At 69.3% G+C, this 113,055-nt stretch carries 109 protein-coding genes and 2 pseudogenes (1 of these 111 only partly in view); 39 read left to right on the top strand and 72 right to left on the bottom strand.

Going from position 1 to position 113,055, the window contains the following annotated elements; translation table 11 throughout:
* Positions 1-1,555, top strand: the end of a protein-coding gene (locus ACIBZJ_RS27085) for a BTAD domain-containing putative transcriptional regulator (RefSeq protein ID WP_395934327.1). Its footprint begins 1,628 nt before the window's first position; only the last 1,555 of its 3,183 coding nucleotides appear in the window; the start codon falls outside the window, past its left edge; the stop codon is at positions 1,553-1,555.
* Here the strand turns inward: ACIBZJ_RS27085 and ACIBZJ_RS27080 are convergent.
* The 14 genes from ACIBZJ_RS27080 to ACIBZJ_RS27015 form a co-directional block, all read right to left on the bottom strand.
* On the bottom strand, positions 1,536-2,573 hold the full coding sequence (locus tag ACIBZJ_RS27080) for a serine hydrolase domain-containing protein (RefSeq protein WP_395934325.1): 1,038 nt from the start codon (positions 2,571-2,573) through the stop codon (positions 1,536-1,538). The two genes, ACIBZJ_RS27085 and ACIBZJ_RS27080, sit on opposite strands and share 20 nt — an antisense overlap.
* A complete protein-coding gene (locus ACIBZJ_RS27075; protein ID WP_395934323.1) occupies positions 2,570-3,166 on the bottom strand; it encodes a nitroreductase family protein in 597 nt (198 codons plus the stop codon). Before ACIBZJ_RS27075 ends, ACIBZJ_RS27080 begins: the two co-directional genes overlap by 4 nt.
* An 11-nt stretch (positions 3,167-3,177) precedes the next feature.
* Positions 3,178-3,717 carry a flavin reductase family protein gene (locus tag ACIBZJ_RS27070; RefSeq protein ID WP_395934321.1) on the bottom strand — a complete coding sequence of 180 codons (540 nt, stop codon included), beginning with the start codon at positions 3,715-3,717 and terminating at the stop codon, positions 3,178-3,180.
* A gap of 13 nt (positions 3,718-3,730) precedes the next feature.
* A complete protein-coding gene (locus ACIBZJ_RS27065) occupies positions 3,731-4,852 on the bottom strand; it encodes a HesA/MoeB/ThiF family protein (RefSeq protein ID WP_395934319.1) in 1,122 nt (373 codons plus the stop codon).
* Complete coding sequence (locus tag ACIBZJ_RS27060; protein ID WP_395934317.1) at positions 4,849-6,120, bottom strand: aKG-HExxH-type peptide beta-hydroxylase; 1,272 nt, start codon at positions 6,118-6,120, stop codon at positions 4,849-4,851. The genes ACIBZJ_RS27065 and ACIBZJ_RS27060 overlap by 4 nt, the downstream gene beginning before the upstream one ends.
* Positions 6,117-7,406 carry an aKG-HExxH-type peptide beta-hydroxylase gene (locus ACIBZJ_RS27055; protein ID WP_395934315.1) on the bottom strand — a complete coding sequence of 430 codons (1,290 nt, stop codon included), beginning with the start codon at positions 7,404-7,406 and terminating at the stop codon, positions 6,117-6,119. The genes ACIBZJ_RS27060 and ACIBZJ_RS27055 overlap by 4 nt, the downstream gene beginning before the upstream one ends.
* A gap of 5 nt (positions 7,407-7,411) precedes the next feature.
* Entirely contained in the window at positions 7,412-8,719 is a 1,308-nt protein-coding gene (locus ACIBZJ_RS27050) for an aKG-HExxH-type peptide beta-hydroxylase (RefSeq protein WP_395934853.1), read from the bottom strand.
* 2 nt (positions 8,720-8,721) lie between these two features.
* The gene (locus ACIBZJ_RS27045) at positions 8,722-10,035 is read right to left on the bottom strand and encodes a BTAD domain-containing putative transcriptional regulator (protein WP_395934313.1); all 1,314 of its coding nucleotides are present in this window, start codon (positions 10,033-10,035) and stop codon (positions 8,722-8,724) included.
* The gene (locus ACIBZJ_RS27040) at positions 10,032-11,378 is read right to left on the bottom strand and encodes a hypothetical protein (RefSeq protein ID WP_395934311.1); all 1,347 of its coding nucleotides are present in this window, start codon (positions 11,376-11,378) and stop codon (positions 10,032-10,034) included. The genes ACIBZJ_RS27045 and ACIBZJ_RS27040 overlap by 4 nt, the downstream gene beginning before the upstream one ends.
* Positions 11,371-12,954, bottom strand: a complete 1,584-nt coding sequence (locus tag ACIBZJ_RS27035; RefSeq protein WP_395934309.1) for an NAD(P)/FAD-dependent oxidoreductase — start codon at positions 12,952-12,954, stop codon at positions 11,371-11,373. The genes ACIBZJ_RS27040 and ACIBZJ_RS27035 overlap by 8 nt, the downstream gene beginning before the upstream one ends.
* A gap of 5 nt (positions 12,955-12,959) precedes the next feature.
* The gene (locus ACIBZJ_RS27030) at positions 12,960-14,675 is read right to left on the bottom strand and encodes a S9 family peptidase (RefSeq protein WP_395934307.1); all 1,716 of its coding nucleotides are present in this window, start codon (positions 14,673-14,675) and stop codon (positions 12,960-12,962) included.
* Positions 14,672-15,946 (bottom strand): MFS transporter, encoded by a 1,275-nt coding sequence (locus ACIBZJ_RS27025; protein ID WP_395934305.1) that lies wholly within the window; start codon positions 15,944-15,946, stop codon positions 14,672-14,674. The genes ACIBZJ_RS27030 and ACIBZJ_RS27025 overlap by 4 nt, the downstream gene beginning before the upstream one ends.
* Positions 15,947-16,060: 114 nt before the next feature.
* On the bottom strand, positions 16,061-16,216 hold the full coding sequence (locus ACIBZJ_RS27020) for a hypothetical protein (RefSeq protein WP_395934303.1): 156 nt from the start codon (positions 16,214-16,216) through the stop codon (positions 16,061-16,063).
* Positions 16,217-16,806: 590 nt separating this feature from the next.
* A complete protein-coding gene (locus ACIBZJ_RS27015) occupies positions 16,807-17,007 on the bottom strand; it encodes an IclR family transcriptional regulator C-terminal domain-containing protein (protein WP_395934301.1) in 201 nt (66 codons plus the stop codon).
* Here ACIBZJ_RS27015 and ACIBZJ_RS27010 point away from each other — a divergent pair.
* From ACIBZJ_RS27010 to ACIBZJ_RS26965, 10 genes are all read left to right on the top strand, one after another.
* Complete coding sequence (locus tag ACIBZJ_RS27010) at positions 16,991-17,173, top strand: hypothetical protein (protein ID WP_395934299.1); 183 nt, start codon at positions 16,991-16,993, stop codon at positions 17,171-17,173. The genes ACIBZJ_RS27015 and ACIBZJ_RS27010 overlap by 17 nt on opposite strands.
* A gap of 87 nt (positions 17,174-17,260) precedes the next feature.
* Positions 17,261-17,644, top strand: a complete 384-nt coding sequence (locus ACIBZJ_RS27005) for an SDR family oxidoreductase (protein ID WP_395934297.1) — start codon at positions 17,261-17,263, stop codon at positions 17,642-17,644.
* Complete coding sequence (locus ACIBZJ_RS27000; RefSeq protein ID WP_395934295.1) at positions 17,637-18,224, top strand: carboxymuconolactone decarboxylase family protein; 588 nt, start codon at positions 17,637-17,639, stop codon at positions 18,222-18,224. The genes ACIBZJ_RS27005 and ACIBZJ_RS27000 overlap by 8 nt, the downstream gene beginning before the upstream one ends.
* Positions 18,225-18,382: 158 nt before the next feature.
* Positions 18,383-19,594 (top strand): ROK family protein, encoded by a 1,212-nt coding sequence (locus ACIBZJ_RS26995; RefSeq protein WP_395934293.1) that lies wholly within the window; start codon positions 18,383-18,385, stop codon positions 19,592-19,594.
* A 26-nt stretch (positions 19,595-19,620) separates the two neighbouring features.
* Positions 19,621-20,958, top strand: a complete 1,338-nt coding sequence (locus ACIBZJ_RS26990; RefSeq protein WP_395934291.1) for an ABC transporter substrate-binding protein — start codon at positions 19,621-19,623, stop codon at positions 20,956-20,958.
* A 1-nt stretch (position 20,959) separates the two neighbouring features.
* Positions 20,960-21,868: a carbohydrate ABC transporter permease gene (locus ACIBZJ_RS26985; protein WP_395934289.1), complete on the top strand. Its 909-nt coding sequence runs from the start codon at positions 20,960-20,962 to the stop codon at positions 21,866-21,868.
* Positions 21,869-21,870: 2 nt separating this feature from the next.
* Positions 21,871-22,767 (top strand): carbohydrate ABC transporter permease, encoded by an 897-nt coding sequence (locus ACIBZJ_RS26980; RefSeq protein ID WP_395934287.1) that lies wholly within the window; start codon positions 21,871-21,873, stop codon positions 22,765-22,767.
* Positions 22,764-24,020 (top strand): 6-phospho-beta-glucosidase, encoded by a 1,257-nt coding sequence (locus tag ACIBZJ_RS26975; RefSeq protein ID WP_395934285.1) that lies wholly within the window; start codon positions 22,764-22,766, stop codon positions 24,018-24,020. Before ACIBZJ_RS26980 ends, ACIBZJ_RS26975 begins: the two co-directional genes overlap by 4 nt.
* Positions 24,021-24,088: 68 nt before the next feature.
* Positions 24,089-25,075, top strand: a complete 987-nt coding sequence (locus tag ACIBZJ_RS26970; RefSeq protein WP_395934283.1) for an N-acetylglucosamine kinase — start codon at positions 24,089-24,091, stop codon at positions 25,073-25,075.
* 125 nt (positions 25,076-25,200) lie between these two features.
* Positions 25,201-26,970 carry an FAD-dependent oxidoreductase gene (locus ACIBZJ_RS26965; RefSeq protein ID WP_395934281.1) on the top strand — a complete coding sequence of 590 codons (1,770 nt, stop codon included), beginning with the start codon at positions 25,201-25,203 and terminating at the stop codon, positions 26,968-26,970.
* 16 nt (positions 26,971-26,986) lie between these two features.
* Here ACIBZJ_RS26965 and ACIBZJ_RS26960 read toward each other — a convergent pair whose 3' ends face one another.
* Positions 26,987-27,775: an SDR family oxidoreductase gene (locus ACIBZJ_RS26960; protein ID WP_395934279.1), complete on the bottom strand. Its 789-nt coding sequence runs from the start codon at positions 27,773-27,775 to the stop codon at positions 26,987-26,989.
* Between the two features lie 36 nt (positions 27,776-27,811).
* Positions 27,812-28,174, bottom strand: coding sequence for a nuclear transport factor 2 family protein (locus tag ACIBZJ_RS26955; protein WP_395934277.1), 363 nt, complete (start codon positions 28,172-28,174; stop codon positions 27,812-27,814).
* A gap of 78 nt (positions 28,175-28,252) precedes the next feature.
* On the opposite strand from ACIBZJ_RS26955, the gene ACIBZJ_RS26950 reads away from it, so the two are divergent.
* Positions 28,253-29,047, top strand: coding sequence for a MerR family transcriptional regulator (locus ACIBZJ_RS26950; RefSeq protein ID WP_395934275.1), 795 nt, complete (start codon positions 28,253-28,255; stop codon positions 29,045-29,047).
* 126 nt (positions 29,048-29,173) lie between these two features.
* Here the strand turns inward: ACIBZJ_RS26950 and ACIBZJ_RS26945 are convergent, their stop codons facing one another.
* From ACIBZJ_RS26945 to ACIBZJ_RS26900, 10 genes are all read right to left on the bottom strand, one after another.
* Positions 29,174-30,109 carry a nucleoside hydrolase gene (locus ACIBZJ_RS26945; RefSeq protein ID WP_395934273.1) on the bottom strand — a complete coding sequence of 312 codons (936 nt, stop codon included), beginning with the start codon at positions 30,107-30,109 and terminating at the stop codon, positions 29,174-29,176.
* A gap of 50 nt (positions 30,110-30,159) precedes the next feature.
* On the bottom strand, positions 30,160-30,909 hold the full coding sequence (locus tag ACIBZJ_RS26940; RefSeq protein ID WP_395934271.1) for an ABC transporter permease: 750 nt from the start codon (positions 30,907-30,909) through the stop codon (positions 30,160-30,162).
* A 152-nt stretch (positions 30,910-31,061) separates the two neighbouring features.
* Positions 31,062-32,216 carry a hypothetical protein gene (locus ACIBZJ_RS26935; RefSeq protein WP_395934269.1) on the bottom strand — a complete coding sequence of 385 codons (1,155 nt, stop codon included), beginning with the start codon at positions 32,214-32,216 and terminating at the stop codon, positions 31,062-31,064.
* Positions 32,217-32,247: 31 nt separating this feature from the next.
* A complete protein-coding gene (locus ACIBZJ_RS26930) occupies positions 32,248-32,991 on the bottom strand; it encodes an ABC transporter ATP-binding protein (RefSeq protein WP_395934267.1) in 744 nt (247 codons plus the stop codon).
* The gene (locus ACIBZJ_RS26925; RefSeq protein WP_395934265.1) at positions 32,988-34,049 is read right to left on the bottom strand and encodes an isopenicillin N synthase family dioxygenase; all 1,062 of its coding nucleotides are present in this window, start codon (positions 34,047-34,049) and stop codon (positions 32,988-32,990) included. The genes ACIBZJ_RS26930 and ACIBZJ_RS26925 overlap by 4 nt, the downstream gene beginning before the upstream one ends.
* Positions 34,046-34,498 (bottom strand): VOC family protein, encoded by a 453-nt coding sequence (locus ACIBZJ_RS26920; RefSeq protein ID WP_395934263.1) that lies wholly within the window; start codon positions 34,496-34,498, stop codon positions 34,046-34,048. The genes ACIBZJ_RS26925 and ACIBZJ_RS26920 overlap by 4 nt, the downstream gene beginning before the upstream one ends.
* Positions 34,495-35,910: an FAD-binding oxidoreductase gene (locus tag ACIBZJ_RS26915; RefSeq protein WP_395934261.1), complete on the bottom strand. Its 1,416-nt coding sequence runs from the start codon at positions 35,908-35,910 to the stop codon at positions 34,495-34,497. Before ACIBZJ_RS26915 ends, ACIBZJ_RS26920 begins: the two co-directional genes overlap by 4 nt.
* Positions 35,911-35,988: 78 nt before the next feature.
* Positions 35,989-37,263 carry an amidohydrolase family protein gene (locus ACIBZJ_RS26910; RefSeq protein ID WP_395934259.1) on the bottom strand — a complete coding sequence of 425 codons (1,275 nt, stop codon included), beginning with the start codon at positions 37,261-37,263 and terminating at the stop codon, positions 35,989-35,991.
* Positions 37,264-37,413: 150 nt separating this feature from the next.
* Entirely contained in the window at positions 37,414-38,385 is a 972-nt protein-coding gene (locus tag ACIBZJ_RS26905) for a hypothetical protein (protein WP_395934257.1), read from the bottom strand.
* Between the two features lie 104 nt (positions 38,386-38,489).
* The gene (locus tag ACIBZJ_RS26900; RefSeq protein ID WP_395934255.1) at positions 38,490-38,987 is read right to left on the bottom strand and encodes a DUF3592 domain-containing protein; all 498 of its coding nucleotides are present in this window, start codon (positions 38,985-38,987) and stop codon (positions 38,490-38,492) included.
* 357 nt (positions 38,988-39,344) lie between these two features.
* Between ACIBZJ_RS26900 and ACIBZJ_RS26895 the strand changes: the two genes are divergently transcribed.
* From ACIBZJ_RS26895 to ACIBZJ_RS26885, 3 genes are all read left to right on the top strand, one after another.
* Entirely contained in the window at positions 39,345-39,890 is a 546-nt protein-coding gene (locus ACIBZJ_RS26895) for an alcohol dehydrogenase catalytic domain-containing protein (RefSeq protein WP_395934253.1), read from the top strand.
* Between the two features lie 154 nt (positions 39,891-40,044).
* Positions 40,045-40,536, top strand: coding sequence for a hypothetical protein (locus ACIBZJ_RS26890; protein ID WP_395934251.1), 492 nt, complete (start codon positions 40,045-40,047; stop codon positions 40,534-40,536).
* Between the two features lie 141 nt (positions 40,537-40,677).
* A complete protein-coding gene (locus ACIBZJ_RS26885; protein ID WP_395934249.1) occupies positions 40,678-41,604 on the top strand; it encodes a hypothetical protein in 927 nt (308 codons plus the stop codon).
* Between the two features lie 163 nt (positions 41,605-41,767).
* Here the strand turns inward: ACIBZJ_RS26885 and ACIBZJ_RS26880 are convergent, their stop codons facing one another.
* Positions 41,768-42,235 (bottom strand): MarR family winged helix-turn-helix transcriptional regulator, encoded by a 468-nt coding sequence (locus ACIBZJ_RS26880; RefSeq protein ID WP_395934851.1) that lies wholly within the window; start codon positions 42,233-42,235, stop codon positions 41,768-41,770.
* 92 nt (positions 42,236-42,327) lie between these two features.
* Here ACIBZJ_RS26880 and ACIBZJ_RS26875 point away from each other — a divergent pair, with 92 nt between their 5' ends.
* Entirely contained in the window at positions 42,328-43,032 is a 705-nt protein-coding gene (locus ACIBZJ_RS26875) for a hypothetical protein (RefSeq protein ID WP_395934247.1), read from the top strand.
* 448 nt (positions 43,033-43,480) lie between these two features.
* Positions 43,481-44,260 (top strand): polysaccharide deacetylase family protein, encoded by a 780-nt coding sequence (locus ACIBZJ_RS26870; RefSeq protein WP_395934245.1) that lies wholly within the window; start codon positions 43,481-43,483, stop codon positions 44,258-44,260.
* Positions 44,261-44,757: 497 nt separating this feature from the next.
* Here ACIBZJ_RS26870 and ACIBZJ_RS26865 read toward each other — a convergent pair whose 3' ends face one another.
* Together ACIBZJ_RS26865 and ACIBZJ_RS26860 are read right to left on the bottom strand one after the other, a co-directional pair.
* On the bottom strand, positions 44,758-45,396 hold the full coding sequence (locus tag ACIBZJ_RS26865; RefSeq protein WP_395934243.1) for an NADPH-dependent F420 reductase: 639 nt from the start codon (positions 45,394-45,396) through the stop codon (positions 44,758-44,760).
* Positions 45,393-46,217, bottom strand: a complete 825-nt coding sequence (locus ACIBZJ_RS26860; RefSeq protein WP_395934241.1) for an inositol monophosphatase family protein — start codon at positions 46,215-46,217, stop codon at positions 45,393-45,395. Before ACIBZJ_RS26860 ends, ACIBZJ_RS26865 begins: the two co-directional genes overlap by 4 nt.
* 105 nt (positions 46,218-46,322) lie before the next feature.
* Here ACIBZJ_RS26860 and ACIBZJ_RS26855 point away from each other — a divergent pair, with 105 nt between their 5' ends.
* Positions 46,323-47,225 (top strand): LysR family transcriptional regulator, encoded by a 903-nt coding sequence (locus tag ACIBZJ_RS26855; protein WP_395934239.1) that lies wholly within the window; start codon positions 46,323-46,325, stop codon positions 47,223-47,225.
* Positions 47,226-47,228: 3 nt separating this feature from the next.
* Here ACIBZJ_RS26855 and ACIBZJ_RS26850 read toward each other — a convergent pair whose 3' ends face one another.
* Positions 47,229-48,194, bottom strand: coding sequence for an aldo/keto reductase (locus ACIBZJ_RS26850; RefSeq protein WP_395934237.1), 966 nt, complete (start codon positions 48,192-48,194; stop codon positions 47,229-47,231).
* A gap of 275 nt (positions 48,195-48,469) precedes the next feature.
* Between ACIBZJ_RS26850 and ACIBZJ_RS26845 the strand changes: the two genes are divergently transcribed.
* Positions 48,470-49,285, top strand: coding sequence for a response regulator transcription factor (locus ACIBZJ_RS26845; protein WP_395934235.1), 816 nt, complete (start codon positions 48,470-48,472; stop codon positions 49,283-49,285).
* Between the two features lie 37 nt (positions 49,286-49,322).
* Here the strand turns inward: ACIBZJ_RS26845 and ACIBZJ_RS26840 are convergent, their stop codons facing one another.
* Both ACIBZJ_RS26840 and ACIBZJ_RS26835 read right to left on the bottom strand, forming a co-directional pair.
* The gene (locus ACIBZJ_RS26840) at positions 49,323-49,925 is read right to left on the bottom strand and encodes a DedA family protein (protein WP_395934233.1); all 603 of its coding nucleotides are present in this window, start codon (positions 49,923-49,925) and stop codon (positions 49,323-49,325) included.
* A gap of 25 nt (positions 49,926-49,950) precedes the next feature.
* On the bottom strand, positions 49,951-50,715 hold the full coding sequence (locus ACIBZJ_RS26835; protein WP_395934231.1) for a sulfite exporter TauE/SafE family protein: 765 nt from the start codon (positions 50,713-50,715) through the stop codon (positions 49,951-49,953).
* Positions 50,716-50,917: 202 nt separating this feature from the next.
* Here ACIBZJ_RS26835 and ACIBZJ_RS26830 point away from each other — a divergent pair, with 202 nt between their 5' ends.
* Positions 50,918-51,526 carry an NAD(P)-dependent oxidoreductase gene (locus ACIBZJ_RS26830; protein ID WP_395934229.1) on the top strand — a complete coding sequence of 203 codons (609 nt, stop codon included), beginning with the start codon at positions 50,918-50,920 and terminating at the stop codon, positions 51,524-51,526.
* A gap of 12 nt (positions 51,527-51,538) precedes the next feature.
* On the opposite strand, the gene ACIBZJ_RS26825 is transcribed toward ACIBZJ_RS26830, so the two are convergent.
* The 9 genes from ACIBZJ_RS26825 to ACIBZJ_RS26785 form a co-directional block, all read right to left on the bottom strand.
* The gene (locus tag ACIBZJ_RS26825) at positions 51,539-52,438 is read right to left on the bottom strand and encodes a LysR family transcriptional regulator (RefSeq protein ID WP_395934227.1); all 900 of its coding nucleotides are present in this window, start codon (positions 52,436-52,438) and stop codon (positions 51,539-51,541) included.
* A 27-nt stretch (positions 52,439-52,465) separates the two neighbouring features.
* Complete coding sequence (locus ACIBZJ_RS26820) at positions 52,466-53,665, bottom strand: amidohydrolase family protein (protein WP_395934849.1); 1,200 nt, start codon at positions 53,663-53,665, stop codon at positions 52,466-52,468.
* 50 nt (positions 53,666-53,715) lie between these two features.
* Positions 53,716-55,443, bottom strand: a complete 1,728-nt coding sequence (locus ACIBZJ_RS26815; RefSeq protein ID WP_395934225.1) for a CocE/NonD family hydrolase — start codon at positions 55,441-55,443, stop codon at positions 53,716-53,718.
* Entirely contained in the window at positions 55,440-56,528 is a 1,089-nt protein-coding gene (locus ACIBZJ_RS26810) for an FAD-dependent monooxygenase (RefSeq protein WP_395934223.1), read from the bottom strand. Before ACIBZJ_RS26810 ends, ACIBZJ_RS26815 begins: the two co-directional genes overlap by 4 nt.
* Positions 56,516-56,848 (bottom strand): NIPSNAP family protein, encoded by a 333-nt coding sequence (locus ACIBZJ_RS26805; RefSeq protein WP_395934221.1) that lies wholly within the window; start codon positions 56,846-56,848, stop codon positions 56,516-56,518. The genes ACIBZJ_RS26810 and ACIBZJ_RS26805 overlap by 13 nt, the downstream gene beginning before the upstream one ends.
* A gap of 1 nt (position 56,849) precedes the next feature.
* Complete coding sequence (locus tag ACIBZJ_RS26800; RefSeq protein WP_395934219.1) at positions 56,850-57,344, bottom strand: nuclear transport factor 2 family protein; 495 nt, start codon at positions 57,342-57,344, stop codon at positions 56,850-56,852.
* A 224-nt stretch (positions 57,345-57,568) separates the two neighbouring features.
* Positions 57,569-58,210: a 3-oxoacid CoA-transferase subunit B gene (locus tag ACIBZJ_RS26795; protein ID WP_395934217.1), complete on the bottom strand. Its 642-nt coding sequence runs from the start codon at positions 58,208-58,210 to the stop codon at positions 57,569-57,571.
* Entirely contained in the window at positions 58,207-58,866 is a 660-nt protein-coding gene (locus tag ACIBZJ_RS26790; protein WP_395934215.1) for a 3-oxoacid CoA-transferase subunit A, read from the bottom strand. The genes ACIBZJ_RS26795 and ACIBZJ_RS26790 overlap by 4 nt, the downstream gene beginning before the upstream one ends.
* The gene (locus ACIBZJ_RS26785; RefSeq protein ID WP_395934213.1) at positions 58,863-60,038 is read right to left on the bottom strand and encodes a thiolase family protein; all 1,176 of its coding nucleotides are present in this window, start codon (positions 60,036-60,038) and stop codon (positions 58,863-58,865) included. The genes ACIBZJ_RS26790 and ACIBZJ_RS26785 overlap by 4 nt, the downstream gene beginning before the upstream one ends.
* Positions 60,039-60,107: 69 nt before the next feature.
* Between ACIBZJ_RS26785 and ACIBZJ_RS26780 the strand changes: the two genes are divergently transcribed.
* Positions 60,108-61,034, top strand: a complete 927-nt coding sequence (locus ACIBZJ_RS26780) for a LysR family transcriptional regulator (protein ID WP_395934211.1) — start codon at positions 60,108-60,110, stop codon at positions 61,032-61,034.
* Here the strand turns inward: ACIBZJ_RS26780 and ACIBZJ_RS26775 are convergent.
* The 8 genes from ACIBZJ_RS26775 to ACIBZJ_RS26740 all read right to left on the bottom strand — a co-directional run bounded on the left by ACIBZJ_RS26775 (position 60,994) and on the right by ACIBZJ_RS26740 (position 68,999).
* Positions 60,994-62,457: an aldehyde dehydrogenase family protein gene (locus ACIBZJ_RS26775; RefSeq protein ID WP_395934847.1), complete on the bottom strand. Its 1,464-nt coding sequence runs from the start codon at positions 62,455-62,457 to the stop codon at positions 60,994-60,996. The two genes, ACIBZJ_RS26780 and ACIBZJ_RS26775, sit on opposite strands and share 41 nt — an antisense overlap.
* A gap of 5 nt (positions 62,458-62,462) precedes the next feature.
* Positions 62,463-63,446 carry a hydroxyquinol 1,2-dioxygenase gene (locus ACIBZJ_RS26770; protein WP_395934209.1) on the bottom strand — a complete coding sequence of 328 codons (984 nt, stop codon included), beginning with the start codon at positions 63,444-63,446 and terminating at the stop codon, positions 62,463-62,465.
* A gap of 35 nt (positions 63,447-63,481) precedes the next feature.
* The gene (locus tag ACIBZJ_RS26765; RefSeq protein ID WP_395934207.1) at positions 63,482-64,033 is read right to left on the bottom strand and encodes a hydroxyquinol 1,2-dioxygenase; all 552 of its coding nucleotides are present in this window, start codon (positions 64,031-64,033) and stop codon (positions 63,482-63,484) included.
* 130 nt (positions 64,034-64,163) lie between these two features.
* Positions 64,164-64,766, bottom strand: coding sequence for a hypothetical protein (locus ACIBZJ_RS26760; protein ID WP_395934205.1), 603 nt, complete (start codon positions 64,764-64,766; stop codon positions 64,164-64,166).
* Between the two features lie 23 nt (positions 64,767-64,789).
* Positions 64,790-66,163 carry a VWA domain-containing protein gene (locus ACIBZJ_RS26755; protein ID WP_395934203.1) on the bottom strand — a complete coding sequence of 458 codons (1,374 nt, stop codon included), beginning with the start codon at positions 66,161-66,163 and terminating at the stop codon, positions 64,790-64,792.
* Entirely contained in the window at positions 66,160-67,047 is an 888-nt protein-coding gene (locus ACIBZJ_RS26750; protein ID WP_395934201.1) for an AAA family ATPase, read from the bottom strand. The genes ACIBZJ_RS26755 and ACIBZJ_RS26750 overlap by 4 nt, the downstream gene beginning before the upstream one ends.
* A gap of 6 nt (positions 67,048-67,053) precedes the next feature.
* Entirely contained in the window at positions 67,054-67,947 is an 894-nt protein-coding gene (locus ACIBZJ_RS26745) for an intradiol ring-cleavage dioxygenase (protein WP_395934199.1), read from the bottom strand.
* Positions 67,944-68,999, bottom strand: a complete 1,056-nt coding sequence (locus tag ACIBZJ_RS26740; RefSeq protein ID WP_395934845.1) for a maleylacetate reductase — start codon at positions 68,997-68,999, stop codon at positions 67,944-67,946. Before ACIBZJ_RS26740 ends, ACIBZJ_RS26745 begins: the two co-directional genes overlap by 4 nt.
* Before the next feature lie 457 nt (positions 69,000-69,456).
* Between ACIBZJ_RS26740 and ACIBZJ_RS26735 the strand changes: the two genes are divergently transcribed.
* Positions 69,457-70,467 (top strand): helix-turn-helix domain-containing protein, encoded by a 1,011-nt coding sequence (locus ACIBZJ_RS26735; RefSeq protein ID WP_395934197.1) that lies wholly within the window; start codon positions 69,457-69,459, stop codon positions 70,465-70,467.
* A gap of 132 nt (positions 70,468-70,599) precedes the next feature.
* On the opposite strand, the pseudogene ACIBZJ_RS26730 reads toward ACIBZJ_RS26735, so the two are convergent.
* Positions 70,600-71,139 (bottom strand): annotated as a pseudogene (locus tag ACIBZJ_RS26730) (hypothetical protein); the annotation flags it as partial.
* Positions 71,140-71,367: 228 nt separating this feature from the next.
* On the opposite strand from ACIBZJ_RS26730, the gene ACIBZJ_RS26725 reads away from it, so the two are divergent.
* Positions 71,368-73,077, top strand: a complete 1,710-nt coding sequence (locus tag ACIBZJ_RS26725) for a methyl-accepting chemotaxis protein (protein ID WP_395934195.1) — start codon at positions 71,368-71,370, stop codon at positions 73,075-73,077.
* Here the strand turns inward: ACIBZJ_RS26725 and ACIBZJ_RS26720 are convergent.
* From ACIBZJ_RS26720 to ACIBZJ_RS26710, 3 genes are all read right to left on the bottom strand, one after another.
* Complete coding sequence (locus ACIBZJ_RS26720) at positions 73,061-74,521, bottom strand: APC family permease (protein WP_395934193.1); 1,461 nt, start codon at positions 74,519-74,521, stop codon at positions 73,061-73,063. The genes ACIBZJ_RS26725 and ACIBZJ_RS26720 overlap by 17 nt on opposite strands.
* Positions 74,522-75,303: 782 nt before the next feature.
* Positions 75,304-75,678 (bottom strand): carboxymuconolactone decarboxylase family protein, encoded by a 375-nt coding sequence (locus ACIBZJ_RS26715; RefSeq protein ID WP_395934843.1) that lies wholly within the window; start codon positions 75,676-75,678, stop codon positions 75,304-75,306.
* 44 nt (positions 75,679-75,722) lie between these two features.
* Positions 75,723-77,363: an FAD-dependent monooxygenase gene (locus ACIBZJ_RS26710; protein ID WP_395934191.1), complete on the bottom strand. Its 1,641-nt coding sequence runs from the start codon at positions 77,361-77,363 to the stop codon at positions 75,723-75,725.
* Positions 77,364-77,533: 170 nt separating this feature from the next.
* Here ACIBZJ_RS26710 and ACIBZJ_RS26705 point away from each other — a divergent pair, with 170 nt between their 5' ends.
* A complete protein-coding gene (locus ACIBZJ_RS26705) occupies positions 77,534-79,048 on the top strand; it encodes an FAD-binding oxidoreductase (RefSeq protein ID WP_395934189.1) in 1,515 nt (504 codons plus the stop codon).
* A gap of 61 nt (positions 79,049-79,109) precedes the next feature.
* Here the strand turns inward: ACIBZJ_RS26705 and iolM are convergent, their stop codons facing one another.
* Entirely contained in the window at positions 79,110-80,294 is a 1,185-nt protein-coding gene (gene iolM / locus ACIBZJ_RS26700) for a scyllo-inosose 3-dehydrogenase (protein ID WP_395934187.1), read from the bottom strand.
* Positions 80,295-80,396: 102 nt separating this feature from the next.
* Positions 80,397-82,637 carry a zinc-binding dehydrogenase gene (locus ACIBZJ_RS26695; protein WP_395934185.1) on the bottom strand — a complete coding sequence of 747 codons (2,241 nt, stop codon included), beginning with the start codon at positions 82,635-82,637 and terminating at the stop codon, positions 80,397-80,399.
* Between the two features lie 192 nt (positions 82,638-82,829).
* Between ACIBZJ_RS26695 and ACIBZJ_RS26690 the strand changes: the two genes are divergently transcribed.
* Entirely contained in the window at positions 82,830-83,723 is an 894-nt protein-coding gene (locus ACIBZJ_RS26690; protein WP_395934183.1) for a fumarylacetoacetate hydrolase family protein, read from the top strand.
* 62 nt (positions 83,724-83,785) lie between these two features.
* Positions 83,786-85,075 carry a flavin reductase gene (locus ACIBZJ_RS26685; protein ID WP_395934181.1) on the top strand — a complete coding sequence of 430 codons (1,290 nt, stop codon included), beginning with the start codon at positions 83,786-83,788 and terminating at the stop codon, positions 85,073-85,075.
* On the opposite strand, the gene ACIBZJ_RS26680 is transcribed toward ACIBZJ_RS26685, so the two are convergent.
* Positions 84,969-86,075, bottom strand: a complete 1,107-nt coding sequence (locus tag ACIBZJ_RS26680; RefSeq protein WP_395934179.1) for an alcohol dehydrogenase catalytic domain-containing protein — start codon at positions 86,073-86,075, stop codon at positions 84,969-84,971. The genes ACIBZJ_RS26685 and ACIBZJ_RS26680 overlap by 107 nt on opposite strands.
* A gap of 122 nt (positions 86,076-86,197) precedes the next feature.
* On the opposite strand from ACIBZJ_RS26680, the gene ACIBZJ_RS26675 reads away from it, so the two are divergent.
* On the top strand, positions 86,198-86,971 hold the full coding sequence (locus ACIBZJ_RS26675; RefSeq protein WP_395934177.1) for a FadR/GntR family transcriptional regulator: 774 nt from the start codon (positions 86,198-86,200) through the stop codon (positions 86,969-86,971).
* Positions 86,972-87,026: 55 nt separating this feature from the next.
* Here the strand turns inward: ACIBZJ_RS26675 and ACIBZJ_RS26670 are convergent, their stop codons facing one another.
* From ACIBZJ_RS26670 to ACIBZJ_RS26650, 5 genes are read right to left on the bottom strand one after another with little or no spacing between them, the layout of a single operon-like run.
* Positions 87,027-87,815 (bottom strand): enoyl-CoA hydratase-related protein, encoded by a 789-nt coding sequence (locus tag ACIBZJ_RS26670; protein WP_395934175.1) that lies wholly within the window; start codon positions 87,813-87,815, stop codon positions 87,027-87,029.
* Positions 87,812-88,687, bottom strand: a complete 876-nt coding sequence (locus ACIBZJ_RS26665; protein WP_395934173.1) for a 3-hydroxyacyl-CoA dehydrogenase family protein — start codon at positions 88,685-88,687, stop codon at positions 87,812-87,814. Before ACIBZJ_RS26665 ends, ACIBZJ_RS26670 begins: the two co-directional genes overlap by 4 nt.
* Before the next feature lie 21 nt (positions 88,688-88,708).
* On the bottom strand, positions 88,709-89,584 hold the full coding sequence (locus ACIBZJ_RS26660; protein ID WP_395934171.1) for a 3-hydroxyacyl-CoA dehydrogenase family protein: 876 nt from the start codon (positions 89,582-89,584) through the stop codon (positions 88,709-88,711).
* 25 nt (positions 89,585-89,609) lie between these two features.
* Positions 89,610-90,362, bottom strand: a complete 753-nt coding sequence (locus tag ACIBZJ_RS26655) for an SDR family NAD(P)-dependent oxidoreductase (RefSeq protein ID WP_395934169.1) — start codon at positions 90,360-90,362, stop codon at positions 89,610-89,612.
* Positions 90,363-90,396: 34 nt separating this feature from the next.
* Positions 90,397-91,302: a VOC family protein gene (locus ACIBZJ_RS26650; RefSeq protein ID WP_395934167.1), complete on the bottom strand. Its 906-nt coding sequence runs from the start codon at positions 91,300-91,302 to the stop codon at positions 90,397-90,399.
* Positions 91,303-91,444: 142 nt separating this feature from the next.
* Here ACIBZJ_RS26650 and ACIBZJ_RS26645 point away from each other — a divergent pair, with 142 nt between their 5' ends.
* On the top strand, positions 91,445-93,421 hold the full coding sequence (locus ACIBZJ_RS26645) for an acetoacetate--CoA ligase (protein ID WP_395934841.1): 1,977 nt from the start codon (positions 91,445-91,447) through the stop codon (positions 93,419-93,421).
* A 23-nt stretch (positions 93,422-93,444) separates the two neighbouring features.
* On the opposite strand, the gene ACIBZJ_RS26640 is transcribed toward ACIBZJ_RS26645, so the two are convergent.
* Entirely contained in the window at positions 93,445-94,194 is a 750-nt protein-coding gene (locus ACIBZJ_RS26640; protein ID WP_395934165.1) for a FadR/GntR family transcriptional regulator, read from the bottom strand.
* 468 nt (positions 94,195-94,662) lie between these two features.
* Here ACIBZJ_RS26640 and ACIBZJ_RS26635 point away from each other — a divergent pair, with 468 nt between their 5' ends.
* From ACIBZJ_RS26635 to ACIBZJ_RS26610, 6 genes are all read left to right on the top strand, one after another.
* Positions 94,663-95,211 (top strand): cupin domain-containing protein, encoded by a 549-nt coding sequence (locus tag ACIBZJ_RS26635; protein ID WP_395934163.1) that lies wholly within the window; start codon positions 94,663-94,665, stop codon positions 95,209-95,211.
* 133 nt (positions 95,212-95,344) lie between these two features.
* Complete coding sequence (locus ACIBZJ_RS26630; RefSeq protein WP_395934161.1) at positions 95,345-96,538, top strand: CaiB/BaiF CoA transferase family protein; 1,194 nt, start codon at positions 95,345-95,347, stop codon at positions 96,536-96,538.
* Positions 96,535-97,326, top strand: coding sequence for an enoyl-CoA hydratase/isomerase family protein (locus ACIBZJ_RS26625; RefSeq protein WP_395934159.1), 792 nt, complete (start codon positions 96,535-96,537; stop codon positions 97,324-97,326). The genes ACIBZJ_RS26630 and ACIBZJ_RS26625 overlap by 4 nt, the downstream gene beginning before the upstream one ends.
* A gap of 5 nt (positions 97,327-97,331) precedes the next feature.
* Entirely contained in the window at positions 97,332-98,552 is a 1,221-nt protein-coding gene (locus tag ACIBZJ_RS26620) for an acyl-CoA dehydrogenase family protein (protein ID WP_395934839.1), read from the top strand.
* The gene (locus ACIBZJ_RS26615; RefSeq protein ID WP_395934157.1) at positions 98,549-99,562 is read left to right on the top strand and encodes an acyl-CoA dehydrogenase family protein; all 1,014 of its coding nucleotides are present in this window, start codon (positions 98,549-98,551) and stop codon (positions 99,560-99,562) included. The genes ACIBZJ_RS26620 and ACIBZJ_RS26615 overlap by 4 nt, the downstream gene beginning before the upstream one ends.
* A 66-nt stretch (positions 99,563-99,628) precedes the next feature.
* Positions 99,629-100,894 (top strand): acyl-CoA dehydrogenase family protein, encoded by a 1,266-nt coding sequence (locus tag ACIBZJ_RS26610; RefSeq protein WP_395934155.1) that lies wholly within the window; start codon positions 99,629-99,631, stop codon positions 100,892-100,894.
* Between the two features lie 81 nt (positions 100,895-100,975).
* On the opposite strand, the pseudogene ACIBZJ_RS26605 reads toward ACIBZJ_RS26610, so the two are convergent.
* From ACIBZJ_RS26605 to ACIBZJ_RS26580, 6 genes and pseudogenes are all read right to left on the bottom strand, one after another.
* A pseudogene (locus ACIBZJ_RS26605) lies at positions 100,976-101,815 on the bottom strand (ABC transporter substrate-binding protein); the annotation flags it as partial.
* 148 nt (positions 101,816-101,963) lie between these two features.
* Complete coding sequence (locus ACIBZJ_RS26600) at positions 101,964-102,158, bottom strand: hypothetical protein (RefSeq protein WP_395934153.1); 195 nt, start codon at positions 102,156-102,158, stop codon at positions 101,964-101,966.
* Positions 102,159-102,217: 59 nt separating this feature from the next.
* A complete protein-coding gene (locus ACIBZJ_RS26595; protein WP_395934151.1) occupies positions 102,218-102,376 on the bottom strand; it encodes a hypothetical protein in 159 nt (52 codons plus the stop codon).
* Positions 102,377-103,209: 833 nt separating this feature from the next.
* Positions 103,210-103,602 carry a VOC family protein gene (locus ACIBZJ_RS26590; RefSeq protein WP_395934149.1) on the bottom strand — a complete coding sequence of 131 codons (393 nt, stop codon included), beginning with the start codon at positions 103,600-103,602 and terminating at the stop codon, positions 103,210-103,212.
* Positions 103,602-104,342 (bottom strand): ArsR family transcriptional regulator, encoded by a 741-nt coding sequence (locus ACIBZJ_RS26585; RefSeq protein ID WP_395934147.1) that lies wholly within the window; start codon positions 104,340-104,342, stop codon positions 103,602-103,604. The genes ACIBZJ_RS26590 and ACIBZJ_RS26585 overlap by 1 nt, the downstream gene beginning before the upstream one ends.
* A 46-nt stretch (positions 104,343-104,388) precedes the next feature.
* Complete coding sequence (locus ACIBZJ_RS26580; protein WP_395934145.1) at positions 104,389-105,288, bottom strand: universal stress protein; 900 nt, start codon at positions 105,286-105,288, stop codon at positions 104,389-104,391.
* Positions 105,289-105,440: 152 nt separating this feature from the next.
* Between ACIBZJ_RS26580 and ACIBZJ_RS26575 the strand changes: the two genes are divergently transcribed.
* The 3 genes from ACIBZJ_RS26575 (at position 105,441) to ACIBZJ_RS26565 (ending at position 107,285) form a co-directional block, all read left to right on the top strand.
* Positions 105,441-105,794: a hypothetical protein gene (locus ACIBZJ_RS26575; RefSeq protein ID WP_395934143.1), complete on the top strand. Its 354-nt coding sequence runs from the start codon at positions 105,441-105,443 to the stop codon at positions 105,792-105,794.
* A 254-nt stretch (positions 105,795-106,048) separates the two neighbouring features.
* The gene (locus ACIBZJ_RS26570; RefSeq protein WP_395934141.1) at positions 106,049-106,750 is read left to right on the top strand and encodes a CBS domain-containing protein; all 702 of its coding nucleotides are present in this window, start codon (positions 106,049-106,051) and stop codon (positions 106,748-106,750) included.
* 10 nt (positions 106,751-106,760) lie between these two features.
* Positions 106,761-107,285, top strand: coding sequence for a flavodoxin family protein (locus ACIBZJ_RS26565; RefSeq protein ID WP_395934139.1), 525 nt, complete (start codon positions 106,761-106,763; stop codon positions 107,283-107,285).
* A 530-nt stretch (positions 107,286-107,815) separates the two neighbouring features.
* On the opposite strand, the gene ACIBZJ_RS26560 is transcribed toward ACIBZJ_RS26565, so the two are convergent.
* Complete coding sequence (locus ACIBZJ_RS26560; protein WP_395934137.1) at positions 107,816-108,286, bottom strand: DUF2231 domain-containing protein; 471 nt, start codon at positions 108,284-108,286, stop codon at positions 107,816-107,818.
* A 119-nt stretch (positions 108,287-108,405) separates the two neighbouring features.
* Here ACIBZJ_RS26560 and ACIBZJ_RS26555 point away from each other — a divergent pair, with 119 nt between their 5' ends.
* Entirely contained in the window at positions 108,406-109,530 is a 1,125-nt protein-coding gene (locus tag ACIBZJ_RS26555; RefSeq protein ID WP_395934135.1) for a cysteine--tRNA ligase, read from the top strand.
* A gap of 59 nt (positions 109,531-109,589) precedes the next feature.
* Here the strand turns inward: ACIBZJ_RS26555 and ACIBZJ_RS26550 are convergent, their stop codons facing one another.
* The 3 genes from ACIBZJ_RS26550 to ACIBZJ_RS26540 form a co-directional block, all read right to left on the bottom strand.
* Complete coding sequence (locus ACIBZJ_RS26550; protein WP_395934133.1) at positions 109,590-110,039, bottom strand: pyridoxamine 5'-phosphate oxidase family protein; 450 nt, start codon at positions 110,037-110,039, stop codon at positions 109,590-109,592.
* 24 nt (positions 110,040-110,063) lie between these two features.
* Complete coding sequence (locus ACIBZJ_RS26545) at positions 110,064-110,834, bottom strand: sigma 54 modulation/S30EA ribosomal C-terminal domain-containing protein (protein WP_395934131.1); 771 nt, start codon at positions 110,832-110,834, stop codon at positions 110,064-110,066.
* 150 nt (positions 110,835-110,984) lie between these two features.
* The gene (locus ACIBZJ_RS26540; protein ID WP_395934129.1) at positions 110,985-112,727 is read right to left on the bottom strand and encodes a GAF domain-containing protein; all 1,743 of its coding nucleotides are present in this window, start codon (positions 112,725-112,727) and stop codon (positions 110,985-110,987) included.
* 107 nt (positions 112,728-112,834) lie between these two features.
* Here ACIBZJ_RS26540 and ACIBZJ_RS26535 point away from each other — a divergent pair.
* The coding region (locus tag ACIBZJ_RS26535) for a response regulator transcription factor (RefSeq protein WP_395934127.1) at positions 112,835-113,055 on the top strand (221 nt) is incomplete at its 3' end.

Raw genomic sequence — 113,055 nt, 5'->3', positions numbered from 1 at the left:
GCTCGGCCTGATTCCCGGCACCGACTGCTCCGGACCGGCCGCCCAGGCGCTGGCCGATGACGACGGGGCCGCCGCGCTGCTGGCCGAGCTGGCGGAGGCGCACCTGGTGACGCCGGCCGCCGGTGCCGGTCGTTACGTCATGCCCGACCTCCTGCGGGAGTACGCGTCCCGGCTGGCCGGCGCGCCCGATCACGCCGCCGAACGTCGCGCCGCGCTGGACCGGTACGCGACCTGGGCCGACAGCCACGTGCAGAGCGCCTCGGCGTTGGTGTACCCGTCCAGCCCGCGGTGGCCCGCGGCCGGCGCGTCCGTCGCCTTCGACGACGCGGAGACCGCCGGTCGGTGGCTGGCCGACGAACTGGGCAATCTCACCGCGCTGGTCTTCGCCGCGGCCGATCTCGGGCGGCCGGAACTCGCGTGGCGGATTCCGTACGCGTGCCGGGACTACCTGTTCCAGCGCAGCGGGCAAGCACTTCCGCGCCGGCTGGGCGAGGCCGCGCTGACCGCCGCCACCCGGGCGTCCGATCCTCTCGCCATCGCTGCGGCCGAGCTCGTGCTGGCCCAGGCGCACAACATGGTGGGCCACGATCCCTGCACGCTGGAACACGCCACCCGCTGCCTGCACAGCGCGGAACAGGCGGGCTGGCCACACGTCCGGATCGACGCCTACAACGCGATCAGCGTGCACCACTTCCACGCCGGCGACCTGCGCTCCTCGGCCGACGCCGCCCGCCGTGCGTTCGATCTCTCCCGGGAGCTCGGCGTTCCCAGTAACCAGCACCTCGGCAAGCTCGGGCTGGTGAGCCTGCTACTGGGTGATCTGGCGGTGGCCGCCGGCTACCTCGAGCGGACCCTGGCCTCGCAGGCCGGGCTGGCCAATCACAGCCGAGGCATCACCCTGCTCAACCTCAGTGAGGCCTACCGGCTGCTCGGCCGGCCTGCTGACGCCCACGCCGGCATCACCGAGGCGATCACCCTCTTCGAACAGGTCGGTAACCGCCATCTGGCCGCAGTGGCCCGCTGCGGGCTGGTGATCATCCACCTCGCCGACGGCCACACCCCCCAGGCCTGCCGTGAGGCGGAGGCGGCCCGGGCCGCACTCGACGAGTCCGACGACCTGCTGGCACAAACCCAGATGTCGTGCGCGTACGGCCTCGCGGCCGTGGCGGACGGACGGCACGACGAAGCCCTGGCGGTACTGCGGGACGGGTTGCGGCTCGCGCGGACATTGCCGATGACTCATCCCGCGGTCCAGCTCGCGATCGCGCTCGGGCGGGCGCGGCGAGCCGCCGGCGAGTCCGACGGCGTGGACCGGTTACTCGCCGACGCGGCCGAGCAGGCCCGCGCGGGTCAGTTCGCCGTCCTCGAGGCGGAGGCACTGGACGTGCTCACGGCCACCCACTTGGACCGCGGTGACACCGGACCGGCCGGTCGGGCGGCGCACCGGGCCATGGATCTCGCCGAACGGACCGGGCTGGCCGGGCTGCGGTTCGCACCGGCCGCCGTCGCCGCCGGCCGCGATCGGAACTCGACGGTCACGCTCCGAAGTACGTGACCGCGAACTTCAGGACGGACTGGATCGCCGCACCGGAACGCGGCGTGACCGAGATCGTCGCGCCGCGCGCACGGTCCTCGGACCGCAGCATGAACGTCACGTAACCGCCGTACGCTCCCGAATTGCCCCACACCCGAGTGCCGCCAGGAACGGACATCCGAAACAGACCCAGCCCGTAGTCCCGATCGTTCGTCCCTGGGACCGTGCTCAGCATCTCGTCCATCAGCGGTGGGGGAAGCAGGCGACCGGCCAGCAGTTCGGACAGGAAGTACGTCAGATCCCCGGCCGTCGAGACCAGGTCTCCCGATGCCCAGGCCCGGGACGGGTTCTGCACGGTGATGTCGAGCAGCGGCCGCGCGGCCGGGCGTCCGGGCCACAGGTACGCGCGCAGATGCGGGCCGGGCAGGAACGGCGACGTCGCGGGCAAAACGGTGTGCCGCAGGCCGAGCGCGCCGACGATCCGCCGGCGCACCTCCTCTTCGTAGGGCCGCCCGGTCGCCCGCTCGATCAGCATCCCGGCCAGCACGTAGTTGGTGTTCGAGTAGCGCCACCCGGCACCCGGCGGGAAATGCGGGGGGCACGCGGTGGCGGCGCGCACCAGCCGATCGGGCGCGATCGTGTGCAGGCGGGCGACGCCGGCGAGGTGCGCCGGTGAGACCGGCATCGCGTCGATCACGTCGTACAGGCCGCTCGTGTGGTTCAACAGCTGGCGGAGGCTGATCCGGTCACCGTCCGGCACGGTGCCGGGCAGCCAGTCCGCCACCGTGTCGGACAACCGCAGCACGCCCTCGCCGACCAGCTGGAGAACGGTCGCCGCCACGAAGGTCTTCACGATGCTGCCGGCCCGGAACCGGTCCTGCGGCGTGGCGGGCCGGTGCGCCGGTACGTCGGCGAGACCCCGGGCCGCCGACCAGGTGCCGTGTTCGTCGTCGACGGTCACGACCGCGGCGCACGCGGCCTCGCCCGTGATCTCGTCGAGCGCACGGCTCAGGACGTCCCGGTCGGCGGCGGGGCTCACCACTTTCCCCGATGGACGATCTCGTCGAGGGGCTTGCGCGTGATCTTCGGCTTCCACATCGGATGCGAGTCCAGCCGCTCGTCGCGATGACCGATGGCGACGGCACCGATCGGCCGGTACGTGTCGGGCACCCCGAACTGCATGCGGAACTCGTCGATCACCGGTGGCAGGATGCCGAAGAACTGGGCGCCGATCTCCTCGTCGACCGCGGCCAGCATCATCAGCAGCGCCGTGAACCCGGTGTCGATGTACCAGTACGGTACCGGCCACTTGTCGTCGTCCCGGTCGCTCCAGCCCTTGTCCGGCTGCTTGTAGCGGTCCACGTACAGCTGCTTGCTCGCGAGCGGGACCACGATCACCGGGGCCCGCTTGACCGGATCACCCTTGTCGATGTCGTGCTGCCCGAGCGCACGCCAGAACGCGACGCGATCGTCGAGCTCGGTCAGCACCAGAAGTGCGTATCCCTGGCTGAAGCCGGCGGACGGGCCTCGGTTCGCGGCCCGGAGGATCCGCTCCACCACGTCCTCCGACACCGGTTCCCGCGAGAAGACCTTGGTCATCCGGCGCTTCCGGAGAATCTCTGCGAACTCCACGGCGTTCTCCCTTACTCCGGAGCGCAGCCGGGTTCCGGCAGTCGCTCGAATCGTCCGTACGTGCCGCCGTGGAACGTCAGCGGCGCTCGTCCGTTTCCGGTGGCGAACTCCTCGACCTGAGCGAGGACCACGTCGTGATCACCGGCCGGCAGGATCCCGGCGACCGTGCACTCGGCGAAGGCGATCCCACCGTCCAGAAGTGGCGCGCCCGACACCCGACCGGCGGTGTGTCCGATGCCGGCGAGCTGATCCCGTCCCCGGGGCCGGCCGCGATCGGCCAGCCGACGCGCGATCCGCAGCTGGTCGGCACCGAGAATCGTCAGCGCGAAGCGACCGGCCGACCGGACCGACTTGGCCGCCAGGCCGTCGCCGGCCAGGCAGACCAGCAGCAACGCCGGCCGCAGCGAGACCGACGTCAGGCTGTTCACCGTGCTCGCGTGCACGAGGTCACCGTCCCGCACGGTCAGGACGGCCACGCCGGTCGCGAACTGGCCCATCACGTCACGGAACTGCCGTGGGTCGAACTCCGCCGCGAGCTCGGCCGCCGTCATGCCGGCACTCCGGTCATGACGCCACCAGGCCGGCCGGGGCCGACAGCTCACCTCCGGCGTCGGACACCTCTCCGGCGCAGATGACGCAGTCCGGGTGCGGCGGCCGCGGCACCGGGGTGTTTCCGGTCTCCTCGATCTCGAGAACGGCGTTGAAGCTCCGCGGCGGGGCGTAACCACTCAGGAAGCGGAAGATGTCGAACACCGCCGGCGCGGCTGCCCCCATGGCCAGCGCCGTCAGCGATCCGCTGTTCCCGCGGGGCAGGCGCCGGTTGAGTTCTACGAGCCGCGGAAGCCGCGGGTTGCGGTCGACGAGAGCCGCCCAGTCGCACATCTGGCAGCTCGTCTTCCCGGGCACGTACAGCGGGCCCACCCGTCCACCGCTGACGTTGAACGTCGGTACCCCCGCGGCCTGACCGGCCCGGGCGACCCACTCCCGGATCAGCCACGCCGGTTTGTCGGCGCAACCGACCAGCAGGTCGACACCATCGAGCAGCTCGGCCAGCGGGCCGTCACCGTCGATGTACCGGTGGTGGATCTCGACGTTGGTCCGCGGCGCGAACCGGAGGACCGCGTCGCGGGCCGCCTCCACCTTCGGCCGGCCGATGTCCTCCTCGGAGTACAGGATCGACCGGTTGAGGTTGGAGGCCTCCACCACGTCGCCGTCGATCAGCCGGAGGTTGCCGACACCCATGCACATCAGGTTGTACGTGATCCAGCTCCCCATGCCCCCGGTGCCGAGCACCGCGACGCGGGCGCCGATCAGCTTCCGCAGGTAGTCGTACCGGTCCGTACCGGAGTCCTCGAACTGGGAAAAGAAGTCGACCAGCCGGGAGAACCGGGCCAGGTCGGCCGGGTGGATGTCGGCCGGCACCTCGACGTGCTCCATGAAGCCGAGACCGGTCAGCGTCGCCAGGATCTCTTCGGTGCGATCGCGGCCGTCGGCGCCGAACGCCTCGGTCATGTCCGCGACCAGCGCGTCATCGCCGACACCGGCGACCAGGTGGTGCAAGAGCTGCTCGGCGAGTTCGTCGAACGGGGCGATCGTGGTGATCGTGTCGCCGAGGCGGAGAACGAGCCGATGGCCGTCGGTGACCGTCTGGGTCCTCGGCCGTAGCCGGATGGTGAGCGTGGTCATGACATCACTCCCGATGCGGTTCGATTTCCGGCGTACGCGGCGTCGGCCGCGGTTACCGCTTCTTCCAGCAGGCGGCGTCCCGGCGGACTGAGCGCCACCTGGGCGAACAGTTCCTCCGACGCCACGGTCAGGTCGTGGTGGCACTCGGCCGCGCGGGCCAGGTAGTGCGTCCGGCCGGTCGCGGCCGCGGCCCGGCACAGGAACACCGTCATCCGGGCCAGCACGAATGCCGCGTGGTAGACGCCGCCCGCCGGGCGGACGTCTTTACGGAGAGGCGACCGGAGCGGCCGGCTCGCGGCTCCGTCGGCGAACAGCGGCTGACCGAGCGACAGCACCTGCAGCCGGGTGTGGCCACCTTCGTGCACCATCGCCTCGGCCGTGTACATCACCGGGTCGTCGACGACTCCGGTCGCGGCCCCGTCGTCCGCGTTGATTCCTCCGGGCCGGAGATAGATCGCACCGAGCTGGGTGACCGTCGTCCAGCCGGCCAGCGCCACCGAGTCGATCGGAACGATGACGCTCACGTGCGCCGCCAGCTCGGCCAGGCACGCGGGCCAGGCCAGATCGATCAGCCGGGCGGCCCGGCCGAACAGTTCTTGGTGCTCGGTCGCGCTCGCCGGGGTGATGTCGCGGCGACGGTACTCCGGTGAATCACTGGCCGCGTTGGCGTCGGTGATCGAATCGACGAACCAGGGATCGGTCGCGTCGAGCTCGATGCCGGTGCCGGTGCCGGTGCCGGGCAGAACGGGGTGATCGACCCTCGGTGCGCCTCCCGCGACCAGCGGATACTCCCCGGTCCGGCCCCGGTGTTCGACCCACGGCACCCCGTCGGACTGTCCGACCAGCACCTCCGGCCCGGCGTCCGGGCCGAGTTCCAGATGGCCGGGCAGACCGGGCAGGCGCAGCTGGCCGCCGCGGGACAGCGGTACCCGGACGCCGGGCAGGTCGGACCCGGTCCGCAGAGCCGCGCCGAGCAGGAACCGCGGCAGATGGTCGAGCCACGCGCTCACCGACGAGGTGTCGCCGGACGCCACCCGGGCCGGCAACTGGGCGCGCCAGTGCCGGTACAGCGGGTGCCGGGCGGCCGCATCGAGCGCGGGCCGGTCCAGCGCGCCGGCGAGCGTCCGGGCCACCCCGATCGCCGGATGCCGGTCGTCCTGGCCGAGCAGCGCGGCCAGCGAACGCGCGCAGGCGTCGGAGTAGTGCCGGAACGCCGGATCCTCCGGGCCGTCGGCCGGATCGAAGCTCGGCTCGGGACCGACGTTCATCGCTGGGCCTCGAGCTCGCACTGATCGACGATCGCCTGGCCGACCGGAGTGAATCGGACGAGCGCCGGGTCGCGCAGCGTCTCGAGTCCGCCCCGCAGGTCGGCCGTGACCTCGTGGTGCCGGACCGCGAACCGCTCCTCGCCGAGCAGGTCGTAGGCCCGGCGGAGGAACCGGGCTACCCGAGCGAACACGAACACGCCCTGGACGATGCCGATGAGCGGACGCGGGTCGCGGCGCCAGGGTGACGTCACCAGCGCGTTCGGGTCTCCGTAGTAGACCGGATCCTGCTCCATGATGAGCCGGAGGCGCAGATGGCTGTGCTCGTGCAGCAGGTGCTCGGCCGTGTACATCAGGTCGGAGAACGGGTGGCGGCACTCCCCCATGAACACCGCGCCGAGGAAGGCCGCCTCGGCGAACGTCGAGTAGCACCGGCTGACGAACGGAACCACCAGCCGGGTGTACGAACGGAGCTCCGCGCCGGCCTCCGGCCAGGCCCGATCGAGCAGATCGCAGGCCGCGCCGAGGTGGTCGAGCGCCGCCGGGCCGACGAACGGCATGCCGGCCAGGTCGCGAGGCGGGTAGCCGGGCATCGGCGGCCGGGAATTGATCGACGTCATGAGCTCGCCGACGAACGCATCGGTGCCGTCGACCTCGATGTCGCTGCCGGGAATCACCGGGCGCTGCGCCACCGGCGAACCACCGCCGGGTTCGGCCCGTCCGAGAAGTTCCTCGACCGGCACGTGGATGTCGCACCCGGCCGCCCGGAACGTGACGCGGTCGTCCTCGATCCCGACGCGCACCGGCCCGTCCGGGGTGCCGTACGGCAGCAGGACGTGCCGGGGGAAGCCGGGGAACCGGAGCTGGCCGCCGCGAGCACGGACGAGCAGCTCCCGGTCGGGAAGGCAGTCGTGCTGGAGTGCCGGCAGCAGCACGAACCGCCCGATGTCGAACATGGCCGTCTCGATCTGCGCCCGGTCGCCGACCAGGCAGCGCTCGTACTGCTTGACCAGCCAGTACATCGAGTACGGATGGGTGACCACGCGTCGCCGCGCGGCGTCCGGGAGGGCTGCCAGCACGTCGGCGGCCAGTTCGAGCTGCGCGTGTGCGGCCCCGTCGATGCGGCCGGACAACCGGCGCGCGACCCGGGTCAGAGCCGCGTCGAGCCGGGCGGCCACGAAGTCGAAGCAGGGGTCGTTGGCCGGATCGGCTACGGCGAGATCGTCCAGCCCGCTGCCGAACAGCGCGCTGGGCTCCGGCGGGGCCGGAAGGGTCTGCGGTGTGGTCATCGGTGTCAGAGCTCCTGGTAGACCCGTGGTTCCGCGGCATCGGCGATGCCGTAGACGTCGGACAGTGCGTCGAGGTGCTCGGCCACCTCGTCGAGCAGGGCACTCCCGGTCGCGGTGAGGCGGGCGTGCCGGCGCAGGGTCACGAGCGCGGCCGTCACCTGAGCGAGCAGGATCGGGACGCGTTCGGCGTAGGCGGCGTGCCCGCCCTGCTGGTACATCCGGTCGAGCGCGATCGCCGCGCGGGTGACCACGAACGCGCCGTGGTAGAGCCCGGTCACCGGACGGGGGCCGGCGCGGAACGGCGAGGGCAGGACGTCGTCCGGCGCGTGGTCGTGCATCGGGGTGTGCGCCATCACGAGGTTGAGCCGGAGGTGGCTGGTCTCGTGCACCAGCCGCTCCACGTTGGCCACCTCGTCGTCGAGGGTCGGACGAAGGAACACGGCGCCGTGCCAGGCGACGTTGCTGAACGCGGCACGCACCTCGCTGGAGAACGGCACGACCAGCCGGACGTAGCCGAGCAGCTCGCGATGCATCTCCGGCCACACGAGAGACAGCCCGGTCAGCGTCCCGGCCAGCCGGGCCAAGCCGGGGGCGTCGATCGCGACCGGCGTCACGTCGTCGCGCGACCGGCCCGGCGACGGTTTCGTGATGCTCTCCCGGACGAGGTACTCGTCGAGCCATGGGTCGGACGAATCCACCTCGATTCGCGTGCCGGGTATCCGGGCCCGGCTGACCAGGAAGCCCGTCGCGCCGGTGGCCTCCTCGTCGAGCAGATCGGCGACCGGAACCCGGACGGCGGCCGATCCGCGTCCGATTTCCACGTCGTCGCCGGTCACCGTCACCGGCACCCGGTCGGAGCCGGAGGGGGCCGGCCGGACGACGTGCCGCCGGTGACCCGGGAATCGCAGCTCCCGGCCGGTAGGAGGCAGCGTCAGCGTGACGCCACCCAGCCCGCCGTGCCGCGCCAGCGGGATCACCAGGAACCGCGCCAGCTCGGGGATCAGCGTCGACACCGCGTGCGTGTCACCGGCGCGGATCGCCAGCGAGAACCGCGCCCACCACTGCGTGTAGTACGGGTGGAGCGCGAGGGCGGGCCAGTCCTCGCGGGTGTCGTCCACGACGCGGAGGCAGGTCGCCAGGCAGGCGGCATCGGTGTCGTCGATTCGGGTCCGCACGAGCTGCGCGAAGCGCAGCAGGCCGGACCGGCGCAGGTCGACGAAGTGCTCGACGGCGCGGTCGGCGTTCGGGTCGACCGGATCGAAGGGCACGGAGCCGTGGTCCACCGGGCGGGCGTTCTGCGGTGCCGGGTGCATGTTCACCTCGTCTCGTCGGCGGCGAGCGGCCGCTTCACCGCGCCGCGCAGATGTTCGAGCCGGAGCCGGGCCCAATCGGCCAGCGTCGCCCGGCCGGTCGCGGCCGCGGTGCGATGCAGGCCGAGGAGCGCGGTGAGGCCCAGCGGCTGGGCCGCCACCGAGCTCCCGTAGGCGTGGCAGGCGGCCGGGAGGTCGCCGAGCATCTCCTGGCTGCGGGCGACGCAGTACCAGGCGGCGCCGCTGGTCGGCGCGCCGAGCGTCACGGCCTCCTGGAACGCCGCCAGGGCTTCGGCGATCCGGCCGTCGTCGGTGTGGACGGCGCCCAGCTGGAGCCAGGCCCGCGGTTCCAGCGGGTCGTGCTCGGTGAGCGCGGCCGAGTAGGTCAGCGCCGCCTCGCGGTCGCCGCGCGCCACCGCGGCGTTGATCCGGGTCTCCAACAGCGCGTAGCGGTTCTCTTCGGCCAGCACCGCGGGGACCCGCTGGTTCGCCCGGACACGGCAGCCGAGTTCCCAGGCCCGCTCCAGCGTGCGGGCGACATCCGCGTGGTCCCCCCGCACGAACGCGCCGAAGCACGCTGCGCGCAGGGCGACGCTCTCCAGCAGCGCATCGACGTCGCTGTCGCCGGGTGAGAGCCGCGCCGTCTCCTCGTCGACCCGGGCCGACCAGAGCTCGGTCGCGGCGCGGTCTCTCGTCGCCCGTCCGAAGTGGATCGCGAGGTTGACGGCCGCGGCGAGGCGGGCCCGGCCCCCGGACGGCGCGTGGTCGTACACGCGGACCGAGTACGGAACCAGGCTGTGGGTGGAGTGCCCGAGCTTGGACATGGCGCTGGCGGCCCGTAGCGCGGTGAGCCCGGTGCGGTCGTCGGCGGCGATCTCGTCGGTGGACGGGGTCCCGGCCACGTCCACCGCGGCCCGGAACAGGCCCACCCGGTACAGAGCGCAGACGACCCGGTACCGCGCGTCGGGGTCGAGCCCGGACCGGCGCGCGACCGACTCGCTCAAGGCCCGCCACGGATCGGTGACCAGGTGCTCGGGCAGCTGCGACGGCCAGGTGACGTCGTAGTCGGTGAATCCGGTCTCCCGGATCAGGTTCGGCCGCAGCGCCCGCTTGACGTTCCCCTGCGGTGCGAGCCAGTCCGGATCGTCGGCACCGACGCTCAGTCCGGCGTATCGAGTCGTCCGCGCGTTGATCGGCCCGGTGTCGCCGAGCAGGTCCAGGAATGGTCGCAGCAGGACGCCGGAGAGCGCACCGACGTCGGGGCCGAGCAGACCGTGGTCGGCCAGGACCCCGGTCGCGGTGAGTACCCGTAATCTCATGCCACCGCTCCCGTCTGTCCGGTGGCTTCGCGCAGCCGCTGGGTGATCGTGGTGAGTGAGGTCTCGGCCCAGCCCGCGAGGTGCCCGGGGAGCGCCGCGATCCGGCGCCGGGCGTCGACGTTGGCCGGATCGGCCCGCACCGCCAGGACGTGTGCCTGCGCGGCTCCCCGGGGGTCGGAGAGCAGCTCCAGGCAGTGACCGACCATGAACCAGGCGAACGACGTCCACGGCGCCCCGAGGTCGGCGGCGGCCCGGAACGCGGCGAGCCCGGACTCCGGACGGTTCGCGGCGAGCTCGATGTTCCCGGCGTGCAGGTGGACCTTCGGGTGGAGCGGATCGAGTTCGACGAGTTTGACGATCCGTTCGTGGGCGAGCGCCAGGTTCCCGGCGTCGAACGCCTCCCTCGCCCGGGTTTCGAGCAGCGGGTGCATGTTCTGGCTCCAGAGCATCCACTCGACGTCGTCGCGCGGCCGGAACTCGTGGGCGTACTTCTCGGCGAGGTCGAGTTCCTCGGCCGTGCCCGCGAAGTCGCCGTCGAGATACCGGGTGTAGCTGACCGCCCGCCAGAACGTGCTGGCGGCGAGGACGTCGGGCAGCCCGTCGTCCGGAGTCAGGAGCGGATAGAGCCGCTCGGCGACCCCACGCCAGTAGCGGACCTGCTCGACGTCGCGCGCCCGGCCTTTGGCGAACCAGACCAGCAGTGTGACGGCGGCACCCAGCCGGACGTGGGGCTCGCCGCCCGGGTCTTCGGCGGCGTCGCGCAGCACCCGCAGGTTGAACGTGGCGGTGTCGGCCGAGTGTCCCGTGCGGTGCACGGCCATCGCGTAGCGGATGCGCAGCGTCGTCGTCACCGGGTCGGCCCCCGGGCCGGCGTCGGCGACCGAACCGAACAGGCGCGCGGTCTCGCCGTAGAGCCCGATCGTGTTCAACAGCGTGGCCAGCCGGAGCTGCCGCTCGGCCGGGAGCACCCCCGGCCGCTCGGCCGCCGCGACCAGCTCGACCAGGTACTGCCAGCGAGGCGTGCGCAGCCGGTAGGGCAGTTCGGCGGCGAGCCGCACGTCGTAGGCGGGCAGCCCGGCTTCGGTGATCAGCAGCGTCCGGAGGCTGGGCGCCGGATGTGTCTGGATCGAGTGCCGCGGGGCGGTCTCGTCGGCCAGCTGGTGGAACGCGCACTCCACCGCGGACGCGTCGCTCGGACCGGACTCGAACGGGCTGAGGTCGAGGAACGGACGCAGCAGGTACGCGCTCCGTGGTCCCCCGGCGTCGTCCAGACCCAGCTCGCGCAGCGGCAGGCCGGCGACACCGAGCCGCTCGGGGTCGAGGACGACGTGCCGGCTATGCATGATCCGCTCCCGCCAAAGCCGCGGGCCGGGTAGCGCCGGTGAGGATGCCTGCGCTGACCAGCCCGCCCACGGTCAACTCGAGCACGCGGCGCTCCTTGTCGTCGTCGGCGCACTCGGCCAGCAGCGCGCCGAGGCTGCGCCGGCCGTCGATCGCCTGGATGAGGCGGTGACCGCTGCTTCCGATCGGGAAGTCGAGCTCCGGTGCCCGCTGGCGGCGATGGCTCACCAGCACGGCCGGCACCACCGTGGTGCCGCGACGGGTCCAGTCCGGACGCACCGAGACCTCGTCGGCGAGGCTCAGCACCGTGTCGGGCGGTAGCGCGGTGCGCGGCAGCGAGAAACTGAAGCCGGGAAGCAGGCGGCTGATCGCGTCCGGCAGGTGCAGGGCCCCGTCGGCCACGGCCCGGCTGATCAGCGCGATGCTTCCCGCGCCGATGGCGCTCAGCAGCCGCTCGGCCGCCGGTTCGTCGATGTCGGCCATCGACCGCGCCCGCCAGAACCGGCTCGATCCGGGGTAGGCGGCATACAGGAGCCGGGTCATCTCGGTGGTGCGCCGGTAGTGACCACGGACCCGGCGGTCGTACCAGGCCGCGGCGTCCTCGTCGGCCAGGTCGCCGGCCAGCACGGACGCGATCCCGGCGGCGGCCAGCGAGGACGAGTACACCGTGGCGTGGATCCCGGTGGAGAATAGCGGGTCGACGAACCCGGCCGTATCACCGACGAGCACGTACCCGCGGTCCCACATCGGCGAGCGGACGATGTGGTTGGTGTACTTGAGCAGCCGGGGCTGGTGCGCCCGCTCCGCGCCGTCCAGCAGGCGTTTGATCATCACGGAGCTGGCGATCTGCCTCGCGAGCACGCCCTCGGTGTCGCGGGTGACGTCGACGGCGTCACCGACGAAGCCCACCCCGACCTGCCCGTCGGCGAACGGGATGAACCAGAGCCAGCCGTCGGCGCAGGCCTCGCTGATCACGTCGCCGCCGTACGGGTCGCTGGGGCGGGCCGCACCCCGCCAGTACGCGGTGACCGCGGCCCGCTGCGGGCCGAAGAGGTCCATCGGCAGGCCGAGCTGTCGGGGCAGGAACTGGAACAGACCGCTGGCATCCACGACGTACCGGGCGGAGACCTCGCTGGTGGCGCCGTCCGCGTTTTGGACCCGGAGCCCGCACATTCGCCCGGCTGCGTCCCAGATCGGCTCCCGGGCCCAGCACTCCTCGGCAACGTCCGCTCCGGCGGCTCGGGCCGTGTTCATCAGCAGCGTGTCGAACTCGGCCCGCTGCACCTGGAAGGCATAACCGGGGTTCGGCATGTCCAGGCGGATCAGCGACAACGCCGGTCCCCACACCCACAGCGCTCCGAGCTTGCGCTGGAACCGCTGGAGATCGGGGAGGAGCCCGAGTTCGGTGAAGATCGGCAGGGACATCGCCAGCAGCGACTCGCCGATGTGCCAGCGGGGGAACCGCTTGCCCTCGACGACGAGCACCGAGAGCCCCGCCTTGGCCAGGAAGGACGCGGTGGTCGAACCGCCCGGTCCGGCGCCGACGACCACGACGTCGTAGGACTTGGCTGACGGCATCGTGCTCACACTCCTTCCGTGACCCGGTCGAGGAACGCGACGGCCTCGGCGGCGTACGCGATCGCGCTGCGACGTTGACGGAATCCGTGTTCCTCGCCCGGCAGCAGCACCCAGCGATGACCGGTGCCGGCCAGACGCGCGAACGTGGCCGCGGCGGCGTCGGCGGGCACCTGACGGTCGCGCTCGCCGTGCACGGCCAGCACCGGGCAGCGGGCCGGAAGGACTCCGTCGGCGGCCGCGGACGCGTAGGCGGTCGCAGCGAATCGGTGCACCTCGGGGTCGGCGCTGTCGGCCAGCGTGCCCGGCTGGAGATAACCGCTGGTCATGATGACCCCGGCGACCGGCTGATCGGTCTGCGACGCCCGGTAGGCCACGTAGGCGCCGTGGCTGTGGCCCGCCAGCACGATCCGTCCGGGCTCGGCCAGCCCCCGGCGGACGAGTTCCTCCAGGCAGTAGCCGACGTCCACGACTTCCTGGACGCCGTGCTCGGTCACCGGCATCGGTGGGATCGGCCAGGCGTTGAACGTGGTCCCCCGGGTCTCGACGAGTACCACCCGGTAGCCAGCGGCGACCATCGTCAGCAGGATCGGGTTCCATGCCACGCGCCAGTGCATCGACGGTCCGCCGTGCAGCTCGACGACGGTGCCGCGGACCGGTCCGGCCGGCTCGTGGACGAGGGCAGGCAGGTCGAAGCCTTCGGACGTCGGGATCCGCAGCACGGTCGGCGTCGTCCGTTTCGGCAGCGACGCCGACGGCGCGACCGTGACGGTCTCCTCGTCGCCGGGGCGCCAGCGGCGTACCTCCGGAGGGAGGTCCGGGCCGAACGCCACGAAGAAACACACGTCCCCGTACCAGAGCGGACGTTCGCCGCATTCGCCGTCCGCGAGCGGCGCCGCCGTGATCCGGCCGTCCGCGATCCCGTAGACGAGCAGCCGCGTCCAGGGCCAGGCGGCACTCGCGAACGCGAGGCGCGAACCGCTCTCGTCGAACACGGGCAGGGCGAGCGGAGACGGTAGATCCAGCGATTCGAGGACCCCGGCGTCCAGGTCGGCCAGCAGGGTCTGGGTCGAACGACGGCGGCGCACAGTGATGAGCACGCGCCGGCCGTCCGGGCTCCATCGGCCCTGAGTCGGGGCCGCGCTGCGGTTTCCGGCGACGAGGGTCGACACAGTGCCGTCGGCCGGGTCGAGGACGAGCAGGTCCTGGGAGGCGTCGGTCGCCACCGTGAGCACGATCCGGCCGTCCGGGCCGACGTCGGGCACGGGGTCGATCCACCGGGCGGGCCCGGACGTCCGCCACAGGACCTCCGGCGGAGCACTCCCGTCGGCCGCCACCCTGATCAGTGCCGTGCCCTCGGCCGTACGCTCGCTCGTGATCAGCTCGTCGGGTGAACTCCACGCGACCGTGTGAGGCTGGAGCGGCGCCCGGACCGGCAGCTCGGTGAGCGTGTCGGCGGCCAGGTCGGCCACGACGAGAACGAGTCCGGCGTCGGACAGCCGGGCCCAGAACGCGATCCGGTCACCACGGGCCACCGGGAGGAGCTGGTCGGTGCTGACCAGTGTCTCCACGGGTTCCGGGCTGGTGCCCGGACCGGCCAGGTGCAGCCGGGGACCGTCCACCGTGCTGGCGGCCACCACCACGTCGCCACGGCCGGTGATCGTGAACGACTCGGCCCACCGGGCGTCCAGCGCCGGGCTCTCGAGCATCGGTTGCATGGTCATCGCAGACTCCTCACAGCGCGGGACGCGGCGATGAGCGCGCCGCCCCCGAGGAACGTGGCCGCGATGATCGCCACCGCCCAGCGCGGCCCGAAGGAGGTCGACACCCAGCCGAAGATCACCGGCCCGAACGGCATGAACCAGAGCACGAAGGTGGTCAGCGTGCCGAAGACCCGGCCGCGGATCTTGCGGTCCACGTCGGTCTGGACCCAGGACGACAGCGCGACCTGGCTGGCCCCGGCGGGCAGCCCCATCAAGGCGAACGCGACGAGCCCGAGCACCGGGTCGTGCAGGGCGCAGAACAGGGCGAGAGCGAGACCCTGGGTCAGGAAGTTGCCGGCCAGCACCACGCCCCGCCGATGCCGCAGCGGACTCCGGACCAGTAGCCAGGCGCCGAGCGCCCGGCCCGCCGCGTTCGCGGCCAGCAGCGCCCCGAAGAGCCAGCTCTCGGCCTGACCGGTCTCGATCAGGTAGAGCGGCAGCACGAACATCAGCGCGTAGGCGGCGCACTCCATCACCGGGAAGACCGTGAACTGTGCCCGGAGGACGGGGTTCCCGAAGATGTACCCGAGCCCCTCCTTCGTCCCGCTGACAAGACCGGGACGCGGCGGCCGCGGCTCGGGAGCCGACGTGAGGGCGGCGGCCGGCTTCGCATGGTGGCGGACCACGTACCAAATCGCCACCGCCGAGACCCCGAACGTCACCGCGTCGAAAAGCAGCAGCCCGCGCAAGCCGAGAACCGGATACAGCAGTCCCGCACTGGCCGGGCCGACGACGCCGATGCCGCTGATCGTCGTGAGGAACAGGGCATCGAAGCGGATCAGCCGCTCCCGGTCGGGAAACAGGTCGGGCAGCCAGGCCTGGAAGGCCGGTGTGAAGCACGCGCCCGAACCCGCCAGCAGCGCGGCGAACACGAGCACCAGCGGGAACGCCGGCTGGGACGACATGATGTACAGGAGCCCGAACACGCCGACGACCGCCGCACGGAGGAGATCCGTGACGATCATCGTGGCCGGATGGTTCCAACGGTCGACGAGCGTGCCGGCGAACAGGCCGAGGACCGCCATCGGAATCGCCATCGCCGCGCCCAGCGCGGTCGCCCGGGCCGCCCCGCCGGACGCCGTGACGTCCCACGTCAGGCCGACCCGGTAGAAATTGTCACCGAGCAGCGATACCGCTAAGCCGACCCAGAGGACGATGGCAATTCCCAGGCCCGCACGGTTCGCGTTCGTCTCGTCTGGCCTCGTTGTGTCGTTGAGCGCTGACCGGGCCACGAGCCACCTCCCTCGAAATGACCACCGATGGTGAACGGAGGCGTATGCCCGCCGGACCGGCGCCGACCCGGCGGGCATACACTTTCCGGCCTTACCGGAACTTCATGGAACCGCTCAGGCGCCGTACGTGTATTCGGCGAGGCTCAGCACGCCGAATTCGTCGAGCAGCTCCTGCTCGCTGACCTCAAGATTGAAGGTCGCCTTCTCGTCCTGCTTCTTCTCGTCCGCCTTCGGGGCCTGGGCCTGCGGCGTCGTGGTCGGTGCAGACATGTATTCCACCTCCTTCCTCCAACTCGCAAGGAGTGGATCGGGATCGACCACCGCACCATTTCTTCGGTGGCCGGTTCCCCTTACCCGGGTGAAATGGATATCACCGGATCCGGCCCCGACAGTCAAGGAACGCTAATGAATTCCGGAATTTGTCCTTGACCTGGCGGTCAACTATTCCGGTCGATTCTTGCTGGCGCCGGCCGGCGCCATGAATTGTTGTCCGGATGTCCGCGGACAATAAGGTTTTCTCGGATTGGACGTCGGCGAGGACGGCCACCGCGCCCCGGGCCACGACGTGGCCCACCTGCCCAGCCTCGCGACGCGCCGGGACCTGCACCCCGGCCAAGCCAAAACCGACGCCCCTCGGCCGTCCCCGCGCTGATGTCCCGCTTCGGAAGACCATCCGGCCTGCAGACCGCCCTCGACCAGCAAGCCGTCACCGGTCCGGGCGACGTCGGTCGCCCGGCGTCGTTGATCCGGGCGACGCCGGCTCGCAGCCGGTCGGCGACCTGGCTCGTCCTTGCCTCTCAACGACACCGCGAGCCCGTACGGTCAGGGGCCGCCTTCTCCCGGACCGCCTACGGAGCCCGTCAGCCGGCGTAACCGAGCAGCTGCGAGATCTCGGCGCAAGTCCGCACGAGCGGGGGGCGCAGCTCCCGGACCAACCGCGGGCTGGACCAGTCGCTCGAGCTCACCGCGACGTTCACCGCCGCCACGACCCGCCCGCTCGCCTCCCGCACCGGAGCGGCCGCCGACCGCAGACCGGCCGCTACGGTGTCGTCGTCGCCCAAGGTCCTATTCTCGACCGGTGGCGTCGGCGCGCTGATCAGCCAACTGGCGGGCTCACTGCAGCCGGCCCAGCTCGACGCCGTGGTCGTCGGGGTCTGCGCCGCCGCCGTGCTGGTGAACGTCGTCCTCCGAACCGCCGAGCGCCGCCTCTCCCGCTGGCGTGCGTGACCTTCCGCGGCAAGCACCGTCGAAATCCAGATGGGGATCACCCGTGAAACCACTACCTTCCCGTTCCGACCGCGCGCCGGAGCAGCGATGACCTGGCTCGGGCTGGAGGGCGCACGCGCGCTGGTACTCGGCGCCGGTGGCCTCGGCGCCGCCTGCGCGCGCGGCATGGCCGAGTCCGGCGCGCGGCCACTGGTCGTGGACGTCGACGCCGAGAAGCTGTCGCTCCTGCAGAAAGAGACCGCAGGCGTGGAAGTGCTCTGCGGCGATCTGTCGAGCGCAGCCGGATCCGAGCAGGCGGCGTCCAAGGGGGGCCTGCCGGGGCGCCGCGAGGAGATGACCACGCTGGTGCCGGCCGGACGGCTGGGTGTGCCCCAGGACGTGGTGGGCGCGGTGTTGTTCCTGCTCCCGGCGCACGCTGCGTTCCTCACCGGGCAGGTGCTCCACATCGACGGCGGCCGGACCCTTGTCTGACCCGGCGATACCTCGACTGCCCCCGTTCGCCCCCGCCGAACTCGACGCCGACCAACGGGCCGTGTACGACGCGATCGCCGGGGGCCGCCGGGCCGCCGGACCCCAGGCGTTCCCGCTGACCGGCCCGGACGGCGAGCTGCGCGGTCCGTTCAACGCCATGCTGCTCAGCCCGCCGGTCGGCGGCGCGCTCCAGGCCGTCGGCGCCGCCGTGCGGTACCGGAGCGTGCTCGACGACCGCGGCCGCGAGCTGGCCATTCTCGCCGTGGCCGCCCACTGGGGCAGCGCCTTCGAGCGGGCCGCGCACGAGGCCGTCGGCCGGACGGCCGGCCTGACCGACGAGGACTTCGCCGCCGTCCGGACCGGGACGGTGCCGCCCTCCGCGTCCACCGCCGAAGCGGTGATCCTGCGCGTCGTCGGCGCCTTGCTCGCCGCCGGGGAGGTGGACGACACCGCCTACGCCGACGCGGTCGGTGTCGTCGGCGAACGAGGCTTGTTCGAACTCACCACCCTCGTGGGCTATTACTCCACGCTCGCCCTGCAGCTGCGGGTGTTCGCCGGCGAAGCCGGAGACAGCCGATGACGATCTCACTGGAGGAACCCCGATGAAACGATCGAGGGCACGGCCGGAAATCTCCGGGTGCGGCTCACCGATGGCACCGGCTCCGGCCTTCTTGACACCTCCCTCGGCGCGGTCCTAACTTGCCCTTTGTTTGGAAACCTTCCTAACAAGGGGTTGCAGTGGCCGATGCCTCGATACCCGGTACGCCCCGGCTGCTGCGCGCGCTGAACGACCGCGCGGCGCTTCGTCTGCTGATGGAGCACGGCCGCCTGGCCCGGACCGAGATCAGCGCGCTGGCCGGCCTCTCGAAGCCGACCGCCTCGCAGATGCTGGCCCGGCTCGAAGCCGCGGGCCTGGTACTCGCGGTGGGAACCGCGGCCGGTGGGCCGGGGCGAGCGGCCCAGCTCTACGAGGTGAACCCCGCGGCCGGGCACGCGGTCGCCTTCGACGTCACCCACTACGCGATCCAGGCGCTGATCGTGGACCTCGGCGGCCGGACAGCCGCCGAGGTCGAAATCCCTCTGCCGCGCCGGGCCAAGGACGCCCTCGCCCGCCTCGACGAGGCCTACACGCAGGTCCTGGCGGCCGCCAACCTTCAGCGCGAACACATCAGCCACGCCGTCGTCGGTGTCTCGGGCGCGTACGACCGCACCGCGGGACTGCTCCGGCACGCCACCCACCTTCCCGGCTGGCGAGCGCCGGCTCTGCGGGAGCGGCTCACCGAGTTGCTCGGCGCCGACGTGGAAATCGAGAACGACGTCAACCTGGTGGCGCTCGCCGAGCACGAGGCCGGCGCCGCCGCGGACGCCGGGACGTTCGTCCTGCTCTGGTCGGCCAGCGGGCTGGGCGCCGCGGTCGTGCTCTCCGGCGCGCTGCACCGCGGCGCCACCGGGAGCGCCGGCGAGGTGGGCTTCCTGCCGGTGCCGGGACAACCGCTGGTCCGCAACGTCACCCGGGCCACCGGCGGCTTCGACCGGGCGGCCAGCGGCCGGGCGGTTCTGGAGCTCGGCCGGCAGTTCGGCCTGCACGGAGCCACCGCCGAGACGCTGATCCGGCGGGCCGTGGCGGCCGGAGCCGAGGGGTTCCTGGACGAACTCGCCACCCGGTACGCCACCGGGCTGGCCGCGATGATCGTGGTCGTCGACCCGGAGCTGGTCGTCCTTTCCGGACCATTGCTGCAGGCCGGCGGCGAGCCGCTGCGGGTGCGCGTCGAGCGCGAAGTGGCGTCGCTCGGCATCTCCCCGGTACCGGCCGCGCTCGGCCGGATCACCACCGACCCGGTACTGGCCGGGGCTCGCCGAATGGCGCTCGCCCGGCTGCGGGACGCCGTTTTCGCTAGTACAGCTCAGGACCGGCCAGCGTCTGTCCCGGTCGCCGCGGAACCCGAATGAGGCCTTTCTAGGGACGGAGTAACCCGATGAAGCCCGTCTTCTCCTGGCACCGGAGCCGGCTCGTGACGACCGCGTTAGTGGCGGTCGGTGCGGCCGTCCTCGCGGGCTGCGCGCCCAGCTCCGGTGGCAAAGACACGCCGGCGTCGGCCGAGCAGACGATCACGTTCTGGCACGGCTGGAGCCAGCCCAGCGAGCTCAAGGCGATCAACGCGAACATTGCGGCCTTCGAGAAACTGCACCCGAACATCACGGTGAAGTCGGTCTCGAACGTCACCGACGACAAAATCCTGCAGGGCGTCCGTACGGCCAAGACGCCCGACGTCGTCTCGTCGTTCGACACCACGAAGGTCGGCGCGTTCTGCGGCGGTGCTCTGGTCGACCTGAACAAGTTCCTCCAGCGGGACAAGATCGACAAGGGCACGACGTTCGTCAAGTCGATGGCGCAGTACACGTCGTACCGGGGCAAGCAGTGCGCCTTGCCGCTGGAGGCCGACACGTTCGGGCTCTACTACAACACCGACATGTTCGCGCGGGCCGGGATCAAGACGCCGCCCAAAACCTGGTCCGAGCTCCAGGCCGACGCGGTGAAGCTGACCAAGGCCACCCCGAGCGGGTACTCCCAGCTCGGGTTCATGCCGAACTTCCACGGCTACGAGAACACCCCGGGCCACACGATGCCGCAGTGGGGCGTCCGCTACTTCGACGCGAACGGCAAGCCGACGCTCGCCACCGACCCGGCGGTCAAGCAGCACCTCCTCTCCATGCGGGCGCTCGGACAGTCCCTCGGCGGTTACCGGAAGCTCGAGGCCTACCGGAACACGTTCGGTGACGAGTTCTCCACCCAGAACGCCTTCGAGGCCGGCAAGGTGGCCATGCAGATCGACGGCGAGTGGCGCACGGCCAACCTCGAGCAGGACGGCGTCAAGTTCGGCTGGGCGACCGCCCCGCTCCCGGTTCCGGACGCCAAGCTCGCCGAGTACGGGCGCGGCTGGACGTCGGGCACGATCATCGGCATCCCGGCCAAGTCGTCCCACCAGGCCGCGGCCTGGGAGCTCGTCAAGTTCCTGACCACCGACACCGACGCGCTGGTGACCTTCGCCAACACGATCCACAACGTGCCGTCGACGTACGCCGCGCTGGCCTCGCCCAAACTGCTCGCGGACCCGAAGTTCCAGACGTTCGTCACGATCGCGAAGGACCCGCACACGGTTTCGCCGGTGGCGACCGCCGACGGCGACGCCTACCTGACGATCGTCGAGCAGTTCTCCTACAAGTGGGAGGCGGGCCAGGTCCCCGATCTGGACGCTGCCCTCAAGCAGGTGGACGCGCAGATCACGGCGTCGCTGAAGCAAGCCGGGAGCTGAGATGCGCCGGCGGTTGACGACCCTGGGCTTCCTCTCTCCGCTGCTGCTGGGTTTCCTGCTGTTCTTCGTTTATCCGCTCTGCGCCACGGTGCTCTACTCCTTCGAGCACTACGACCAGATCAACCCGCCGCAGTGGGTGGGGTTGCAGAACTGGGTGTACGTCTTCACCCAGAACGGCGACTTCTGGCCGGCCGTGCGCAACACGGTCTGGCTCGTCGTCGTGATGGTCAGCCTGCGGGTGATCTTCGGAATCGGGGTCGGGCTGCTGGTCACCCGGGTCCGGCGCGGGCGCGGGCTCTACCGGACGATCTTCTACCTGCCGTACCTGGCGCCTCCGGTCGCCGCGACCCTGGTGTTCGTCTACGTGCTCAACCCGAACGGCCCGGTCGACCGGCTGCTCCGCGCGGTGGGGCTGCCCGCGCCGTCCTGGTTCAACGACCCGAACTGGTCGAAGCCCGCGCTGGTGCTGCTGAGCCTGTGGGGGATCGGCGACCTGATGGTGATCTTCATGGCCGCGTTGCTGCAGGTTCCGGTGGAGCAGTACGAGGCCGCCCAACTCGACGGTGCCGGCGCGATCCGCCGGTTCCGGCACATCACGCTCCCCAACATCCAGCCGATCATCCTGTTCTCGTCGGTGACCGGCGTGATCGCGGCCCTGCAGTACTACACCCAGGCCTTCGTCGCGGGGCAGGTGGCCAGTGGCGTGGTCACCGGGGGCGGCACCGTGGTGGAACCGGGCTATCCGGGCGGTTCCACGCTGACGCTCCCCCAGCTCATCTACTCCTTGGGCTTCCAGCACTTCGACACCGGGGCGGCGAGCGCCATCGCCGTGGTGCTGTTCGTGGTCGCGATGGCGTGCACGTTCGTACTCGTCCGCGGCAGCGGCGGCCTCGTCTCCACGCGGAGGTAGGGATGACCACGACGATGATCGCCGCGACGGCCGCGGCCGAGGCCGGCGCCGAGGTCCCGCGACGGCAACGGCGGCGCGAGGACGCCCTGGTCTGGATCGCCACGCACGCGCTCGCGATCGGGCTGGCGCTGCTCTTCGTCCTGCCGATCGTGTTCCTGCTGCTGACGTCGGTCATGTCGGACCGGCAGGCGCTGGACGGAACGTTCTGGCCGCGGAGCTGGCAGTGGAGCAACTACGAGAACGTCTTTCGGACGCCGGGCTTCCTGATCTGGTGGCGGAATTCGCTGGTCTACGCCGGGGTGGGCACCGCGTTGACCCTGCTCTCCAGCCTGCTTCCGGCCGTCGCACTGGCAAAGTTCCGGTTCCGCGGCGCCAACCTGACGATGTTCCTGGTGATCGCCATGATGATGTTGCCGCCGCAGGTGGTGATCGTGCCGATGTACGTGATCTGGTCGCAGACCTTCGGGCTCAACGGCTCGCTGTGGCCGCTGATTATCCCGCTCGCCTTCGGCGACGCGTACTCGATCTTCCTGCTGCGGCAGTTCATTCTCACGCTGCCCGACGAGGTGCTCGACGCGGCGGCCGTCGACGGCTGCGGTGAGCTGCGCAAGGTCTGGCACGTGATCGTGCCGATGGCTCGCCCGGCCCTGGTCGCGGTGGGGCTGTTCCAGTTCTTCGCGCTCTGGAACGACTACTTCGGGCCGCAGATCTACGCGAGTGAGAACCCGGCCGCCTGGACGCTCTCCTACGGGCTGGAGACGTTCAAAAGCGCGCACCACACGAACTGGAACCTGACGATGGCGGCCACCACGCTCGTGATGCTGCCGGTCGTCATCGTCTTCTTCTTCGCCCAGAAGGCATTCGTGCAGGGCGTCACGCTGACCGGAGTTCGAGCATGAAAATCGTGGTCGTCGGCGGGGGCTCGACCTACACCCCGGAGCTGATCGACGGCATCGCCCGGCTGCGGGACACGCTCGAGGTCACCGAGCTGGTCCTCGTCGACCCGGACGTCCACCGCCGTGAGCTGCTCGAAGCCATGGCGAACCGGATGCTCGACACGATGGGCCATCCGGCCGAGGTGCACTCCGGCGACGACGTCGCCGCCGCGGCCGAGGGTGCGGCCGCGGTGCTGTTCCAGCTCCGCGTCGGCGGCCAGGCCGCACGGGCCCGGGACGAGACCTGGCCGCTGGAGTGCGGCTGCGTGGGCCAGGAGACGACCGGTGCGGGCGGCCTGGCCAAAGCGCTGCGCACGGTGCCGGTCGTGCTGGAGCTGGCCGACGAGATCCGGCGGGTCGCCCCCGAAGCGTGGCTGGTCGACTTCACCAACCCGGTCGGCATCGTCACCCGGGCGCTGCTCAACGAGGGCCATCGCGCACTGGGGCTCTGCAATGTCGCGATCGGCTTCCAGCGCTTCTTCGCCGAGGTGTTGGACGTCGCCCCGGAGCGGGTCTCGCTGGGCCACGTGGGCCTGAACCATCTCACCTGGGAGCGCGCGGTCTACCTCGACGACGAGGACGTGCTGCCCGGACTGCTGGAGACCAGGGGTGAGCTACTGGCCGAGCGCGTCCGCCAGCCGCTGGAGCTGCTTCGGCTGCTCAACGCGTTGCCCTCGTACTACCTGCGATATTTCTACGAGCACGACGCCGTCGTACGCGAGCTCAAGACCGCGACGCCGAGAGCAGAAGAAGTCGCCGCGATGGAGCGGCAACTGCTCCGCCTGTACGCCGACGAGAGCGTCGACACCAAACCCGAGCTGCTGGAGCGGCGCGGTGGCGCGTTCTACTCGGAGGCAGCGGTCGCGCTCGTGGCGTCCTTGCTCACCGACCGGGGCGACGTCCAGGTGGTCAACGTCAGAAACGACGGGACGCTGCCGTACCTGCCCGACGACATGACCATCGAGGTGCCCGCGGTGATCGGTGCCGGCGGTGCCCGGCCGCTGCCCGCCGCGCCGCTGGACGCCGGCAGCGCCGGGTTGATCGCCGGGGTCGCCGGGTACGAGCAGCTGGCTCTGGACGCCGCCTTGCGCGGCGGCCGGGACCGGGTCGTGCAGGCGCTGCTCGCCCACCCGCTGATCGGGCAGTGGGAGCTGGCCAACCCGCTGGCCGACCGGCTGATCGCGGAGAACGCTGCGTACCTGGCCTGGGCCCGGTGAACCCTTCCCCTCCCCCGAGCGGCCCGAAGGCCGACCGGCCCACCCGGCCGCCGGTCGAACGGAGTGCAATGAAAGTGCTCGTCGCGCTCGACGCGGGCAACTCCAAGACCGACGCGGCGGTGGTCCGCACCGACGGCACCGTGCTGGCGACCGTGCGCGGCGACGGCTTCCGCCCGACCGTCGACGGCCCGGACGCGGCACTGGCCGGGGTGGTGGCGACGATCCGGGCGGCGGTGGCCGCCGCCGGCGCTCCGCCGGCGGCTCTGCTGGCGGCCTATCTGGCCAACGCCGACTTCCCGGCGGAGGTGGAGCGGTACCGGGACGGGCTGAGCGCACTCGCGCTGGCCGACCGGACCGTGGTCGGCAACGACACGTTCGCGTTGCTGCGCAGCGGGGCCCGGCGGCTGGCCGGAGTGGCGGCGATCTGCGGCGCCGGAATCAACTGCCTCGGGATCGCCGAGGACGGGACGGTCTTCCGCTTCCCTGCGCTGGGCAAGCTCAGCGGGGATTGGGGCGGCGGTAGCGGGATGGCCGCCGAAGCGATGTTCGCGGCCGCCCGGGGAGAGGACGGTCGTGGCCCGGCGACCGCGCTGGCCGCCGCGATCGCCGGGCACTTCCGCACCCGCTCGGCGGTGGCGCTCGCCGAGGAGCTGCACTTCGGCCGGGTCGAGTCCGGCCGGCTGCACGAGATCGTGCCGCTGATTTTCGACGTCGCGTCGGCCGGCGACGCCACGGCGCGGGCGATCGTGGCCCGGCAGGCCGAAGAACTCGGGCTGATGGCCGGGGTCGCACTGCGGCGGCTGGCGCTCACCGAACGATCGGTCGACGTCGTGCTGGGCGGAGGTGTGCTGGCCGCCGGACACCCGCTGCTGCTCGACGACGTCCAGGCCCGGATCGAGGCGATGGCGCCCCTGGCCGCGATCCGGATCCCGGACGTCTCGCCGCTGGCCGGCGCGATCTTGCTCGGCCTGGACGAGCTGGGCGCCCCGGCCGAGGCGGAGGAACGGATCCGGGCGACCTACCGGGAGTGGTCGGCACGTCTGGTACGGGCGTGACGCGAGGCGTCTCGGCTATTGACACCGACCCCAGCGTCAGCGAACGATGTCGGACAGATGTCCGCAGAGCGGTCGGCCTGTAGACATGCCCCTCACCGGGCACTTCGACGGCGAAGGCGGAGCTGATGACGACGGACATTCCCACGGTCGAGACCGAGGTGCTGGTGATCGGGTCCGGGCCGGCCGGAGCCGCGGCTGCGCTCTTCCTGGCCACCTATGGCACCCGCGTCACGGTGCTGACCAAGTACGGGCGGCTCTCCGAAACCCCGCGAGCGCACATCACCAACCAGCGCACCATGGAGACCCTGCGAGACATGGGCCTGGAAGAGCGTCTGATGCGCGAGGCCACGCCCTGGGAGTTCATGGGCAACACCACGTTCTGCACCAGCCTCGTCGGTGCCGAGCTCGGCCGGGTCTCCTCGTGGGGCACCGACATCCGTCGCCATGCCGACTACCAGCTGGCCAGCCCCTGCACGATGCTCGACGCACCGCAGACGATCACCGAGCCGGTGCTCATGCAGGCGGCGCAAGACCGGGGCGCGCGGGTGCGGTTCGACACCGAGTACCTCTCCCACGTCCAAGACGCCGACGGCGTCACCACGCGGGTCCGCGACCGGCTGACCGGGGCGGAGTACCAGGTCCGGTCGCTCTATCTCGTCGGTGCCGACGGAGCCCGCAGCAAGGTCGCCGCCGACGCCGGCCTGCCCTTCGAAGGCCCGGGGGCGGTGGCCGGGGCGCTCAACATCATCATCGAGGCCGACCTGACCCGCTTCGTGGCCCACCGGCCGTCCGTCCTGTATTGGATGCTGCAGCCCGGAGCAGACAAGGAAGGCGTCGGTCTCGGCGTCCTGCGGATGATCAAGCCCTGGACCGAGTGGATGCTCATGTGGGGTTACGAGGTCGCCGCCGGGCCCCCGGACCTCACCGACGACTTCATCCGCCAGCTCGCCGTGCAGCTCGTCGGCACCGACGACTTCGAGATGCGGATCAAGTCGAGCTCGCCCTGGACGGTCAACCATCAGTTCGCCACCCGGCTGGCCACCGGGCGCGTGTTCTGCGCCGGGGACGCCGTCCACCGGCACCCCCCGACGAACGGCCTGGGTTCCAACACATCCATCCAGGACGCGTACAACCTGGCCTGGAAGCTGCACCACGTCGTCCGCGGGCTGGCCCAGCCGTCGCTCCTGGACTCCTACGACGCCGAGCGGGCTCCGATCGCCCGGCAGGTCGTCGAGCGGGCCAACCAGAGCATCGCCGACACCGGCCGGATCATCGCGGCGCTCGACGTGGACGACACCAGCAACGTCGAGCGGCTGGAGCAGCAGCTCGCGCTGCGGGAGGCGCCGGGCCCGGACGGGGAGAAGATCCGGACGGCACTGCGGGAAGCGATCGCCTACAAGTCGTACGAGTTCAACGCCCACGGCGTCGAGCACAACCAGCGCTACGCGTCGGGGGCCGTCATCCCGGACGGCACGCCCATGCCCGACTACGACGGCGACCCCGAGCTGTACGCGCAACCGACCACGTGGCCCGGGGCCAAGCTCCCGCACACCTGGGTGACCCGCGCCGGGCATCGGATCTCGACCCTCGACCTGGCCGGCGGCGGCGAATTCAGCCTGTGGACCGGTATCGGCGGTCAGGACTGGGTGGACGCGGCCGCGGCGCTGTCGGCGAGCCTCGGCGTAGCGATCCGGGCCGTGGTCGTCGGCCCGGGCCAGGCGATCGAGGACCCGTACGGCACCTGGGCGGACTTGCGAGAAATCCACGACGGCGGGGTGCTCCTCGTCCGCCCCGACCTGTACGTCGCGGCGCGCCACGTCCACGCCCCGGACGACCCACGGGCCGCCGCCACGTTCCTGACCGACGCCCTGGAGCGTGTGCTGGGAACGCGCTAGTCGTCCGTCGGCGGGCTCAGACGGTCGGGACCGTTCCGCCGTCGATCACGTACTCGGCGCCCACGATGGCCGAGGCGCGGTCCGAGACCAGGAACCCGACCAGGTCGGCGATCTCCTCGGGGTCGGCAAACCGTCCCAGGGGAACGCCTCCGAGGGAGTCGAAGATGCTCTGCTTGGCTTGTTCTCGGCTGATCCCGTTGCCCTCGGCGATCCGGTCCACGAACCTCTCGTAGGCCTGCGTCTCGATCCCGCCGGGGCTGATCGCGTTGACGCGGACGCCGCGCGGGGCGAGCTCGTTGGCGAGCCCCTTGCTGTAGGTGCGCAACGCGGCTTTTGCTGCCGCGTAGGCCAGGGTCGCGTCGTACTGAGGAAGTTCACGCTGGATCGAGGTGAAGTGCAGCACGACCGCCGACCCGGACTCGATCATCGCCGGGAGGAGAGCTCGATCGAGGCGCACCGCTCCGAGGAGGTTGAGGTTCAGCTCGATCATCCACTGCTCGTCGGTGATGACCGCGAACCCACCGGACGGCGTCGAGGCACCTCCGACGACGTGCACCAGGATGTCCAGTGCGCCGCCGGTCTCGGCGATCCGGTCGGCCACCGCCTTCGTGCCCTCGACCGTCGAGGTGTCGGCCTCGATGAACCGGTCGGGGTGCGCGTACCCCTCGGGCATCGTCCGCGCCGTCACGTAGACGTCGGCGCCCATCTCCCGCAGTCTCTCGACGACGGCCTTGCCCGAGCCCTTCGACCCGCCCGTGACCAGCGCACGGCGACCGTCGAGACGATCGCGATCTGAAGTAGGCATTCGCTCTCCTCTGAAGAGTGACGTAGTGCGGTTCGGTCAGGCTTCGTGGTTGGCGATGACGAGTTCGCTGACGGCGTCCTCACGGAGCGTGAACCGGTAGTCGAGCTCGGCGACGCCGCCCGGGAAGGTCCCCTCGAGCCGCAGGGTCACCACCCAGTGGTCGTCGTCGATCCGAGCGGCACCGATCTGCTCGGTCGTGTACTCGAACTCGGAGCCGGCGTCCCGCAGGAACGCGTGGATCTGCTCCCGGCCGCGGAAGGACTCGCCCTGGTCGACGGCCACCGCGTCCTCGGCGAAGAACGACGATGCCGTGTCGGCGTCGCGGACGACGTGAGCAGCGAGGAAACTGCGGACGGTGGTCGGGAGCGAATCGGACCGGAGGTCGTTGTCGTGTGTCATGAGCCCACCGTGTGGCCTCGCGACCCGGGAGGGTCAAGCGGTGGACTCTCCCCCGGGGGGAGAGTCGACACTGCGGGGATGCTGACGATCGGGGAGTTCTCGCGCCTGACCCACCTGAGCGTGCGGACCTTGCGCCGGTACCACGAGGGCGCCCTGCTGGAACCCGCCGTGGTGGACGAGACCTCCGGCTACCGCTACTACGCCGTCGAGCAGATCCCGACCGCGCAGGTCATCAACCGGCTCCGCGAACTCGACGTCCCCCTGGGTGACGTGCAGCGGATCCTGCGGTCCCCCGACCCCGGTGTCCGCGCGACCCTGGTCGCCGACCACCTCCAACGCTTGGAGGCCGAGCTCGACCGCACCCGGGTCGCGGTCGCGTCGCTGCGCCGCCTGCTCCGGCCCGACCCCGCGCCGATCGTGGTGGAGCTCCGCGCCGAGCCCGCCCGGACGGTCGCGGCGGTGGCGGCCGTGGTCGACGAGGGCGAGGTCGAGGCCTGGTTCGCGGGCGCGATGGCCGAGTTGGAGGTGGCCGTCGGCGACGCGGTGACCGGTCCACCGGGTGGCACCTACGACAACTCCCTGTTCGAGCAGGGCCGCGGTCACGTGTTGGTCTACCTGCCGACGGCCGCTCCACCTCGTACCGGGCGCGTGCACGCCGCGACCCTGCCCGCCGCGGAACTGGCGGTGACCACCCACGTCGGCGAGCACGAAGGCATCGAGGTCACCTACGGTGAGCTCGGTACCTGGGTCGTGAAGAACGCGATGTCAGTGGCGGGGCCCGTGCGGGAGGTCTACCTCGTCGGGCCCCGGGACGCGAGCGATCCGGCCGCGTGGCGCACCGAGATCGGGTGGCCGGTGTTCCGAGTGACCTGAGCGGACCGGCGGTTCGAGAACTTCGCCACGATCACGACGTTCACTGGCGCGGAGCGCGCAGGAGCGCAGCGTCAGCGGCACCTCGCCGAAACGCCGGTCGAGACGACAAGAGGGATCGCGACGACGTCACAAGGTGAGCAGCAGTCCGAGCGCGTAGGCGCGAATGGACTCGGAGTCGACTCCGGCGGCCACTGAACAGTTCGGACTTCGGCTCGCCGGGCCTTCGAGACGATCCACGACAGCCACGCCTCGCCCGAGCTGGTCGTGAGTGACGATGTCCACGTACACCTCCTTCCACTCCAGAAGGTCTGGTCTGACGGCTGCCGCAACGGCCACCGGATCGTGCATCGAACAGGAGTCGCCCGTGTCCGGATCGCCGGGGTACTCCGTCGCCAGTCGTTCGATCCAGGCCTGCGCGCACGTGCCGGCGTAGGCGGCAAACCGGCCGCCACGGTTCTGCAGCATCGTGGCGTCCGCGCGTGACAACGGCACCTGCGTGGTGACGTCGAGACCGACGAGGCGCAGCTTGGCCCCGCTGCGCAACACGACTTTGGCGGCCTCCGGATCCAGCCAGAAGTTGAACTCGCTCGGCAGCGACCCCCAGCTGAGATTCCGGAAATACGTCCCGCCCATCACCACGATCTCTTTGACGGCAGCGGCGAATCCGGGCTCGATGGTGATCGCCACCGCGAGGTTGGTCAGCGGACCGATGGCGATGACCGTGATCTCACCGGGAGATTCCACGACCCGGCGAGCAATCTCCGCGGCGGCATACCCGGTGGTGACTCCGTCTTCGTCCCGACCGGCCGGGACCGAGGGTCGACGAGGCACGGGGTCGCACAGTGCCGACAAGCCACCCTTGAACACAGGAACATCGTGGACGTCGAGCCGCTCGAACAGATCGAGCACCAGAGAGGCGGCGCTCGCAGCATCGACATTGCCGCTGACGGTCGTGACCGCCTGCAGGTCGAGTCGCGGTTCGGCGACCACCATGGCCAAGGCCAGGCCGTCGTCGATCTCCGATCCGGGCGCGCCCAGCGACAGATCGGTGTCGACGATCACTCGCAGCGGACCGGGGTCACCACTGGACGACTCCACAACGCCTCCGTTCTCTACTTGGTGGTTGGCGAATACCACTTGCCCGTGACCAGGGTTTGCAGGGCGGACAGCACCACGAACATGGCGACGCCCAGCAACGCCGCGAGGATGACGTCGCCGTAAAGCTGCGGGGTGAGGAGCTGGTTGCTGTAGGCCTGCAGGAGCACTCCCAGCCCGGCCTCACCGCGCTGGAAGAAGAAGTCGCCGACCACCGCGCCGACCACCGCGGCGCCTCCCGATATCCGCAATCCGGTGAAGATCGACGGGAGCGCCGCCGGAAACTGCAACATCAACAGTCGTCTCACCCGCCCGACCTTCATCAACGTGAAGAGCTCGTGCATACCCCGGTCGGCCGATTTCAGCCCGAAGAGCGTGTTGGTGATGATCGGGAACAACGCGATCAGCACACAGACGATGACTCTGCTCGTGAAGCCGAAACCGACGAGAAGTCCCAACAACGGAGCAATCGCCAGTACCGGGATGACCTGAAGGAGAATCGCATACGGATAAAACGAGTCCTCCAGCCATTCGGCCAGGCTCATCACCACGGCGAACGCCGTGCCGACGACCGTGGCGACGAGCAGGCCGCAGAGGGACACCTTGGTTGTCACCCACAGCCCGAGCAGCAACTCGTCCCGGCTGGCCGCGTTCGCGAAACTCTCCTGCCAGACGGCGTGCGGTGTCGGCACCAGGAAACGGCGGCTGGGTGACATCAGCACGTCGGCGAGGAGGTACCAGGCGCCGATGAAGAGCAGAAACACCACGGCCGGGGCGACGACTCGCCGAATGCGTCTCCGGCCTGCCCCGGCAGGCGCGCCAGGTGGGCGATGCTCCGGCGCAGATGCCGGCCCGACGCCGGGCACCTGACCCTCGGGACCTGGTGTCACCGGGGCCTCCGCGGTCGGCTGCGGTGCCGTCACTGGTTGAAACCGATGCTCGGGTCGAGGAACTTGTTAGTGAACAACGTCTCCGGCTTGACCGCCGGGTCGAAGTTCGCGGTCCCCTTGAAGACCGGAGTCACGGTCTTGACCATGTCCTGAACCCGCGCGGAGTCGAACAGGCCGAACGTCGACGATCCTGTGGAGTTGGCCACCAGGCCCTTCGAGCTCATCACGTCGGCGGCGAACTTCTCCGAGCCGATCGTGACGGGCGTCGGGTTCTTGAGCTGGGCGGAGAGATCGGCGATCACGGTGTTCACCGCGTCCGGACTCTTGAAGTAGTCGACCATCGACTGCTGCATCAGCGGCACCAGCTTGGTGAGGCAGGCTGCCTTGCTCGTGAGATTCGCCGGGGTGACGGCGAAGTCGTTCTGGTAGTTGGGGTAGCCCTGATCAGCCAGCAGGAGCACGTCGACCGGCTTCTTCCAGAACGAGGAGTGCTCGTAGGCGTACGGCTCCTCCGTCGCGAAGGCCTGCTGCGCGATCTTGCCGTTGGCCGCGACGAACTGGGCCGGACTGTATTTGTAGCTGGAGTCGATCTGGCTCTTGTCCAGCTTCCCGAGCCCGACCAGTGCCGCGATCGAGGTCTGTCCGGCGGCCGCCAGCACGGTGGTGCGCGAGTCCTTGACGTCCTGCAATGACGTGAAGCTCACGGCGTCGGGGTTGTACATGAGCCCGAGGGGCGACTTCTCGAACGGCGCGACGACGCCCACCGTCGGGAACTTCTTCGCCTGGGCGATCGCCTCGTCGAGGCTCACGTCGCCGAGCAGGATGTCGGGATCGGTGTACATCAGCGAGGAGACTTGCTGATAGCTCACGAGGGGCCCACCGCCGATGATCTCGATCTTCTGGCCGGGATCGGCCAGAGCCGTGCTGGTGTAGCTGGCCGCCTTGGAGTCGAGCTTCCCGTTCGGTGCGAGCAGACCGAAGACCATTGCGTACGGGTCCGGCTGGGGGTACCAGCCCAGCTGGATCTTGATCGTCGACGGGCAGACACTCGTCAGGCGCCCGGGTGTGCCGGTGGCCGTGGTGGTGCCGGACGACGTGGACGACGAGTCGCTGCCGCCACAGCCGGCCGTGACCAGCACCAGGCCAACGGCTAACGCGAGCGCCTGGATGTGCTTGATCTTCATCTGATTCCTTCTCGGTTGACGGCGGAGTGATCTAGTTCCGAAGCGCGTCGGATACGGCGGCGGCGACTCGGTTGAATGCCGGGTCGAAGCGAAGAGTCGATGACCGCGGGTAGTCGAAGCCGACAGGAATGTCCGCCACGATGCGTCCGGGCCTGCTCGACAGGACGATCACGCGAGTGGAGAGAAAGGTGGCTTCGGGCACGGAGTGGGTGACGAAGATCCCGGCGAATCCCTTCACTTGGAAGAGTCGGAGAACCTCGTCGTTCAACCGCTCCCTGGTCATTTCGTCGAGCGCCCCGAAGGGTTCGTCGAAAAGGAACAGGTCCGGGTCGAGCGTCAGCGCTCTCGCGAGAGAAACGCGCATCTTCATTCCACCGGACAGCGTCCGTGGGTAGGAGTCCTCGAAACCACGCAGTCCGACGGTCTGGATAGCGGCGGAGACCAGTTCGTGCCGCTCTCGGCGTGCCACCCGGCGCAGCTGTGGCAGGAGGCCGACGTTGTCGGCGACTGTCCGCCACGGGAGCAGCGTGGCGTCCTGGAAGACGTAGCCGAGCTCCCTGCTGCCGTTCCGCACGAGGCCGGAGGTGGGCCGGACCAGCCCGGCAGCGAGCCGCAGCAGGGTCGACTTGCCGCAACCCGACGGCCCCACCAGCGACACGAACTCACCGCGGCGGACGCCCAGGTCGACGGCGGACAGCGCCCGGGTCCCGTCGGGAAAGACCACGTCCACGCCCTCGAAGGCCACTGCCGTCGACGCCTCGACGTCGGCGATCACCCTGCGCTCCGGGCCGCGAGCACACGATTGGCCTCACGGTCCGCGTTCGCCGGTTTCTTGCCCAGCTCGATGCCGGCGATCTTCGCCTTGATGTTCTCCTCGACGGTGATCGGTGGGTACAGCTCCTCGCCGTCGGTGACGAATGTTGCGATGGGCTCGATGACACCGTCGTAGTTGCCGTCGAGGAAGAAGGCCGCCGAGCGGCGGCGCTGTACCCGCCCCTGCACGATCGGCGGGTTCACCCGATGGATGGTCGACAGCCACTGGTCATTGGTCCAGCGCGCCATGGCGTCGCCCAGGTTGACCAGGAAGGCTCCCGGGTCGGGCATCACGTCGTGCCAGGTTCCCTCCTTGTCGAGGATCTGGAGTCCGGCGACGCGATCGGCCCACAGGACGGTCAGGATGCCGAAGTCCGTGTGTGCGCCCATGCCGATCAGCTCTTCGGCGACGTCGAACGACATCTCCGGAAGGGCGTAATTGTTCATCTTCAGCGTGTCGATGGAGTGGTCGATGAGCGACTCGAAGAACGGGCGTCCCACGCCCAGCGCGTCGGCGAAGGCCCAGAGGATCGCGCGGGAGACGGCCGTGACCGCCTCGTTGTACCGCGCCACCGCCGCCGGGAAGCTCGGCGCCTCGGCCGGCCACAGGTTACGCGGATACGTTCCCTCGGGCAGGTCCAGATGCGGGTAGTCGTCCACCTCCCGCCCGATCGTGAACGCCTCGTAGAAGTCGTTCCTCATGTTGGCGGGCGGGATGCCGAGGCTCATGCTGAGCGACGCCGACTTCGGCGGGGTGTAGCCACGATTCGATCCGGACGGCCCGCGGTACCGGGCCTTCGTCACGTCGTCCAGCGCGAAGAACTCGTCCAGCGCGGAGGCGAAGCCGTCGATGGTCGCGTGATCGACACCGTGGCCGACGATCTGGATGAAGCCCACCTCCCGGCAGGCTCGGTCGAGTTGGGCGGCGACGGCGACTCGCCGGGCCGCGTTCGCGTCGCTCGGATCCTCCAGGTACGGAGAGACGTCAACGGTCGGGACGGCAAATACGTTGTTCGTCACGAGGTGGTCCCTTCTGGGCCGCGGACGGCCTCGGTTTCAGGTGCAGCGGGGCGGGTGACATCGGGGCTGCCGTCCTCGTAGCGGATGAGCTGAAGCGCGGTTCCGGCGCGGCTCCGCACTACAGCGGCGGACGCCATCGCTGCGGGGATCCGGATCAGTCCGATCTCGCCGAGGCAGCCGGCGCCGATCGCCGCCGCGGCGGCGACCTCGACGTCGGTGACCTCGAAGGCGACGTGCGCCAGCGAGCCGTCCGGCGTCACCGTCTCGATCAACTCGAGCTTCATCCCGAGGGAGTCGCGGAGCATCACGATCCGCTTCCCGGTCTGCACGTGGACGCCCCACCTGAGCTCGGTGAGGCCGAACGTCCGGGTCATCAGGGCGACGTCGGCCTCGATGCCGGTCGTCTCGACGGCGACGTGGTCGAGGACGGCGCCGCGGTGACCGGTCATGACCGGAGCTGCTCGGGGGCGACGGACCGGACCTCTGATTCCGACTCGCCCCGCCAGGTACGGTCGACGTAGAAGCTGGTGGCGAGCTTGCCCGGGTTGAGGATCCCGTAGGGGTCGCACGTGGCCTTGAGCGCGAGCATCCGGGCGATGTCACCGACGAACCCGCCCTCTTCGACCACGTAGCTGTGCGGGTTGAGAACCCTCACGCCGATCGACCGGCAGTAGGTCATCAGCTCGTCGAGGGCAGCTCCGTGGTCGGGCATGTCCAGCAGGATGTCGACGCCCCAGGCGCGCACCGCGCCGCCGGGATGGGTGGCGAACTCCAGGTGGACCTTGTAAGTGTCGGGGTACCTCTCGGCGATCGCCTCGACCTGCCGGACCAAAGCGTCCGGATCGGAGGCGGTGTAGGCGGCCTGCATCCACGACGAGTGGGGGTAGACACGACGAATCCAAATCACGGCGTGGCTGAAGGAGAAGTGGACGATCTCTTTGACCGCCTCCGGAGCATCGCGGAGGTGGCCGCCGTGGGCGGCGACGAGCGTCGCCAGCGCCTCGCGCCCGGCCGGATCGGCCCAGAGCAGCGCTACGGCGTTCTCGGCCGGGAAAAGGTCGGCGATCCCGGTCATCGTCGCTCCGAGCGGCGCCGAATGAATCGAGGCGAGACGGAGATGGATGTCCGTGCTCGCGGTGGCGCGCCAGCCGAAGCGGACGCAATCGGCGAGGTTCTCGAAGTCGATCACGTACTGGCCGTACTCGTGCGCCGGTACCGTCCGCAGCTCGACTCGGGTGATGACGCCGACGGTGCCGTAGAGATGCAGGACGTTGTTCACCTCCTCGCCGACCAGCCTGATCACTCGCGGCTCCTCCTCGACGGTGAGTAGTTCCACCGACAGGACGTTGCCGTCCCAGAGGTTGCCGTTGGTGACCTGGCCCGGGCCTCCCGAACCACCCGAGACGAAGCCCGCCACGGTGGCGATGCGGTACGTGCTGGGCATCACTGCGAGTTCCCGGCCGGCCTGGCGCGCGGCCTGCTCCATCTCGGTGACCTTCGTGCCGGCTAGAGCGACGACGCTGTGGTCCGTCACGTTCTCGACCCCCGCCACCTTGCGTACGTCGACCACGAGACCGTCGCGCAGCGGGAGCGACTGCCCGTAGTTGCCGGTTCCGGCGCCACGCATCGTCAACGGCATCCGGTGCCGGGCGGCGATGGCGACGACCTTGGTCAGCTCCTCGACCGAGTGCGGGATCGCGATGGCTTCGACGGTGGTGTCGGCGAACTCGCTCTCCAGGACGGGGCTGTACCAGGAGAAGTCCCGGAGGTACTTGGTGACGCGGGGACCGGCCGGGATGACTCGGTCGGAGCCGAGCAACCCGACGAGCCCTTCAACGGCCCGGGGATGAGTTGTGGGCATGGCTGAACTCCTTCGGAGGCGCGGCAGGCTTCGGGCGCGCGAGCGTGCGCGAAAGTTCGTGCTGGCCGAGCCGAGCGTCTAGCTGGGTCGGCGGTTACCGGCGAGGGCACCTGGCCTGGCCACCACGCGGCTCGTCGTCGATCGAGCCACCAGGTCGCCGCGGCGCAGCACGAGCCGGTCGGCGGGTCCCTCGGCGATCGCCTGAATCAGATTCGCCGACGGCACCGCGAGGAGGTCGGCCTGTGCGCCTACCCGAGGACCGGCCACGGGCAAGCCCATCACCGAACGAGCGCCGTCGGTGACCAGGTGCCAGGCCTCGGCGGGCGTGAGGTGACCGGCGGTCACCAGCAGAGAGGCTGTCTCGAAGGCATCGCTCCGGCCGACGGGGTTGAACGGGTCGCGAACGTTGTCCGCTCCGGCGGCGAGCTTGACTCCGGCCTCGATGAGGGGGCGTAGTGCGGTGATTCCCCGGGGGGTGGCGACGGTGTCCCCGCGTCCCTGGAGGTACAAATTGGTGGCCGGCAGCGCTATGACGCCGAGATCGGACCGGCGGACCTCCTCGATCACGACGTCCCGCTGCTCGGGAGGCAGGGTTCCGAGCCGCACGCAGTGGCTGGCGGCGGACGCCCGGCCGTGGGGTAGGTCGCGGGCGAGGCGCGCGTAGTGGTCGAGGCTGATGGGTCCGTCGAGGCGCTCATCGGTGTGGAGGTCGAGCCCGAGGCCGTACCTCCTCGCAAAGGCCACCATCCGGTCCACCTCGACGAGAGGATCCCCTGCGTGATGCGGTGCACCGCCGACGAGATCGAGCCCCAGGTCCAGAGCTGCCGCGATGTCCGCGTCCTCGGTTCGCCAGTGGAACAGTCCCACGATCTGCAGGTCGAGCAGGTCGCGGAGCTCTTCGCGGACCTGAATCAGCGCCTGCGGGCCCGTTTGTGCGACGCCGCGGTGGATGTCGACGTGGGTGCGGATCGCCGTGATCCCGTTCGCGAGCATCGCGAGCGCTTGGGTCCTGGCCCGCACGGCAGTCGACTCGACGGTCAGGCTCGGCGCGTAGCCCATCCAGGACGCGACGGCGGAATCGAGGTCGCCCAGCGGCGGCTGAATCAGATCGAAACTGAGCGCCTTGTCGAGGTGGGCATGTGGTTCGGCCGGCGCCGCGAGGAGCAGCCAACCGCCGAGATCGAGGTCCCCGGCCTCAGGGCCGGCCGTGGAGAGACTCCCACTCGGCGAGACGGCGACGACCACGCCGTCCTCGATCCCGACGTCGACGAGGTGGCCGTTGGCCAGGCGCGCACGAAGTAGCCGGCGAATCGGCCGCGGAAGTTCCGGTGACTCGGGGACAGAAATCGACACGAGGGCTCCTCAGAGGCTGTGCGGGCTGTCCCCGCTGCACGTGAGGCACTTCGCGTATTTCTGTCATGGCTCGCATCGGCGAGGCTCCAGGAACACCATGTGCTGCCATCGACGGTTCAGGACAAGAGTTTTCTCGCGATTGCACATGAGTTACTTCCGCGTTTCGGCTGCCCTGTCGCCCTTCTCGGTCTCGTCGGGGGGCGCCAGTTGATAGCGGAAGCGCGTCGCGTCGAGAAGCCCGGCGTCCGTAAGGACAGCAGTGGCCCGCTCCAGGCGGGCGATCAGCGCAGCGCTGACACTTGACTCTGTGACCAGCACGAAGGTGCTTCTCGGAGCCCCGGACGACGGCACCAGATCGGCCGTTCCCGCCGGACACAGGCCGAGGCCCTCACGCAGGACCGCCATCATCCGAAGATGCGACAGTGCGTCGGGATCGGAGGCGACCCAAGCGTCCCAAAGGGCGATGTTCTGGGACGCGCGTGACGGCGCAAACCCGACCTCAGCCGACCTCGGCGCCTCCGCATCCACGAGCAGAAGGCCGCCCGACTGATCGACCATCAGCGCGTCGCAGGACGGCTTCGGCGGCAGGTTCCGCGGAATCCCTTCGACCTCGTGCAGAGCGTCGCGCAGACGTTCGGTGAGGTTCGCCTGCCAGGGGGCTCCCCAGCTCTCGTCATCGAATCGGGGGCCGAAGCTCCGCGCCAGCACAGTGCGCTCGTGATCCGAGCGCAGAGTCCGCCCGGCCCGCGTGTGGCTCGCCGGCAGCACCGGTACAGCGCGGTCGACCAGCGAGACGACGTCGGCCGCCAACCTCGCGTGATCCCCTTCCCCGACCCACGAGGCGCGCTCGACAGGCAGCGACAGGCGCCGTCGGACCAGGCTGGTCGCCTCCGCCCTCAGCCGCCGGCCCTTGCCGGCGTAGATGTCGACCAGCCTCGCCAGCCCGCAGTAGACCGAGGCTCGCTCCAGGTTGGCTCTGCTGTCGACCCAGAAATCCAGGTCCAGGAGCCCGTCGGACTCTCGGACGAGGCCGACGACGTCGGCAAGGGCACCGCCGGCGAGAAACATCGTCGCGAACTGCGGGCGTGGCACTTGCTCAACGAACACCTGAGCCCGGGGCACGCGGTCATGATGCCAGACGGAATGCCGCCGAATTGCTCAGCCCGATACGCTGGCCTGCGGTTTCGTCGGGCGCTCGCGACCGGAGATCGATTGATCGACACCCCTCACCCGCGATCCGCCCCACTCGCCGGCCGGAGGCGCGCGGACCGGGCGCTGAACAAGCGGCCCGCGATCGAGATGAACGCTGCGAAGATCGCCAAGACCGCCAGCCATCCGGGCGCCGACGTCCACACCGGCGTGGCGTAGCCGTTCGCCGTCGAAATCCGGCCGGGGTGGTCCGGATCGACGTAGACAGTCAGACTCTGCCCGACCGGTATCTTGTCGATCACCCACGGATAGCGCAGGTTCGCGCTGCAGTCCCTGCCTTCGACCCGGTAGCTCACCGTGTACCAGTGATCCCATTCGTCGTCGTGGTCTGCGGTGACCACGGCTGCGGTGCGGATACCGTGGTCGACGATCCGCCGGCGCCGCTGATCGCCGATCAGAAAGACGATGCCGGCGAGCAGGCCGAGAGTTACGGCGATCGCCAGTCCGATCGCCGTACGCCGCCAAGTCCAGACCACCGCCGTACCCTCGTTTCTTCGACTTCCCGCGAACGCCACCGACGCGTCCGGCCGCCACGGTCGAAATCGAGCCGGCAACGGCGACCCTCCATGGCCCGCGGTTGAGTCTGCACCGTCAGCGGTCCACGGCGCACCGGACCAGGCGCAGTGCGGCAGGAGGACGTCCGACGTCGGTGGTCAATCCTCCGTGACTCAGTGTGGACGGCGCGACATGGACCGGGAAGGTGCCGCACGGACGCTCGGGCTCGGTGCGCAGTGTCCGCACGACGGTGAGCCGAGTCGGATCGGCCAACGCGTGCAGTACGGCGACGAGTTCCAGCTGGTCCACCTCGGGGTGGACCAAGGGCGGAAGTAGCCATCCACGTCGCCTACGCCGGTATCAACTTCAAGGACGTCATGGCCCGCCGCGGCGATCCCGGATACGCCCCGCGGTGGCCGTTCGTCCCCGGTCTTGAGGTCTCTGGCACCGTCGTCGAGCACGGACCCGAGGTCACCCAGCTCCGCGTCGGAGACCGGGTCGTGGCGTTGACCAACGAGGGCGGCCTCGCGGAAATCGCGTTGGCGAAGGCCGCGCTGACGGTTCCGGTGCCGGCCGGATCATTGTTCGGCAATTCCTCCGGCGCGCCTCTGGCCGCATTACCGGCTACCGCTTTGCTCTACGCCCGAAACGCCTCCATCGGCGGCTTCAGCCTCGCCGCGCTCTCGGCCCAAGCACCCGAAAAGGTCGCTTCCTCGCTGCGCGTCGCACTTAACCTCCTAGCCGACGGCCGGGCCAGCACCGAGGCAACTGTGCTCAACGGTCTGGCGGCGGCGATCGACGCTCAGCAAGCACTCGCCACCGGCACCTGGCAAATACGTCGTCAACGTCTCCGAGGCCGTCACCGATTTCTAGGACGCGATCCTGGCAGATCGGCACTAGGGAACGTTCGCGCGCCGTGGTGATCGGTGACCGAAAGTAGACACCCACTGACGACGTTCTCGCCTTATGTACGGCAAGAGAGTGCGTCGCACCCGAGGGCGCCAATATCACGATCCGGTCGGCATGGCGGGGGTGGATATCCGGCTCCACTGATGCGTGAGCCCTCATTATCGCCGTATGAAAGATGTGGCTCCAGGAGCGTTGACGGGTTGCCTTGCGTTGATTGGAGTGGTCGTTGGCACCTATCTTGGTGGGCGCAACAGTGGCAGACAGCGGATTCGCGAGTCTCAGCTCGAAAGCTGCCAGGAGATGATGCAGGAGTACGCGGTCGTGTATAACTGGCTTGCGCGATTCGCTGGCGGGGCGAAGCCCGAACCTATCGATTGGGCTCCTTGGAATCATGCCTTGACTGTCGTGTCCTTTGTCTGCGAGCCGAAGACTGTCGCGACGGCGCATGCTCTGGGGGAGCAAATCTGGCGCGCAGATCAGGCCGTTCGCCAGGAGGGTATCGGCCTAGAAGAGTGGTGGCTGACGCGCCAGCCAGTCGAGGAAGCACGTGCAGCGTTCATCCATGCGGTCCGGCGTCAGCTGAACCCGAAGTTCCGCGAGCATGTCCGCACGACCTGCCGACCACCGCAGGATGACCCGATGTGGAAGGTGAAGCCGTAAGTAACTGCAGCGACAGTACGTCGTAGCGATCGTCGGATCACCGATAGCGGCCTGCCTGGGCGTTACCGACGAATGCTGACGCGGGACCCGCCGGGGGCTGCCACCCTGGGATCCATCAGCGTCACGAGCGAGGGGACCGCGATGCAACCGGCGAACGATCCCGGCGACTTGGAGACCTTTCTCCACAGCTACCTCAACCCCGTCCCGGCCCCAGCCCCGGCAACCCCCGCCGCCCCGGCAGCCCCCGCCGCCCCGATCCCCTGGCCCGGGCGGGACTTTCCGCTCGCCGCACACGCGACCGGTGCGCCGCAGTTCGGCGACGCGGTCACCGTCGCCCAGCAGCACGCGGTCAACGGGTTCCTCGCCGCCCACCCCCGGTTCTGGCCCAACATCCAGATGTGTCTGTCCACGGTGGTGTGGGGCTCCAAGTGGACCAAGGACTGGGGTGGATTCGTGTATTACCACACCTATCAGGACGCGATGGTCCAGTTCAATCAGGAACTCCACGTGCGGTCCGAGCCCGAGACCGCTCCCCAGAACTTCCTCCGGTTGTTCCTGCACGAGACCGGGCACGCCTGCTTCGAGCGGCTGCTGCGCCACGACCTGTCGATCAGCCCCGTGGTGGCACAGCATGTCCCGCCGCACAGGGTCCAGGCCAGTTACGAGATCACGATGATCGGGGACCTACCGCCGGCCGCCCGCCTCTTCTACGACGCGTGGATGGAGCTGAAACACGACAACGGGGCCGGCTTCTGCTGCCTCGACCTGGGCGCCGACCGGACAAACGGTCGGATGAGCCCCGCTCAGCGCCGCAAATACCAGGCCGACGACTTCAGCGAGTTCTGCGCGGAGATGTTCATGATGTACGCGATGGGCGACCTCCCGACGTTCATGAAAGGACTGGAGCCAGACACCGCGGACAGCCGAGCGTGGGTAAGCGCGTTAGCGGTACTCGACTTCTGGGCCAAACCGATTCTGACCCTCGACTGCACGACACCGTTCGTCCTGCTCGCACCGAGGAGCCGACCCAGGCGTACCAAACCACAAGACCTGAACGAACTCAGCTGACCCACTGTGCTTTCGGCCGCCCGCCGACCCTGGACAAGGCTGCCTTCACCGCGCCGGCACCCGGACGGAAGGGCCGCCGCCTCCTGACCGCAGCAGGCCGGCCACGCTCAGCAACGTCGAGCGTGGCCGGCCGCGACAGACCCGGCCACACGTGGGCGAGCCTTCACGTCTCGTCTGAGCGTCGGGTATCTGCGAGCCGCGACATCAGAATGACGAACTGACGCCGCTGGGCGACCGTTAGCGGCGCGAGGAACTCGTCCTGCACGTGGTCGACAATGGCGTCGAGTTGGAGGAGACGTTCGGAGCCCTCCGGGGTAATGGTCACGACCTTCCGTCGCTTGTGGTCAGGATCGACCGCTCGCTTGACCGAACCGCGTGACTCAAGCTCGATCAGGGCGCCTGTCACATCGCTGCGATCGATGCCGGTCATTCGGCCGAGCTCGGCCTGGCTCGCCGGACCTCGCTCTTCCAGAGCAGCGAGAAGCCGATAGTGGTAACTGCGCAACCCGTCACCGAACGCCTCGAACCCCGCACTGAGCAGACTCGAGGAACGCGCGTGGACTCGGCTCACGAGCCAGGTCGGACGGCCTTCGAGCCGGTGGAAACCGCGGCCGGTGGAGTGCGGGGGCATGGACACCGATAGAGCCTACCCGTTGTTGGCGATACCAACACTTGCTATGTTGGCGCTACCAACACCGATCGACCGCAGTGAGGAGCATGGCCGTGTCTACTTCATCCCGGAACGAACCCGGACGCATCCTCGTCGTCGGCCGCAGCCCCAGCGTGCTTGCAGCCACCGTCGAGATCCTGCGGGCCAAGGGCTACTCCGCAGACGCGACGAACCAATTCGAGAAGGTCGTCGACGACTACAGCGTCGACGACCTCGACCTACTGGTCTTCGGCGGCATGGTCCCCGCCGAGACCAAGAAGCGGCTGCGCCAGGAAATGTCGCGGCTCAACCCACACATCACCTTCCTCCAAGGGCTCGCCGGAATCCCCGGTGTCATCGCCGCTCAAGTGCAAGCTGCTACTGCGGTCGAAGCCCTCGACGACAGCGTGGTCAGTTACCACCAGGAACAACGCGCACTGCACCTCACTCTGACCGGTCCCACTCCCGTCACCGTCGAAGCGTGGTGGCACACATCTTTCGTGCCTCCGGAGCCCACGAGCACCGCGATGCGCGTCTTCGACGGCCCACTCGACGCGGGATCGCACACGATGACGCTTCCGGATCCCGTGCCGTCCGAAGCATCCTTCCTCGGCGTTACCGTCGGCCCGTCCACCCGCGTGTTCACGATCGGCCCCATGCCGACCGCGGTCACTCAGCTGACACCGACGTCGGCCGCTGACGATCGGCTCCCACCCGTCAATCAATTCGCCACCGCCGGCGAAGTCCCAGACCTCGAGCCGAACCTCCGCCCTCAATGAAGCACCGGCGAGCACAGGTTCGTCACGGCAGACGCGGACGCCGCGCGAGCCATTCCGCTTCACCGCGGAAAACCGTCCGCGCGGTCGGCCCGAGACACCCCGTTGCGCGACCGCAGCCCCGAGCGGGCGACTCCCCCGCCGGCGCCGGCGCCGGCCACCTGTGGCACACAGAGGCGAACCGAGCCGCCAGTCGCCCGCGCCCTTCCGGACACGAGAACCGTCGAACCGCCGGTCCCGAAGTACCTGAGCAGCGCGAACATCCCCCTGATCCGACCCCGCAGGCCACCTCTTCAGACGTATCCCAGGCCGATGATGACGGGGGACGTAATCTGCGTCTCGTTCGCTGGGCGGCCTTGTTCGTCCGGTCCACCATGGAGTCAGTGGCCGCGGGGCAGCTGGCTTGCCGCCCGGGCCGGACGGCGCGCATACAGGGGGCTCGGGAGTGCTGATGACACCGGACTCACCACGGCGGCGTGCCCGCTTCACCCGGCGTGCCGTGGTCCTCGGTGGGGCCGCGAGTGCGACCGCGGCCGGGCTCGGCGCGCTGGCCGGACGCGACCTGTTCCCCCGGTCCGAGGGAGACCGCTCCGCGCGGCCGTCGCCCTTCGTCGGGCCGGTCGGGGTCCAGTTGATCTGGCGGTTGTCCGGCGTCGGCCGTCGCACGGCCCTGACGTTCGACGACGGGCCCGATCCGCGCTGGACCCCCCGCGTGCTGGAGGTGCTGGCCGCCCACGGTGCCCGAGCCACGTTCTTCATGATCGGAACGCACGCCGCCCGTCATCCCGATCTCGTCCGGCGGGTAGCCGACGCGGGGCACGAGATCGGCAACCACACCTGGTCCCACCGGCGCATCGACCAGCTCGACGCCCGCCGGCTCCGGGAGCAGCTGGACCGCACCCAGGCCACGCTCGCCGACCTGACCGGCCGGGAACCCACGCTACTCCGGCCGCCGTGGGGCGAGATCGACGCACCCGGCCTGCTCACCGCCGCCCAGCTCGGCCTCCGGGTCGTGCTCTGGTCGGACCTCGTACGCGGAGCCCACCCCGACCACGATCTGCGGCGGCTCCTGTCCGAGGTCCAACCCGGTGCGGTGATCCTCGGCCACGACGGCGGCCCCACCCCCGACGACCACTTGATGTCGACGTTCGGCACCCTCGTCGACCGGCTCAGCGCCGCTGGTCACGTCCTCACGACCGTCAGCGCGGCATTGTCGGACCCGTCGCTGTAAGCGGTGTCAGTCACCCGCGCCGGGGCTCGGACCCGCTTGCTCCCGCACTGCGCACATTTGCGTTCAGGTAATTCATCGGATGCCGAAACTGCATGTCAGTACCCCCCTTCCGCCCCTACTCCTGGTTCATGGCAGACGATGAACAGTCGGACACGGTCCGGTACACCCACCGGGCGGAGTACACCGCTGACGTCCGCGTGGTCGTGCTTACGGGCGCCGGCTCCGAACCCGTTCGGCCTCTCGACCCGGCTGTCGAAACCGCTGATCGCCGCCGTCCGGGGACGGGTGGGTGCGATGGCCCACGAGCTCGTCCTGGCCGCCGACATCCGGATCGCCGCCGAGGATGCCACGAGGCCTTACGGCTCGGGCTCGTCCAGGAGGTCGTCGCCGTGGGCACGGATACCGGCCGGAAACCCACCACCCCGCAGAAGGCCGCCGGATCGAGCGGGTCGCGCACCGGACCACCGTGCGCCGTGTGGCGAACGCGACCACGACGCTCATGACAGGACGGTAAGCGCGAACGGCTTCATCCCCCATGCCTTCATGATGTAGGGGACCAGGAGAATCATCGCCTCCGCGCCGCGAGCCGATTGGATTCCCCCCAGATCGAGCACGCGCTCCCCCGGCCAGCCGATGTCGGCCAGCAGACCCCGGACGGTCGACTTGGCGTCCTCGTCGTCACCGGAGACGAACGCCGTCGGCGGCGCCGAAAGGCTGTCCGGCGCGGCCATGACCATGAAGAGCACCGTGTTGAGCGCCTTGACCACCCGGACGGCCGGAAGCGCGGCCTGCAGTTCCTCGGCCAGACTGCCGTTCGGGTAGATCAGCTCGCCGGGCTGGTTCCCGGCGCCCCGCCGGGTCGCGTTGGCCACGTCGACGAGGATCTTGCCCTCGAGCTCGTGCTTCAGTTCACTCATCCGCCCGACGGAGGTCTCGCCGGGGGTCGCGTTGACGACGACCTCCGCGGCGGCCGCGGCCTCCCGGACACCGGTGATCGTCACGGACGGGCCGTTCCAGGACTGCGCAACGGCGTCGGGGTCGCGGCTACCGACCCGCACGTCGTGTCCCGCGCCGGCGAACGCGGCCGCGAGGGCACGGGACACCCGTCCGGAGCCGAGGAGGGCGATGGTGGTCATGAGACGCTCCTGGTGAGTGGGGGAATCGCGGACAGAACGTCGACTGCGGCGGACTGGAGCGCGGGGGTGGCGGCGAGGAAGTCCGGGCTGCCCAGGTTCCACGGCCGGCCGCGGGTGTCACTGACCACGCCGCCGGCCTCCGACACGAGGAGCGCCCCGGCGAGCAGACCCGAGCGCACCTGACTGAACTGCCAGAACACCTCCATCCGGCCGGCGGCGATCTGGATCAGCTGGAGGGTCGCCGGCACCGACACGCGGATGACCATGCTGTTCTTGAGCATCGCGGTCACCGAAGCTCCGATGCGGTCGAAGACTTCGTCGGTCTCGCCCGGCGCGGCCTGGCCGGTGCCGACGAGCGCTCCCGTCAGTTCGACCTTTGCCGACGGCACCAGGGGCTCGCCGTTCAGCGCAGCGCCGCCGCCGAGGACCGCGGTGTAGGTGTCGCCGGTGAGCGGAAGGTGCACCGCGGTGAGCACGGGCGCGTTGTCACGCACCAGCGTGGCGGTGACTCCCCAGTCGGTCAGGCCGTGCGCGTGGTTGACGTTTCCCTCCACCGGGTCCACGACCCACCACTCGCCGGGCGGGAGGAGCCCGCTCTCGAGCTCGTCGTCGACCCAGCCGGCGCCGGGACGCAACCGGGTCAGCTCCGGTTTCAGGATCGCCAGCGACGCGTCGTCGTTCGCGTAGATCGCGGACACCACGTCGGCCCGGGTGCGGAACTCCGGGCGGTGCGGGAGCCGGCCGGCCATGACCTCGCCGGCTCGCTGCACGGCGCCCACCACCGCGGGCAGTAGTTCGTCGTCCATCTCAGTTGCCTCCATGCTGCGGATCGATAGGGGTGCGCACGGCGGAGCGGCCTCGACGACCTCTCCGGCGGCGAAGATCGCCGCTTCGTCGAAAGGACGTCGGCGCTTAGATTTACTGCCGTGCAACTCGACCTGAACCTGCTCACGGCCCTCGACGCGCTCCTCGAGGAGTGCAGCGTGGCCGGGGCCGCGCAGCGCCTCCGGCTGTCCGCGCCCGCGACGAGCCGGACGCTCGGACGGATCCGGCGGGCCACCGGCGACCAGATCCTGGTCCGGACCGGACGCACGATGACGCCCACTCCGCACGCGCTCGCCATCCAGGGCGAGGTCCACGACATCGTGCAGCGAGCCCGGGCGGCGCTCGAGCCGGGACGCGACGTCGACCTCACCACGCTCGACCGGGTCTTCACCATCCGTGGCCACGACGCCGTGACCACCGCGATCGGTCCGCGGCTGCTCGCGTCGGTGCAGGAGTCCGCTCCCCTCGTGTCGGTCCGCCTGCTCGCCGAGGCCAGCACCGACACCAACGAACTCCGTCACGGCCAGGTCGACCTCGAAGTCGGCTCGTCGGAGCCGGAACTCCCCGAGGTCCGCGCCCAGCTGCTGGGCCGAGACGACCTCGTGATCGCCATGCGCCCGGGTCACCCGCTCGCCGGCAAGCGGATGACCCGCAAGAAGTTCGCCGCGGCCGAGCACGTGATCGTTTCGCGCCGGGGCCGCCTGACCGACCCGGTCGACGAATCGCTGACCGGCCTCGGGCTCCAGCGCCGGGTGGTGGCGTCGGCGCCGACGAGTACGGCCGCGCTGTACTTCGTCAGCCACAGCGATCTGGTGGTCGCGGTTCCCGAGCACATGTGCGGGCCCACGATCACGTCGCTGGGCCTGCAGACCCGGCCGATGCCCGTCGACACGCCGTCCGTGCCGCTGTACCTGGCGTGGCACCAGCGTTACGACAACGACAAGGCCCACGCCTGGTTCCGCGCCCGCGTCCGGGCCGCGTTCGAGGGTCTCTTTCAGCCGTGAGGGTCAGAAGATCTGCGAAATCTTCTCGCGCGTCGTCTCGTCGAGACGAAGCTTCTGGGCATCGTGTACCGCGTCCCATTGGGACGCCTTGCTCGGCGAGACGATCGGCGCCGTGACCGCGGGATGGTCGCGCAGCCAGGCCAGCGCGAGGCCCGACACGCTGGTGCCCAGTTCGCGGGCGACGTCCCGGAGCATCGCCACTCGTTCGAGGTTCTCCGGCGTGTAGAAACCGGCGTAGTACGTGGTGCCGGCCACCGCGATACGGCTTCCCTCCTCCGGCTGGGCGCCGTCCAGGTACCGGTCGGACAGCACGCCTCCGGCCAGCGGCGAGAACGGCGTGTACCCCAGGCCTTCCTCGACCACGATCGGGAGTAGCTCGGCCTCGTCGCGCCGGTCGAGCAGGTTGAGCCGGTTCTCGACGAGCACCGGACGGTGCAGGCCGAGGCGGTCAGCAGCTGCCAGCACCTCGCCGAGTCGCGCCGCGTCCACGTTGCTGAGCCCGTAACCGCGGATCTGCCCCGCCTCCTGCGCCGCGCTGAACGCCGCGATGGTGTCCTCGACGGGCGTGGCCGGGTCAGGGGCGTGCGACAGCAGCAGGTCGACCCGGCCGAGCAGCGTGATGCTCCGCTCCAGCTGCGTGCGGATGTACTCCGGCGAGTTGTCGAACCCGCGGCTCCCGTCCGGACGGCTCACCAGGCCGACCTTCGTGGAGATCAGCATGTCGGCGGCTTCCCGCTGCTGGAGCCACGATCCGACGGTTCGCTCGCTCTCACCGCCCGCGTACGCATCGGCGGTGTCGATCAGCCGGATACCGAGTTCCCACGCCTCGTCGAGTCGTGCCAGTCCTTCCTCGGGCGTGATGCCACGCCCCCTGGTCGCGGCCGACGTGCCGACGCCGCCGATGGATCCGGCGCCGAAAACGAACTCGCTGATCCGGACGGATGACCTACCTAATGGAACCTGCCGCATGACGACTCTCCTCTAGCGTTGAGTCCGGCCTGGTTCCCTCGACGGTAGGTTCCGATCGGGTTGCGCACAAATGCAACTTTGGCACGTCAGAGATTACCCAGACGCACGTCACTTTCCCGCGCCGAGCGAGGAACGGCGCGACGACCAGTTCCCCGATCTCACCGGCTGACTACCCCTGTCCGGGGGTACCGAGGGTTGTCCTCGCCCCCCATGCTCGGAGAACCTTCTGAAGACGGTCCCCGATCGGGCGACCGGCTCGGACCTCCGGAGACTGTATGGACGACGGCGTCGGAGTACACGACATCATCGACCGGCTCCTCCCCGAGCGCCTGCGTCGGCTGCAGCGCGCCGGTGGGGCGCCGGTCGTCTTCGGCGGCGCCACCCGGGCGGTCGACGGCGCGTCCTCGCTGATCATCAGCCGGCTCTCGGGAACCGTGGGCACCTCGCTGCGAGGACTCGCCGTGCAGTCCGGCCGTGGGCTGGGCGGGACGGTGCTGCGCCACGCGACGCCCCAGCGGGTGCTCGACTACGCCTCCACCGCCACCATCACTCATCACTACGACCACGTCGTGGTCCGGGAAGAGCAGCTGACCTCCGTGTACGCGGTGCCCCTGATCGTCCGGGGGGCGGTCCGCGGTGTCATCTACGGCGCCGTTCGCGGCACGCAGTCGCTCGGCGACCGGGCGCTGGCCGCCGCGACCACCGTCGCGGCCCAATTGCAGCGCGACGTCGAATCGCTGGTTCGCTTCGACGAGCCGCGGCCGCCGGAGGCGGAGCCGGCGGCGAAGGCTCTGGACGATCTGGCGGCGATCGCTGCACACACGGAAGATCCTGAGCTGCGCGCCCGACTGCACCGCATTCATCGGACGCTGGGCGGTGCCGCGCTTCCGGCGGAGCGCGATCTGCTGGCTCCGCGCGAGATCGACACGCTCCGGCTCGTCGCGCGCGGTGCCAGCAATCTGGAGATCGCCAGCGAACTCGGCCTCAGCTCCGAGACCGTGAAGGCCTACCTGAGGAGCGCGATGCGCAAACTCGGGGTCCACAACCGCACCGCCGCGGTGTACGCAGCGACGAAGTGGCGTGCCCTGTAGTACGGGCACGCCACGTCGGCTCTCGCGTCGATCCGGCTCACACCATCGCGCCCCGGGCGCGGACCCGGCGGATCACCTCCAGCGCACCGGACAGCGCCAGCGCCAGCCCGAGCCCGACCAGGAAGGCCAGCAAGGCGTTCTCCTGGAAGAGCACGCCGCCGAGATATCCCGTCAGCACGGTGTAGGCGCTCCAGGCCGTACCGCCCAGAACGGTGAACAGGACGTAGAGCCGGTAGTCGTACCGCACCATGCCGCTGGTGACGGTCACGATGTAGCGGCCGACCGGAATGAACCGCGTGCTCACCAGAACGAACCCACCGCGCGCATCCAGTTGCGCGGAGATCCAGTCGCGCGACGCACGTCGTTTGGATTTCGCCGGGAGTCGCTTCTCGACTCTGTCGCTCAGCCCTCGGCCGAGCGCGTACGGAATCTGATCGCCCAGGAATGCCCCGACCGCCGTGGCCCCGATGACCAGCACCAGATTGGTGGAACCCGAGGCGGCGAGAACGCCGGCGATGATGATGACCGGCTCGCTCGGGATCAGCGGGAGGAACGAGTCGAGCAACGACACCGACATCAAGATCACGTACAGCCACGGAGACGCGGCGAGGGACTCGGTCAGCTCGACCCAGTCGATCATTGTTTGCTCACTTTCCGGATTGGTGTCAGGTGAGCGCTCGAGCCAGGAGAACCAGGCCGATCGTCGTACCGAACGTGACGATGAGCGCTTTCAGAACGCGACCGGGTAGACGCCGGGCCAGGGTCGCCCCCGCATAGCCCCCGACGACCGTCGCCGGGGCCAGAAGCAGCACCGCCGACCAGTCGACCGGGCCGAACAGCGCGAACGTCAGGAGGGTGATCGCGCCCACGGTGACGGTGAGGACGTTCTTGAGGGCGTTGATGCGGGTGAACGTCTCGTCGAGCACGAGTGCCAGCGCGGCCACGTACATCACGCCCAGGGCAGCGCCGAAGTAGCCGCCGTACACGGCACCGAGGAAAGCGACGGTCTGCAGAGTGATCGCCCGGCGGCGGGGGCCGAGCGCACGAGGATGGCCGACCAGGCCGCGCAGGCGCTCCTGGAAGAACAGCGTCGCGGCCGCACCGAGCACCAGGAACGGCACCGTCAGCTCGAACGCTCGAGCCGGGGTGACGAGAAGCAACGTGCAACCGAGGACGGAACCGGCGACGCAGACGGGCAACACCGCCCGGATGCGACGCCACTGCCCCACCAGATCCGCTCGGCTGCCCAGCACGCTGGATACGTAGCCGGGAAAAACCGAGACCGAGTTCGTGACGTTCGCCTCGACCGAGGGAAGGCCGGTCGCGATCAGGCTGGGAAAGGTGATCAGGGAGCCACCACCGGCGAGCGCGTTGATCCCGCCCGCGACCAGGCCGGCGAGGATCAGCAGAAGTACGTGTCCGAGGTCCATGGATAACCGGATCTGTAGATAATTGTCGCCGCGTTTCCCCGCGCCAAGGCCACGCTAAGTCGCGGAATAAGCGAAAGCCAGTACGATTCGGTAAACCGACGATTTACCGCCACGCAATCGCATTGCTAATTGCGTAGCAGTAAATGGTGACTTCACCACAGTGCATTGGATTCGACGGCCGCCGACCGCTTAGCGTGCTCGCATGAAACTCACCGTTCTCGCCGCGTCCGGGCGGACCGGGTCGGAGCTCGTCCGGCAGGCATTGCGACGCGGCCACACCGTTACGGCGATCGCGCGCGACCCGGCACGTATCGACGTGCCGGACTCCGTGTCCCTGACGAAGGTGGCGGGTGATGTCGACGACGCCGGGAGCATCGCTGCCGTCATCGACTCCGGCTCCGTGGTCCTGTCCGCACTCGGCACCGACCGGGCCGGCATCCTCACCGCGGGCGCCGAGGCGGTCCTCGCTGCGGGGCCGCGGCGCGTCATCTGGCTCGGTGCGTACGGCACGGGCAGGTCGGCACCGGCCGCCGGGGACGCCGCCCAGGGTCTCGGCGCGATGCTGGGTGATCGCCTCGCCGACAAGGTGAGCGCGGACGGCTCCGTGCTCGCCGCCGGCGGAACGGTCTTCCATGCGGGCCTGCTCAGCGACGAACCGGAGAGCCCGCACCGGCGCACCGTCGGACTGGCGGACGCCCCCGCGCTCGACTTCTCCGCGAAGATCTCCCGCGCGACGGTCGCGGCCGCGATGCTCGACGAGGCCGAGATGCCCCGCTTCGGCGGAACCGTTGCGGTGCCGCTGTCCGCCTAGCCGGCCGTCCGCTCAGCGGACGGCGACCTCCGTCACCGCGGCCCGCACCTGGTCCCGCAACCAGGCGTGGGCCAGGTCGGAGTCGTAGCGTTGATGCCACGTGCAGTTGATCGGCGCGGCGGGGATCGAGGCCGGCAACGGCCGGCTGATCATGCCGAACGCCTCGACGAGTGCTCGGCTGACGAGTTCCGTCGTGGTGACGAGCATGTCGCTCTGGCTGGCTACGTGCAGTGCCATCGTGCCGGTGGCCACGGCCGCGGACACGTGACGCCGTAAGCCCTCGGCGGCGAGCACGTCGTCGATCGCTCCGGTGAGACGGCCACGCCGCGAGACGGCCACGTGGGGATACGAGGCGTACGAACTCAGATCGAGGTGCTCGGCGCAGGGGTGCCCGGAGCGCATCGCCACCACGATCGGATCGGAGCCGAGCGCTTCGGAGCGGAATTCCGGCAGGTCCGGCCGATCCTCGCCGAGTTCGACGTCGACGCGACCACGTCGCAGGTCGTCGGTATCGACGGAATTCTCGGCCAGGATCCGGAGTCGCACGCCGGGTGCGCCCTCCTGGACCCTGCGCAACAGCGTCGGCGCCAGCGCAGTGCCGAGTCCGTCGTGGCACTGCACCGTGAAGACGCGCTCCAGCCGGTCGGGGTCGAGCGTGCGGCTCGGCGCCAGCACGTCGTTGACCTGGCTGAGCAGCCGGCCGACCTCCTCCCGGATCGCCATCGCGTACGGCGTCGGCACCATCGTGCGGCCCGCGCGCACGAGGATGTCGTCGCCGGTCATCTTGCGGAGGCGGCCGAGGCTGCGGCTGATCGCAGGTGACGACAGGTGCAATCGCTCGGCCGCACCCATCACGCTGCCCTCTTCGAGGAGGGCGTTCAGCACGACCAGCAGGTTCAAGTCCAGTTGCACGGTGGTTAACCATACCTCCGAACAGTTTCACCCGGCGAAAGTTAGACCTTTCACCTGCGTGCCGGCCTGCCACACCGCGGTGATCCTGGACGGGTCCGCGAGCACTGAGAGGTCGCGGAGCGGATCGCCGTCGACGATCAGGACGTCCGCGTCGAAGCCCTCGTGCAGCAGGCCGGAGCGGGGCGCCTGCCGGCCGAGAGTGGCGGGACCGTTGGCGGTGGCGGCTTCGATCACGTCCAGGGGATCCATGCCGATCTCCCGGAGCAACACGGTTTCGCGTCCGTGGCGTCCCCAGGCGGCGGGGGCGTCGCCGCTGCTCTGGATGTCCGTGCCCATCGCGATCCGCACGCCCGCCCGGTGGGCGCGGGCGATGTTGTCCCGATGGGCCTGGGCGATCCCGGCGAGCTTGCGGGCCGCGTACGGCGGGAGCATGCCGCCGTCGAGCAGGTCCCGGATGATCGTGAGGGTGGGTACCAGGATCGCGCCGGCTTCTTTCATCGCCGCGCACGCCTCGTCGTCGAGATGACTGCCGTGCTCGATCGTGAGTACGCCCGCCTCGAGCGCCGCCATGATCCCGGCCTTGCCGTGGCAGTGGGCCGCGACACTCCGCTCGGCGAGCCCGGCGACCTCGACGATGGTGCGCAGCTCCCGGACGGTGAACTCCTGGTGCATCGGGTCGTCGACGACGCTGAGCACGCCACCGGAGGCGCACACCTTGATGATCCGGGCGTTGTGGCGCAGCTGTTCGCGGACCGCTCTCGCGCACTCGGCCTCGCCATCGGCCAGCCGGAACTCGGTGCCCCGCCGGGCACAGTCGTGGGCCCACTCCGTGGGCAGGCCGTGCAGATCGCCGTGGCCGCCGGTGGCGGACAGGACGGCACCCGCGGCGTAGATCGCCGGACCGGGCAGGAAGCCCTCGGCGACGACCGGGGCCAGTTGCAGCCCCATTCCTCCGACCTCACGAACGCTCGTGACGCCGGCGTGGAGAGCCCGGCGCAGGCCCTGCGCGCCTCGGGCGGCACGGGTCGCGGGATGCTCCTGCACCAGTTGGACGGAGTCGAATACGCCCGGGCGACCGCCCTTGACGTGCGTATGGCAGTCCCACATCCCCGGCATGACGGTTCGAGCCCGTACCGGTTCGCCGGCGGAGGCCTCGGCGGGAGCACCGTCGCGCGGACCCGCGTACGTGAGGAGAGGGCCGTCGATGACGACGACACCGTCGCGCACGGGCGCACCGCGGCCGGGGATCAGCAGGTCGGCCTCGATCCGCTGCGTGCTCATCGGGGCCTCTCGATCACCGGCAGCGTCAGCCGGCTGGGACGCGCCGGCCCGTGGAAGATCCGGTTGAGCGCGACCTGGCTGCTCGCGGTGGACGCGAGGGTGCCGCCGTTGTTGGGGTTGCGGTCGTACCGCGGGAAGTTGCTGCTCGACACCTCGAGCCGGATGCGGTGTCCGGGACGGAAGACGTTCGACGTCACACCCAGGTCGATCGTGGCCTCGACGATCTGGCCGGGCACCAACGGCTCCGGCCGGTTGAGCGCCGAGCGATACCGCATCCGGCACAGACCTTCGCAGAGGATGAGGGCGCGGCCGTCGGGGAAGACGTCGACCAGTTTGCCGGTGACGTCCGTGTCGACCGCCGTCGAGGACACGTACACGGTGAGGGCGACGTGGCCGGTGACTTCCACCGCCTGCTCGAGAACCTCGCCGGTGTAGCAGAGCACGTCGTCGCGGCGTTCCACGTCGCTCTGATCGGCCGGGCCGGCGAAACCGTCCACGCCGAGAGTGGCTCCGCCCACGGTCGGGACCGGGTCGAGCGGGTCGTAGGAGAACGCGTCGTTGCGGTCGTCGTCGGCGGGGCATTCGTCGAGGCGTCCGTCTCCCTCGGAGGTGTTGGCCCGTCCCGCACTGCGCAGGTAGTGGTCGTAGTACACGGTGTCGGGCAGCGGCCAGTCGTCCTCGTCCCGCCACCGGTCGGGGCCCATGACGAAGATGCGCACCGGGGCTCCCGGATCGACTTCGGTGCGACGCCGCACCCACCGGTCGAAGAACCGCAGGTGAGCTTGCGTGACCTCCGCGGCCTTGACCGACCCGGCCGGCCCGAACGAGCGATCGGGGAAGGTTCCCAGGTCGGCGCCGTCACCGTGCCCCCACGGCCCGATGACGAGTCGCTGGCCGTCCCTGGCCGCCGCGCTGCCGCCGTCACGGCGCATGACGGTGTACGCGCGGACGACCTCCCCCGCGAACACGTCGTACCAGCCGGTGACGTTCAACGCCGGAACGGTGATCTCCGCACTGCGGTCCAACGCCGCAAAACGCTCCCAGTACGCGTCGTAGTCGGGGTGGGCGAGCATCTCACCCAGCCAGGGGATGCCCCGGAGCAGAGCGCCCTGCTGGTCGATCGGCAGCGAGTACAGCGCATCGACGTGCTGGAGTGCGGCGCGGATCGCCGCCGCGCCCTGCGGATCGTTGCGCTCCGGGCGCGACAGGTTCGCCACCGCCATCCGGGCCGACCAGTTGAACAGCGTGCTCTGCGACACCGCACCCTGCGCGGAGTACCAGGCCCGGTAGATGTCGGCCGACGTCATCGCGGGAGCGATCGCCCGCAGTCCGGGCGGCGCCTGCGTCGCCGCCTGCCACTGCGAGAAGCCCATGTAGGACGCTCCCCACATCCCCACGCTGCCGTCGCACCAGGCCTGATCGGTGATCCACGCCAGAGTGTCGGCAGTGTCGCTCTGATCGAAGCGGTGCGGTTCCATCACGCCCGGTGATCCCCCGGTCCCCCGCACGTCCTGGACGGCGACGAGATAGCCACTGTCGACCAGGGCGCGGACGTCGGGCAGCTTCGGATTGCCCAGGTGGGCGAGGGAGGTCCGGCCGTACGGGGTGCGAGCGAGCAGGACCGGCCACGGACCGGTTCCGGCCGGTCGCCACAGATCGGTCGCCAGCGCAACGCCGTCGCGCATCGGCACGGCCACGTCGGCGTCGATGCACAAGGCAGTCACCGGTTGAGCATCCAATGGCTGAAGGCCACGTAATTGGCGGCGAACTCCTCCGGCGTCGCGGAATCTTCCACCGTGTTCGCCAACTCGGTGACCTGGCGGTAATGCGGCATCCGGTCCTGCTCGTAGGCGGCCAGCGCGGCCGCCACCCGGTCGGACGAGGTGAGCAGCCGAGCCAGCAGCAGCGCGTCCTCGACGCCCAGCGACGCACCCGCGGTGATGTGGGGAGAGAGCGCGTGTGCGGAATCACCCACCAGCACCACCCGCTGCGACGCCCAGCGCGGCAACGGCGGCACGAGCATGATCTGGTTGTGCAGGACCTCATCGTCCGGCGTCGACTCGATCAGCGCGGGCAGCGCCGGGTTCCAGCCCGTCGTATCGAGGAACGCGGCCCGTTCCGCGGCCTGTTCTTTCGGGGAGCCCTTCAGCGGATCGGCGTCGAACTGGTTCACCAGCCAGTACACGGTGCCGTCGACAGTGGGCACGTACCCGCCACGGGTGCGTTCCTCACCGAGCACGATGACGCCCCGGTCGACGGTGACGCCCTCCGGCGGCCGGACGACCGCACGCCAGGCGTGATGGCCCTCGTGCTCCACGGCGTCGCTGCCCGGGAGCAAGAGGGAGCGGACGACCGAGTACGCGCCGTCGGCGCCGATGAGGAGGTCCGCCTCCACGGTGGTCCCGTCACCGAAGCGGGCCGTCACGCCGGTGCCGGTCTCGTCGTAGCCGACCAGCCGCGAGTCCAGGCGAATGTGCTCCCGGCCGACCGCGTCGGCGAGCAACTCGCTCAGCGTGGCCCGGTGCACGAGCAGGTACCGGTGGTCGTCCTCCGCGAACCCGGCGGGACGGATCAGTTCGCCCGCGTGGTTCCGGAAGAACATCTCCGCCGGACGGCCGATGGCTCGCACCTGCTCGCCCAGCCCCAGCTCGTCGAAGACCGCCAACGCGTTCGCCCACAGACCGAGCCCCGCACCCGCCGCCCGGATCTCGGGAGCCTGCTCGTGGATCACCGCCTCGATGCCTGACCTGTGCAACGCGAGGGCACTGGTGAGCCCGACGATCCCGCCGCCGGCAACTACTGCGCGCACGTGTGGTTCCTCTCGGAGTAAGTGGTGGGCACCAGGCGAACGGTCGCCGCTTCCCCGGCCAGAAGTTCCTCGGCCCGAGGCTTGATCCGGGACTCGAAGAGCGGATTCCGGTGAACCCGGTCCACGATTTCTTCTCGTTCCCGGTCGTCGCGGAACGTGCGAATCCAGATGAACGCGTCTTCGTCATCGGCGTCGGCGAACGTACCCACGACAGTCATTCCGCCCGCCTCGTGCAGCGGAATCACGTGCTCGTCCATCCATCGGGCGAGTTCCTCGCCCCGGCCCCGGATCGCCGTCTCGCGGCGGATCTCGTAAAACACTTCAGGCTCCTTCGCGCGCTATCCGATACAGGTCCGGATTTCCCTCCCACGGCGCGGCGCGCACGATCGTCCACCGGCGGATCGCCCAGTTGCCGTTCGCGTCGGCGAGGAGGTCCAGGTACCAGTAGCCGCGCATCGTGAGATGGTCGACGCCTGGGATCGGGACGTGGTGGAACGCGACCATGTGCGCCCGGCAGGTCGCGGTCGTGCCGGACACTTCGATGAGCAGGTTCGAACTGGCGTGATGCGTACAGGCGAACCCGTCGATGACCGACCGGGCCTTCCGGGTCAGCTCGTCCGCCGACAGATCTTCGGCGGGTTCCCCGGTACGGCCGGTCAGGTCCAGCGTCACCCGATCAGCGAACAAATTGCGAAAGCGGTCCCAGTCTTTACCGTCTTGGGCATGCGCCAAATTGGCGACCACGTCGGTAATAAGCACGTGGTCGAGCAGAGTCACGTTCATGAAGGAATCACCACCGCATTCGGGTCGGTCCACCGATCACGCTAAACCGCGACAGGAATGCAATCCAGTTCGATGTGGTAAAGCGGTGATTTACCCGTACGCAACCGCAACAGCGCGATTGGACGCGAGCCCGCGGTTGCCTTCCTGACCGTCCGGGATGACCGTGGCGGCGTCTCGACCCCGGCCGTCAGGCGTTGCTCGATCCCGGCAGCGGTACGCGCTCTCCCCTCGTCGAGTTCATTTCGACGGCTCGAGCACTATTCGGGCAGGTGGATCGCCAACCTCGACGCGAGTTCCTCACGGTCAATCCCGAAGGTATCCAGCACGACAACACCTTCCGGGCCCACCTCGAAAACGGCCAGGTCGGTGTATATCCTGTTGACGCAGCCGACGCCGGTCAGCGGGTAGGTGCACGCGGGCACCAGTTTCGCCGCACCGTCCTTTCCGAACAGCGTCATCATCACGAAGACCCGCTTGGCGCCGATCGCCAGGTCCATCGCGCCGCCGACGGCGGGGATCGCGTCCGGCGCGCCGGTATGCCAGTTGGCGAGGTCACCACGGGCGGAGACCTGGAACGCGCCGAGGACGCAGATGTCGAGGTGGCCGCCGCGCATCATCGCGAACGAGTCGGCCTGGTGGAAGTAGGCGGCGCCGGGCAGCTCGGTGACCGGAATCTTGCCGGCGTTGGTCAGGTCCGGGTCGATCTGGTCGCCGGTCGCGGCCGGGCCCATGTTGAGCATGCCGTTCTCGGTGTGCAACACGACGCCGGAGCCGGTCGGCAGATGGTCGGCGACCAGCGTGGGCTGGCCGATGCCGAGGTTGACGTACGCGCCCCGCGGATGCAGCGCGACGATGTCCCGGGCGATCCGGGCGGCTATCTGGTTCTTGTCCAGGCTCATACCGCCACCACCCGGCTGACGTAGATGCTCGGCGTCCCGATCACTTCCGGGTCCAGGTCCCCCGCCTCGACCACCTCACCCACCTGGATGATCGTCGTGCGTGCCGCGGCGGCCATGACCGGGCCGAAGTTCCGGGCGGTCTTGCGGTAGACCACGTTGCCCATTCGGTCGGCTTTGTGCGCGCCGACCAGCGCGACGTCGGCGGCGAGAGGGTATTCGAGCACGTAGGGACGGCCGCCGATCACGCGGGTCTCCTTCCCCTCGGCCAGCGGCGTCCCTACCCCCGTGGGGCAGTAGAACGCGCCGATGCCTGCGCCCGCGGCGCGCATGCGCTCGGCCAGCGTGCCCTGCGGGATCAACTCGAGCGCGATCTTCCCCGCCCGGTAGAGGCCGTCGAAGACCCAGGAGTCGTGCTGGCGCGGGAACGAGCAGATCATCTTCCGGACCCGGCCCGCGGCCAGGAGCGCGGCCAGCCCGGAGTCGCCGTTGCCGGCGTTGTTGGAGATGACGGTGAGGTCGGTGGCGCCCTGCGCGATCAGCGCGTCGACCAGCTGCACCGGCATTCCGGCCATACCGAACCCGCCGACCATCACGGTCGACCCGCCGGCGATCCCGTCGACCGCCTCGGCCGCCGTTCCACAGATCACCGCCGTCATCCGACGTTCTCCAGCACGACTGCCAGAGCCTGGCCGACGCCGATGCAGATCGCGGCGACGCCGTACCGATCGCCGCTCTCGCGCAGCCGCGCGGCCAGCGTGCCCAGCAGCCGCCCGCCGGAGGCGCCCAGCGGGTGTCCGAGCGCGATGGCCCCGCCCTTGGCGTTGACGATGCCCGGGTCGACGCCCCACGCGTCGACGCAGGCCAGCGACTGCACGGCGAAGGCCTCGTTGAGCTCGACCGCGGCCACGTCCGGCCAGCCGATGCCGGCCAGGCGCAGCGCCCGCTCGGCCGCTTCCACCGGGGCGTACCCGAACATCGGCGGCTCGACGGCGCTGACACCGCGCCCGGCGATGCGGGCCAGCGGCGCCGTCCCGATCACCCCGGCCGCGGCCTCGGTGCCCAGCAGCACCGCGGACGCCCCGTCGTTGAGCGGCGAGGCGTTGCCGGCCGTGATCGTGCCGTCCGGCCGGAACGACGGCTTCAGCCCGGACAGCGTCTCCGGCCCGGAACCGGCCCGGATGCTCTCGTCGCGGGACAGACCCTCCACGGGAACCACCAGGTCGGCGTAGAAGCCCGCCGACCACGCGGCCTCGGCGAGCTGATGCGAGCGGGCCGCGAACTCGTCCTGACGCTCGCGGGAGATCGCGAACTTCTCGGCCAGCAGCTCGTTGGCCTCGCCGAGCGAGACGGTCCAGTCCTTCGGCATCCGCTCGTTGACCAGGCGCCAGCCCAACGTGGTCGAGACCGCTGTCACGTTCCCGGCCGGGAACGCCCGCGACGGCTTCGGCAACACCCACGGCGCCCGGGTCATCGACTCGACGCCGCCGGTCAGCACCACGTCGGCGTCTCCGGACTCGATCGCCCGGGAGCCGATGATCGCCGCGTCCAGCGACGAGCCGCACAGCCTGTTGACGGTCGTGGCCGGCACGCTGACCGGGAGCCCGGCCAGCAGCACTGCCATCCGGCCGACGTTGCGGTTGTCCTCGCCGGCCTGATTCGCGCAGCCCCAGACCACGTCGGCGATCGCTGCCGGGTCGAGGTCCGGCGTGCGCGCGAGCGTCGCTGTGATCGCGGTCGCGGCCAGGTCGTCCGGGCGGACCCCGGCCAGCGCGCCGCCGAAGCGGCCGAACGGCGTCCGGCTGGCGGCGTAGAGGAAGGCAGAGGTCATGTCTCGACGCTAAGCGCTCGGATTGATGGCGTCGAATACAAGATTGACGCCGATTGATAAAAAGTATTAATGGATCTCCGGTACGTCCGCGCGTTCGTCACCGTGGCCGAGACCCGGCACTTCGGGCGGGCCGCCGAACGGCTGCACCTCGCTCAGCCCGCGCTGTCCCATCAGATCAAGGCGCTGGAACGCGAGCTGGACGTGCAGCTGTTCGACCGCACCACCCGCCGAGTCGAGCTCACCGCGGCCGGCCGGCGTTTCGTGGACCACGCGCACCGGCTGCTCACCCAGGCCACGAACGCCGCCGACGACTTGGAGCGCATCGCCACCGGCCGCGCCGGGCGGGTCTCCGTCGGGTTCATCGGAACCGCCACCTACGACGTCCTGCCCCGGCTCGCCCGGGAAGTCCGGCAGCAGCTGCCCGACGTCGACCTGCGGCTGCGCGGCGAGCTACTCACTCCGGAGCTGATGCAAGGCCTCGCCGACTTCGAGTTCGACCTGGTCGTCCACCGGGCGCCGGACGCCGTGCCGCCCGGCGTCGAGACGCGGCAGCTGCGCAGCGAACCGCTGGTGGCGGTGCTCCCCCGGTACCACCCGTTGGCCGGGCACGAGGTCGTCGGTCTCGACAAGCTGGCCGGCGAGACATTCGTGATGCACCCGGCGGGCGGCCGCTCCTCGATGCACGCGACCGTGCTCGCGGCCTGCGCCGCGCACGGCTTCCGGCCGTCGAGCGTCGTCGAGGTTTCCGAGACCGCGACGCTCGTCGTTTTCGTCGCCGCGGGTCTCGGTGTCGCACTCGTGCCCGAGCCGGTCCGCGCTCTCGGGCTCGACGGCGTCGCGTACCGGCCGTTGGCCGACGCTCCCCGCGTGGACCTGTTGCTCAGCACCCGAGCTGGTGATCCCTCGGCCGCTACCCGACGCGTCGCCGGGCTGATCGAGAAGTCCGGCAACTGCGCTACCGGGGATAGAAAGGCTTCGGCGGCGCGTCGACGTTGATCCAGGTGGACTTCGGCTCGGTGTATTCCCGCATCGCTTCGAAGCCCATCTCGCGGCCGTAGCCGGAGATGCCGATACCCCCGAACGGCGAGCCCGGATTGACTCGCTTGTACGAGTTCACCCACACCATTCCTGCCCGAAGTTCCCGAGCGACTCGGTGCCCACGTGAAAGATCGTTCGTCCACAAGCCGCCGCCGAGGCCGTAGGCGACGTCATTGGCGATCTGCAGCGCTTCCTCGTCGGTCTTGAACTTGTGCACGACCATGAACGGTCCGAAGACCTCCTCCTGGGCGGTACGCGTCCCCGGCCGGGTCTGCACGATCGTCGGCTCCACGTAGAAGCCGTCAGCGAGCGAGGGGTCCACCGGCACCGCTCCACCGGTCAGGACCTCCCCACCCTCCTGCCCAGCCAGCTCTAGATAGGAGGCCACCCGATCGCGGTGAAGCGCCGAGGTGAGAGGCCCCATTTCGGTCGTCTCTTGCTTGGGGTCGCCGAGCCGAATCGACCGTGCGAGCGCGATCAGACGTTCCAAGAACTCGTCGGCGACCGCCTCGTGGATGATGAGTCGGCTGGCGGCAATACAGGCCTGCCCCTGATTGTGGAAAATTCCGAACGCGGTCCCGTTCACCGCCGCCGGTATGTTCGCGTCCTCGAAGACGAGGTTCGCACCCTTTCCACCGAGTTCGAGATGAACCTGCTTGAGCGTCTCGGCCGCGCCCCTCGCGATCATCTTGCCGACGTTCGTGCTGCCGGTGAACGAGACCTTGGCGATTCCGGGGTGATCGACGATGCGCTGGCCGGCGGTAGTTCCGAAGCCTGGCACCATGTTGATGACGCCCGGCGGGAAGCCGACCTCGGCGGCGAGCTCGGCGACCCGGAGCGCCGAGAGCGGCGTGATCTCCGACGGCTTCATCACGACGCAGTTGCCTGCGGCCAGCGCCGGTCCCAGTTTCCAGCTCGTGAACATCACCGGGAAGTTCCACGGGACGATCTGCCCGATGACGCCGAGCGGCTCCGGGACGACGTAGTTGAGAAAGCCCTGCTCGACCGGCACGACGCTGCCCTGGAACTTGTCGGCCATCCCACCGAAGTACCGGAACGTCGCGGCCGTTCGCGGGACGTCGAGGCCGAGCGTGTCGCGCACCGGGTGTCCGGTGTCCCTGGTCTCGAGGGCAGCGAGGTTGCCGGCGTCGCTCTCGATGGCGTCGGCCAGCTTCAGGAGCAACCGGCCCCGGTCGGCGGCAGGCACATCACGCCATGCCGGGAAGGCCCGACCGGCCGCTTCGACGGCCCGGTCGATGTCTTCCTCCCGCGCCTCGGCGACGTTCGCCAGGACGGATCCGTCATGCGGGTCGATCGTCTCGAAGGTCGCCCCGTCAGCCGCGTCGACGAACTCGCCGTCGATGAACAGCTTGGTCTGGATCGACATCAGAACTCGACGGGGTACGTCGGAGCTTTACCGGACGCGATGGCCTCGGGGATCTTCTCGGAGTTGTTCTCCCACACCAGCAGCATGGACCGCTTCGGCGAGTAGCCCTGGTGGCGGATGTCGGCCGGCATCGCCGCCACGTCGCCGGCCTTCATCACGACCCGCGAACGCACGGCCCCCGTGTCACGATCCTCGACCTCCCACGTGATCTGGTCGCTGAGCTGGATGAACCACTCGACGCGGTCATTACCGTGAATGATCGGCAGGATGTACTCCTCGGTCGTCGGGCACGCCAGGGAGTCCTTGCACACGCTGACGACCGAGGGATTCCACGTCACGTCGGAGCGCGACAGGTACGCGAAGAGGCTGAACGCGGCGACTTCACCCTCGAAGCCCGGCTCGACCTCGACGACCGGCTCGCTCTGGTCGACGTCGGCGAACATGCGGTTGAGGGGGTAGCCGGATTCGTCGCTGCGGATCGGCTGATCACCCTGGACGCCGACCATCCGCTCCGCGGCGACCCGCTGACGGGTGACGGCGCCGGTGTTGTTGCCGTTCTTCAGACCGAAGGCGGAGCCGGTTTCGTGGGGCGAGGCGAAGGGGTCGAAGGACTCGTTCGTCCAGTCGTCGAGCACCGCCTTGAAGGTCTCGCGAATGTGCGGCGTCTCGTGGTTCTCGCTGTAGTCGAGTTCGGCCTTGCGATAGGAATCGTTGTAGCGTCCCGCGAAGACGTCCACGTTCCCGTAGTGGTTGACGGTTCCGAAGACACCGTCGAAGTTCACGACTCCGTAGAAGAAGTCCCAGGCGACGTCACGCTGGAGCGCCCGCAGGAAAGCATCCGCGCTCATCATGTGACTGCCGGTGGGCCAGCTGATGTAGACGAAGAATTCATCGCGGCGGAAAGTGAACTCTCCGAGCTTGAATTCGTGGTATCCGTCGTTGTTGACGTCGGTCGACCGTTCGACCTCGAGCCCAATGGTCATGACTGTCCTCTCTCCCGGATGCGAATTCGACTACGTCAGACGACCTGGCAGATCTCGGCCCAGCGGTACTCCGTGAGCTCGCCGCCGATGGTCTGGATGAGCAAGACACCGGGTTCGCCGTCCTTGACGAAGCGATACGCCGAGTTCTTGGGCAACAACGCCTGGTGGCCGCGCTTGAGGTGGATACGACCCATCGGTCGGCCGACCGGCTCGCCGGGGACGAGAACGGCGCCCTCGACGTCGTCACCCTGGACCGGCGCATCGAGCTTGATCAGTTCCACGACCACCTCGCTGCCCGCGTCGTCCATGCAGATGGCGAACTCGTCGTGCGAGGCCGTGAACCAGGGGGAGGTGCCCTCGGCCCGGACGGTCTCCAGGACGTACTCCCAGTTCTTCGCGACCGCTACGCGCCTCCACGCCGGCATCGTGGAGGCCACCTCGAAGATGTTCGAGAAGGCGTAGTGGCGCGCGTCGTCGGCGACGAGTTCGACGCCGCCCTTGTCGTGGTCGGCCAGCGAACCGAATTTGGTCGTGTACGAGGCTCGCTGGACCGCGCCGCCGCGGGCCGGAATGGTCGTCGTTGTCATCTGTCCGCTCCTCGATCTCCGCGGTGCAGTGCCCTCGGCGCCGCGTCGGGTGTCACGTCGAGTTTCGCGAGCCGTCACGCCCTCGAAAAGCAATCGCGACAGCTCTGGCGGATTTGGGCATGGCCGCCGGCTACTCGCCGTAGAACACGGTTCGCGGCGGCGGCACGCTGCGTACGGTCGGGGCGTCGACCAGCCGGGGGGTCGCGCCGACGACCAGCGCGCGGATCTGCGCGAGCACGTCCGCGACGTCGCGCACGAGCGGAACGTCGAGGACGAGACCGTCCGCTCCCGCTCGCGAGAGTGCCAGCACCTGGTCTTGCGCCTGCTCGAAAGTGCCGAAGATCCCCACCTGACGCGGGTGTCGGTCTCCCGTGAAACGCGGCTCCAGATCGGCCCTCGCGATCGCCTCGCTCGTGGTGCGGCCGATCGAGATCGGTACGGCGACGAGGAGCGGGCGCCTCACGTCCGCGGCGTTCATCTCCGCGCGCGCGGCGACTACCGCGGCCGGATCGTTGACCCGAACGATCTCGTCGGAGGGGAAGTCAGGATCAACGACGACCAGAGCCGGCGCCGCCGCCTCGGCCAGCCTCTCGAGCTGCTCTCCGCCGTCCACCGAGCACAAGTGGACGGCCGAGAAGCCGAGCCGCCCTGACATCCGAGCGACGTCGACCGCGAAGTCGGGCTCCAGGTCGGCCGGCAACGTGATCGCGAGGCTGAGAAGCTGCTGGGTCACGGTCCCTCCTCGAGTTCGGTGCATCAGACGATTTGTGCGGCCGCAGCGGTGAGCTGGCGGATGGTCGCCACCTCGAAGGCCTCCGAGCAGTGCGCGGCGTACTCCCCGGCACGGGAGTCCCTCGTGTCCCACTCCGGTCGCGGCTCGGGGTTCAGCCAGTACAGGCGACGAGAGCGGTGGCTCAGCTCGGCGATCACCGAGGTAGCCGGGTCACGGCCGTGCGAGCGCGCGTCGCCGGCGATCAGCAGGGTGGTCTTCGCGGTGACGGCCTCGCCCCACGTGCCCAGGAACGTGGTGAGCGCACGGGCGTAATCACTGCGGCCGTCCCGTGCGACCAGGCCACGCTTCGAGAGCAGGTGTTTCGGATCGAGAACTCCCGGACTGCGTTCCAGCAGGTCGGTGATCTCGACGATCCCGTCGATGAAGACGAATGACCGCACCCGGCGGAACTCCTGGTGCAACGCGTGCAGAAGCGTCAGCGTGAAAGGGGCGAACTGGGCGGTGGAGCCGGAGACGTCACAGAGCACGATGAGGTCGGGTTTCACCGGACGCCGCCTGCGCAGCACCGGCTTGACCGGGACGCCCCCGGTACCCATCGACGCACGGATCGTTCGACGCATGTCCAGACCGGAGCCGCCCCGTCGCCGCTGCGCACCCAATTTGGCAGCGAGCCGCCGCGCGAGGGGGCGCATCGCCATTCGCATCGCGACCAATTCATCCGCGCCGGCCGTGAGGAGCGGCCGATCCTGCACGTCCTCGAGGTGTTGCAGTGCGACTCCGTCGCCTTCACGCAGCCGGCCCGAGAACTGGTCCTCGAGTCGACGGCCCAACTGCGCCATCGCGGTGCGGGCCTCTGTCGTCGTGGTGCTCTTCTGGAAATCCGACTCGTCGTCGGCCGCTTCCAGGTAGCGGCGGTACAGGTCCGGCACGTTCATCCGACGCAGCATCCGCTGGGCGTGGTGGCCTGCGGAGCGACCGTCGTCGTCGCCGGCCCCGAAATGATCGACCGCTTCCTCGATCGCTCTGTCGATGTCCTCACCCTCGCCCTCGCGCAGCGCACGAACCACCGAATCGAGCAATTCCTGCTCCATGTCGGACGCCTCCTCAGTGGACGAGACAGCGGGCGACTCCGGCACCGGCCGGGAGGCGCGAGGCAAGACTGCGTCGAACGACCGCCGGAAGAGCACGTTGTGGGTGGCGTCCTTGACCAACGTGGCCCGGAGTGCCGCGCGCACCTGCGAACGGGTCCGCAGATCCATGTGGACGAGACTGCTGGTGGCATCCAGCACCTCGCTCGTCGACACCGGAACACCGCCGCGACGCAGACGGGCGACGAGGGCAATCACCAGGAGCGGGGCGATGTCGTCGGAATCGGGGACCGCCGCAGACGTACTCACGCCACCCACGGGCTGGGAAGCCGGAGCTGTTCCCGCGCCTTGACCTTGTCGTGGTCGTTCTTGAGCACCACCCCGAGCGTCCGCGAAACAACGGCATCGGTCAGCTCGCGGTGTCCGAGCGCCTCGAGCGCGCGCGCCCAGTCGATCGTCTCCGCGACGCTCGGCGCTTTCCGGAGGTCGAGGGCACGCAGAGCACGCACCGCTTTGACGATCTGTTCGGCCAGTTCCGCCGTGACCGCCGGCACCCGGCTGCGCACGATCGCTCGCTCGCGCGCCGGCTCCGGGTACTCCACCTGCGCGTGGAGACATCTCCGCTTCAGTGCCTCGGACAACTCACGAGTGGCGTTGGACGTGAGCACCACGAACGGACGCTGGGTGGCGGAGATGGTGCCGAGTTCGGGAACGGTCACCTGGAACTCGCTCAGCAGTTCGAGAAGTAGCCCCTCGACCTCCACGTCGGCCTTGTCCGCCTCGTCGATGAGCAGCACCAGGGGGCCCGGATGGCGGATCGCCGCCAGGAGTGGCCGCTCGAGGAGAAACTCCTCCCCGAAGATGTCGTCGTGGAGGTCGTCCCAGGCGCCGCTGTCCTCGCCCTCCACCTGGGCGGCCTGGATCCGCAGCAGCTGCTTCCGGTAGTTCCACTCGTACAGGGCGCGAGCCTCGTCGAGTCCCTCGTAACACTGCAGCCGAATCAGGGTGGCACCGGTTCCCTCGGCGACGGCCTTCGCGAGCTCGGTCTTGCCGGTTCCGGCCGGTCCTTCGAGCAACAACGGCTTGCTCATGGCATCACCCAGGAACACCACGGTCGCCAGCTCTTCGTCGACCAGATAACCCGTTCCGGCGAGCTTCGCGTGCGCGTCTTCCACGGAGGAGAACAGCGTCATTTCGGCCTACGCTCCGGCCGGGGCGAGCACGATGTCGAAGGTCACCTTCGACCACGTGCCTTCGACGACCCTGCCGTCGGGCGTCGGCGTGCCCACGGGCTGCCGCTCGAACTTCTTGACCAGCGAATTTTTGACGCCGAAGACGGTGTCCGAGTCGAGCAACTCGTCGCCCTCCACGAAGATGTGGGTCACCAGTGTGCGGCAGTGCGGGGCCCTGACCAGGAAGTGCAGGTGGGCCGCGCGCATCGGCGAGCGCCCTGTCGCCTCCAGCATCTTGCCCACCGGTCCGTCGTCAGGGATGGGATACGGGACGGGCGTGACCGCCCAGAACCGGTAGCTACCGTCCGCCTGGCTGGACAGCTGACCGCGCGCGGCGGTGCGCTGGTCGCCGTACTGCACGTCGTAGAAGCCGGCGGCGTCGGCCTCCCAGACCTCGATGCCGGCGCCGGCTACGGGCCGGCCCTGAGCGTCGGTCACGGTGCCCTCGACCCAGCACGGCTCACCGGCCGCACCGAACGCGATGTCTCCGCCGCTCTCCAGCGCGGGCGAGCCTTCGACGAAGAACGGTCCGAAAACCGTTGCCTCCGTAGCGTCGTCGTAGGCCTCGTTGTTGATCGCGATGGTCTGCATGGAGACGCCCAAGGTGTCCGACAGCAGGATGAACTCCTGTCGTTGGTCGTTGGTCATGTGACCGACCGCCGTCAGGAACTCGATGCCCTGAAGCCATTCCTCCTCGGTGAGGCGGACCTCGCGCACGAACGCGTGCAGGTTCTCGACCGCGCTGATCATGAGTTCCTTCAGCCGCGGATTTGTGCACTCGTCGAAAGAGCGCAGCACACGCTGGATCAGGTCCTCCTCGCGAGCCTGCTGCTCGGCGGAGAGTGCGGGGGTCTCCCTCATCGCCAGTCGCTTCCTTCCCACGCCGCGCGAAGAAGCAGGGCGAGATCGTCCGGGGTCACGGGAGTAGGATTCGATGCCGGCACGAACGGCAGAATCGCACTGACCGCGGCCGGGATTTCCGACTCCGCGAATCCGAAGTCGCGCAGCGCGCGCGGAGCGTCCAGCCGAGCCCTCAGCGACTCCAGCCCGGCCGGCGCGCTCGGCGTACCGAATGCCCGGGCAAGACGATCGGCCGCTTCCGGAGCATTCGGCGCGTTGAAGGCGAGCACGTAGGGCAGCACGATCGCGTGCGTCTGGGCGTGCGGCAGGTTGTACTTGCCTCCCAGCACGTGGCAGATCTTGTGGTGAAGACCGGAACCCGCCGCCGCGAACGCCACCGCCGCGAGGTAAGCGCCGTAGAGCGCCTGCTCCCGTCCGGGAAGGTCTTTCGGATGATTCGCCACTTCAGGCAGAGCACCGTGCAGCGCACGGGCGCCCTCGGCCGCCAGCGCGGCGTTGAGAGGGTTGGCGCCGGGTGCCCACAGGGAGTCCACGCAGTGCGCCAGGGCATTGAGACCGCTCGCCACGGACATCTCGACCGGCAGGCCGAGCGTCAGCGAGGCGTCGTACACGACGGAGCGAGGGAGCACCACGGGGTCCACGCCGGTCGTCTTGCGGTCACCATCGGTCAATCCCCAGACCGGAGTCGCCTCGCTCCCGGCATAGGTGGTCGGTACTGCCACGATGGGAAGTCCGGTCGTCATCGCTATCGCCTTGGCGAGACCGGTGGTCGATCCACCACCCACGCACACCAACGCATCGACGGCACGATTCGCGGCCACCTTGCGGGCACGCTCGGCGATCTCGATCGGGACGTGCATGACGACCTCGTCATGACGCACGACGACCGGCAGCCCGGCGGTGACCCGCTCGGCAAGGTCGGCCTCGGGGGTCGCCGCGACGACCATCAAGCGTTCGGCTTTCACCAGCTCGATTTCCGCGGCGACCGCGCGAGCCGCACCGCCCGAGTCGAAACAGACCCGCTGCGGGAGGCTCTCATGAACGAATCTCATCGGCGTCATCCCCCCTTGTGCCGAGAACCCCACCATGGCGAGAGCCGTGGCGCGCACCTGAGCCTCGCCCATATGAGCTCCTTCGTCGTCAACTCAAGAACGGCAGTTAACTGCGCGGCCGTGACGGCCGGCCCGCAACGGGGCAGGGAATGGCCGAAAAGGGAACCCCGCTGATGGGCCTGCCGACGCGGAGCACCGCCTGAGGTGCGGCCTGCGGCGACCAACACGGCGGCCGCCCGCCTCGCGCCGGAACCGCCAGGTCATCGTTGACAGCTCCACACCCTTGCCGTACCGTCGCCGGGAAGTATCGTGCTAGTCGCACGGAAGTGGCCGATATAGCGGCTCAGCCGAAGCCTTCTTCAGCACTGCGGTCCCGACGCTCCTCCTTCGCAATCGGTGCGCGCACCCGAGCCGAGGTACTCCGGGCTCGCCCCGGCATCCATCAGGCAGGCATTCAATGTCAGCAAACGCGTCGCGATCGAGCCAGGCCTTCTCCACCGCGTTCATCCCCGATGACGAGCGAGTGCGGGCCTGGGAGAACCACAACGCGGAGACACTGATCGCCTTACGGTGCGACGCTCGCGCGGCCGGGCACTTCCAAGCGCAGGAAGACAATCTGGAACTCGGCGGAGTGCACCTGGCGCGAGTCAGAGGTACCGCGCACGTCGTTCGACGTTCGGCCGAGCTCATCGAGCAGCGGCCCACTTCATCGCTGGCGATCTATGTGTCGCTGCGGGGCGACGCACTCTTTCAGCAGGCCGGACGACGACAGGTGATCCACCCTGGCGACCTTCTCGTCTGCGACGCCGACGGACAGTTCGTCCGCGGCTTCGGGCAAGGTCTCGATGAGCTGGCGATCCGAGTGGATCGGAGTGTCCTACCGGACGAGGCGTACTCCGCGGCGCTCGGGGGGCCGCTCATCGTGCGCCGGAGCCAGAACAATCCGTACGGCCGCGCGATCGCCCGTCTGGTGGGCGGCAGCCTGGGACGGCCCACGATCACCGCACCCGACGAGCAGACCCTCATCGATCTCCTGTCCGCCCTCGCCGCACAGGACATGGCTCGACCACAGCTGGTGCACCGCGCGCTGGCCTGCGCCTACGCCGAAGAGCGGCTCCGCGATCCACGGCTCTCCGCTCCGGAGATCGCCACCGCGGTCGGTATCAGCGTCCGCCAGCTCACGCGGGTCTTCGCCGCGGTGGGGACCACGCTTCCCCGCCACATTCTGAAGCGACGGCTCGATCTGGCCTACGCCCTTCTCACCGGACCGGATGCAGGCACGCTGGTTACCGCGACCGTGGCGAAGATGTGCGGGATCCACTCGGTCTCCCACTTCTCGCAAGACTTCCGGTCGCGCTTCGGTGTCAGCCCGGGCGAACTGCGTCGCAGCGCAGTACTCGACGATCGTCCCCTCGGCGAGCGCTCGCGCTCGAGGGCAGTGGTCGCTTCGACAACCCCGTCGAGATAGACGCTGCTGACAAAGCCGGTGAACGCGCCGAGGCGACGCGGGTCGTCCCCCTCGGTGGTGGCGTTCGCAGCGGGCGTGCGCGTTCTCGGCGTCGGGCGGCGATGACGCCGGGGTGCCGGGCGTCTTTCTTCGGTCCGGGGACTCTTTCCCGGTGCGGGTCCGCTGGAACGAGATCCCGGCTCGGTGCAGTGACTGCCGGAGGCATTCGCGGCCGGCCCGCACGATCCGGGCCGGCCAAGCCCGCTGCCCGCTGCCCGCTGCCCGCTGCCCGCTGCCCGCTGCCCGCTGCCCGCTGCCCGCTGCCCGCTGCCCGCTGCCCGCTGCCCGCTGAGTTTCCGCAGGCTCCACCGAGTGAACCGCAACCTGAGTTTCTTCGGTCGCGTTCTGGCCGTCGTGACGAGAAACGCGATGTCGTCGTCACTGATCAGGCGGGGACGGCCTCCCGCCCACCGAGACCCGTTCGGGTCCAAGGCGTTCACCCGACCTCGTCGGACGCGTGGATGACATCCCGGACGGTGTCCTGACCAGCCGCGCGATCGCCGCAACCGGTGTGCCCGAGGCCGACGCCACGATCATCGTCGCGCGCCGCACCCGAATCGGATTGCGCCCCGCCGCACGACCCGCAGCACCCTCCTCATCGGTCAACCTGCGCGCTGTCACCAGCTCAGCCAACGACCACCTCCACAGACTCCGCAACCCGAAGCCACCTAGGCCGGACCGCTCACCCGATCACGTCACCGACCGCCACCGGCGCCTCGCCCAACCGGTGAACGTTCGTGGTCAACACACGAGCGGGCGAACACGAGGTGCCTGTCGCGGAGCGTCCCCCGAAACCGGTCAACGCCATCGGTCACGGACGGACCCTCCGACAACGATGGCCAAGGCCGACGAGAGCCTCAGATGCAGCCTCTCGCTGCCGATCATCAGAGGGAATTCTGCGTCGAACAGGGCGGCTCTGACCAGGGGATGATACTTGTGATCGAAAAGGCAGAGAGTGCCTTCTCAGGCCGATTCGCCAACCTCAGCGTTGGGATGAAGATCATGAGCGCGCTTGCGGTCATGGCTTTGGTGGCGGTTTTGACCGGAGCCGTCGCATGGTCGCGAATGGGCGCACTGGACGACCGAATCCAACAGGTGAAATCGACGAATATCGCCCGCCTGGATCAGCTCGTGCTGATCGAGGGCGGTATCGCTACTCTCTATCGCGGGCTGTTTCTGTACAACAGCAAAACCACACCCCCAGCAGAACTTCCTACTCACAAAAGAGCGGTCAAGAGCGCCGAAACAGTCGTCGATCGCGCACTGCGCGGGTATCTGGATTCATCCGACCCGACCGCCGTCTGGAAAACACGGAGCAGCGCCTTTTCGAAGGCATGGAACACGTACAAGGGACTCGTCAACACGATCGTTCTCGGCGATCCCCCACCCGCCGATCTCCAGTTGCCAACCACCGTGCCGGCCATTATCGCGACGTTCGGCAAAGCCGAATCGGAGATGAACCAGGCGGTGGCGGGCCTCCGCGAGCTCGAGCACACCCAGGCGAACACCGCAGCAAAAGAGGCGCACGAAACCGCCGCGCGCGCTCGATCGGGCATGGTCGCGGTCCTCGCGACCGGGCTGGCCATCGCTCTGGGGTTGGGATGGCTGATCGGACGCAGCGTCAGTCGGCGACTGGGATCCGTTCGGTCGATTCTGGACGCAATCGCGGACGGCGATCTCACGCGCCGTGCGCAGGCAAACGGGCGTGACGAGGTCGGATTGATGGCCGTCGCGGTCAACCGAGCAGCAAAGTCCGTTCACGCGACGGTGGAAGCGCTGGCCAATTCTGCCCGGATGCTCGCCCAGTCGTCGAGCCGATTGACGACGTCCGCCGAGGCCATCGCCGGCAACGCCCGCGACACCTCGTCGCAGGCAGCCGTGCTGACACAAGCCTCTGACGAAGTTTCCCACAACGTCCAGACGGCGGCGGCCGGCACCGAGGAGATGGGCGCGGCGATTCGGGAGATCTCGCAATCAGCCAACGAGGCCGCAGCAGTTGCTGCTCGCGCCGTGACGGCAGCGGACACGACCAATGCAACAGTCGCCAAACTCGGCGAATCCTCGATCGAAATCGGCAACGTCGTCAAAGTCATCACGTCCATCGCCGAGCAGACCAACTTGCTGGCGCTCAACGCAACGATCGAAGCCGCCCGCGCCGGCGAGGCCGGGAAAGGATTTGCGGTGGTCGCGAACGAGGTCAAAGACTTGGCTCAGGAGACAGCGAAAGCTACGGAAGACATCTCCGCGCGGGTCGAGGCGATCCAGGCCGATACCGACTCGGCAGTAGCCGCGATCGCCGAAATATCCGACGTGATCGCTCAGATCAATGACTTCCAGCTGACGATCGCCTCCGCGGTAGAGGAGCAAACCGCGACGACCCAGGAGATGAGCCGTAGTATCGCGGAGGCATCCAACGGTTCGACCCGCATCGCGCAGAACATTTCCTCCGTCGCCGGCGCGGCGCAAACTACCGCAACGACTGTTGTCGAAACGCAGCAATCGGCGCTCGAACTGGCCACGATGTCTTCAGAACTTCAGTCCGTGGTAGCGCGGTTCACGCTCTCGCCGTAGCTGCGACGTCCGTGCGGCCGATCGAGGCATAGATGGTGGGCCGGCTCACTCGTAAGCCCAGCGCGACCACGACACCGGTCAGGAAGACCACCCCGACGAGCAATGCGACCAGCCAGCTCGCCCCTTCAGGTGCCCCCGGCGCCACCTGTCGCACACCGAAAACGCCGAAGAGAAAGACGCCGCCGGTCGTCACGATCGAGAACAGCCCGGCGATGACCTGGCCCTCCCAACCGAAGAATCCGCTTTCGTCGGCCTCGCCGCGCAGGAACCACAGCGCGGACGACGCTGACGCCAGCGTCAGCACGCCGACGATGGCGAGACCGGAAGCGATGCCCAGCCAGAGCGGGAGTACGGTTCCGGCCGTGAAGGTGGCCGCCACTGCGATCACACCGGAGAGCGCGGGCTGAATCAGCGTCGCGGGCGCCGGGGGCCTCTGAGCTGCCGTCTCCGGCGCAAGACCGACCGGAAGTAGCCCGTCGCGCCCGAGGCCGGCGATCTGCCGCGCGGCCGCGTTGTTGAGCACGACCGCCGTCATCAGCAGCCCGATACAGAGATTGAGCCTCCCGAGGTCAATGGCCGCATTGGCCGACTCGGGCCCGACCAGGCGCGCCAGAACCTCCGGCAACGACGCGCCCGTGGGGGTGGCGGCCGCGGTCTCGGCACCGACCACCACGGCGGTCGCCCAGGCACCGACCACCAGTACGAGCGTGATGACGAGGTAGGAGAAGTACGTCGCTCGAGGGACGGCGCGATAGGGGTCGGCCAGCTCGGTGGTGTAGGCGGTCGCTCCTTCCGAGCCGACGAACGCGACGACGGCGAGCACCAGCGCAACACCGAACGAGCCGGACAACAGCCCTCCCGTGTCGAGGGCGGAGACCGAAAGGGTCCCGTCGAGCGGCCTGCTCACCGCGGCGACGAGGAACCACAGAAGCACGAGAGCCTGCAGCGCCAACACGCTCGCCCCGAGCCGGGCGGTGGTCCGCAGCGAAAGCTGGCTGAGGGCCAGGACGGCACCCACCCAGAACGACACCAAGAAGCCGGTGGGCGGATCTACTCCCACGACATCGACCATCAGGACCTTCAGCGTGAGGGCCGACTGGCCGTAGAACCCGGCCAAGAGTCCGATGTAGCCCAGGAACTGCAGGATGGCCGCCCCCAGTCCGGCCGGACGCCCTAGTCCTTGCACGACCACGACATACAGTCCGCCGGGGTGGCGGATCCGACGCCCTAAACCGCTGTATCCGACGACGAAGCCGACCAAGATGATCCCGGCGATCGCGAAGACGAGCGGCGTCGCGACGACTCCGGAGCTGGCGAACGTGGTCGGTACCACGGCCCACAACAGGGTCAGCGGAGCGTGGGCGGCGATGAGCAGGACCGCCAGATGGCGAGCCCTCAGTCGGCCCGGCGTCGAAGACGGGCGGGACTGTCTCAAAAGACTCATGTCGGTCGGGGGCACGGTAGGACCTTCCTACGGTAATGACGTGAGTACGGCGATCTGACCGAACGCGAGAATTACGCAGACATTTGCGCAATCCGAGCTCGCCAACCATCCAGTGAATGTAAGACTTTATGAGTCACATCATCGACCGGTCAATAACCCAATGGCCCCGACCTGCATGTCTTATTTCTCAATTTTGTGCTGTTTTCGGAGACGAATTTGCCTCGAAAATGGCTGTCCGATGCAATTTTGCGACCCCACGAATCAGCGAGCAACGGACGCGCATCGGCGCCCGGGAGGACTGCGAAACCGGCGTCCGCCGCCTGCGCGGGCCCGCAGGCCAACGTCGCTGAGGGCGCGCCTAGCCTCGGCCGCCGCGAGCATCCCCTGCGCCGGGCGCAGCGGGCCGCCGGTGCACCGGCGGCGGGAGCGACGGCGACCATCCGGCCACCGCCGCGCACGCGTCGCTCGGTCGACGCGCTCTCAGCGCGTACAGAACCAGCTCGGCTTAGCTAGTACGGCCACGACAGTGGGCCGCGGCCCGATGCCCCGGTCCAGCGGAAATGGTTATCGATGGAAAGTTGCTGGTGCTCTCGCGTGGGCGATGTTCCATCGATCTCGGCGTTCCCCCGAATGATTCACCCATGACCAGCCAGACAGCCCGGGCTTGGTGCGGGAATCAGACGGGTCGTCCCAGTCGACGAGACGGAGTCCAGATCATGGGACCCCCGTCACACGACCCGGACGCCGGACCGGCCGGTCCCGTGCCGAATGCCGTTGCCGGCTTACTCGACGATCGCCGGCTGTTCCGTCTGCTCGAGCCGGTCGAGCACCTCCTCCGCGACGAGCATCGCCCCACGCGCCCTGGGTACACCCGCGTACGCCGCGCTGTGCAGTAGAACCTCTGAGATCTCGGTCGGCGTCAGCCCGTTGCGCACAGCCACCTCGGTGTGCAGCGCCACCTCGTCCTCGCAGCCGAGCGCGGTCAAGATCGCCAGCGTGATGCAACTCCTCGTCCGCCGGTCGAGACCGTCACGAGCCCAGACCTCACCCCACACCGAGCGGGTGACGTAGTCGAAGAACGGGGTGTTGAAGTCAGTGCGGCGCGCCAGCGACGCCTCGGTGTACTCCGCACCGAGAACCTGCCTGCGCACGGCCATTCCCCGGAATTGCTCCGACGAGGCCCCGGCCTGCGCGCCGTCGCTCACAACGCACCCCAGGAGGCGTGACCGGTCACGATGTCGAGCAGCGAATCGACGTCTGCCGGCAGCTCGTCGCCTCGCCAGACCACGTGGTGGTCAGAACGCACCAACGCCGCTTTCCTCTCGTAGAGGTCGCGCATCTTCGCCTGGTCCACCTCGTCCGGCCGGAAGACGTCCACGGGGATGCCGCGGGACCGGGCGCGCTCGAGGAGATTCGTGGAGTCGACGCCGTCAAAGTCCAGCAGGGTGAATCCGGGACCGAGGTGGTCGTACAGCGAAGTGCCGTCCGCCAACCACAGGTGGGGGGCGCGGTTGCCCGGCGCGGCGGACGGGACGTAGTCGGCGAAAGTCGGCGGTGACTGCTCGGTGCCGTCACGGACGATGATCGGCGACATCGTGTACCGGTATCCCAGCTGACCGCCCATCCGCTTGAACTGCACGAGTTTTCGTTCCAGGATGTCCTTCCGCACCGCCTCGCGGACCTCGTCACCCCCGGGGCCGTCCTTCTCGATCCCCGCCTGCACCAACTCGATCGCGCCGAGCGCGTGGTTGGCCTCCGAACCCTGTTGGATGAAGCGGACGGCCTCGCGCCGGTCGATGCTGTAACTAGGGATGAGGGACGGACCACCCCACCCGTCTACGAGAGCAGCGAGTTTCCAGCCCAGATCGGCGGCATCGCCGATGCCGCTGTTCATACCGAAACCGCCCTGCGGTGACACCATGTGAGCGGCGTCGCCGGCAAGCAGTACGCGGCCGTGGTCCAGCCGCGGCGCGAGCAGCGAGTTTTCCGCGAACGCTCCGCCGCTCAGCGGCTCGAGATCGATCTCCTGGCCGACGGCCTTGATGATGAGTTCTTTGACCTGCTCCCAGTCGTTGCCGTCGACGCCCTCGGGCGTGGGGCCGGCGAAGTACTGCCACGTATCGGGACCCTGCGGTGTGATCAGGTCACTACCACGGTCTTCGTTGTAGATGTAGGCCATCGAGACGACCGGACCAGCAGTCCAGACGTCCTTGAGCTGTTCGGACCGGAAATGCCACGACAGGCTCATCGCGAGGGTGCGCCCCTCATGGCGCACGTTGAGCACCCGTCGCAGGTTTCCCCGGCTGCCGTCGGACAACACCAGGTAGTCGCCTCGCAGAATCAGCGAGGCGCCGTCCTTGTCGGTGACCTCCACGCTGACCCCGGCGTCGTCCTGACGGAACGTCTGCACTTCGTTCTCGAACCGGTAGTCGATCAGGGCCAGCTCGTCCACGCGCGACCACAGCGTCTTCTCGATGCCCTCGTTCGGCGCCCACTCGGCGACCTCGGAGGCGAACGGCAGCGGCTCGCTCCATTCGTACGTGCGGGGAAGGTTGAGGATCAGGTGTCCGTTGAGCCTGGTCACGAACGAGACGTCCCGCTGGATCTCGTCCGGAACCGGGTCGTTCTTGCGCAGTTCCTCGGCGATCCCCCACCGGCGGAAGTGCTCCATCGAACGCACGTTGGTCATGTTGGTACGCAGCAGGAAGGGCCTTCCCTTCGTCCGCCGCTCAAGCACGATGCTCGGAACTCCTCGGAGTGCGAGGTCGATCGCGAGCGACATGCCCACCGGGCCCCCGCCCGCGATGATCACTGGCGCGTCTGCCGGCCGGATGGTCTTCATGGTCGACCTCTCTGTCGCACGAGCCCACGCACCCGGCCGGTCCGCACTGGGTGACGGTCCTCGGCTCGGATGGCAACGATCTAGCCTTCTACTATCATGGATTAGCCTACTAGATAAATGTCGGACAGTTTGCTAGAACGTTCGGAGGAACCTGGCAAAGGAGCAAGGCGATGGTTACCCCAGTGGTGGATGCGGCAGCGGTGGCACGAGCCATCGAGGCGATGACGGCGGCCCTGGGCGGCGACGCCATACAGACGGACCGAGCGGCCTTGGACGAATTCCGGGACCCCTTCTGGGTCCGGGGGGCGGACGACCACGACGTCGCGGCGGCAGTCATGCCGAAATCGGTGGAAGAGGTCCAGACCGTCGTGCGGATCGCCAACGAGCACGGTGTGCCGTTGTGGACGGTGAGCACTGGCCGCAACTACGGCTACGGTGGCGCCGCACCTCGGGTCGCCGGATCGATCCTGGTCAACCTGTCCGCGATGAACAAGGTCCTGGAAATCAACGAGGATCTCGGATACGCCGTGGTGGAGCCGGGCGTGCGCTGGTTCGACCTCTGTGACGCGCTGGAGGAACAGGGCGGCAAGTGGTGGTCCTCGATCCCCGACCTCGGCTGGGGCTCCGTCGTCGGCAACAGCCTCGAGTACGGACGCGGCCACACCCGCTACGGCTCGCACGGCTCCAACATCTGCGGGATGGAGGTCGTGCTTCCCAACGGCGAGCTGATGCGCACCGGCATGGGCGCCATGAACGGCAACAAGGCCTGGCACGTCTACCCGTTTTCGTACGGGCCGAGCGTGGACGGACTGTTCATGCAGTCGGGCATGGGGATCGTCACCCGGATCGGCTGGCGTCTCATGCCGCGACCCGAGAAGTACGCCTCCTGCTGGCTGCACTTCGACGGCGACGAGATCATCGTTCCGGTCATCGACACGATGCGCGAGCTCATGCTCGACGAGACCATCAACAACTACCCGTTCCTCGGCCGCGGTGTCGCGGCGAACGCGGAGGGGCAGCCCGATCTGGATCCGACCAGCCAGAAGTGGGCACTGCGCTTCGCCCTGTACGGCTACGAGGAAATCGTGACGGCCAAGTGGCGCATCGTCGAACGGAAGCTCGGGGCGATTCCCGGTGTGCAACTCGGAATGAAGCTCTACGACGGCACCGACCGGGTCGGCCCCGACCAGGGCATTCATGACGATCGTGTGCAGGCGGGCATCCCGGGGATGGAGCTGCTCGACCTCTACAAGGTCCCGTTCGGACCCGACACCGGCCACCTCGACTTCTCGCCCGTCGGCCCGCTCGTCGGCACCGAGGTGCTCGCGATGGTTCGGAGGGTCCGCGGGCTCTACGAGCAATTCGGCGAGCCGTACGCCGCCGGTCTCATGCTTCTTCCCACCAGCATCATCGTCGTGTCCGTGATGTTCTTCGACCCCAAGGACGAGGCGAAGACTCGCGCGATCTACGACAACTACGACCCGATGCTGAAGGCACTCGCCGGCGAGGGTTACGGCCTCTACCGAACCAACATCTACAAGATGGACGCGGTGGCGGACACCTTCGACTTCAATGACCACGCGATGCGCAGGTTCCTGGAAACGCTGAAAGACGCGGTCGACCCGAACGGCATCCTCCAAGCCGGCAAGCAGGGCATCTGGCCGAAGGGGATGCGCGACCGCTAGGACTTCCGGGCAGAGCGACGCCGGCGAACCGATCGGTTCGCCGGCGTCGCTGCGCTGCTGATCAGGCCGGCCGCGCGCCGCCGTTCGGCAGGACGAGGATCTTGGCATCCTGGCGCAGCGCAGCTCTCCGGATCGCCTCGACTCCGTCGTCGAGGTCGTAGCTCGCGCTCACGATCGGACGCAGGTCGATCCGCCCCGCGGCGTGCAACGCGATCACCGGATCGAGACCACCGATGTTGCCGATCGAACCGTGCAGGCTCGCTCCGCGCAGCATGTACGCCATCGTCTGCAGCGGAGCAGCGCCGGATTCCGATCCGAGCAGCACCACTTTGCCGCCGACGGCGATCGACCGTTCGACGTCGGGGAGCACGGTTGCGGCCGCGCCGGCCGCCTCGACCGTCAGGTCCACGCCCGCGCCTCGGGTGCTCTGCAGGATGACGTCCGCCACCGCGTCCCCGGCGTCGCGCAGCGTCCCGAGGTGATGTCCCGTGTCGGCTCCGACCTGCTCGGCCAGCTTGCACCGAGCGATCTCGGTGTCAAAGGCGAGGACCCGGCTCGCGCCCGCGGCCCGCGCGAGGGCAACCGCCGCGAGACCGATCGGCCCGCACCCGTGAACGGCGACCGTGCCTCCGGGCAGGAACCCACCCGCACGGAGGAACATTCCGACGTAGGCGACGCTGGCCGGCTCGCACAATGCCCCGATCGCGTAGAGGTCCGATTCGTCGTACCGATCGCGGAGCGGGTCGAGGGAACGGACGTTGCTCTCCCGCGAGAGCACGTACTCCGCCATTCCCCCGTCGATGCTGAACCCACTGTCCTCGGCGTCGCTGCAGTGACTCGGCAGACCTGCCCGGCAGGCCGCGCACCGGCCGCAGTGGTGCAGTGTCTGGACGGCGACCGCGTCGCCCGGCCCGACGTCCCGTACGTCCCTTCCGACCTCGACGACCTCTCCGGCGATTTCGTGTCCCGGTACCACGGGCAGCCGCACCCGGTAGGGCAGGAGAACGTAGCCGTCGGCATCGGTCTCGAACAGGTGCACGTCCGAACCGCAGATGCCGACGGCACGCACCTTGACGAGCACGTCCGTCGGCCCACGAAGTTGCGGCGTCTCCCGCTCACCGATCTGCCAGCGCGGGTGGCGCCAGGCGGTCGTGGCATCGAGTGCCCAGTGGCCGGCTCGCTCCTCATCCGTGAGCCTGGCACCGGCGCGGGGCGACCACTCCCCCGTGACGACAGTTGCGCGCATCAGCGTGACCTTTCGATACGTGACCGGCGGGGACCACCCGTGAGACGACGAGCGGGGCCGGCCCGGACGAACCGGGCCGGCCCCCGCCGATCGAGGCTTGGGTCAGATCTCGACGACAAGCTTCTTGTGGTTGCCCTTGTCGACCCGGCTCCACGCCTCGCCGATCGCGGCGAGCGGTAGCCGCTCGACCTCGAGGTCGATCTGCCCCGCGTTCGCCCAGCCCACCAGCTGCTGGTACGAGGCTTCCCACTCGTCCAGCGGGACCAGCGGCTTGAGGTGGCCGAAAATGCTCCGTCCGGTCAGGAACGGGTAGGCGATCGTCGTCGCGGGTGCCCCGCCCGACATCCCGACGACGACGTAGCGCGCACCGATCTTCGTCGCGGGCAATGCCGCTGCGAACGCCGGCCCCATGACCGTGTCGAGGACGACGTCGTAGCCGACCGAGGCGGCAGCCTTCAGCGCCGTAGCGTCGTCCTCGCCGCCGAGGATCACGAACTCGTCGATCTTTCCATCGGCCTTCATCTTGACGAGCGTCTCTTCACTGCGGCCGGCGCCGACCACTCGTCCGGCACCGAGGAGCCTCGCCACCTGCACGCCGATCTGGCCCACCGCGCCGGTAGCGCCGAGCACGAGCACCTCGTCGCCGGCCCGCACCTGCGCACGCCACTGCAGCGCCGTCAGCGCCGTGACCCCCGACGTCCCCAGCGCCGCGGCGAGACCGTCGTCGAGGCCGTCGGGAATCGGGTAGAACCGCGAGCGGTCGCCGAGGAGCACCTGCTCAGCGAGCGCGCCGTACGGCGCCTTGGCGTCGCTGAAGTAGACCTTCGTCCCGTCGGCCAACCGGCCGACGCCCTCGGACCCGACGACGGACGGAACGATCGGGGGGCCGAACGGACCACCAGCAGCCAGCCGCAGGTCGATCGGGTTCAGGGCGGCGACGATGACGTCGACGACCTGTTCGCCGGGGGCGGGCTGTGGGGCGGCGAACTCGCCGACGGCCGGCACCCCGGCTACCTCGTTCAGAACTGCTGCCTTCATTGGTTTCTCCTCGTTGCGGCCACCGCCCAGGCGCTCGCTCGAGACACCGCCCTGCGAGGTGACCTGGCTACGGAACATGTCGGTGGAACGGGTACCGAGACCGAGGACGTAGCGGATCGACCGCTCGGCCACGAGGTCCCAGTCCATGAACGCGTGGTTCGCGATCACGTCGATGTCGCGGCGGTAGCGCTGCAGCGCCTCCTTCGTCTGGTACGGGCTGGACCCCATGCCGTCGCACAGGATGCCGATGAGCTCTTGCGCGAGGTGGACGATCGTCGTCTGGTCGAGCTCGATCTGACCGATCTCCTGCTGGCTCCACGGCTCCAGCGCATCGCACTTCCGAATGGAGTCGTCGAGGATGTGGCGGTAGAGCATCTGCGCGCAGCGCAGCTTCTCCCAGGCCTCCGCGAAGCGCATGCGCGACTGCGGGAGGTCCTGGCGGGTCGCGCCACCGAATGCGCGGGTCGTGCCGAGGCGCGCCTTGACGATGTCGACGACCGCCTCGGCGCTGCCGAGCGCGATCGCCGTGATCATCAGACCGAGGCTCGCGAACGGCGGGTAGCGGAGGAACTTCTCCTCGTGCGCGGCGCCCGGGTGCTTGTCGACCGACAGCATGTGTTCGAGCGGAATGCTGTAGGTCTCCCGGATGAAGACGTCATCGAGCGTGACGCTGGCACTACCGGTCGCCGACATCCCCGACATGTGCCAGTCGTCGTTGATCGTGACTCCGGGCTGAGCGAGCTCGACGAAGAACGTCATCGGGGTCAACGTGCCCTCGACGGTCACCATCGAGGACAAGAAGGTGTGCGTGGAGTTCCAGACCCCCGAGGCGTAGCGGAACGTACCGGTCACCCGGAAGCCGCCTTCGACCTTCTCCGCCTTTCCGGCCGGGGTGAGCGGCGCGGCGGCGAGGACGAACGTCCGCCCGTCGAAGATCTCCGACTGCGCGTCCCAGCTGAGGTGCGCCGCCATCCAGCTGTGCTCGATGAGAAAGGCAAGTGTCCACGCTGCGGACGCGTCACCGTGCGCTAGTACGCGGGCAACCTCACAGAGGGCACGCGAGCCCAGTCCTTGACCGCCCCAGACGCGCGGCGTGAGCGCGTCCATCAGGAACTCGGCGTCCTGGATCGTCTGCGCCGGCTGGTGGCGGAGTTCCGCGGCCTCCTGTGCACGTGCACGGAGCGTCGGGATCAACACCTTGGCCTTCTCGATCAGACGATCTGTTCGCTGTTCGAAGTCGGGCTGTCCGGCGCCAACCGACGCCGGCTCACCGGCGCGCACCGGGTGCGACTCCACTGTGGTCATTGGTCCACCCATCGCTCGTGGTGGGCGCGCGCGCGAGCCCACTGACGTCGCCGTCCAGCGACCGCTGAGAACAGTCGATGTCCGTCTGTCGTCCGACGGTAGGTCTTCGGTCTGACAATTGTCAATCAGTCTGATTGATGTCATGCTGCTCGTCGCCGCAGACACAATCAATGTCGGACCTAAGGAGCGCTCGTGAGACTAGCTACGGTCAGCACGGAGAACGGCCCAGTAGCCGCAGCCGTGGTCGGAGATCAGATCGTCGACCTGACCCGAGCGGCACCGGCGCTACCCCGAACGCTCGCCGGGATCCTCGCGTTGGGTGACGTCGGTCTGTCCGCGGTGAAGGCTGCCATCGAGAGCGGCGCGGGACGTGGGCCGCTCCTCCGGGAGTCCCTGCTGTCCCCGATCCCGGCACCGCCGAAGATCTGGGCGATCGGCCTGAACTACGCCGAGCACGTGCGCGAGACGGGCAAGCAGTTCCCGGAGTTCCCGACGGTCTTCGCCAAGATGCCCACGACGATCGCCGGACCGTACGCCGACGTCCAGCGGCCCGCCGTGTCCGAGCAGCTCGACTACGAGTGCGAGCTGGGAATCGTGATCGGCAAGCGCTGCCGTCACGTCAGCCCGGAGAACGCCCACAAGGTCATCGCCGGATTCACCGTCGTCAACGACTTCAGCGTCCGCGACTACCAGATGCGGGGCGGCCAGTGGGTGCTCGGCAAGTCCTTCGACGGTCACGGCGTAGCGGGCCCCTGGATCGTGACCCCTGACGAGGTCGACCCCCACGCGCTGGCCATCCGCACGATCGTCAACGGCGAGACCCGCCAGGAGTCCAACACGGCCAATCTGATCTTCGACTGCTATCGCCTGATCGCGTGGCTGTCGAGCGCCGCGACGCTCGAGGTCGGCGACATCATCGCCACCGGAACCCCCGGCGGTGTCGGCGTGATGGAGAACCGATTCCTGGTTCCCGGCGACGTGGTGCGAGTGGAGATCGACGGCATCGGCCACGTCGAAAACCGCATCGTGCAGGAGCCCGACGCAGTCGAGTGGATCGACGAGCCCACGGCCGCAGTCGCGTTCTGACCGGCCGGAAAAACCGGCTCGGACGCTTGACCACCACGGTTTACCGATGACGGAGGGTTCTGATGAGTGACGCAAACCGCGCGATCGATTCGTTGCGATTCCGTGAGGTGCTGGGTCATTACCCGACCGGGGTGACCGTCGTGACGGGGACCGCGGACAACGGGTCGCCCATCGGCATGGTCGTCGGAACGTTCACGTCGGTTTCGCTGGATCCGCCGCTGGTCGCCTTCCTACCGACGCTCACTTCGCGCAGCTTCGCCCGTCTCCGTGAGGCCCCGGCCTTCTGCATCAACGTTCTCGCGCACGATCAAGTGGAACTGTGCCGGGCCATGTCGAAGTCGTCCGACGACAAGTTCAGCGGTGTGGACTGGAAGGACTCGGACTTCGGAGCTCCGATGCTCACCGGAGCCGTGGCCCACATCCACTGCACCCCACGCGACGTGATCGAGGCGGGCGACCACTACATCCAGCTGTGCGAGGTCACGGCGATGGACGTTCACCGCCAGGTGACTCCGCTGCTGTTTTTCCAAGGCGGCTACGGAGGGTTCTCGCCACACGGCATGATCGCCGGCGGCGATGCCGACTTGATCGCCGGCGTCCACCTGGCCGACGTGGCCAGGCCTCACATCGAGGCGTTGGCCCGTGAGGTGCGCTGCGAGGCGGCCGTTCTCGTCGCCGTCACCGAAAGCGAGCTGACGACGGTCGCCACCGCACACGGGGGCGATGCCGTGATGCGGGAACTCATCGGCGAACGACTTCCGATGAAGCTGCCTCTCGGTGAGGCATACGTCGCCTGGGCGGACGACGAGGCGGCAGCACGCTGGCTCTCGATGGTCGGGGCGGATCCGCACTCGATCACCGCCTACACCCACAGGCTCGAAGCAATCAGGGCCCGCGGCTACACCGCGTGGCAGATCGCGACGGGAGGGCGGGACACCGCGCACGAGCTCGACACGATGATGAAGGAATACAAGACCGGCGGCCTCACGCCGACTCGCGAGCGGGCACTACTGACCCAAATGGCCGAGGCGATGCAGTACCTCGATACCGGTGAGCTCGATGAGGACGCACGGTACGACATCGGGGGGCTGATGGCGCCCGTGCTGCGAGAGGCCGGCGGAGTCGCGATGCTGTTGCGGCTCGCCCAGCTACCCTCGTCGGCTACCGGCCGTCAGGTCAAGCAGTGGGCCGACGAACTGCGGGCAGCGGCGACGGCCGTCGAGCCGCGATCCGGCAACCGGCGCACTAACCGCCGGGCACCACGAGCGTCTTGGCCGACCGCCGCTCGGAGGCGTGGGCCAGCGCGGCCACACCGTCCTCGAGGGGCCGGCGCGAGCCGATCACCGGTGTGAGGTCGAGTCGTCCGGCAGCGTGAAGTGCGATGACGGGGTCGAATCCACCGAGGTGACCCATGCTGAAACTGTGCGAGGCCCCCTTCGCCATAGCGCTGATCGGCCGGTAGGGTGCCGCCGGACCGCCGACGCCGAGATGCACGACGTGTCCCCCGGCCGCGAGTACGTGCTGGATGGCTGGGAGCACCTCGGCCGCAGAGCCGCTCGCGTCGACCACGACGTCGAATCCTCGTCCCCGGGTGTGACGGCTCACCAGCGCTGCCCGCTCGTCGTCGCTCCCGCAGGTCGGCAGAGCCTGGTCAGCGCCGAGTCGCCTCGCGATTTGCCGCCGCTCGGGCACGGGGTCGAAGGCCAGGATCGATGTCGCACCGGCGCAGCGCGCCAGCGCCACGGCGGCCAAGCCGATCGGGCCACAACCGAACACGGCGACGCTCATTCCGGGGCGCAAATGCCGGTCGGTCTCGAACAACGCGACAAAGGAAACGGCGGCCGGCTCACACAACGCGCCGATCTCGTACGTCAGTTGGCCGGGGAACAGCTCCCGGAGAGATTCCAGCGATCGGGCGTGCGTCGAAGGCACGAGGGCGAACTCCGCGAGCCCCCCGTCCATGTTGAAGCCGGCGAATCTTCCGTCGAGGCACGCGTTGACGCGCCCCCGCCGGCAAGCCGCACAGCGCCCGCACGCGCGCAACGTCTCCGCAGCCACCGCGTCGCCGATGCGGAAGCCGCGCGCATCCGGCCCGACGTCGACGACCTCTCCGGCAAATTCGTGGCCCGGAATGAGCGGGAGACTCATCCGGTAGGGCAACCTGACGTAGCCCTCCGCGTCCGTCGCGGTCATCCGCAGCGTTGAGGTCGCGATCCCTGCCGCTCGGACGCGAACAACCAGATCCGCACCGGTCGGCTCCGGCTCCGGGACATCCGTCACCGCCCACTCCGGGTGACGCCATACCTTGCTCGCGTCACGGGCCCATCGCCCGATCGTCTCGTCCTCGGTCACCTCGAATCCCATCCGGGGCTCCCACTGACCTCTTACCACGAGTGCGCGCACCATGACTCCATACGTCCGACAGAAGACACTATGTTATTATCAGACTCATACAGCTGGGCGTTTAACGCTGAATGCCGGCGAATAACCTACAGATAGGGGACGCGCCCATGTTGACTAACAATGAACAGCCAACATTCGCTCCTGAACCGGTGCGACGGCCGCGAGAGCAGGTCGAGAAGCAACTCCGCGACGCCATCGTTTCCTCGACGTTCAAACGCGGCGAGCGGCTGCCGAGCGAGGCCGAGCTGTCACGCGAGTTCCACGTCAGTCGCTCGACGGTCCGCGAGGCGTTGCGAGTGCTCGTCGCCGAAGGGTTGATAACGAAGGTTCCGGGCGCAGGCGGTGGGAGTTTCGTCCAAAACGTGGACCACGACTCGCTCAAGGAACTTCTCTCGGGTTCACTCGAGACGATTCTGAAGTTCGGAAGCCTGACGACGGCCGAGGTCAACGAGGTGCGTCGTCTGTTGGAGGTTCCCGCGGTGCGACTCGCCGCCGAGAACCGAACGGACGAGCAGGCGGCCGAGCTCGGCGCCCTCCTCCAGCGCCAAGCAGAGATGACCAGCCGGCTGGCGCCCGAGGACCGCGATCCCGAGTTGTTCGACGTCGGGCAGTCGATCTTCAACCTGGTGGCCGAGGCCAGCGGTAATCGGCTCCTGGCCTCGTTCGTCTCGGCGATGAGCGGTGTGACGCTTCCCGTCTACCTGCGCGACCTGTCCGCCGAGGAGGGAACCGCGGCGCGTGACCTCACGGCAGTGACGGTCGAGGCCATCATTCATAGGGACGGAGACAAGGCCGCCGCGGCCATCTCGTCGCAGCTCGACTTGACCCGGAACCAGCAACCGTAGGGCTCGAGCCTCGACGAAGCTGTCGAGGCCGGCCCTCGTTGATCACCGCGGGCGTTCAAGCCCAGAACTTCGCGGGATCGGGGACTCGCCGCTGAGCGAAAGCATCCCCGGTCTCGTGCGCCTCCTCAGTGCCGAGATAGAGCGTGAGCAACTGGTCGTGGGCCATGCGCGCTTGCCCCGCGACGCCGTTGTGCCGTCCGGAGAACGCGGCCTTGAGGCCGGCGATCGCCATCGGGCTGCGTGCGGCGATTTCCTGAGCGACCTGATGAGCCCGCGCCGTGAGATCTGCCGCAGGCACCACCTCGTTGATCAGACCCATCGCGAGCGCCTGCCCGGCGTCGTACTTGCGGTTGAGGTACCACATCTCCTTGGCCCGTTTCCGGCCGATCGTGTCCTCCAGGTACCAGGTGCCGTAACCGGCGTCGAAGCTGCCGACCAACGGACCCACCTGACGGAAGATCGCAGTATCGCTGGCGATAGTCAGGTCGCAGACGGTGTGCAGCACGTTCCCGCCCCCCACCGCGAAGCCGTTCACCGCAGCCACGACCGGCTTCATCGTCGTGTCGATGGTCTGGTACAGATCAATGATCGGCAGCACTTGTGAGTGGTCGAGCGACGTGATGGGATCGTGCTCGCCGCCGATGCAGAAGAACTTCTCTCCTGCCCCGGTGAGGATCGCGACCCGGAGCGCCGGGTCGAGGCGAAAGCGCTGCAGTGCACCATTCAGTTCGAGGCACGTTTTCGCGCGGAGCTTGTTGCCGGCGTCGCTCCGGTTGATCGTCAGCGTCACCACGGGACCATCGATCTCGACCACGATGTCCTGGTACTGCTCTTGCCCGGTCATCCGATCTCCTCCGCGTGACGAAAGCCGCGGCCGTTCTTGTTTCCCAGGAAGCCGGCGGCAACCATCTGACGCAGGAGCGGAGGTGGCACGTAGCGGGGATCGTGGGTCGCCTCGTAGGCGCTCGTCGTCGCGTGCTCGTGTACGTCGAGCCCGATGAGGTCGAGCAGTTCGAGCGGTCCGAGCTTGTAGCCGAGCCCCAACGTGAGCGCGGTGTCGATGTCTTCGGCGGAGGCCAGCCCGTCGTCGTACTCCTGCACGACGTCGTTCAGATAGGGCATCAGCAGGTGGTTGACGAGGAATCCCGGCCTGTCCTTGACCACGATGGCGTCTTTGCCGAGGGACTCGACGAGACCACACAGGCGAACGACAACCGCGGGGTCGGTACGGAGAGCACGGACGACTTCTACCGTGCGCATCAGCTGCGCCGGGTTGAAGAAGTGGAGTCCCGCGAACCGCGCCGGGTTCGGCACCGCCGAAGCCAACTCCGTCACCGACAAGGCCGAGGTGTTCGTGACGATCATCGCGGTGTCGCTGATCGAGCGCGTCACCGTGGAGAGTATCTGGCACTTGACGTGGGGGTCCTCGGTGGCGGCCTCGATGACGAGGTCGACGCCGGCCAGTTCGGCGGCATCGGTGACACCGGCGATCCGGGCGAGCACCTCCGTCCGTCGGTCCGGCGTCGTCTTGCCCCGGGAGACACCCTCGTCGAGGAAGGAGGCGACCGCCGCCATCCCCCGCCGGATTCGGTCCTGGTCGAGATCGAGCACTGTCACCTCGCGTCCGGACTGCGCGACCACCTGCGCGATACCGGAACCCATCGTGCCGAACCCGACGACGCCCACCCGGGCGACGTCGATCTGCGTCTCGCTCATGCACATTCCGCCCTTGATGCGTCAGGACCCGAACAACCGGGTGTCGTCGTAGGTGTAGAACCCTCGGCCGGTCTTGCGTCCGAGTTCGCCGGCCGCGACCATCCGCTCCACCATCGGAGGTGGGAAGAACCGGGGATCCCGGAGCTGTTCGTAGAGCCTGGTGGCGACTTGCTGATGGATGTCGAGGCCGACGACATCGAGCAGTCGGAACGGCCCCATCGGGTGCCCGAGCGCTCCCGTGACGGCGGCGTCGATGGACTCCCTCGAGCCCAGACCTGACTCGAGAGCCGCGATGCAGCGGTTCTCCCACGGGATCAGGAATCGGTTCACGATGAATCCGGGGCGATCCCGGGTGATCACTGCGCTCTTCCGCAGCGAGTCGAGAAAGTCCAGCGTGGCCTTCTGCGCCCAGTCGGCCGTGTGCCGGCCCGGCGCCACCTCCACGAGCTTCATCAGCGGCGCCGGATTGCAGTAGTGCGTTCCGACCACCCGTTCGGGGTGGCGGGAGCCGGAGGCGATGCCGGTGACCGACAGCGTCGAGGTGTTCGTGTGCAGCAGCGCACTGGGAGAGACCACGTCATCCAGTTGCGCGAACAGGTCCTTCTTCAGCGCGAGGTCCTCGTAGACCGCTTCGACGACGACGTCGGCGGCGCCGAGCTCGGTCAGGTCCGTGACCGCGGCCAGGCGCGACTTCGCTCCGCTCGCCCGCGCGTCGTCCAGCTTGCCGAGAGCGACGCTGCGATCGAAGAAGCCGTGCACGGTTTCGACACCACGGGCTAACTTGTCGTCCTCGACGTCGAAGAGCAGCGTTTGATGCCCGGCGCGCGCCATGACGGCAGCGATACCGGATCCCATGGTGCCCGCGCCGAGTACGGCAACGGTGTAGGTGGCGGTCACGAAGGTTCCTTCCGAGCGGAGGCGATCACTGGACGGACTGACCTCCGTCGATCACGACGATCGAGCCAGTGGTGTAGTCGGACTGCGGACCGACGAGGAGTAGGAGCCAGGGCGCGAGCTCCGCGGGCGCACCCATCCGTCGCGCGGGAATCGTTCTGAGCACCTTCTGGCTGACGTTCTCGTCGGCACGGACTTCCGCGTTGATGTCAGTGGTGAAGTAGCCGGGCGCCAGCGCGTTCACCTGGACGTTGTGGCGTGCCCACTCGACCGCCATCGATTTGGTGAACGCCATGATCGCCGCCTTCGAGGCGCTGTAGGCCGCGTGGTTCGGGGTCCCCTTCAGCGCGAAGCTCGAGGCGATGTTCACGACCTTCCCCGAGCCCTGTCGCACGAAGTGGTGGCCGGCGGCCTTGGTCGCGAGGAAGGTTCCCCGCAGATTGGTGTCGACGATCCGATCCCAGTCCTGCGCCGATTGCTCGAGAAGCGGGGTCGTGGTGAGGACGCCCGAGTTGTTCACGAGGATGTCGACACGACCGAAAGCGTCGATGGTCGCGTGCACCAGCCCGTCCACAGCCGCTTCGTCGGTGACGTCGGTGCGGCAGGCCAGTGCGGAGCCGCCGGCTGTCTTGATCACCGCGGCGACCTCTTCGAGCCGGGACGTGGTCCGCCCTGCGACCGCGACCGCTGCACCCGCGTCCGCCAGCGCCAGCGCCAGTGCGCGCCCCAACCCCCGGCCGGCTCCCGTGACGATCGCGACCTTGCCCTCGAGCATCCTCATGTCCGTCCCTTCGTCACGAGGGTGATCGCGCGGCTCACATCCCGTCCGGTGGCGCACCCGGCATGCGGCGATGCCCCCACACGTTCTCGATCGTGTGAACGGTCGGCTGCCACGTCGCGTCGTCGATCGTGATGCCGCCGACGCCGTACTCGACCTCACACTTCGACGGGGTCTGGCAGTAGAACGAGACCATCAGGTCGTTGATGTGCTTGCCGATGGAGCTGTTGAGTTGCGCCGCACCGTCGAGGACCCGGTCGAGGGCGTGCCCGACGGTGTCGAGGTCGTCGACCTCCATCATGAAGTGGTGGAGTCCGACTTCGAGGCCTGACTTCGACGGCATCATCGCGAGGCTGTGATGCCTCGGGTTGCAGTGCGTGAACAGCACATCGAAGCGAGGGGTCCGGACCCGGTCGGACTCGAGGAATCCCAGCACGTCGAGGTAGAAGTGCTCGGCCGCCTGCATGTCCGGCACGACGAGCACGACGTGACCCAGGCCGAGCCCGCCCGTCACGAAAGTCGCGCCGTTCGGTGACGTGAACGGCGTCTCCGGCAGCTCGGGGCCGTAGAAGAATTCGAGCTGGATGCCGGCCGGGTCGGTGACCCGGACGAGCTCCGCGACACCTCGCTCCTTGGCGAGCACCGGATCACGGAGGACGTCGGCGCCGACACCCTCCAGCGCGGTCACGAGCGAGGCGAGCTTCGCCGGCTCGTCGACCTCCCAGCCGATGAACTCCGCGCTACCGTCCCCCGGTCGTACCGACACGCGCCAAGCGCGCTCATCGGCCCGTAACAACAGTCGGCCCGTGGTGGACTCGCTGACTTGAAGTCCGAGGACGTTCGTCCCGAACGTCTCCCAAGCGGCGAGGTCGACGGCGGTGACGCCGACATATCCGAGACTCGACACGAGCGGTGCGGACTGACCCGCTACAGCTGCTGACACCTCATGTCACCTTCCCTCCGAGTTGCATCGGCGCGTTCGGTCTGACTTTAACCAATCACGATCTTTTCAACGATCGGACTGTTGCGTCAAGGGCGTGAGATCGTATGTTCGCCACTGGCACGATCGACCAGAGGAGCCCTGCATGACCGCCGTTCCCACTGATGCGTCGTCCGCCGTCGCTCCTGTCTGGGTCCCGGATCCGCAGGTTGCGGCGCGCAGCCGGCTGGCCGCGTTCACGCGCGAGGTCGAAAAGGCCCACGGCGTCGACCTCGCCGACTACGACGCGCTCTGGACCTGGTCGGTCGACCACCTCGAGGAGTTCTGGACGGCGGTGTGGGCCTTCTTCGACATGCGATCGGAGCCGGCTCCGACGACGGTCCTCGGCTCCGGCGACATGCCCGGCGCCACATGGTTCCCCGGCGTCCGCCTGAACTACGTGAGCCACGTTTTCCGAGACCGGAGCCCCGACGCCGTCGCCGTCGTGGAGCTGACCGAACCGGGCGATGCGCGCCAGGTGACGTGGGCCGAACTCGAAAACCAGGTGTCGGCTGTTGCCGCGGCGCTCCGGGAACTCGGTATCGACGCCGGCGATCGCGTGGTCGGTTACGTACCGAACAGCGCCGCGGCCATCGTCGCCTTCCTCGCCGCGGCGAGCATCGGCGCGGTGTGGTCCTGCTGCGGTCCGGATTACGCAGCCGACGCCGCGGCGAACCGGCTCGCGCAGCTGCAGCCGCGCGTACTGCTCGCCGCCGACGGCTACTACTTCGGCGGGAAGACGTTCGACCGCCGGGAGGACTACGCGCGCCTGGTCGAGCTACTGCCGACGGTGGAGCACGTGGTTCACGTTCCCCACCTCGGGCTGCCCGCGATCGGCACCGGTCGTCATGACGTGAGCTGGGCCCGGATGCTCACCACGGACCACGACCGGCTTTCCCCGATTCCGCTGCCTTTTGATCACCCCCTCTGGGTCCTCTTCTCGTCAGGCACCACAGGAATCCCGAAGGGGCTCGTTCACGGCCACGGCGGAGTCGCTCTCGACTACCAGAAACACGTCGGCCTCCAGCTCGACGTCACGCGGCGCGACCGCATGCTGTGGTACTCGACGACGAACTGGATGATGTGGAACTTCGCCGTCAACATGTTGTTGCTGGGCGCATCGATGGTGGCGTACGACGGCAGCCCGACCTTTCCCTCTCCTGACCGCCTCTGGCAGATCGCGGCGGAACACGATGTCACGATCCTCGGCGCCAGCCCCGGCTACCTGCAGGCGTGCGAGCAGCACGGCACGACGATCGCCGCCGGCAATCAGCTGCGGATGATCGGCGCGACAGGGTCGCCGGTGCCACCCGCAGCGTTTCACTGGATCGCCGAGCAGCTCGGCGACCGCATTCCCCTCGTCTCCATGTCCGGCGGAACCGACATCGTGTCGGCGCTGGCGACCGGGGCTCCGACCCGCCCGATCTGGCCGGGTGAGCTCTCCGCCCGGCCCCTGGGGGTCGCCGTGGACACGTGGAACGAGGCAGGTGAGTCGATCCGGGGCACGGTCGGCGAACTCGTCGTCACCAAACCGATGCCCACGATGCCGGTGACGCTGTGGAACGACCCCGACGGCTCGAAATACCACGAGGCCTACTTCGCCACGTTCCCCGGTGTATGGCGGCACGGCGACTGGGCCACGATCACCGACCGCGGAAGCGTGATCATCCACGGCCGATCCGATGCCACCCTCAACCGGAACGGCGTTCGCTTGGGCAGTGCGGATATCTACGAGATCGTCGAAAAACTGGCGGGAGTGGTCGAATCACTGGTCGTCGGCGTCGAGCTCCCGGATGGCGGCTACTGGATGCCCCTCTTCGTCGCACTCGAGGACGGAGCCGTGCTCGACGACGAATTGGAAGCGCGTATCTCCGGCGAGCTCCGGACTCGCGCCTCACGGCGCCACGTGCCCGATTCGATCATCGAGGTGCCGGCGATCCCGCACACTCGCACCGGGAAGAAGCTCGAAGTCCCGATCAAGCGGATCTTGCAGGGCGCCGCGCTCGACACCGTGATCAGCCGCGGCGCAGTCGACGACCCTTCACTTCTGGACCTCTTCACCGGACTGAAACCACCGTCGTGAGCTGCGGCGCCGGCCCGCTCGTACTAGCGAGGCGCACGCCGCCGGCGTGGGCGGGCCTTCGCCGGCTCGTCGAAGGCGACGCCGTCGAGCTGGGCCGTGATGGCGGCTTCAGCCGCAGCCTGGTCCTGGGCGACGATGCCCTCGACCAGCATCTTGGTCCGCTTGAAGATCGCTGCCGCGTCCGTGGGCTGCAAGCCCTGCACGTGTTCCGGCACGGTCACCCGGTTTATCGCCGACACCAGAGACGCCAGCAGTCGATTGCCGCTGGCGGCTGCGACCAGGCTGTAGATCGCCATGCCGAGTTCGAGAAACTCGGGGTCGGCGAAGTCGCGCCCCTGGTCGCTCAGTTCGTCCTGGCGCGCGATCAACCGCTGGAGTTCGGCAGCCTGCTCGTCCGTCCGGTTCGTGGCAGCCAACCGCGCCGCGGGAATCTCCAGCATGCGCCGGACGTCGGTCACCTCGTCGATCGACACGCTCCCGAGCTTCAGGATCGTCGCGAGCGAGCCGGACAACTGGGTTTTGAGCGACTCGTGGTCGATCGTCTCGACGAAGCTGCCGCCGCCCGCGCCCGGTGACTTCGAGATCAGCCCGTCAGCCACGAGCGCCTGCAACGCCTCCCGGATCGTGGACCGGCTGACCTGGAACTGGGTCGCCAGCTCGGCCTCGCTGGGCAGCCGCTCGCCCCGCTTGAACACCGAAGAGAGGATGGCCTCGCGCAGCTGCTTTTCCACCTGCAGGCGAGGTCGGAGTACCGGTTCGGGCTGGAAACTCATGTAACGCAGGATACTGGACGCACGGTCGACTGTTGGTCTTGAACCCAATTGCCTAATCTCCGATCGCGGTCGTCGGCACAGGTGCGTCGGCCACGGCCGACACCGTGTCCACCACCTGCATCGCCGCCAAGTAGTTGTAGCCACCGTCGATGCCACAACCCGCGCCACGGTTCCCGACTGACGATGCCGCCCATGGCGCGCCGCGGTCCACTGGCAGAGGCTCCCGCCTCGATGACGCTCTGGGCTTCGCCGGATCCGCGGCGGGTCCGGCCCTCTTGATACTCGCCACGACGAAGCTCCCCGAGCCACGCCGACGATCAGGCGCTGCCGCCCGATCGCGGGCCAACGGAATAAGGTCCGACATTTTTTATACAGGCTATTGCCTAGTCAATGTCGGCAGGGTTCAATCCGGTCATTACCCGAGCTGCCCCCTCAGCCGGAACCTCTGCGACGTCCCAAGGAGCACTCATGCAGGTAAGGCGCATCGTCACCGGCTTCGACGCGGAAGGGCGCGGGTGCGTCGTCTCGGACGGACCCGCGCCCCGCTCCCACGACTTCGAGCACATTCCCGGCTTCAGCAACACGCTGGTCTGGATGACGGACGACAGCGCACCGACCGGCACTCCGTCGGATCTGACGCTGACCACCCCGTCGGTGATTCCGGGCCCCTCGGCCTCCGGGCTGACGGTGGTCAAGTTCCCGCCCGCCGCGAGCTTCGAGTCGGCGGATCCGGCTGCCTCGGCAGCCGAGCAAGAACAGGCGCTACCAGGCCTTGCGGCGGCCTTCGACGCCGATCGGCCCGGGTTCCACACGACGGCGACCGTCGACTACGTGATCGTCCTCGAGGGCGAGCTCCACCTGAAGCTCGACCGCGGACCTGAGATCGCCGTACGTCCGGGCGACGTGGTGATTCAGAACGGCACCGCGCACGCGTGGACGAACCGGACCTCCGAGCCGGCGGTGATCGCGGCAGTCTCGATCGGAACCAAGCCGGGCCGCCCGTCTTCCACCGCTTGACGGAAGTAGGACCTCTTGCAAAACTGCACAAGGCAAATGTAGGACAGTTGCATGCCGGTACTTCCAGGCGCTGACCGCTTCGAGCCCGACGAACCGCACGCCTGGCCGGCGAACCAACCGATGAGGACGACTCATGACGCTGCCCGAAGAGTGCGGCCCGCTCGATGACCTCACGGTCATTGACATGACGACCTCCTACGCGGGTCCGACGGCATCGATGTACCTGGCGGATCTCGGCGCAACCGTGATCAAGGTGGAGCGGCCCGGGACCGGCGACGAGGCCCGACACTGGGGCCCGCCGTTTCTCGACGGAACGTCCGCCTGGTTCGCATCGGCCAACCGCAACAAGAAGTCCGTCACGATCGATGTCAAGGATCCCTCCGGCCGTGCGGCGCTGACCGACCTCCTGGACACTGCCGATGTCTTCCTGCAGAGCCTCAGCCCCGGCAAGCTTCGACAGCTCGCCCTCGATGGTCCGGCGGTGACGGCCCGGCATCCGCGGCTGATCTATTGCGCGATCTCGGGCTTCGGCCTCGACGGTCCGGACTCCGACCGGCCTGGCTACGATCTCGTCGCCCAGGCCCGCTCGGGACTGATGTCGGTCACCGGGGAGCGCGGCCGCATGCCGCAACGGGTGTCGACAGCATTGTCCGACATCGTTGCCGGCATGTCCGCCGCCACGGCGATCTGCGCCGCAGCGGTCCGCCAGGCACGGACCGGGCGCGGCGAGATCATCGACGTCTCGCTACTCGACGCCGACCTCGCGCTGATGGCCCCACGCATCGCGGCTTTCTGCGCCGGCGATCCGGAACCAGCGCCCAGCGGTGGCACGGATTCCGTACTCGCCGTGTACCAGCCGTTCCCGACCGCCGACCGCACGATCGTGGTCGCGATCGGCAACGACCAGATGTGGCGACGCTTCTGCGAAGCGGTGGGTTTGGACGATCTTCTCGCCGACGAGGTACTGGCCGACAACGCCGGCCGACGCCGGCATCGCACCCGCGTCGTCGACCGCATCGCGTCCGTACTCGAGCGACGGCCGGCCGCCGAGTGGGTGGCGCTCTGCGCCGCAGCCGGCATCCCGGCCACAGCGGTGCAGTCCCTGTCGGAGGTGATCACGGATCCCCAGGTCGTCGCGCGGGGCAGCCTGCTGCCCATCCCCGGCACCGGCCAGGGCCCCGCCACGGTGCGCAGCCCGTTCCGGCTGGCCTCGATGGGCACCGTCCGCAACACCCGGTATCCGGACCTCGGCGCCGACAGTGAGGCGGTCCTCGGCACGCCTCTGACGTCGGCAACCGCGTCCCCGCAGACGGGAGAGGCGCGGTGACCGACGTCGTCCTGGTGCAACCGGGTCCGGTGAGCGTCGTACGGATCAATCGGCCCGAAGCTCACAACGCCCTGAACGACGAGGTGTTGACCGGGGTTCGTGACGCGGTACGAGCAGCGGCCCTGGATCCGCGTACACGCGCGGTGGTCCTCACCGGATCGGGCCAGAAGGCGTTCAGCGCCGGAGCCGATCTCAAGCAATTGAGCGACCTGTCGGTGGACCGCGCGGTCGACCTGATGCGCGCCGGGCAGGAGGCGCTGCGGCAGATCGAAACCGCAGGCATTCCGGTGGTGGCCGCCGTCAACGGCATCGCTCTCGGCGGCGGGCTCGAACTGGTGCTCGCCGCCACGATCCCCGTGCTGTCAGCGCGCGCGTCGCTCGGACTACCGGAAGCCGGCCTGGGACTCATCCCCGGCTACGGCGGAACACAACGGCTACCGCGAGCGATCGGCCGGGCGGCGGCCGCACACCTCATGCTCACCGGGGAACGGCTGGACGCCGACCGCGCGTACGCCCTCGGTCTGACGCCGGTGCCGCCGGTAGCGCCCGACGACCTCATGGACACCGCAGTGAGCATCGCCCGCACGATCGCCGACCGTGGACCGCGCGCCGTCCGGGCCATCCTCGAGGCGCTCGAGACCGGGCGAGACGCTCCGCTCGACGCCGGCCTCCGCGCCGAGTCCGCACTGGCAGTTCTGGCGATCTCCGGGGCCGAGGCCGCCGAGGGAATCGCCGCGTTCCTGGACCGTCGACCGGCGCGGTTCGCCGACGCCGGACCTCAGGCGTGACCGCGATGCTCCAGTCCCTGACGCTCGACACCGACCCCGAGGCCTACCTCGAACTGCACCGGATGCTGGACGAGCCGGTTGCCGACGCCGGACTCACCGACCGCGAACTCGACCTGCGTCAGCGCACCCGCAGCGTGGTGGCACACGACGTCGCGCCCAGGGCGGCGGAGACGGATCGGACCGGGCGCTTTGCTCACGAGAGCTACCAGCCTCTGGTAGCTGCCGGTCTAGGCGGCATCCTCTTCCCCCGCCACCTCGGCGGAAGCGCCGATACGACGGTGGCCTATGCCGTGATCATGGAGGAGATCGCCGCGGGATGCGGTGCCACGAGCCTCGTGTACATGACCCAAACCCATGCCGCGTATCCGATTCTTGTCGCCGGGTCCCCACAGCTCCAGACCCACTACGTCCCCGGACTGCTGCGCGGCACCGCCTACGGCTCGATGGCCATCACCGAACCGGACGCCGGAAGCGACGTATCCGGACTGGCTACTGTCGCCACCACCGACGCCGGCGGATATCGGCTGTCCGGCGCCAAGACCTTCATCACCACCGGAGACCGTGCCGACGTCATCGTGTGTTTCGCGACGACCGACCGATCGGCCGGACGCGCCGGTATCAGTGCCTTCGTCATCGAGGGAACGTGGCCGGGCGTCAGTCGCGGGCGACCTTTCCAGAAATTGGGAATGAACGGTTCGTCCACCGCAGAAATCTTCCTCGATGACGTCCCCGTGCCGGTCAGTCACCGGCTCGGCAGCGAGGGCGAAGGGTGGAGCCTCGTGATGCGATCTGTCGTCAAATCTCGTATCAGCGCGGCTGCCCAGGGCGTCGGGCTGGCGAAATCGGCCTACGCGCGCGCCCTGCTGGCGCTACGCCGGCTGCACGGCGCACGCCTCCCGGATCAGACGCTCGCGACGCTGGCCGAACTGCGCGGCCGAATCTTGCAGGGACGGCTTCTCCTGCACGCGGTCGCGCGCCAGGTCGACACCGACTCCGACGTGTCGCCCGGCCAGATCGGGCTGATGAAGCAGTCCTGCACCGACCTCGGCTGGCACGTTGCCGATGCGTCGACCCGCTTGCTCGGTACCTACGGTGACCTGGAGGTCCTGGGCATCGAACGCTGTCTCCGCGACGCGCGGGTCACCCAGATCTACGACGGCACCAATGAGATCCAGCGGATGCTCATCGGACGGGAGATCACCCGCGCGATGGACGGACTCCGATGACACGTCCGGCGACGAACTGGTTCGGTCACTCGCTCGACGATGACGAGGCGAGCATCGTGAGCGTCCTCTCGGACTTCGCGACCGCGGCCCCGACGCCACCGGCGAGCGACGACGAGACCGCGGTCGCGAAGGCGCGCCGCAGCCTCGCCGAGTTCGGCTTCTGGACACCGGGAACCGCCGAAGAGCATGGCGGCGGTGGAGCGGGGTACCGGCTGACGACGATCGCGCTCGAACGTCTCGGCCGGTACTGGCCCGCCCTCGCGCTGGCCAGCGCTCAGGCACACACGGCTGTCGACGTGCTCGCGCCGCTCCCGGCTTTCGCGGATCTCGTCGCGGACGTGCAGGCCGGCAATGCTTCTGTGGCCGTCCTCGAACACGCCCGGCTCTCGGTCGACGGCACCGGGGTGACGGGCTTCTCGGGGCGCGTCGACATCGCCGACATCCCCGCCCACCTGCTGGTACTCAACGGCGAATCGGCGGTACTCGTCGCCCCGCAGGCGCTCCGGACACCGGTACGCCTCGGACGCACCGGTCTGGCCGGTGCTCTGACGTGGGCCGCCGAGATCGACGGGTCGGCCTGGGTGCTCCCGGCACGGGACTGGTCGAGGGTTCGGGCCGGGCTCCATCTCCGGAGAGCCGCTGTCGCAGTCGGAATCGCCGGCGCGGCGTACGACGCGGCCGCCGGCTACGCATCCGTTCGCCGACAGTTCGGCGGGCCCCTGGACGCCCTTCCCACGGTGCGCGCTGCGCTCGACGCATCGGCCGATCAGGTCGCCACGAACCTGGCTGCCCTCTTCGGCGCGGAATCGGCCACCGGTGTCGTCGCTGCCGCGGTACTGCGGGGCGCCTGCGAAGCCGCGGTCGAGGTGGCCACGGCCGCGGTGCAGGTCCACGGTGGATACGGCTACCTGGACGAGTACCCCGTTGCGCGACACCTGCGGGACGCAATCTCCCTCCGGGCAACGGTGAGCGACGCGTGGCGCGATGTCCCTCTTCGCGAAGCCGGTTGACGCGAGCCGTGCCGTGACCAGCTTCCCCGCTCACCCCCAAACCAGCGATTGTTGAGGTTCCACCCCATGACTGCGTCCTCGATCGACCACACCGCGGAAGACGTCTCGCCCCCCGCCACGCTGACTCCGGACGAGGCCCTCGCGATCGCCGAGCAACTTCGTCCGCAGCTCCTGGCCGATCAGGCCGACACCGAACTGCGAACGACCTACTCCCCCGCCATGCACGAGCAGTTCCGACAGGCCGGCTTCTATCGGCTTCTCCAGCCCGTGCGGTACGGCGGCTACGCCTTCGACATGCCGAGTTTCCTCGCCGTCATGGAATCAGTCGCCCGGGGATGCATGTCGACGGGGTGGTGCCTGTGCCTCGGCGCGAGTCACGCCTTGCTGGTCGCCTCGCTCTGGCCCAAAGAGGTGCAGGACGTCGTCTTCGCCGACGGCCATGTGGTCATACCGTCCACTGCGCGACCCGGTGGCGCGGCACGACGAACGGAAAACGGCGACTGGGTTCTGAACACGACTCATCCGTATTCCTCGGGATCGCCGTACTCCACGCACTACATCGGGCAGGCGTTCGAACTCGATCAGCAGAGCGGCGCGCCGGCCCAGCAGATGTTGTTCATCGCCCCCCGCGACTCGTACGAGGTGCTCGACGACTGGGGTCGCACGCTCGGTCTCAAGGGCAGCGGGTCGAACACGATCGTCCTGCGTGACGCGCACCTCCCCCGCGAATTCGTGCTCGAGAACACCATGCAGGTCGACCTGCACTGCACCAACACGTCACCGGGCTTCGAACTGCACGGTGACCCCATGCACCTCGCTCCGGGGCAGGGGTTCTTCGGTCTGGACCTGGCGACGCTCTTCATCGGCGGCGCCTTCGGAGCCCTGGACGAGTACGAGCTCTTGATGCGTGAGCGCAAGACCGCCGGCGACGCCGGGCGCGCACCTGCCGCGCGACTGTTCAATGCGGACTACCAGCGGTGGTACGGGCTCGCGACGGCGCGGCTGAACTCGTCCCGCGCAATCGTCCGATCCGCCGCTGAGCAGTGGACCGCGATCTGCGATCGCGCCGCGCGCGGGGGTCAGCCGTTCACCACCGAAGAAGACGCCATGATCAACATGATGTCCCGCGAGGCGACGCGACTGGCGTGGAGCGCAGCGCAAGACATCCTCTTTCGCACCGCTGGGTCGAGTGCCGCGGTCAACGGCGAGCGCATGGAGCGTTCGTTCCGCAATCTGGCGCAGGCCTGGAGCCACGTGAACATGGTGATCGAGGACTCCATGGCGCGCGACTGGTCCAAGGCGCACCTCGCTCTGGGCACCGAGGCGGACTGACGGTCCGACGCCTCGCCGCGGCTCTCGCGGTCCGGTCGGGAACCGCGAGAGCCGCCGTCGATACTCGAAGTCAGGGACTTCTCAGGTCAGCCACTTACCGTCTGCGGCCGATGCCCAACTACCTTTGCCTTTGTAGGTGTAGAACCGGAACGCGGTCGAACCGATCGTCTTCTGCGGACCACCGAATTTCAGGTCCGGGCTCGCCAGGAAGACCGGTCCGGTGTCGCCGGCGATGGCCGAGGAGACCTTCTCCGGTGTCAGACCGTCGGGGCCGACCTTGTTCAAGATCTTCACGGCGTAGAGGAGGGCGGAAAAGTTGCTGGGCGCCAATCCCCACACAGTGGAATCGGGCTGATATTCCTGCATCGCCCCGAGGTAGACGGCCGCCTCGCCCGACGAATCCTGTGCCGAGGTGGTCGGTGCGATCGTCGAGCGAGGGAACGTCCAGGTCGGAAGGTCTCCCAGCGCCTTGGCCACCGCCGTACAACCGTTCTGGTTCGGCTCGAGCACGAGCACGACATCGGCGCTTTGAGCCTTCGACGCGAGCACCGCCGGCGCGACGTCGGCGGAACCCTGTTTGTAGGTGCCTGCCGTGACAGTGACTCCGGCCGGATCGGCGGCTTGTTTCAACTGCTTGATCGACAGCGCGGTCCCGACGAACGCCGGACCGATGAGGGCAACTTTCTTGGCCCGCAGCACATCGATCAGATAGGTGGCAATCGAACTCTGACCGAACGGACCCGGCCCGAGGTAGTAGGCGTTCTTCGCGAAAAGGTCAGCCGTCGCTGCCGGATTCGCGCCGAGTATCGGCTTGCTCGCCGCCAGCGTGTTGTGCAGCGATCCGGAGGAAATGGCGCTGGCTCCGGTCAGCACGAGCGAGATGCTCTTGTCGTTGTACATCTTCTGGGCGCACTGCTGCGACTCCTCCTCCGAGGTCGCAACGAAGCACTCGACTTAAGTCCACTCGATGTCCCTGAACACCCCCGAGGCGCTTGTTCACCAGGGCCACCGCCGCTTCGACGCCGGCCGTTGCCTCCGGTTGACCGCTCGGGCCACCTTGCTCGTTCACTCAGCCGATCTTGATCGGCGCCGTCGTCGCGTCGGCCGTGCCAGAGGTCCCGGCGACATGTTTCACCGCTACTCCGTAATCGGCTTCGACGGTCGATGCGGCAGAAGTGTCGTTGCCGGATTTGTCACATGCGGCGAGCCCTCCCAGCAGGACGACGACGGCGGCGACCACCAGCGGTCTACTCGTGACGGTCATCTATTCTTCTCTCTGTGCGGACATCGGTGTCCAGCCTCCGAGCCCCTACCGGGTTCGGCTCACTTCGTGTCGATCGCGAGGTCAGCCACAGGCTCACCGAGGTAACTGGCCATCAGCAGTTCATGGTTCTGGCGCAACTCGGCCGCGGTCCCTTCGAGCACCAGCGAACCGTGGGCAAGGACGTAGGCCCGGTCGGAGATTTCCAGGGCCAGCGGCACGTGCTGCCGACGAGGAGCACGCCGGCCCGGTGCTCGGTGGCGTACGCCCGCAGCCTGCGTCCGAGCTCGAGGCTTTCTGTGCTGTCGAGGCCCGCCGCGGGTTCGTCCAGGCACAGCAGCTGCGGGGAGGCCGCGAGAGCACGGCCCAGTCCGACGAGGTTCCGCTGGGCCCGCGTGAGCACCTCCGGCAGGGCCTCGGCGAGGTCCGCAATTCCTACCCTGTCCAGCACTCGGTCGAGGTCGAGAGCCGGCTCTCGTCTACAAGAACTACGCTGTTCAAACGCTTACACGGCGTCCCGCGCGACTCAATAGGCAGCTCGCTACGGACGGTAAGATCGTCAGTCCACGGCTGGGACGGCATAAACCAGTCGGTCATCGTTCGACGCACCTCCGACCCGGTGCGGGCCGGCGCCAGCGGTGGTTCGACGTGCGAGTCGGCGACCTCGCACCGGGATGGATCGCGCGGCGGGGGCCGTGACCCGGCGGGCGACGATGATCACGGCCTCCGGTTCCCCCGGTTGCGGCGATCTCAGCGACGAGGACACCGCGCTCCTCGTCCCGACGGCCCGAACGCGACCGAATCACCCGGCCTGCGGCGACCACGCCCCGACCGCACTGAGGTCGATTCGGGCAACGCGTCCAGACGGCGCCCGGATCGACGTCCTCCTCGACAACCTCCCCGCGAACACCGTCGAACTCTGCCTGCGACGGCCTACGCGTCCCGGGCGAACCCGAGAGAGGCGCCCAGCACCCGACGTCGTGGCCGCCCAACCCGAGGAACACCGACAGCGCGGACCGGTGGGCGGCTGGCGACGCCTCTGCGCCGAGCCGAGTCAGGTACCGGCCGGCTGGAACAGCTCCACCGGATTCCCCGCCGGGTCGTCGAAGACGATCTGCCGGCCGCCGGGGCCGGACACGATGTCGTTGCGGAACTGGATTCCGGCGGCGCGCAGCCGCGCGACCTCCGCGGTGATGTCGCCGACGACGAGATGGATGCGATTCCAGCCGCCGGGCTCCGGTACGCGTCCATCGGGCATCGGACGGCCGGCCGAGCTCGCCGGCCCGGAGAGCAGCATCCGGAGGTTGCCGCGTCGCACGTCGGCGAACGCCGGCACGGCGTTGAGTCCTGGGCTGAAACCCAGATGCGTGGTGTAGAAGGCGACCGCCGCCTCGACGTCGTCGACGAGGTAGCGGACATGGACGGTCTGGTCGGTCGGCTCGGTCATCAGGCACCTCCGGTAAGGGTGTGGAGAAGAAATCCGATCCGTTCATCCAGCTCGGCAGCGGTGCGGACGTAGGCCGCGTTGCCGTCGGGCTCGTGACCCGGATCGGGCAAACTCCAGTGCACGACACTGGGATGACCAGGAAATTCTGGGCAGATCTCCCGGACCCGATCGCACAGGCTGATCACGTAGTCGAATCGTTGGCCGGAGAAGACGTCCAGGTGCTTAGAGGTCGCGCCGGTGGCGTCGATGCCGTAGCCGGCCAGTGCGGCGACCGCGTGCGGAGACACCGGCTTGGGGTGGCTACCGGCGCTGAACACGTGGGCAGCACCGGCCGTTCGGTGCCGGAGCAGCGCTTCGGCCAGCTGCGACCGGCCGCTGTTGCTCGTACACAGGAAAAGCACCCGCGGCGGCCGGGTGCTGTCGAGGGCCGGCACCGGCGGTGACGTCTGCCGGAGCGCGGGGTGGAGCGCCGCACCGGCCGACGCCAGGAGCGCAGCGCACTGCGTCAGGTCGAGCCGGTAGTAGGTGTCGCGGCCGTCCGCACTGCTGCGGCGCGAGGTGACCACCCCGGCCTTCCGCAGCTGACCGAGGTGGTACGAGACCAGGTTCTGACGCTGGTGCACCCGGGCGGTCAGCTCCTGGACCTGGCGGTCGCTGGCGGCCAGCTCGGTCAGGAGCTGCCAGCGCAGCGGATGCGCCGCCGCGCGCAGCAACACCGGTTCGCGCACCTCTCCAGACATGCACTCAGAATTGCATCAAAACACCTTGATGTAAATGCGCTCTCGGTCAGCCCGCGTGGGCGTGGCCATGGACGACGATGACCGGGCAGGTCGCGTGGCGGACCACGGTCTCCCCTACCGAGCCCAGCAACAGCGCGCGGAAGCCACCGCTCCCCCGGGCGCCCACGACGAGAAGATCCGCTCCGGCCGCTGTGTCGAGCAGAGCGCGGGCGGGCCGGCGATGGGTGATCACCGTCCGCACCTCGACGTCGGGATACTTCTCCGTCCAGCCGGCCAGCGCCTCGCTGAGCACGCGCTGCTGTTCGGCGACGTGGTCTTCGGGCAACGGTGAGTACGGCTGGGTGATCGCCGGGTCGTCCGCAGGCCAGAACCAGGAGCGGACGGCGGTCAGCCGTCGGCCGCGTAGCGACGCCTCGGTGAACGCGAGCTCGATCGCGGCCTGGCACTCCTCGCTGCCGTCCACCCCCAGCACGATGCCCGGCCCGTCAGCCGCCACCTCCGCGGTGCGCTCCGGGACGACGACGACCGGGCACTGGGCGTAGGTCGTGACCTGCGTGGCGACCGAGCCGACCAGCAGCTCCGGGAATCCCCCGGTGCCACGACGGCCCACCACGACCATCGCCGAATCCGGCGACCGGCCGAGGAGAACGCTCGCCGGGCCCCCTTCGACGACCTCGGTGCAGACCTGGGTGGACGGCGTGACCTGGGACGCCCGCTGCTTCGCGGCGGCCAGCACCCGGCGTCCCTCAGCCTGCCCGTCCCGCTCGGCCGGCGGACCCCAGCTCGGCCACATCGCATAGGCATAGGTCGGGAACGCGTTGACGTAGACGAGATCCAGCGCCCGGCCTCGGCGCCCGGCCTCGGCCACCGCCCAGGCCACCGCCTCGGCGGCAGCCGGCGAACCGTCGACGCCGACAGTGATCGGGATGCCTACCGCGCTCGTCATGGCGCCGCCTCCGTATGTCCGATGTCCTGCTTCCGACGCTAGGAGCCGCCTCGTTCGGCGGGAACGGCCGAAGGTCCCGACGGCCGGGGCTTCCGCCCCGCTGCCGCGCGCGCCGCACCGGCGAGACGCTGAGGCTGACGAAGGAGGCTTCCATGCAGCAGGAACCGGTACCCCGCCCGGCCGACGTCAGCATCACGCCGGTGATCCGGTCCGGATCACGGACCGTCGGGGCGTTCGTGACGACCGCGGACGGTGTCCGCTACCAACCGGTGGTGGACGTCGAGCGGCTGGTCGTCGGCGTCGTCGCGGTCGCCGGGGCCGCCGCTGTACTCGGGGTGGCACTCCGCCCGCGGGCCGCAGTTGGCCCGGTGTCGATGGGGCCGGGCGGGTGGGTGAGCGTCCGGGGCGCCCGGGGACGGGTGCCGCGGTTACGCGGCCACCGGCCGGAGCCGCGCCCGTGGTGGGCCCGACTCCTCCGCGCACACCGCCTCGTTGCCACCGATTGACGCTTCCGGACCAACGGCCGGACCGCTGCCCGGCGCCCCAGCGCCGGATCCTCCCGGTTCGCTGCCGCTGCCTCCTGCTCCTTCGTAGAGCGCGCCGCGGGCAGTGGCCGCGTTCCCGGCCCCGGCGGGACCTTCGACCTGGATCGGAACCGGTTCTCCGGTGCCGGGGGAAGGACTTCGGCCTCTGCTGCCGGACGACGCCGCGCGCGACGCTCGAATCGACGACAGCCGCGCCTCACGAACGGGAGAAGACCATGACACACCGCACCGTGAGCGACGTCATGACGAACGCCGTGCAGTCGGCGTACGTCAGGACGCCGGTCAAGACGATCGCCGAGCGCCTCGACTGGGCCGGCGTCACCGCGATGCCCGTGCTCGACGACGACGCCGAAGTGGTCGGCGTCGTCTCCGAGGCCGACCTGCTGCACAAGGTCACCTATCAGGACGACGCCGACGGGTGGCCGCGGCTGCTGCGCCGGCACCGGACCGACCGGGACAAGGCCGAAGGGCTCCTCGCGCAGGACGTGATGACGGCTCCGGCGATCACGATCGCACCGGGGGCGTCGGTCGTCGAGGCGGCCCAGCTCCTGGAACGGCACCGTGTCAAGCGGCTACCGGTCGTCAACGACACCGGCAAACTCGTCGGAGTCGTCAGCCGGGCGGACCTCGTCCGGCTGCTGACCCGGCCGGACGACGAGATCCTCGAGGAGGTCCGGGCAGACGTGATCGGGCGGGTTCTGCTCTCGCCCGAGGGCGTCGCCGTCGGAGTCAGCGACGGGGTCGTGACGCTCACCGGCACGCTGCCGCGCAGGAGCCAGATCGGCATCGCCGTGGAGTTCGCCCGCCGGGTCGACGGCGTGATCGAGGTCGTCGACGCCCTGACCTACACCGAGGACGACACCGCCTACCGCGCGCTGCGCGCCGAGGTCGACGGTCCGGTCGGCCCCTACCTGTGAGGAGATCCTGATGAGGACGCTCATCGTCGTCGAGTCGCTGTTCGGCAACACCCGGCAGATCGCGGACGCCGTCGAGGCCGGCCTGGCGGACGCGGGACCGGTGACGGTCGCCGGAATCGACGAGGCGCCGGCGGAGTTGCCCGACGACGTGGACCTGCTGGTCGTGGGCGGACCGACCCACGCGTTCGGGCTGAGCCGGCCGGGCACCCGGAAGACCGCCGCCGACCAGGGCGCCCGCGACGTCGGCGCGCGCGGGGTCCGCGAATGGCTCGTCGCCCTTCCGTCCGCCGCCGGCAACGTCGCCACGGCCGCGTTCTCGACCCGCCTCAAGAAGCGGTTCGTCCCGGGCTCGGCCGCGCGCGCCATCGACCGGCGGCTGCGCGGTTCGGGCTACCTGCCGGTCGTCCCGCCCGAGGACTTCTGGGTGCTGGACACCCGCGGTCCGCTGCGGGCGCGCGAGCTCGACCGGGCCCGTCTCTGGGGCACCCGGCTGGCGCGCGCGGTCGAGCACCGAGGGGAGCGGAGCGCCCCCTGACCCCCACGCACCGGCTCACGGCTGACGAACCCCTCACGATCGCGACGACCGCCACGGCGGCCGCTCCGGCCGTGCGCGGCGAGCAGCCGTGGCTCTGGTATCGGGACGCGTCCGCGCTCTGCCTGCGGACGGATCCCCGCGGGCCGATCACGCCGCTGGACACGATCGGCCGGACCGTGACGGTGGGATGCGGAGCCGCGCTGGGCCACGCGCTGACCGCGCTGGAGGTGGCCGGGTATCCCACCGGCGTCGCCCTGTTCCCCCGATCCCGCCGACCCCGAGCTCCTGGCCGCCGTCGGCGCGCGCCGGACCGACGACAGCTCCGGCGTCGCGCTGTACCGGGTACCGGCCGCCGTCCAGGGTTCGCTGGCCGCGATCTGCGGCCGGCTCGCGGTGCGACGGCTGATGTCCTGGCGGGCCCACCCGCACGCAGTGCTCCGGATCGGTGGCGCGCGCGGAAAACGGGACTCGCGTCCCTAGCGCCCCGCCCCGCCGATCAGCTGCCGCGTCAACGCACGGACGGAGACGCTTCACTTCGGGCCGGTGGCCACCTGATCGCCCCACGCGGCCCGTGCCCCGCTGTCGCCGATCCGGTACACCTGCACGACGTTGGCGAGCCCGACGACGACCGCCAGCACCGCCACGGCCGTGGCCGCACCGCGCATCGCGCCACCGCCCGAGCGCTGATCGCGGCGAGCGAGCCACACCATCGCGGCCACGAGCACCAGCAACGGGAGCGCGAACCAGATGAGCTGGTCGCCCAGCGCAGCGTGCCGGCCCGGGTCACCGACCCGGTGTTCCAGCGCCTCGCCGCTCTCCGTCGCCAGCGGGATCGAGACCGTTGCGGCCACCGTGACCGCCAGCACGAGGACGCCGAACCGCACCCGCCATCTCGGCACCACGGCGATCGCGACGGCACCCAGCACGGCGAGCGGCAGGAGCACCACCACGGCGTGCACGACGAGCGGATGAACGGGCAACCCGTTGACCAAATCGAACATGCCGCCCAACGTAGGAATCCGAACCTGACGACAACCTGACCGGAGTTCCCGGTCCGGTGCCACCCTGGTCAGGACGCCAAAACCACGCCCACGGCGTCCCCGGTGCGACGATGGCCGGCATGAACCCCGAAAACGGACTCCGCACCGACCGGTTCGTGCTCGGCGGACGGACGCTGCCCCTGCTGAACCCGGTCCGGACCTACACCTGCGGCATCACCCCGTACGACGTCACCCATCTCGGGCACGCGGCCACGTTCGTCTGGGCCGACGTGCTGGCCGCGGTCGTCGCGTCGGCGGGCGCCACCGCGGTGACGGCGCGCAACGTGACCGACGTCGACGACGTGCTGACCGTGGCGGCCGCGTCCCGGAACCAGCCGTACGACGAGTTCGCGCTGGTCCAGGAGTTCCTGTTCGACCGGGACATGGCCGCGCTGCGGATCGCCGCGCCCACGCACGTGCCCCGCGCGCGCCACCACGTGGTGGACGTCCAGCGGCTGGCGCTCGCGCTGCTGGCCGGCGGCCGGGCGTACGAGCGCGAGGGGCGGGTGTACTTCCGCGGCGACGAGGTTCCGGCGCGGGCCGGGCTCGACCCCTCCACCGCGCGGGTACTCGCGACCGAGAACGCCGACGACCCGGACGATCCGCTGCGCGACGACCCGTTCGACGTCCCGGTCTGGCGGCCGTCCCGGGACGGCGAGCCCGGCTGGCCCAGCCCGTGGGGCCGCGGCCGCCCGGGATGGCACGCGGAGTGCGCAGCGATGGCGATCGCCGTGCACGGCGCGGTCGTCGACGTCGTGATCGGCGGCGCCGACCTGGCCTTTCCGCACCACGCCTACCAGGCCGCGATGGTGGAGGCCGCGACCGGCGCCGGGCCGTTCTCCCGGGGATCGCTGCACGTCGGCAGCGTTCACCGGGACGGACGGAGAATGGCGAAGTCGACCGGGAACCTCACGCTGGTCAGCGATCTGCTGGCCGATCACTCCCCCGCCGCGCTGCGCCTGCTGCTGCTCGACCGGCGCTACGACGCCGACTGGAAGTTCGACGCGTCCCTGTTGACGTCCGCCGAGAACCGCCTCACCCGGCTCTACGCGGCGGCCGGGCGTCCGACCACGTCGGAGGCGGCCGTCGACGAGGCCGGTCGCGCGCTGCTGACCGACCTGAACGTGCCGGCCGCGCTCGACGTCGCCGAGAGCGAGGGCGGGGAAGCCGCCCGTCGGCTGCTCGGAACACTGAAGCTGACCTGACGGCGGATCGCCACGCGACCGGGTCGATCAGGTGTTCCGTGGCAGCCTCGCACGGCCGATCACGTCGGCACCGCGAGAAGGGCTCGCCCGCTGATCTCGTCCGCCCGGATCGCCACCCACCGGCCCTGCGCCGCCGCCGAGGGCAACAGCGGAGCCGCCGGGCCGGAGTCCAGGTCCGCGGCCGTGAACCCGTCGCCGACCGGCCCGGCCACCCCTTTGACGACGACGCTCCATGCGGTGCCGGCCGTCGCGGGCGGGCCGACACCGTCGATCTCGAACGTCACCGGGGCTAAGTCCAGCACGGCTCCGAGCTTCGTGCCGTCGCTGGTCTTGAACACGATCGTGGAGCCCACCAGTCCGTAGTTCACCGGGAAGATCTCGACCGCACCGGCCCGCAGGAAGCCGATGCGGCCGATCGTGCGGCCGCGGAGGCACACGTGGCAGTCGGCCAGGCCGAGGACCTTCGATCCCGCGTGGTCGGTCGGCCGGTCGGTCCAGTCGAGAGACATCGATGCCCCCTTGAGCGGTTGCGGTCACACCAGGGTGACCAATCCGAAGTTTCCGTCCAGCCGGACGTGCAGCACCGCACCCCGCCCGGTGAGGACGTCCACGAAGAACACGTACGGCTGCCCGCTGCACGAGAGCCGCTCCGCCGCCGCCGCGATGCTCAGCCGCGGGGCGTCCTCCCGCACGATCGACACCGCGGACGACGGGTGGGCCGCCAGCGGACGATGTGTGGCCTGGGCCAACCGGTAGCCGGTCGGTTCGGCGCGGTAGACCACCGTGTCCTCGTCCGTGTCGACGTCGTGGAACAGGTGGAACTCACGGTCCATCGTGTCCAGGTCCTCGATCGCCTCGTCCACCGTGCAGGAGGTCGGCGCAGAGGTGCCGTGAGGATGGACCTCCACGTCGTCGGGGGCACGCCGGTCGGTCTCCGGCTCGTGGCCGGAACGGTGGTGCTCGTGCCTGCGGTCCAGCCGCTCGACGACGGTGCGTAACGTGTGCTGCAGCGTGTCGAGCGCGACCCGGGCCGTTTCGGCCACGGCCTGCACCCGCACCGGCCGTCCGTTGACGCTGACGGTCGCGGTAGCCACGACCGGACGCGGCAGCGCCGGATCGGCGAACCGGGTCAGCCGCACGGCGGCGCTCAGAATCGGGTAACGGCAATGCCGCAGCCCGGCCTGCACCTTGGCCCGGGCGTAGTCGGGCACGTCCTCCGCGAACGAGCCGTCGGTCACCACGTCGACCTGGGGCTCCCGCGGCGCGGCAGCCCGGGAACCGATAACCATGTCCTTGACGATCATCGTGGACCTCCTCACGGCTTCAGCGTCGTCCGCGCCACGCCGTCCCGGCAGGGTCGAAAGTCCCGACGGGCCGCCGACACGAAGCCCGCGCTCGCCCGGCCGGTCGCGCGACCGGCCACCAGGACCGTATCGGGAAGTCCCGGGGTGCACTCAGACGTCGAGCGGCACCGACCAGGTCAGCCGGGCGCCCCGGTCGCCGACGCGTTCGAGCCGGCACTCGCCGCCCAGGCGCCGGGCCCGGGCCGCCATGTTCACGGTGCCGTGCCCCGGGGTGTCGTCCGCGCTCGGCCCGACCCCGTCGTCGGTGACGGCAAGCGTCACGGTCCGGGACGTCGTGTCGACGTTCACGTCGACGTCGGCGCTGTCGGCACGGGCGTGCCGCGCGACGTTCGCCAGGGCCTCCCCGAGCACCGCGAGCAGGTCGGGCCGGATCGCGTCCGGCACCGCGGAGTCCAACGGCCCGTCCAGCCGGAGCCGCGGCTCGAAACCCAGCGTGTCCGTGGCCCCGATCACGATCTGGAGAATCTGGCCCCGCAGACCGCTGGGGTGGTCGGCCGGCTCCTGCAGCGAGAAGATCGTCCGGCGTACGTCGCGGATCGTGTCGTCCAGGTCGTCGACGAACGCGTTCAGCTTCTCCGCGACCTCCGGCCGTCCGGTCATCGCGCTCACACCCTGCAACCCGAGGCCGACCGCAAAAAGCCGTTGGATGATCAGGTCGTGGAGGTCCCGGGCGATCCGGTCCCGATCCTCCAGCACCGCCAGACGCTGCCGGTCGGCGGTGGCCCGGCTGAACTCCACGGCCAGCGCGGCCTGGCCGGCGAACGCCTGCAGCATCCGGACGTCGGCATCGCTCATCGCCGGCCTGCCCTCTTCCCGGACCACCGAGATCAGGCCGAACACCCGGCCACCGCCGGCCAGCGAGACGACCGCGCCCGGTCCCCGATAGCGGTCGGCGGGCGGGTCGGTCTCCAGCGCGACGAACGGCTGGCGTCCCCCCTCGAACCGGTACGGGGCCCCGCCGCCGGTGAACAGCTCCGTCTCGTCCGACAGACCGTAGTCGAGGCCGACGAACGGCGCCGAGCCGTCGCCGCAGGCGGCCCGGACCGTCAGTCGCCGGCGGGCGCCGTCGGCCCCGGCGGTCTGAGCGCCGAGCAGCAGGAAGCCGGCGTCGGCCTGGGCGATCTCGGCGGCCTTCCCGGCGATCAGGTCTGCCGTCTCGGCGAAGTCCGCGCCGCGCAGCAGGCGCGCCGTCACGTCGCCCGACGCGGCCAGCCACGTCTCCCGCCGGTGGGTCTCCTCGAACAGCCGCGCGTTCTCGATCGCGATCGCCGCCGCGGCCGCCAGCGCGACCACGACGTCCTCGTCCTCCTCGGTGAAGTCTTCTCCCCCGCGCTTCTCGGTCAGGTAGAGGTTGCCGAAGACGGTGCCCCGGACCCGGATCGGCACGCCCAGGAACGACGTCATCGGAGGGTGGTTCGCCGGGAAGCCGTAGGACTCGGGATGGCTCGTGAGGTCGTGCAGCCGCAGCGGCTTCGGGTCGTTGATCAGCAGCCCGAGAATGCCCTTGCCGTGCGGGGGATCGCCGATCGAGATCCGGGTCCTGGTGTCGAGGCCGACCGTGATGAACTCGACCAGCAGCTGTTGCGGCCCGATGACGCCGAGCGCGGCATAGCGGGCGCCGGCCAGTTCCGCGGAGAGCTCGACGATCCGGCGCAGCGTGTCGGGCAGGCTCAGGTCGCTGGCCATCGACACCACGGCGTCCAGCAGCGAGTGCAGACGCGACTGGGTGCTGAGCAGGTCTTCGGCGCGCGCGATCAGCTCCCGCAGCAGTGAGTCCAGCCGGAGCCGGGGCAGCGCCGGAACAGCTCCCTCGAGGCTCACCTCGTCCGTCACCCGTGGTCCCCTCCTGCCGCGATTGCCGGTCGAAGCCTAGACCGACGGTGCACGACTGTCGGGCCCCAGTCGTCGACCCGGACGCCGGGACGGTGTAGGACAGACGCATGATCAGGGTGTTCCTCCTCGACGACCACGAGGTCGTCCGACGCGGCCTGACCGCCCTCCTCGAATCCAGCGGCGACATCGAGGTGATCGGCGAGTCCGGCTCCGCACCGGAGGCAGCCCGCCGGATCCCCGCCCTCCGCCCAGACATCGCCGTGCTCGACGCGCGCCTGCCCGACGGCAACGGCATCGACGTCTGCCGCGACGTCCGGTCAGCCGACCC

It is taken from the genome of Cryptosporangium sp. NPDC051539 (genome assembly GCF_044454545.1).
In the GTDB taxonomy this organism is placed as follows: domain Bacteria; phylum Actinomycetota; class Actinomycetes; order Mycobacteriales; family Cryptosporangiaceae; genus Cryptosporangium.
This window is presented reverse-complemented; position numbering and strand designations above follow the sequence as displayed.

Excerpts from the sequence above, each read along its gene's own strand:
- ACIBZJ_RS27070 (WP_395934321.1), bottom strand. The coding sequence starts at position 3,717 with ATGACGGCGGCCGAGCTCGCGGCGGAGTTCGACCCACGGCAGTTCCGT.
- ACIBZJ_RS27065 (WP_395934319.1), bottom strand. The coding sequence starts at position 4,852 with ATGACCACGCTCACCATCCGGCTACGGCCGAGGACCCAGACGGTCACC.
- ACIBZJ_RS27060 (WP_395934317.1), bottom strand. The coding sequence starts at position 6,120 with ATGAACGTCGGTCCCGAGCCGAGCTTCGATCCGGCCGACGGCCCGGAG.
- ACIBZJ_RS27055 (WP_395934315.1), bottom strand. The coding sequence starts at position 7,406 with ATGACCACACCGCAGACCCTTCCGGCCCCGCCGGAGCCCAGCGCGCTG.
- ACIBZJ_RS27050 (WP_395934853.1), bottom strand. The coding sequence starts at position 8,719 with ATGCACCCGGCACCGCAGAACGCCCGCCCGGTGGACCACGGCTCCGTG.
- ACIBZJ_RS27045 (WP_395934313.1), bottom strand. The coding sequence starts at position 10,035 with ATGAGATTACGGGTACTCACCGCGACCGGGGTCCTGGCCGACCACGGT.
- ACIBZJ_RS27040 (WP_395934311.1), bottom strand. The coding sequence starts at position 11,378 with ATGCATAGCCGGCACGTCGTCCTCGACCCCGAGCGGCTCGGTGTCGCC.
- ACIBZJ_RS27035 (WP_395934309.1), bottom strand. The coding sequence starts at position 12,954 with ATGCCGTCAGCCAAGTCCTACGACGTCGTGGTCGTCGGCGCCGGACCG.
- ACIBZJ_RS27030 (WP_395934307.1), bottom strand. The coding sequence starts at position 14,675 with ATGACCATGCAACCGATGCTCGAGAGCCCGGCGCTGGACGCCCGGTGG.
- ACIBZJ_RS27020 (WP_395934303.1), bottom strand. The coding sequence starts at position 16,216 with ATGTCTGCACCGACCACGACGCCGCAGGCCCAGGCCCCGAAGGCGGAC.
- ACIBZJ_RS27005 (WP_395934297.1), top strand. The coding sequence starts at position 17,261 with ATGACCTGGCTCGGGCTGGAGGGCGCACGCGCGCTGGTACTCGGCGCC.
- ACIBZJ_RS26990 (WP_395934291.1), top strand. The coding sequence starts at position 19,621 with ATGAAGCCCGTCTTCTCCTGGCACCGGAGCCGGCTCGTGACGACCGCG.
- ACIBZJ_RS26985 (WP_395934289.1), top strand. The coding sequence starts at position 20,960 with ATGCGCCGGCGGTTGACGACCCTGGGCTTCCTCTCTCCGCTGCTGCTG.
- ACIBZJ_RS26980 (WP_395934287.1), top strand. The coding sequence starts at position 21,871 with ATGACCACGACGATGATCGCCGCGACGGCCGCGGCCGAGGCCGGCGCC.
- ACIBZJ_RS26975 (WP_395934285.1), top strand. The coding sequence starts at position 22,764 with ATGAAAATCGTGGTCGTCGGCGGGGGCTCGACCTACACCCCGGAGCTG.
- ACIBZJ_RS26970 (WP_395934283.1), top strand. The coding sequence starts at position 24,089 with ATGAAAGTGCTCGTCGCGCTCGACGCGGGCAACTCCAAGACCGACGCG.
- ACIBZJ_RS26965 (WP_395934281.1), top strand. The coding sequence starts at position 25,201 with ATGACGACGGACATTCCCACGGTCGAGACCGAGGTGCTGGTGATCGGG.
- ACIBZJ_RS26960 (WP_395934279.1), bottom strand. The coding sequence starts at position 27,775 with ATGCCTACTTCAGATCGCGATCGTCTCGACGGTCGCCGTGCGCTGGTC.
- ACIBZJ_RS26955 (WP_395934277.1), bottom strand. The coding sequence starts at position 28,174 with ATGACACACGACAACGACCTCCGGTCCGATTCGCTCCCGACCACCGTC.
- ACIBZJ_RS26950 (WP_395934275.1), top strand. The coding sequence starts at position 28,253 with ATGCTGACGATCGGGGAGTTCTCGCGCCTGACCCACCTGAGCGTGCGG.
- ACIBZJ_RS26935 (WP_395934269.1), bottom strand. The coding sequence starts at position 32,216 with ATGAAGATCAAGCACATCCAGGCGCTCGCGTTAGCCGTTGGCCTGGTG.
- ACIBZJ_RS26920 (WP_395934263.1), bottom strand. The coding sequence starts at position 34,498 with ATGACCGGTCACCGCGGCGCCGTCCTCGACCACGTCGCCGTCGAGACG.
- ACIBZJ_RS26915 (WP_395934261.1), bottom strand. The coding sequence starts at position 35,910 with ATGCCCACAACTCATCCCCGGGCCGTTGAAGGGCTCGTCGGGTTGCTC.
- ACIBZJ_RS26895 (WP_395934253.1), top strand. The coding sequence starts at position 39,345 with ATGGCCCGCCGCGGCGATCCCGGATACGCCCCGCGGTGGCCGTTCGTC.
- ACIBZJ_RS26890 (WP_395934251.1), top strand. The coding sequence starts at position 40,045 with ATGAAAGATGTGGCTCCAGGAGCGTTGACGGGTTGCCTTGCGTTGATT.
- ACIBZJ_RS26885 (WP_395934249.1), top strand. The coding sequence starts at position 40,678 with ATGCAACCGGCGAACGATCCCGGCGACTTGGAGACCTTTCTCCACAGC.
- ACIBZJ_RS26880 (WP_395934851.1), bottom strand. The coding sequence starts at position 42,235 with ATGCCCCCGCACTCCACCGGCCGCGGTTTCCACCGGCTCGAAGGCCGT.
- ACIBZJ_RS26870 (WP_395934245.1), top strand. The coding sequence starts at position 43,481 with ATGACACCGGACTCACCACGGCGGCGTGCCCGCTTCACCCGGCGTGCC.
- ACIBZJ_RS26865 (WP_395934243.1), bottom strand. The coding sequence starts at position 45,396 with ATGACCACCATCGCCCTCCTCGGCTCCGGACGGGTGTCCCGTGCCCTC.
- ACIBZJ_RS26860 (WP_395934241.1), bottom strand. The coding sequence starts at position 46,217 with ATGGAGGCAACTGAGATGGACGACGAACTACTGCCCGCGGTGGTGGGC.
- ACIBZJ_RS26850 (WP_395934237.1), bottom strand. The coding sequence starts at position 48,194 with ATGCGGCAGGTTCCATTAGGTAGGTCATCCGTCCGGATCAGCGAGTTC.
- ACIBZJ_RS26845 (WP_395934235.1), top strand. The coding sequence starts at position 48,470 with ATGGACGACGGCGTCGGAGTACACGACATCATCGACCGGCTCCTCCCC.
- ACIBZJ_RS26840 (WP_395934233.1), bottom strand. The coding sequence starts at position 49,925 with ATGATCGACTGGGTCGAGCTGACCGAGTCCCTCGCCGCGTCTCCGTGG.
- ACIBZJ_RS26835 (WP_395934231.1), bottom strand. The coding sequence starts at position 50,715 with ATGGACCTCGGACACGTACTTCTGCTGATCCTCGCCGGCCTGGTCGCG.
- ACIBZJ_RS26830 (WP_395934229.1), top strand. The coding sequence starts at position 50,918 with ATGAAACTCACCGTTCTCGCCGCGTCCGGGCGGACCGGGTCGGAGCTC.
- ACIBZJ_RS26795 (WP_395934217.1), bottom strand. The coding sequence starts at position 58,210 with ATGAGCCTGGACAAGAACCAGATAGCCGCCCGGATCGCCCGGGACATC.
- ACIBZJ_RS26790 (WP_395934215.1), bottom strand. The coding sequence starts at position 58,866 with ATGACGGCGGTGATCTGTGGAACGGCGGCCGAGGCGGTCGACGGGATC.
- ACIBZJ_RS26785 (WP_395934213.1), bottom strand. The coding sequence starts at position 60,038 with ATGACCTCTGCCTTCCTCTACGCCGCCAGCCGGACGCCGTTCGGCCGC.
- ACIBZJ_RS26780 (WP_395934211.1), top strand. The coding sequence starts at position 60,108 with ATGGATCTCCGGTACGTCCGCGCGTTCGTCACCGTGGCCGAGACCCGG.
- ACIBZJ_RS26770 (WP_395934209.1), bottom strand. The coding sequence starts at position 63,446 with ATGACCATTGGGCTCGAGGTCGAACGGTCGACCGACGTCAACAACGAC.
- ACIBZJ_RS26765 (WP_395934207.1), bottom strand. The coding sequence starts at position 64,033 with ATGACAACGACGACCATTCCGGCCCGCGGCGGCGCGGTCCAGCGAGCC.
- ACIBZJ_RS26750 (WP_395934201.1), bottom strand. The coding sequence starts at position 67,047 with ATGACGCTGTTCTCCTCCGTGGAAGACGCGCACGCGAAGCTCGCCGGA.
- ACIBZJ_RS26745 (WP_395934199.1), bottom strand. The coding sequence starts at position 67,947 with ATGAGGGAGACCCCCGCACTCTCCGCCGAGCAGCAGGCTCGCGAGGAG.
- ACIBZJ_RS26740 (WP_395934845.1), bottom strand. The coding sequence starts at position 68,999 with ATGAGATTCGTTCATGAGAGCCTCCCGCAGCGGGTCTGTTTCGACTCG.
- ACIBZJ_RS26735 (WP_395934197.1), top strand. The coding sequence starts at position 69,457 with ATGTCAGCAAACGCGTCGCGATCGAGCCAGGCCTTCTCCACCGCGTTC.
- ACIBZJ_RS26725 (WP_395934195.1), top strand. The coding sequence starts at position 71,368 with ATGCAGCCTCTCGCTGCCGATCATCAGAGGGAATTCTGCGTCGAACAG.
- ACIBZJ_RS26720 (WP_395934193.1), bottom strand. The coding sequence starts at position 74,521 with ATGAGTCTTTTGAGACAGTCCCGCCCGTCTTCGACGCCGGGCCGACTG.
- ACIBZJ_RS26715 (WP_395934843.1), bottom strand. The coding sequence starts at position 75,678 with ATGGCCGTGCGCAGGCAGGTTCTCGGTGCGGAGTACACCGAGGCGTCG.
- ACIBZJ_RS26710 (WP_395934191.1), bottom strand. The coding sequence starts at position 77,363 with ATGAAGACCATCCGGCCGGCAGACGCGCCAGTGATCATCGCGGGCGGG.
- ACIBZJ_RS26705 (WP_395934189.1), top strand. The coding sequence starts at position 77,534 with ATGGTTACCCCAGTGGTGGATGCGGCAGCGGTGGCACGAGCCATCGAG.
- iolM (WP_395934187.1), bottom strand. The coding sequence starts at position 80,294 with ATGCGCGCAACTGTCGTCACGGGGGAGTGGTCGCCCCGCGCCGGTGCC.
- ACIBZJ_RS26695 (WP_395934185.1), bottom strand. The coding sequence starts at position 82,637 with ATGACCACAGTGGAGTCGCACCCGGTGCGCGCCGGTGAGCCGGCGTCG.
- ACIBZJ_RS26685 (WP_395934181.1), top strand. The coding sequence starts at position 83,786 with ATGAGTGACGCAAACCGCGCGATCGATTCGTTGCGATTCCGTGAGGTG.
- ACIBZJ_RS26675 (WP_395934177.1), top strand. The coding sequence starts at position 86,198 with ATGCCGGCGAATAACCTACAGATAGGGGACGCGCCCATGTTGACTAAC.
- ACIBZJ_RS26670 (WP_395934175.1), bottom strand. The coding sequence starts at position 87,815 with ATGACCGGGCAAGAGCAGTACCAGGACATCGTGGTCGAGATCGATGGT.
- ACIBZJ_RS26665 (WP_395934173.1), bottom strand. The coding sequence starts at position 88,687 with ATGAGCGAGACGCAGATCGACGTCGCCCGGGTGGGCGTCGTCGGGTTC.
- ACIBZJ_RS26655 (WP_395934169.1), bottom strand. The coding sequence starts at position 90,362 with ATGAGGATGCTCGAGGGCAAGGTCGCGATCGTCACGGGAGCCGGCCGG.
- ACIBZJ_RS26645 (WP_395934841.1), top strand. The coding sequence starts at position 91,445 with ATGACCGCCGTTCCCACTGATGCGTCGTCCGCCGTCGCTCCTGTCTGG.
- ACIBZJ_RS26640 (WP_395934165.1), bottom strand. The coding sequence starts at position 94,194 with ATGAGTTTCCAGCCCGAACCGGTACTCCGACCTCGCCTGCAGGTGGAA.
- ACIBZJ_RS26635 (WP_395934163.1), top strand. The coding sequence starts at position 94,663 with ATGCAGGTAAGGCGCATCGTCACCGGCTTCGACGCGGAAGGGCGCGGG.
- ACIBZJ_RS26630 (WP_395934161.1), top strand. The coding sequence starts at position 95,345 with ATGACGCTGCCCGAAGAGTGCGGCCCGCTCGATGACCTCACGGTCATT.
- ACIBZJ_RS26620 (WP_395934839.1), top strand. The coding sequence starts at position 97,332 with ATGCTCCAGTCCCTGACGCTCGACACCGACCCCGAGGCCTACCTCGAA.
- ACIBZJ_RS26615 (WP_395934157.1), top strand. The coding sequence starts at position 98,549 with ATGACACGTCCGGCGACGAACTGGTTCGGTCACTCGCTCGACGATGAC.
- ACIBZJ_RS26610 (WP_395934155.1), top strand. The coding sequence starts at position 99,629 with ATGACTGCGTCCTCGATCGACCACACCGCGGAAGACGTCTCGCCCCCC.
- ACIBZJ_RS26600 (WP_395934153.1), bottom strand. The coding sequence starts at position 102,158 with ATGACCGTCACGAGTAGACCGCTGGTGGTCGCCGCCGTCGTCGTCCTG.
- ACIBZJ_RS26590 (WP_395934149.1), bottom strand. The coding sequence starts at position 103,602 with ATGACCGAGCCGACCGACCAGACCGTCCATGTCCGCTACCTCGTCGAC.
- ACIBZJ_RS26585 (WP_395934147.1), bottom strand. The coding sequence starts at position 104,342 with ATGTCTGGAGAGGTGCGCGAACCGGTGTTGCTGCGCGCGGCGGCGCAT.
- ACIBZJ_RS26580 (WP_395934145.1), bottom strand. The coding sequence starts at position 105,288 with ATGACGAGCGCGGTAGGCATCCCGATCACTGTCGGCGTCGACGGTTCG.
- ACIBZJ_RS26575 (WP_395934143.1), top strand. The coding sequence starts at position 105,441 with ATGCAGCAGGAACCGGTACCCCGCCCGGCCGACGTCAGCATCACGCCG.
- ACIBZJ_RS26570 (WP_395934141.1), top strand. The coding sequence starts at position 106,049 with ATGACACACCGCACCGTGAGCGACGTCATGACGAACGCCGTGCAGTCG.
- ACIBZJ_RS26565 (WP_395934139.1), top strand. The coding sequence starts at position 106,761 with ATGAGGACGCTCATCGTCGTCGAGTCGCTGTTCGGCAACACCCGGCAG.
- ACIBZJ_RS26560 (WP_395934137.1), bottom strand. The coding sequence starts at position 108,286 with ATGTTCGATTTGGTCAACGGGTTGCCCGTTCATCCGCTCGTCGTGCAC.
- ACIBZJ_RS26555 (WP_395934135.1), top strand. The coding sequence starts at position 108,406 with ATGAACCCCGAAAACGGACTCCGCACCGACCGGTTCGTGCTCGGCGGA.
- ACIBZJ_RS26550 (WP_395934133.1), bottom strand. The coding sequence starts at position 110,039 with ATGTCTCTCGACTGGACCGACCGGCCGACCGACCACGCGGGATCGAAG.
- ACIBZJ_RS26545 (WP_395934131.1), bottom strand. The coding sequence starts at position 110,834 with ATGATCGTCAAGGACATGGTTATCGGTTCCCGGGCTGCCGCGCCGCGG.